This is a genomic window from Marinoscillum sp. (genome assembly GCF_965229915.1).
Lineage (GTDB): Bacteria > Bacteroidota > Bacteroidia > Cytophagales > Cyclobacteriaceae > Marinoscillum.
In genome coordinates, this window is the sequence record NZ_CBDDJZ010000002.1 from 172,608 (window position 1) to 287,950 (window position 115,343).

General features: G+C 43.7%; 95 protein-coding genes (1 of these 95 only partly in view). 40 read left to right on the forward strand and 55 right to left on the reverse strand.

Annotated elements, in window-relative coordinates; genetic code table 11:
- Positions 1 to 145 precede the first annotated feature (145 nt).
- Together ACO067_RS22810 and ACO067_RS22815 are read left to right on the forward strand one after the other, a co-directional pair.
- Complete coding sequence (locus ACO067_RS22810; protein WP_421878818.1) at positions 146 to 388, forward strand: SEC-C metal-binding domain-containing protein; 243 nt, start codon at positions 146 to 148, stop codon at positions 386 to 388.
- A gap of 76 nt (positions 389 to 464) precedes the next feature.
- Positions 465 to 2,993, forward strand: coding sequence for a tetratricopeptide repeat protein (locus tag ACO067_RS22815; RefSeq protein ID WP_421878821.1), 2,529 nt, complete (start codon positions 465 to 467; stop codon positions 2,991 to 2,993).
- 462 nt (positions 2,994 to 3,455) lie between these two features.
- Here the strand turns inward: ACO067_RS22815 and ACO067_RS22820 are convergent, their stop codons facing one another.
- On the reverse strand, positions 3,456 to 4,679 hold the full coding sequence (locus tag ACO067_RS22820) for a hypothetical protein (RefSeq protein WP_421878824.1): 1,224 nt from the start codon (positions 4,677 to 4,679) through the stop codon (positions 3,456 to 3,458).
- Positions 4,680 to 4,797: 118 nt separating this feature from the next.
- On the opposite strand from ACO067_RS22820, the gene greB reads away from it, so the two are divergent.
- A complete protein-coding gene (gene greB / locus ACO067_RS22825; protein WP_421878827.1) occupies positions 4,798 to 5,277 on the forward strand; it encodes a transcription elongation factor GreB in 480 nt (159 codons plus the stop codon).
- 21 nt (positions 5,278 to 5,298) lie between these two features.
- On the opposite strand, the gene arfB is transcribed toward greB, so the two are convergent.
- The gene (arfB, locus tag ACO067_RS22830; protein WP_421878831.1) at positions 5,299 to 5,712 is read right to left on the reverse strand and encodes an alternative ribosome rescue aminoacyl-tRNA hydrolase ArfB; all 414 of its coding nucleotides are present in this window, start codon (positions 5,710 to 5,712) and stop codon (positions 5,299 to 5,301) included.
- 207 nt (positions 5,713 to 5,919) lie between these two features.
- On the opposite strand from arfB, the gene ACO067_RS22835 reads away from it, so the two are divergent.
- From ACO067_RS22835 to ACO067_RS22845, 3 genes are read left to right on the forward strand one after another with little or no spacing between them, the layout of a single operon-like run.
- On the forward strand, positions 5,920 to 6,225 hold the full coding sequence (locus tag ACO067_RS22835; protein WP_421879952.1) for a GreA/GreB family elongation factor: 306 nt from the start codon (positions 5,920 to 5,922) through the stop codon (positions 6,223 to 6,225).
- Entirely contained in the window at positions 6,146 to 6,733 is a 588-nt protein-coding gene (locus tag ACO067_RS22840; protein ID WP_421878834.1) for a hypothetical protein, read from the forward strand. Before ACO067_RS22835 ends, ACO067_RS22840 begins: the two co-directional genes overlap by 80 nt.
- Positions 6,734 to 6,747: 14 nt before the next feature.
- A complete protein-coding gene (locus ACO067_RS22845; RefSeq protein WP_421878837.1) occupies positions 6,748 to 6,942 on the forward strand; it encodes a hypothetical protein in 195 nt (64 codons plus the stop codon).
- A 57-nt stretch (positions 6,943 to 6,999) separates the two neighbouring features.
- Here ACO067_RS22845 and ACO067_RS22850 read toward each other — a convergent pair whose 3' ends face one another.
- The gene (locus ACO067_RS22850; RefSeq protein WP_421878840.1) at positions 7,000 to 7,410 is read right to left on the reverse strand and encodes a bacteriohemerythrin; all 411 of its coding nucleotides are present in this window, start codon (positions 7,408 to 7,410) and stop codon (positions 7,000 to 7,002) included.
- A 180-nt stretch (positions 7,411 to 7,590) separates the two neighbouring features.
- A complete protein-coding gene (locus ACO067_RS22855) occupies positions 7,591 to 8,541 on the reverse strand; it encodes a hypothetical protein (RefSeq protein ID WP_421878843.1) in 951 nt (316 codons plus the stop codon).
- A 541-nt stretch (positions 8,542 to 9,082) separates the two neighbouring features.
- On the opposite strand from ACO067_RS22855, the gene ACO067_RS22860 reads away from it, so the two are divergent.
- Genes ACO067_RS22860 through ACO067_RS22870 form a run of 3 tightly spaced genes read left to right on the forward strand, consistent with a single transcriptional unit; the run spans position 9,083 to position 10,411 of the window.
- Positions 9,083 to 9,535, forward strand: coding sequence for a carboxymuconolactone decarboxylase family protein (locus ACO067_RS22860; RefSeq protein WP_421878845.1), 453 nt, complete (start codon positions 9,083 to 9,085; stop codon positions 9,533 to 9,535).
- Positions 9,535 to 10,008, forward strand: coding sequence for a pyridoxamine 5'-phosphate oxidase family protein (locus tag ACO067_RS22865; RefSeq protein ID WP_421878848.1), 474 nt, complete (start codon positions 9,535 to 9,537; stop codon positions 10,006 to 10,008). The genes ACO067_RS22860 and ACO067_RS22865 overlap by 1 nt, the downstream gene beginning before the upstream one ends.
- Entirely contained in the window at positions 9,995 to 10,411 is a 417-nt protein-coding gene (locus ACO067_RS22870; protein WP_421878851.1) for a DoxX family membrane protein, read from the forward strand. Before ACO067_RS22865 ends, ACO067_RS22870 begins: the two co-directional genes overlap by 14 nt.
- 135 nt (positions 10,412 to 10,546) lie before the next feature.
- Here ACO067_RS22870 and ACO067_RS22875 read toward each other — a convergent pair whose 3' ends face one another.
- From ACO067_RS22875 to ACO067_RS22895, 5 genes are all read right to left on the reverse strand, one after another.
- Complete coding sequence (locus ACO067_RS22875; RefSeq protein ID WP_421878854.1) at positions 10,547 to 11,185, reverse strand: SPOR domain-containing protein; 639 nt, start codon at positions 11,183 to 11,185, stop codon at positions 10,547 to 10,549.
- Between the two features lie 104 nt (positions 11,186 to 11,289).
- Complete coding sequence (locus ACO067_RS22880; protein ID WP_421878857.1) at positions 11,290 to 12,162, reverse strand: 3'(2'),5'-bisphosphate nucleotidase CysQ family protein; 873 nt, start codon at positions 12,160 to 12,162, stop codon at positions 11,290 to 11,292.
- Complete coding sequence (locus tag ACO067_RS22885; protein WP_421878860.1) at positions 12,159 to 13,127, reverse strand: phosphotransferase; 969 nt, start codon at positions 13,125 to 13,127, stop codon at positions 12,159 to 12,161. The genes ACO067_RS22880 and ACO067_RS22885 overlap by 4 nt, the downstream gene beginning before the upstream one ends.
- A gap of 72 nt (positions 13,128 to 13,199) precedes the next feature.
- Positions 13,200 to 13,961: an SDR family oxidoreductase gene (locus ACO067_RS22890; RefSeq protein ID WP_421878864.1), complete on the reverse strand. Its 762-nt coding sequence runs from the start codon at positions 13,959 to 13,961 to the stop codon at positions 13,200 to 13,202.
- Between the two features lie 42 nt (positions 13,962 to 14,003).
- Positions 14,004 to 16,076 (reverse strand): B12-binding domain-containing radical SAM protein, encoded by a 2,073-nt coding sequence (locus tag ACO067_RS22895; RefSeq protein ID WP_421878868.1) that lies wholly within the window; start codon positions 16,074 to 16,076, stop codon positions 14,004 to 14,006.
- Positions 16,077 to 16,357: 281 nt separating this feature from the next.
- Here ACO067_RS22895 and ACO067_RS22900 point away from each other — a divergent pair, with 281 nt between their 5' ends.
- Entirely contained in the window at positions 16,358 to 17,026 is a 669-nt protein-coding gene (locus tag ACO067_RS22900) for an HAD family hydrolase (RefSeq protein ID WP_421878871.1), read from the forward strand.
- Positions 17,027 to 17,029: 3 nt separating this feature from the next.
- On the opposite strand, the gene ACO067_RS22905 is transcribed toward ACO067_RS22900, so the two are convergent.
- From ACO067_RS22905 to ACO067_RS22925, 5 genes are all read right to left on the reverse strand, one after another.
- A complete protein-coding gene (locus ACO067_RS22905; protein ID WP_421878874.1) occupies positions 17,030 to 17,524 on the reverse strand; it encodes a hypothetical protein in 495 nt (164 codons plus the stop codon).
- A 74-nt stretch (positions 17,525 to 17,598) separates the two neighbouring features.
- A complete protein-coding gene (locus ACO067_RS22910; protein WP_421878877.1) occupies positions 17,599 to 18,846 on the reverse strand; it encodes a hypothetical protein in 1,248 nt (415 codons plus the stop codon).
- 2 nt (positions 18,847 to 18,848) lie between these two features.
- Positions 18,849 to 19,199: a hypothetical protein gene (locus tag ACO067_RS22915; RefSeq protein ID WP_421878880.1), complete on the reverse strand. Its 351-nt coding sequence runs from the start codon at positions 19,197 to 19,199 to the stop codon at positions 18,849 to 18,851.
- Between the two features lie 125 nt (positions 19,200 to 19,324).
- Complete coding sequence (locus ACO067_RS22920; protein ID WP_421878882.1) at positions 19,325 to 20,059, reverse strand: SDR family NAD(P)-dependent oxidoreductase; 735 nt, start codon at positions 20,057 to 20,059, stop codon at positions 19,325 to 19,327.
- 68 nt (positions 20,060 to 20,127) lie between these two features.
- A complete protein-coding gene (locus tag ACO067_RS22925; protein WP_421878885.1) occupies positions 20,128 to 20,379 on the reverse strand; it encodes a hypothetical protein in 252 nt (83 codons plus the stop codon).
- Positions 20,380 to 20,618: 239 nt separating this feature from the next.
- Between ACO067_RS22925 and ACO067_RS22930 the strand changes: the two genes are divergently transcribed.
- From ACO067_RS22930 to ACO067_RS22970, 9 genes are read left to right on the forward strand one after another with little or no spacing between them, the layout of a single operon-like run.
- Positions 20,619 to 21,509, forward strand: a complete 891-nt coding sequence (locus ACO067_RS22930) for an ABC transporter ATP-binding protein (protein ID WP_421878888.1) — start codon at positions 20,619 to 20,621, stop codon at positions 21,507 to 21,509.
- A complete protein-coding gene (locus ACO067_RS22935; protein ID WP_421878891.1) occupies positions 21,506 to 24,820 on the forward strand; it encodes a hypothetical protein in 3,315 nt (1,104 codons plus the stop codon). The genes ACO067_RS22930 and ACO067_RS22935 overlap by 4 nt, the downstream gene beginning before the upstream one ends.
- A 4-nt stretch (positions 24,821 to 24,824) precedes the next feature.
- A complete protein-coding gene (locus tag ACO067_RS22940; RefSeq protein WP_421878895.1) occupies positions 24,825 to 26,321 on the forward strand; it encodes a TolC family protein in 1,497 nt (498 codons plus the stop codon).
- A gap of 21 nt (positions 26,322 to 26,342) precedes the next feature.
- Complete coding sequence (locus ACO067_RS22945; RefSeq protein WP_421878898.1) at positions 26,343 to 27,401, forward strand: efflux RND transporter periplasmic adaptor subunit; 1,059 nt, start codon at positions 26,343 to 26,345, stop codon at positions 27,399 to 27,401.
- Positions 27,402 to 27,422: 21 nt separating this feature from the next.
- Positions 27,423 to 30,593, forward strand: coding sequence for an efflux RND transporter permease subunit (locus ACO067_RS22950; RefSeq protein WP_421878901.1), 3,171 nt, complete (start codon positions 27,423 to 27,425; stop codon positions 30,591 to 30,593).
- Positions 30,586 to 35,298, forward strand: coding sequence for an efflux RND transporter permease subunit (locus tag ACO067_RS22955; RefSeq protein WP_421878904.1), 4,713 nt, complete (start codon positions 30,586 to 30,588; stop codon positions 35,296 to 35,298). The genes ACO067_RS22950 and ACO067_RS22955 overlap by 8 nt, the downstream gene beginning before the upstream one ends.
- A complete protein-coding gene (locus ACO067_RS22960; RefSeq protein ID WP_421878907.1) occupies positions 35,295 to 35,999 on the forward strand; it encodes a hypothetical protein in 705 nt (234 codons plus the stop codon). Before ACO067_RS22955 ends, ACO067_RS22960 begins: the two co-directional genes overlap by 4 nt.
- A gap of 52 nt (positions 36,000 to 36,051) precedes the next feature.
- Positions 36,052 to 36,720, forward strand: coding sequence for a TatD family hydrolase (locus ACO067_RS22965; protein ID WP_421878910.1), 669 nt, complete (start codon positions 36,052 to 36,054; stop codon positions 36,718 to 36,720).
- Positions 36,717 to 37,445 (forward strand): tRNA threonylcarbamoyladenosine dehydratase, encoded by a 729-nt coding sequence (locus ACO067_RS22970; protein ID WP_421878913.1) that lies wholly within the window; start codon positions 36,717 to 36,719, stop codon positions 37,443 to 37,445. Before ACO067_RS22965 ends, ACO067_RS22970 begins: the two co-directional genes overlap by 4 nt.
- Here the strand turns inward: ACO067_RS22970 and ACO067_RS22975 are convergent.
- Together ACO067_RS22975 and ACO067_RS22980 are read right to left on the reverse strand one after the other, a co-directional pair.
- Positions 37,442 to 38,236, reverse strand: a complete 795-nt coding sequence (locus tag ACO067_RS22975; protein ID WP_421878916.1) for an RMD1 family protein — start codon at positions 38,234 to 38,236, stop codon at positions 37,442 to 37,444. The two genes, ACO067_RS22970 and ACO067_RS22975, sit on opposite strands and share 4 nt — an antisense overlap.
- Before the next feature lie 73 nt (positions 38,237 to 38,309).
- A complete protein-coding gene (locus tag ACO067_RS22980) occupies positions 38,310 to 38,987 on the reverse strand; it encodes a hypothetical protein (protein ID WP_421878919.1) in 678 nt (225 codons plus the stop codon).
- A gap of 103 nt (positions 38,988 to 39,090) precedes the next feature.
- Between ACO067_RS22980 and ACO067_RS22985 the strand changes: the two genes are divergently transcribed.
- Both ACO067_RS22985 and ACO067_RS22990 read left to right on the forward strand, forming a co-directional pair.
- Entirely contained in the window at positions 39,091 to 39,621 is a 531-nt protein-coding gene (locus ACO067_RS22985; RefSeq protein ID WP_421878922.1) for a hypothetical protein, read from the forward strand.
- A 46-nt stretch (positions 39,622 to 39,667) separates the two neighbouring features.
- Positions 39,668 to 41,914, forward strand: a complete 2,247-nt coding sequence (locus ACO067_RS22990) for an FdhF/YdeP family oxidoreductase (RefSeq protein ID WP_421878925.1) — start codon at positions 39,668 to 39,670, stop codon at positions 41,912 to 41,914.
- On the opposite strand, the gene ACO067_RS22995 is transcribed toward ACO067_RS22990, so the two are convergent.
- Both ACO067_RS22995 and ACO067_RS23000 read right to left on the reverse strand, forming a co-directional pair.
- Complete coding sequence (locus tag ACO067_RS22995) at positions 41,911 to 43,500, reverse strand: hypothetical protein (RefSeq protein WP_421878928.1); 1,590 nt, start codon at positions 43,498 to 43,500, stop codon at positions 41,911 to 41,913. The two genes, ACO067_RS22990 and ACO067_RS22995, sit on opposite strands and share 4 nt — an antisense overlap.
- A gap of 144 nt (positions 43,501 to 43,644) precedes the next feature.
- Positions 43,645 to 43,989, reverse strand: a complete 345-nt coding sequence (locus ACO067_RS23000; RefSeq protein ID WP_421878930.1) for a DUF5655 domain-containing protein — start codon at positions 43,987 to 43,989, stop codon at positions 43,645 to 43,647.
- Between the two features lie 100 nt (positions 43,990 to 44,089).
- Between ACO067_RS23000 and ACO067_RS23005 the strand changes: the two genes are divergently transcribed.
- Complete coding sequence (locus ACO067_RS23005; protein ID WP_421878933.1) at positions 44,090 to 44,410, forward strand: hypothetical protein; 321 nt, start codon at positions 44,090 to 44,092, stop codon at positions 44,408 to 44,410.
- Positions 44,400 to 44,594, forward strand: coding sequence for a GreA/GreB family elongation factor (locus ACO067_RS23010; RefSeq protein ID WP_421878936.1), 195 nt, complete (start codon positions 44,400 to 44,402; stop codon positions 44,592 to 44,594). Before ACO067_RS23005 ends, ACO067_RS23010 begins: the two co-directional genes overlap by 11 nt.
- Here ACO067_RS23010 and ACO067_RS23015 read toward each other — a convergent pair.
- Complete coding sequence (locus ACO067_RS23015; RefSeq protein WP_421878939.1) at positions 44,591 to 45,211, reverse strand: hypothetical protein; 621 nt, start codon at positions 45,209 to 45,211, stop codon at positions 44,591 to 44,593. The two genes, ACO067_RS23010 and ACO067_RS23015, sit on opposite strands and share 4 nt — an antisense overlap.
- Positions 45,212 to 45,362: 151 nt before the next feature.
- On the opposite strand from ACO067_RS23015, the gene ACO067_RS23020 reads away from it, so the two are divergent.
- Positions 45,363 to 45,905: a hypothetical protein gene (locus ACO067_RS23020; protein ID WP_421878943.1), complete on the forward strand. Its 543-nt coding sequence runs from the start codon at positions 45,363 to 45,365 to the stop codon at positions 45,903 to 45,905.
- A gap of 15 nt (positions 45,906 to 45,920) precedes the next feature.
- Here the strand turns inward: ACO067_RS23020 and ACO067_RS23025 are convergent, their stop codons facing one another.
- From ACO067_RS23025 to ACO067_RS23045, 5 genes are all read right to left on the reverse strand, one after another.
- A complete protein-coding gene (locus ACO067_RS23025; RefSeq protein WP_421878946.1) occupies positions 45,921 to 48,605 on the reverse strand; it encodes an FtsX-like permease family protein in 2,685 nt (894 codons plus the stop codon).
- Positions 48,602 to 48,916, reverse strand: coding sequence for a PadR family transcriptional regulator (locus ACO067_RS23030; RefSeq protein WP_421878949.1), 315 nt, complete (start codon positions 48,914 to 48,916; stop codon positions 48,602 to 48,604). The genes ACO067_RS23025 and ACO067_RS23030 overlap by 4 nt, the downstream gene beginning before the upstream one ends.
- 134 nt (positions 48,917 to 49,050) lie before the next feature.
- Positions 49,051 to 50,226, reverse strand: a complete 1,176-nt coding sequence (locus ACO067_RS23035) for a caspase family protein (RefSeq protein ID WP_421878952.1) — start codon at positions 50,224 to 50,226, stop codon at positions 49,051 to 49,053.
- Complete coding sequence (locus ACO067_RS23040) at positions 50,223 to 63,659, reverse strand: FG-GAP-like repeat-containing protein (RefSeq protein WP_421878955.1); 13,437 nt, start codon at positions 63,657 to 63,659, stop codon at positions 50,223 to 50,225. Before ACO067_RS23040 ends, ACO067_RS23035 begins: the two co-directional genes overlap by 4 nt.
- 21 nt (positions 63,660 to 63,680) lie before the next feature.
- The gene (locus tag ACO067_RS23045) at positions 63,681 to 64,442 is read right to left on the reverse strand and encodes a Ser-Thr-rich GPI-anchored membrane family protein (RefSeq protein ID WP_421878958.1); all 762 of its coding nucleotides are present in this window, start codon (positions 64,440 to 64,442) and stop codon (positions 63,681 to 63,683) included.
- Positions 64,443 to 64,706: 264 nt separating this feature from the next.
- Between ACO067_RS23045 and ACO067_RS23050 the strand changes: the two genes are divergently transcribed.
- Together ACO067_RS23050 and ACO067_RS23055 are read left to right on the forward strand one after the other, a co-directional pair.
- Positions 64,707 to 65,051 (forward strand): hypothetical protein, encoded by a 345-nt coding sequence (locus ACO067_RS23050; protein WP_421878961.1) that lies wholly within the window; start codon positions 64,707 to 64,709, stop codon positions 65,049 to 65,051.
- 14 nt (positions 65,052 to 65,065) lie between these two features.
- The gene (locus tag ACO067_RS23055; RefSeq protein WP_421878964.1) at positions 65,066 to 65,230 is read left to right on the forward strand and encodes a DinB family protein; all 165 of its coding nucleotides are present in this window, start codon (positions 65,066 to 65,068) and stop codon (positions 65,228 to 65,230) included.
- A gap of 3 nt (positions 65,231 to 65,233) precedes the next feature.
- Here the strand turns inward: ACO067_RS23055 and ACO067_RS23060 are convergent, their stop codons facing one another.
- Together ACO067_RS23060 and ACO067_RS23065 are read right to left on the reverse strand one after the other, a co-directional pair.
- Positions 65,234 to 65,650 (reverse strand): DUF1801 domain-containing protein, encoded by a 417-nt coding sequence (locus ACO067_RS23060; RefSeq protein ID WP_421878967.1) that lies wholly within the window; start codon positions 65,648 to 65,650, stop codon positions 65,234 to 65,236.
- A 66-nt stretch (positions 65,651 to 65,716) separates the two neighbouring features.
- Positions 65,717 to 66,106 (reverse strand): (deoxy)nucleoside triphosphate pyrophosphohydrolase, encoded by a 390-nt coding sequence (locus ACO067_RS23065; RefSeq protein ID WP_421878970.1) that lies wholly within the window; start codon positions 66,104 to 66,106, stop codon positions 65,717 to 65,719.
- Between the two features lie 95 nt (positions 66,107 to 66,201).
- Here ACO067_RS23065 and ACO067_RS23070 point away from each other — a divergent pair, with 95 nt between their 5' ends.
- Both ACO067_RS23070 and ACO067_RS23075 read left to right on the forward strand, forming a co-directional pair.
- Complete coding sequence (locus ACO067_RS23070; protein WP_421878973.1) at positions 66,202 to 68,895, forward strand: prolyl oligopeptidase family serine peptidase; 2,694 nt, start codon at positions 66,202 to 66,204, stop codon at positions 68,893 to 68,895.
- A 75-nt stretch (positions 68,896 to 68,970) separates the two neighbouring features.
- A complete protein-coding gene (locus ACO067_RS23075; protein WP_421878976.1) occupies positions 68,971 to 70,626 on the forward strand; it encodes a sodium:calcium symporter in 1,656 nt (551 codons plus the stop codon).
- A gap of 288 nt (positions 70,627 to 70,914) precedes the next feature.
- On the opposite strand, the gene ACO067_RS23080 is transcribed toward ACO067_RS23075, so the two are convergent.
- The 10 genes from ACO067_RS23080 to ACO067_RS23125 form a co-directional block, all read right to left on the reverse strand.
- Positions 70,915 to 71,640: a hypothetical protein gene (locus ACO067_RS23080; RefSeq protein WP_421878979.1), complete on the reverse strand. Its 726-nt coding sequence runs from the start codon at positions 71,638 to 71,640 to the stop codon at positions 70,915 to 70,917.
- A 7-nt stretch (positions 71,641 to 71,647) separates the two neighbouring features.
- On the reverse strand, positions 71,648 to 72,301 hold the full coding sequence (locus ACO067_RS23085) for a L,D-transpeptidase (protein WP_421878982.1): 654 nt from the start codon (positions 72,299 to 72,301) through the stop codon (positions 71,648 to 71,650).
- Positions 72,298 to 73,395, reverse strand: a complete 1,098-nt coding sequence (locus ACO067_RS23090) for a L,D-transpeptidase family protein (protein ID WP_421878985.1) — start codon at positions 73,393 to 73,395, stop codon at positions 72,298 to 72,300. The genes ACO067_RS23085 and ACO067_RS23090 overlap by 4 nt, the downstream gene beginning before the upstream one ends.
- Positions 73,396 to 73,476: 81 nt before the next feature.
- On the reverse strand, positions 73,477 to 74,088 hold the full coding sequence (locus tag ACO067_RS23095; protein WP_421878988.1) for a hypothetical protein: 612 nt from the start codon (positions 74,086 to 74,088) through the stop codon (positions 73,477 to 73,479).
- Between the two features lie 107 nt (positions 74,089 to 74,195).
- A complete protein-coding gene (locus tag ACO067_RS23100) occupies positions 74,196 to 74,684 on the reverse strand; it encodes a hypothetical protein (protein WP_421878990.1) in 489 nt (162 codons plus the stop codon).
- A 181-nt stretch (positions 74,685 to 74,865) separates the two neighbouring features.
- Positions 74,866 to 75,276 (reverse strand): hypothetical protein, encoded by a 411-nt coding sequence (locus tag ACO067_RS23105; protein ID WP_421878993.1) that lies wholly within the window; start codon positions 75,274 to 75,276, stop codon positions 74,866 to 74,868.
- A 12-nt stretch (positions 75,277 to 75,288) separates the two neighbouring features.
- Positions 75,289 to 75,846 (reverse strand): RNA polymerase sigma factor, encoded by a 558-nt coding sequence (locus ACO067_RS23110; RefSeq protein ID WP_421878996.1) that lies wholly within the window; start codon positions 75,844 to 75,846, stop codon positions 75,289 to 75,291.
- A 92-nt stretch (positions 75,847 to 75,938) separates the two neighbouring features.
- Positions 75,939 to 77,261, reverse strand: a complete 1,323-nt coding sequence (locus ACO067_RS23115) for a cytochrome P450 (protein ID WP_421878999.1) — start codon at positions 77,259 to 77,261, stop codon at positions 75,939 to 75,941.
- A 30-nt stretch (positions 77,262 to 77,291) separates the two neighbouring features.
- Positions 77,292 to 78,464 (reverse strand): Nramp family divalent metal transporter, encoded by a 1,173-nt coding sequence (locus tag ACO067_RS23120; protein WP_421879002.1) that lies wholly within the window; start codon positions 78,462 to 78,464, stop codon positions 77,292 to 77,294.
- 37 nt (positions 78,465 to 78,501) lie between these two features.
- A complete protein-coding gene (locus ACO067_RS23125; protein ID WP_421879005.1) occupies positions 78,502 to 79,167 on the reverse strand; it encodes an FAD-binding oxidoreductase in 666 nt (221 codons plus the stop codon).
- Between the two features lie 191 nt (positions 79,168 to 79,358).
- Here ACO067_RS23125 and ACO067_RS23130 point away from each other — a divergent pair, with 191 nt between their 5' ends.
- Positions 79,359 to 80,624, forward strand: a complete 1,266-nt coding sequence (locus ACO067_RS23130) for a M23 family metallopeptidase (RefSeq protein ID WP_421879008.1) — start codon at positions 79,359 to 79,361, stop codon at positions 80,622 to 80,624.
- 9 nt (positions 80,625 to 80,633) lie between these two features.
- Here ACO067_RS23130 and ppk2 read toward each other — a convergent pair whose 3' ends face one another.
- From ppk2 to ACO067_RS23160, 6 genes are all read right to left on the reverse strand, one after another.
- Positions 80,634 to 81,425 carry a polyphosphate kinase 2 gene (gene ppk2 / locus ACO067_RS23135; RefSeq protein WP_421879011.1) on the reverse strand — a complete coding sequence of 264 codons (792 nt, stop codon included), beginning with the start codon at positions 81,423 to 81,425 and terminating at the stop codon, positions 80,634 to 80,636.
- Positions 81,426 to 81,491: 66 nt separating this feature from the next.
- On the reverse strand, positions 81,492 to 81,674 hold the full coding sequence (locus tag ACO067_RS23140; protein ID WP_421879016.1) for a hypothetical protein: 183 nt from the start codon (positions 81,672 to 81,674) through the stop codon (positions 81,492 to 81,494).
- Between the two features lie 67 nt (positions 81,675 to 81,741).
- Positions 81,742 to 82,566, reverse strand: a complete 825-nt coding sequence (locus ACO067_RS23145; protein ID WP_421879019.1) for a tetratricopeptide repeat protein — start codon at positions 82,564 to 82,566, stop codon at positions 81,742 to 81,744.
- Positions 82,563 to 83,093: a hypothetical protein gene (locus ACO067_RS23150; RefSeq protein WP_421879022.1), complete on the reverse strand. Its 531-nt coding sequence runs from the start codon at positions 83,091 to 83,093 to the stop codon at positions 82,563 to 82,565. Before ACO067_RS23150 ends, ACO067_RS23145 begins: the two co-directional genes overlap by 4 nt.
- A gap of 97 nt (positions 83,094 to 83,190) precedes the next feature.
- Entirely contained in the window at positions 83,191 to 83,904 is a 714-nt protein-coding gene (locus tag ACO067_RS23155; RefSeq protein WP_421879025.1) for a M48 family metallopeptidase, read from the reverse strand.
- 2 nt (positions 83,905 to 83,906) lie between these two features.
- The gene (locus ACO067_RS23160) at positions 83,907 to 87,023 is read right to left on the reverse strand and encodes a type I restriction endonuclease subunit R (protein WP_421879029.1); all 3,117 of its coding nucleotides are present in this window, start codon (positions 87,021 to 87,023) and stop codon (positions 83,907 to 83,909) included.
- A 240-nt stretch (positions 87,024 to 87,263) separates the two neighbouring features.
- Between ACO067_RS23160 and ACO067_RS23165 the strand changes: the two genes are divergently transcribed.
- Positions 87,264 to 87,779 carry an REP-associated tyrosine transposase gene (locus ACO067_RS23165; RefSeq protein ID WP_421879032.1) on the forward strand — a complete coding sequence of 172 codons (516 nt, stop codon included), beginning with the start codon at positions 87,264 to 87,266 and terminating at the stop codon, positions 87,777 to 87,779.
- A 173-nt stretch (positions 87,780 to 87,952) separates the two neighbouring features.
- Positions 87,953 to 88,195 (forward strand): hypothetical protein, encoded by a 243-nt coding sequence (locus ACO067_RS23170; protein WP_421879035.1) that lies wholly within the window; start codon positions 87,953 to 87,955, stop codon positions 88,193 to 88,195.
- Between the two features lie 32 nt (positions 88,196 to 88,227).
- Here ACO067_RS23170 and ACO067_RS23175 read toward each other — a convergent pair whose 3' ends face one another.
- The 6 genes from ACO067_RS23175 to ACO067_RS23200 all read right to left on the reverse strand — a co-directional run bounded on the left by ACO067_RS23175 (position 88,228) and on the right by ACO067_RS23200 (position 97,490).
- Entirely contained in the window at positions 88,228 to 88,443 is a 216-nt protein-coding gene (locus ACO067_RS23175) for a hypothetical protein (RefSeq protein ID WP_421879038.1), read from the reverse strand.
- 157 nt (positions 88,444 to 88,600) lie between these two features.
- A complete protein-coding gene (locus tag ACO067_RS23180) occupies positions 88,601 to 89,695 on the reverse strand; it encodes a restriction endonuclease subunit S (RefSeq protein WP_421879042.1) in 1,095 nt (364 codons plus the stop codon).
- Positions 89,686 to 92,091 carry a type I restriction-modification system subunit M gene (locus ACO067_RS23185; protein WP_421879045.1) on the reverse strand — a complete coding sequence of 802 codons (2,406 nt, stop codon included), beginning with the start codon at positions 92,089 to 92,091 and terminating at the stop codon, positions 89,686 to 89,688. Before ACO067_RS23185 ends, ACO067_RS23180 begins: the two co-directional genes overlap by 10 nt.
- A 552-nt stretch (positions 92,092 to 92,643) precedes the next feature.
- Positions 92,644 to 93,078, reverse strand: a complete 435-nt coding sequence (locus ACO067_RS23190) for a transposase (protein WP_421879049.1) — start codon at positions 93,076 to 93,078, stop codon at positions 92,644 to 92,646.
- A gap of 436 nt (positions 93,079 to 93,514) precedes the next feature.
- Entirely contained in the window at positions 93,515 to 94,519 is a 1,005-nt protein-coding gene (locus ACO067_RS23195) for a hypothetical protein (protein ID WP_421879052.1), read from the reverse strand.
- Between the two features lie 157 nt (positions 94,520 to 94,676).
- Positions 94,677 to 97,490, reverse strand: coding sequence for a M16 family metallopeptidase (locus ACO067_RS23200; RefSeq protein WP_421879055.1), 2,814 nt, complete (start codon positions 97,488 to 97,490; stop codon positions 94,677 to 94,679).
- A gap of 330 nt (positions 97,491 to 97,820) precedes the next feature.
- On the opposite strand from ACO067_RS23200, the gene ACO067_RS23205 reads away from it, so the two are divergent.
- Positions 97,821 to 98,282 carry a (2Fe-2S)-binding protein gene (locus ACO067_RS23205; RefSeq protein ID WP_421879058.1) on the forward strand — a complete coding sequence of 154 codons (462 nt, stop codon included), beginning with the start codon at positions 97,821 to 97,823 and terminating at the stop codon, positions 98,280 to 98,282.
- Positions 98,283 to 98,287: 5 nt separating this feature from the next.
- The gene (locus ACO067_RS23210; protein ID WP_421879061.1) at positions 98,288 to 100,504 is read left to right on the forward strand and encodes a molybdopterin cofactor-binding domain-containing protein; all 2,217 of its coding nucleotides are present in this window, start codon (positions 98,288 to 98,290) and stop codon (positions 100,502 to 100,504) included.
- A 79-nt stretch (positions 100,505 to 100,583) separates the two neighbouring features.
- Here the strand turns inward: ACO067_RS23210 and ACO067_RS23215 are convergent, their stop codons facing one another.
- A complete protein-coding gene (locus ACO067_RS23215; RefSeq protein WP_421879064.1) occupies positions 100,584 to 100,901 on the reverse strand; it encodes a 5-fold beta-flower protein in 318 nt (105 codons plus the stop codon).
- A 100-nt stretch (positions 100,902 to 101,001) separates the two neighbouring features.
- Positions 101,002 to 101,238: a DUF1059 domain-containing protein gene (locus ACO067_RS23220; RefSeq protein ID WP_421879067.1), complete on the reverse strand. Its 237-nt coding sequence runs from the start codon at positions 101,236 to 101,238 to the stop codon at positions 101,002 to 101,004.
- Between the two features lie 215 nt (positions 101,239 to 101,453).
- Here ACO067_RS23220 and ACO067_RS23225 point away from each other — a divergent pair, with 215 nt between their 5' ends.
- Positions 101,454 to 101,774 carry a hypothetical protein gene (locus ACO067_RS23225; protein WP_421879070.1) on the forward strand — a complete coding sequence of 107 codons (321 nt, stop codon included), beginning with the start codon at positions 101,454 to 101,456 and terminating at the stop codon, positions 101,772 to 101,774.
- Between the two features lie 32 nt (positions 101,775 to 101,806).
- Here the strand turns inward: ACO067_RS23225 and ACO067_RS23230 are convergent, their stop codons facing one another.
- Positions 101,807 to 102,124, reverse strand: coding sequence for a SiaC family regulatory phosphoprotein (locus tag ACO067_RS23230; protein ID WP_421879072.1), 318 nt, complete (start codon positions 102,122 to 102,124; stop codon positions 101,807 to 101,809).
- A gap of 207 nt (positions 102,125 to 102,331) precedes the next feature.
- On the opposite strand from ACO067_RS23230, the gene ACO067_RS23235 reads away from it, so the two are divergent.
- The 3 genes from ACO067_RS23235 (at position 102,332) to ACO067_RS23245 (ending at position 108,012) form a co-directional block, all read left to right on the forward strand.
- On the forward strand, positions 102,332 to 103,843 hold the full coding sequence (locus ACO067_RS23235) for a family 43 glycosylhydrolase (protein ID WP_421879075.1): 1,512 nt from the start codon (positions 102,332 to 102,334) through the stop codon (positions 103,841 to 103,843).
- Positions 103,844 to 103,994: 151 nt separating this feature from the next.
- Positions 103,995 to 106,376, forward strand: a complete 2,382-nt coding sequence (locus ACO067_RS23240; protein ID WP_421879077.1) for a cellulase family glycosylhydrolase — start codon at positions 103,995 to 103,997, stop codon at positions 106,374 to 106,376.
- Positions 106,377 to 106,455: 79 nt separating this feature from the next.
- On the forward strand, positions 106,456 to 108,012 hold the full coding sequence (locus ACO067_RS23245; RefSeq protein WP_421879080.1) for a GH39 family glycosyl hydrolase: 1,557 nt from the start codon (positions 106,456 to 106,458) through the stop codon (positions 108,010 to 108,012).
- Here the strand turns inward: ACO067_RS23245 and ACO067_RS23250 are convergent.
- Positions 108,009 to 108,644 carry a helix-turn-helix transcriptional regulator gene (locus ACO067_RS23250; RefSeq protein WP_421879083.1) on the reverse strand — a complete coding sequence of 212 codons (636 nt, stop codon included), beginning with the start codon at positions 108,642 to 108,644 and terminating at the stop codon, positions 108,009 to 108,011. The genes ACO067_RS23245 and ACO067_RS23250 overlap by 4 nt on opposite strands.
- A 181-nt stretch (positions 108,645 to 108,825) precedes the next feature.
- Between ACO067_RS23250 and ACO067_RS23255 the strand changes: the two genes are divergently transcribed.
- The 3 genes from ACO067_RS23255 to ACO067_RS23265 all read left to right on the forward strand — a co-directional run bounded on the left by ACO067_RS23255 (position 108,826) and on the right by ACO067_RS23265 (position 110,618).
- Positions 108,826 to 109,449, forward strand: a complete 624-nt coding sequence (locus tag ACO067_RS23255; protein ID WP_421879087.1) for a superoxide dismutase — start codon at positions 108,826 to 108,828, stop codon at positions 109,447 to 109,449.
- A 98-nt stretch (positions 109,450 to 109,547) separates the two neighbouring features.
- Positions 109,548 to 110,051, forward strand: coding sequence for a DUF2480 family protein (locus ACO067_RS23260; RefSeq protein WP_421879091.1), 504 nt, complete (start codon positions 109,548 to 109,550; stop codon positions 110,049 to 110,051).
- 24 nt (positions 110,052 to 110,075) lie between these two features.
- Positions 110,076 to 110,618 (forward strand): NADPH-dependent FMN reductase, encoded by a 543-nt coding sequence (locus tag ACO067_RS23265; protein WP_421879094.1) that lies wholly within the window; start codon positions 110,076 to 110,078, stop codon positions 110,616 to 110,618.
- A 69-nt stretch (positions 110,619 to 110,687) separates the two neighbouring features.
- Here ACO067_RS23265 and ACO067_RS23270 read toward each other — a convergent pair whose 3' ends face one another.
- The 3 genes from ACO067_RS23270 to ACO067_RS23280 form a co-directional block, all read right to left on the reverse strand.
- Entirely contained in the window at positions 110,688 to 112,541 is a 1,854-nt protein-coding gene (locus ACO067_RS23270; RefSeq protein ID WP_421879096.1) for a glycoside hydrolase family 2 protein, read from the reverse strand.
- Positions 112,542 to 112,653: 112 nt separating this feature from the next.
- Positions 112,654 to 115,065 carry a glycoside hydrolase family 2 TIM barrel-domain containing protein gene (locus ACO067_RS23275; protein ID WP_421879099.1) on the reverse strand — a complete coding sequence of 804 codons (2,412 nt, stop codon included), beginning with the start codon at positions 115,063 to 115,065 and terminating at the stop codon, positions 112,654 to 112,656.
- 97 nt (positions 115,066 to 115,162) lie between these two features.
- Positions 115,163 to 115,343, reverse strand: the end of a protein-coding gene (locus ACO067_RS23280) for a DUF2255 family protein (protein ID WP_421879102.1). The gene runs 206 nt beyond the window's last position; only the last 181 of its 387 coding nucleotides appear in the window; its start codon lies off the right edge, out of view; the stop codon is at positions 115,163 to 115,165.

Below are 115,343 nucleotides of genomic sequence, written 5' to 3' on the forward strand. Positions count from 1 at the left end.
GCTGGAGTTGACCCACTTCTGTGATTGTCAATTCGCGAGTTAGATTTACACGAAGGCATGATGGAACCGACCTACGGCGCTCATTTGAAAATTTTTGCCTAAAAATCCTTTCTTGTGTAAATTCCATAGAACAAACCCTGTCGTTATGAAAAAAGTAGGTAGAAATGATCCTTGTCCCTGTGGCAGTGGCAAAAAGTACAAAAACTGTCATCTAGCTGATGAGAAGCGCAAAGAATTCAGCAACAAATCGCTTTTCTATATTGGGTTGCTCCTGGTTTTTCTGGCGATTGCTGCCTATAGCCTATTTGTATCCCAAAAATCCACCAGACCAGATGGACCGGCCCCCGCAGGCAAGGTGTGGTCAGAGGAACATGGACATTATCATTAAATGGACCAATGCTAACTTCATTTAATTGACAGATCTAGACCTTTGGATTCTCAACTTGGCTAACCAGCATAGGTGAATGCGCGCTATCAACTTTCGAACTCTTGTTTTTATCCTAGTGCTGTGGCTGTCGTTCAGGGCACTAGCCCAGCGCGCAACCATTGATTCGCTAGAAGAGGCGCTGCAGACTGCCACAGACACCCTACAGGTAGATCTGCTGAATGAGCTGGCATTTGCCTATTGGGACTTTGACATTGAGAAGGCCTATGCCTACACCCGTGAGGGCCTAGCCCTGGCGAAATCATTGGATCATCCACGGGGAATCGCCTATGCCCATACCAATATGGGGATCTATCATTTGCACAAAGGGGAAAATGAACAGTCGCTGGCGTCCTACCAATCAGCACTTCGTGCGCTGGACAATCGGGTCTACCCGCGCTTCCCCTCCTACACCTTGTCGCGCATGGCTAACTACTACAGGCAGCTCAGTCACTACGATAGTGCACTTCACTATTACCAACTGGCACTGCTAAGTACCACACCCCATTCTCCAAAAGAGGTTACGGCGACCATCTACAGCAATATGGGTATTACCTACCTGGAGTTGGAACAATTTGATTCTGCACGGGCCTACATTCAGCGCTCATTGGTCCTAAGAGAAGCCTTAGGTAATCAAGCACTCATTGCCATGTCTTTGGGTGAAATGGGCAGACTGTTGATGAAGCTGGATCAATTCGATAGCTCCGCATACTATCTCGATCAGGTCCAATCCATCGGAGAAGCTTATCTCCTACCCGAAATAAAGATACTGCACGCGATCTATAGCGGTGAACTGGAAATGAAGCGGGGTAACTACATCAAGGCCATCGACCACCTAAAATCATCGCTCCTCCTGCTCAATGACTATGAATACATCCAATCCAAAACAAGAAGCCTCTACCTCCTGGGAAGTGTCTACATGGAACTGGGCTCATATGATGGGGCCATTGAGAACCTCTTAGAGGCGGAATCATTCAACAGGACCATCAACAACCAAAAATTGGCTGCTGAAATCAACCTGGACCTGGGGTATGTATGCTATTATCAAAAGAATCCGGACAAAGCGTTGCAATATGCGGAATTGGCCAAGCAGCAATTCCGGGAAATCGGATTGGAACGACATGAAGCGATAACCCACAATTTGATGGGTCTGATCGAACTGTATAACAAAAACTATGACACTTCTGAAAGTCACTTTAACCTGGCCCTGGAAACCTACAGGCAACTGGGCTATCAAAAAGGACAGGCTTACGTCCTATTCAACAAGTCCCTGATTTACCAACAGCAAGGTAAATTGGAACTGGTGATGAAGATTCAGATGCAATCCCTGGCGATCGAAGAGGAGCTCGGCAACATCCCTGGGATGATTATCTCTTACAATTCACTGGGAGAGTTGTTTCTACTCATGAAGCAATTTGATGCGGCCGAAAAGCAGTTATTGAAGGCACAGGCTTTAATCGAAAAACACCCGGCCATTTCGTACGAACAAAAGAATAACACTTTGTTTGCCCAACTGTATGCTGCCAGGTCCGATTACCAAAAAGCGTATGAATACCTAATCCGGAGCAAGCAGAATGCTGACAGTCTCTATTCGCTTAGTAGTCTGACCAAATCACTGGAATTAAGCGCCATTCATGAGCTGGAAAAAAAGGAGCTGGAAATTGAAAGTTTGAATAAGGAAAGGGCATCCAAAAATTTCGAACTAAAGAGCAATGAAAATCAGCTGAGACTCCAGCAGTTGATCATCTACCTGGCTGGTGGTACCCTCTTCTTTTTCGCCCTGTTGACGCTCTTTCTGGTTAGAGCCATCAAGAAATTGCGAAGGACACAAAAGGAATTGATCAAAGCAGAAAAGCGCGGCTCTTTGGCCATACTCATTGGGGGCCTGGGTCACGAATTAAACAATCCATTGAATTACATACAGGGAGGCATAGAGATGTTAAAAGCCTCCCGAAGCTTCGGGACGAATTGGACGGAGGAAGAACAAAAATCCCTGGAAATCATCCATGAAGGCATTTCGAGAACTAGTGAAATCGTTAAACTGCTAAACACCTTTCAGCGGAAAAACGAATCGATAGTTCAGCCATGCGATTTAAATCGGATTGTTTCGGATAGCCTCGATGAGTTGCAGGAGGTAATTCCAGATACCATTAAGGTAAACTATGTCCCGCACTCGGAAGCTACCGTCGTTGATGGTAACCCCAGCGATCTCAAGCGACTCTTTACGGAACTGATCAAAAATAGTCTTCAGGCGATTCCACACGAGGGTGAGATTTGGATTCATATCCGGCCGCACAAGCGGCAATACCGTGTTGACATTATAGATAATGGATTGGGAATTGACGAGCAAAACCTGGCCCTCCTGGAGAATCCATTTTTCACCACCAAAGACCCGGGACAAGGCAAAGGACTAGGACTTTCGCTGGTGGATTATATACTCAACGAACACGAAGGCACTATCCAATTTGATTCTTCCAAAGGAACAGGTACCCAAGGTACAGGTACCGTAGGTACAGGTACAACTGCCACGGTCACTTTGCCCAAATCCACCACTCGTACTTCGTCCTAACCAGACTAAAAAGTTAAGAGTCATCGAGCAAATATTCACAAAGACTGGACATTGGATTTTAGGCTGGGCGAGTTATCGTCTGAACATACGGGGAAGTTGGTCTGCACCTGCCTGGGAAACGGTTGACACCTGCGGTAGAATCATTAAAATGATACCTATCTAAAGTATTTGAGATAGGTATCTTAATGAATTATGATAGGTATCGTTTATTAAAAAGATAGGAAGCAGAATGTAAGTTGGAGCCGGGCTTCTGTAAAGAGGTGAATAGCGTTATCTACTTCCTTTTGACCAGCTAAAAAGCTGCATAAATCGTTCCATATTCTTTAATTATGGATACTCAAATTCGGATTCGTGTGAACAAAAATAATTTAAAAAAAAGGTATTGGCTCATCCTGCAATAGCCATTTGCAAAGCTCCCTTATGGAGTGTGTGTTTTCGCATCAACAAACTCGCTAACTCAATTCACTTCCTATCTCCCCTGATTTTCTTGGCCAGTTCCTGATCCTTTCTCATTTGTTCGCGACGCTCAGGATCTATGGGGGCACCTCGGCCCGGAAAAGGTCTGATTTGTGCCAGAGCTAACGGACCAGGCCTGAAGCGTGCACTTGGAGCTGCAGATGATGATGAACTTGCTGGAGCTGCATCCATCTGATCGGCTGATGCATCCAGAAACGGGGTCATCGCCGCATCCAGTTGCTGCTGAATTTGCTGAGCAGCCGTCTCAATGGAGTGCATAGCTTTCTCAGACTCATTTTTAGACCCATCATAAAATGGCACACTCATAAAGGCGTTGTTGAGGATGCCCCGATAGTCTATGGGTAAGCCCATCGCCTGAATAGTCGCGCCGAACTGATCCATAAATTGCTTGGTTCTATGTGCTTCACCATAATAATTTCTTCCATAGCTTCCATATCGGGCGAAGCAAGCACTTCTGAATTGAGCAAAATAGGCAGGTGATCTATTGATTGCATTTTGATAGGTGATCCGTCTTTGGTCATGCACCACCTCCCGGATATACCTGCCGAACCCCTTGGCCATGAGTCTACCATGCTGTCCTGGATCATTGGCTACACTGAAGGCTACGGGAGTGGCAGGATGGATCACTCGAGCCAGATAGGCACTGCAACTCCGATCTGTTGCTGCCCTGCTCCGCCGACTGTATTCGGCATTTTCTGGGGAACAAGGAGCGCGCTCAGTGTAGAGGTGTGTAATTCTGGTTTGTCCAGCTACTCTAGGGTCATTGGTCAAAGCCTCAGCACCATACTTCTCTTTGATAGTGGCTATTAGAGTCTCTTCACTATGTGAGTGTCCATGTAGACTAGGTGCAAAATGGGTGCGGGTTTCACCACTAGCTAATGTAACCATGGCTCTACCAAGATTATCCCCTCCAAATGCATTAATCCCTCGTCCTTCCGCACCTGCGCGATTTTGATAGCTTTCCTCATCCAACTCACCCTGCAAGTCTACCGGCTGAAACCGCTGAATGGGCAGCGACTGCACACTGGAAATCTGGCTGGTGGTTTTGAGCCCAGGAGTCGAATGCACCTGTGCCTGCACTTGAAGTTTTCGCTGGACCAGCATTTCAGGACGGTTGTCCACTACCACAGTGGTAGATTTAGCGCCTTTGGTTGCCTGCGCCACGGATCTGGACTTGCCACTTTCTATTTTTTCAGCGTATTGCTTCATTCGTACACCTAATTTACAGATAACTCATCATAAATTGTTTGGATTGGGTGCATTCATCATTTTAATCTTATTGATAAACTATAATATTTGCGGTTGTTTTACCCAAACAGACCATCACATGAGATCACAGTTGATTACACCGGAAGGAATGGAGCGTCTTAAAGACGAACTCAATCACCTATGGCGTGTGGAGCGACCGGAAACGACCCGCAAAGTCTCCTGGGCTGCCAGTCTGGGTGACCGCTCGGAAAATGCAGATTATCACTACAACAAAAAACGCCTACGTGAAATCGACAAGCGTCTACTTTATTTGAGGAAATGCATCGACAACTTCAAAGTGATCGACTACCATCCGCACATGGATGGCAAAGTGTCTTTCGGCGCCTGGGTGGAGATCGAAAACCTGGATAAAGGATTGAAAAAGCGTCTGCGCATCGTGGGTTATGAAGAGCTCATCGGCAACAAAGACTATATCTCCATGGACTCCCCTATGGCTCAGTCGCTGCTTGATAAAAAAGTGGGTGACGAAGTGGTTGTTGAGACCAAAATAGCCAAGTTCACCTGGAAGATCAACAGCATTGAGTACGTGAAAGGCTAGTTTGTTAGTTTACGTCCATGACTACAAAATGCGTTTGCGTAGTGCTTTTTTCTCTCCATGTTTTTTCTTTTCGTCCAGTCGTTTCTTTCTAGCTGCTTTGGACGGCTTGGTAGCAATCCGTTTCTTTTTTTTGACAAAAGCCTTGGCTAGCAAACGGTCTAATTTCTTGAAAGCAATGGTCTTATTTTTGAGCTGAGATCGGTTGCTATCTACGGCGATGAGCAACTCACCGGTATTGGTCAATCGTTCCTTGTGAGCAGCATAAATCATGGACTTTTGTAAATCCGACAACACTGCTGATGCGTTCACGTTCCATCGCAGCATTACTTTGGTTTCCACTTTATTGGCATGCTGTCCTCCAGGGCCACTACTTCGAGCAGTTGTTACTTCTACCTCTTTACGAATGTCGCTTACTTTGATTGGTTTAGCTGCCATTTGATAGTCTAACAAGAAGCCGATTTCAATGTTTATAGGATTTATTAACCCCTATGACAAGTTAACGGTAATCATGCCCTTTGAGCGAAATAGATAGAACATTCGAGCAGATATTTGTTTGTGATTTATGGATTCTCTTATACAGAACGTACTGGGTGTTGCCGTGGGTGAAGGTGTTTAAATAAAAGGATAGGCAACAAAGACTCTATCTCTATGGACTCTCCCATGGCTCAGTCCTTCCTGGTCAAGAAAGTGGGTGAAGAAGTCATCGTTGAGACGAAAGTGGCAAAGTTCACCTGGAAGATCAACAGCATTGAATACCAAAAGAACTGGTCACGGCTACTAACTCGTTTGGTTATAGGTATTTCCACTGGAAATAAATCCGCGTTATTGCTGATGTACAGAAATGGGTTAATTGGGTTTATTTGGAGTGATGAAACTCGCATCTGTCATAGTGCTCCTTTCCATATCCATACCCCTATTTGCGGAATCATGGTCGCGATCAGATGCTGACAAATCCGAACCGTACCTGATCGAACGGAAGATTCTCACACTTTCTGCACAAGTTCATGTGGAGTTGATTGCTCTTTATGAGTACCAAAACTTAAAAACATTTTGTAACGACGACAGCTACAAGGAGTCCATCTTTGACATGCTGGATGAAATCCATGAGTACCACGACCTGCTGGAAGAAGACCTGCGGCTAACGACCTACAGACACTCCCAACGGACAATCCGCCGGCTACTAAAACACATGGACCGCCTGGATGAAAAACACAATCCAGACAAGTTTAGCAGATTCTTCGAAACGCAGTGTTCCTTTCAAGTCAAAATAGAATCCAATGCCAGGCACTACAGTGCGGCTTTTTCGTCGCACTCCTACAGCAGCAGGGTGTATGCACAGGAAGTGGTCATGTACCGATATCTCCGACGACTGACTCGACGGGTACAGAAAATACGAAAGCATGTGGAGCATTTCTACACGAAAAAACGAATCTGGGAGCAAGACAAGTTTCACTAAAATGCGACTAACTTATGAAAAAACGGCATTTCAAGAAAGTCCAATTCAAGACCTCCATGGTTGATTATCTCAAGCTGATATTGGATAAAATTAGCTTTAACCGCGACCTATTTGTCAAAGAATACCGCAAGGGCATTCGATACCTTAGTCCTGGCGAACGTGCAGAGCTCCGCAAGTGGCTGGAAGGTAGAGGCTTCACTATTCAGTAAAACTACCCCGCTTCATAGAGCCGAGGAGCAGTGCATGACTCCAGCAAGTCTCCCGTTTTATTGGGTGACCAGGCTCTTCGCTTGCGTTTTCATCTTCATATCAATTTTGACGATGTGGTTGACCAGCCATTTGATCAATACACCGTGAAACTCTTTCAAGAGTTCTGGCTTGTTGGTAGCAGGACGGTACTCCTCTCTAAACTTCTTGTAATAGGCCAGGAACTTGCTATGAGCCTCTTTATTTTCCTCGTGTACCGGACACATCATGCGTAGCATGCAGGTCTCCTCCAGGCTAAAATGTGTGGCACAAAATAGCTGAAAGAAGTTGAGGATGATTTCGATCCGCGGACCTTCATAATAGTTGTCCTGGATGCATTCCTCCAGGTCGTTGATGTAACTAAACAATGATTCATGCTGCTCGTCAATGTCCTTGACGCCAGTTTCGTATTTACTGTCCCAAATGACCATAGCTGGTTGTTCCTTTTACTAGTTGAGCCTGCAAAAGTAACCGAAGCACTGACCGCACAACTGACAAGAATCAGGTGAAGGGGTTATTGATGTCAGGGGTATTGAGCATTCAAATAATCAATGTCAAAAATGATCCTTCTCCATTTTAGACATTACAAATCTATTTTCCTTCCATTCTGCTTAATTGAGAAATCCCAAACCAAAAACAAATCCAACCCATCCGCCACTATCCTGATAAATCCATGCATTCCTATCATTTCCTGTGGCCTTATCAATACCTCCGGCTATTCCCAAGCTAAATTTGTCAATTCCTACTACCACCAATGCGCCATAAGTAACACCTAGTACATTTCTATCCCATTTAGTGTAATCACTTTTTACGGTTTTACCTTTTTCAAAAGATATTACCGTTGGTCCACCAAATAGCCCAAGAGATAAGCTGAAAGTTTTGGTTTGGTCTTTTAATTTGTTTTGATCTTTAAAAAACACCTTATATTTATTCCACTTGAAGGTATATCCACCTGCAATTCCGGCATTAAAACCAGTGCTTAACTGAGGACCTACCTCATCATTTAACTCACGACGGTATTTGAATGGAACAGTAACTGCTTGAAACATTGGTTGCATTGAAATGTATTTCAATGGTTTTGAGCTGACTATTCTGTAACCTTCATCAACCTCTTGTGCGTCGATCCAATCCTGAAATAATTTCTGTTCACTGGTGTTCCATTTGCTAGAATCATCATCTATAAACAAAGATGGATACTGCATGAAACTGTTCTTTGATCTAATCGAATTGTAAAAAGATCGAGTCAGGAATGTGTAAGGTTTTTCAGCATGAGTATTTCCAGTTTTAAGCACTATTAGGAGCGTGTCTTTTTTCAGAAAAGTAGTAGAATCATACTGTTTATCAATGATGATTTTCTTCACTTTAGAATCATCTGTTATACTCGCTTTGACGTTCTTTTTAAGACGAGTTTGTACCAATACCAGCGTATCAGAACTCATAGAACCAAAATGGGTTTTTTGATAGAATGTGTTATCCTTTTGCAGCAAAACTTCGCCAAATCTTTTGGTATTAATACAACTTGTTAATACCATGAGGAAAATTAGGTAGAAATAGCTTTTCATTGGACAATCATATTAATGCCATCCCATGTCACAACATTTCCGTTCATTTTTCCGAAGTAAAATGAGTTCAAAAGTGCCGAGTATTCGGAGGCTCCCAGATTTATTAAACTCTGAATTAATCCTTGTGCGTCATACAAGTCTATGTATCCTTGATCATTTGCTGTGTCCCACCTGTGCGTAATTTGAATTATTTGATTCATACTCTTTTTTACTTCAAAATTTCCAGAAAAGGTTTGGGCAAACAATACCCCCTTTTAGGTATTTTCCACTAGACGGTATCACTATACCAAGAAGTGATTTGCTAATTAGCCGCTCTCATACAATTATTTAGTCCAATAGTGCTAATTATCAATTATTTACACCAGTCCGATAACTGTCTTGCTCCCCAAACTAGAGGTCAACTTACATCTAACTTCCAGCTACAAAACCACGCGGTTCATAAAGGTTTAATTGTACCTATCTCCTTTCTTAACCTGGTTTAAGAAATCCAACCAACCAATGGCTCAGCTTTGCTACACAATCATTTTATAAATCATGTATTATGAGCACCAAACGAATTGACATCTACCAGGTACAGGCGAACTATTACACGCCGTTGATTGAACTAAACAACCAACTAAGAAGGAGCTCGCTGGAGCTTCGAGAACTGCTCCTGATATACATCCGGGCTTCACAGATCAACGGATGTGCCTATTGCATCCAATCACATGTAAAGGAGGCTGTGGAACTGGGCGAAAAGCAATACCGAATCCATGCGCTTTCTGCATGGGAGGACTCCCCTTTTTTCACAGAAGAAGAGCAGGTACTGCTGCAACTAACCGAAGAAGTGACCAGCATTAGTCTGAGAGGTATTACCCAAAAGACCTATGCGCGAGCTCAACAGCTTCTTGATGACAGCAAAATAACCGACACCATCATGGCTATTACCTGCATCAACTCCTGGAACCGTATCGGTCGAGCCACTCAGTTGACACCATTCAAGTCACAGGACTAATGAGCAATGCAATCAACCAGGAAGCCCGGAAGGTCATAAAGACCTCCAGGCTTTGTTTTGTAGCAACGGTCAATCCTGATCAAACGCCTAATTTGTCTCCTAAAGCCTCCCTTCAGGTATGGGACGAGCACCATTTGGTTTTCATTAATATTGCATCACCACAGACGGTAGACAATCTGATGATGAGGCCTGCTCTCTGTATCAATGCAGTGGATATGTTTAAGCGCCGTGGCTATCGATTCTATGGGAAGGCTAAGCTTTTGGGCACCGATACTCCAGAGTATGCTGCTATTTCAGAGACATTTTGGACAAAGCATGGAGCAAATTATCCCATTCATCAAGTCGTGAAAGTAAAGGTGGAGCAGATCGATGAAATCCACTCACCGGCATACGAATACGATGAGCAGATAACAGAAGCGAATTTGAGTAAAATGTTCCATAAAATCTATCAACAGAACAATGAAAACACCTAATGAAAAATGGATTAAGTTCTTTTTAAGAATTGCGATTGCCACGGCTTTTCTTTCGGCAGTTGCTGACCGGTTTGGGGTGTGGCCTCAGCAAGTTTCAGCCTGGGCCAACTGGCAGTCTTTCGTGGACTACACCGCAGTGCTTCTACCCTGGTGGCCAGAACAGGTAGTCAATGCATGTGCTGTCTTGGCTACCATCGCGGAAACGCTGTTTGGATTGCTCCTACTGCTTGGTTTTCAAACGAAAAAGGTGGCCATGCTAAGTGGACTGTTGTTGCTCATGTTTGCTGTAGCAATGAGCGTGTCGCTGGGCATCAAAGCTCCGTTGGACTATTCGGTATTTAGCGCTGCGGCGGCTGCTTTCGCCATTTCGTCCATCGATAGCAGGTGGCTGGAGATTGGATAGTTGGTTTGCTTTCAAAGTCCTTGGGCAACTAGAAAGTCTGGCCTTTGTTATAGGTGATCAGGTGGTTAAACAAAATCCCAATTTCAGAATTCTATAAGTATTAAGTATCTCATGTGACCTTGAGCCGATCAACCACTAATACTGCAAAACCCACAGACCTTCTCCAAAGTCACTCAGTGAACCCAAAGACGACTCAGCTTCTTCTCTGCTGGAATAATCGGCAACTGATACTCTGAAGAAAATGTGTTCATCTGTCTCATGTCTGAGCATCTTAACCGCATTGCCTTGTTTAGCCAGTTTCTTGGCATAATCCATAGCCAAGTCATCATCAATGCTACTGGACACTATCACGTGAAACCGTCCGTTTGGTGTGTTTAAAGACTCTACTTCACCAGCGACTTTGCGAGCTTCTCTTGCGGCCAGTTCATCCAGCTTGGCATTCACCAGAGCAAGTTGATCTTTTGCGTATTTCTGATCTGGAAATAAACCAGAAGCTTCAGAGTAGCGTGATCGGGCAGTAGACCAGTCTTCCTGTTGGAATGCCGCATCACCCTCTTCGATTAATTGCTTGTATTTGGCTTCATTTTCAGCTTGCTGTTGCTGCTTTTTCAACTCTTCGGCTTCTTTTAGCAGTTGCTCCTTTCGCGCCTTTTCTTTGGCATCCTGCTCAGGCTTGTAAACGAACCCATACCAGCCTGCTACAGCTCCAGCCAGTACCAACACTATGATGACAATGATGACCACTATACGGCCACTTCGGTTTTCTTCGCTCATGAATAGTTAATCTTTGAAAAATTAAATATAACCAAACAGGTGCAGATAACTAAATACAATAGGTAGGGATGCTTCATCTAGACAAGGGTGACTTGCATTGGTTCTCATCGCTTTAGTTGATTGTATAACTCCAAAATCAACTTCACTATATCCATGTCTGTTGCAAACAAAATTCCTTGACGATTCATAAAAGTGGTGTCAGGGTCATTTAAATTAAGCTTTTCTCCAAAAGCATTACTCACCTGAAGTTCACACTCTTCGAATAGTAATCTGGTTGCCGCATAGTCCCAAATACTCCCACAACCATTGGTTTTCTTTGGGAATTTGAAGTAGCATCCTCTCCTACTTCTCATTACTCCAATCGCATTGCGCACACCACCATAATCTGCTTTTATCTCAATGGGGGCACCCCATTGATGCATGGCTTCTTGTACCTGCTGGAAGTAAGGCTCTGACTGAAAACTGCGATCCATGTACCAATGTATAGACTGGTCTATTCCACGAGATCTTTCAAATGGCTTGTTGTTCAACCAAATTCCTGAATCTTTGATGGCGGTATAGGACTCATTCAAATCAGGAATGTACACGGCACTTACCACGGGATCGCCAGCCTTAGAAACCAACGCAATGGAGACTGCATAGCCAGTCCGATGCTCCGTAAAGGGCAAGGTACCGTCCATCGGGTCGATGCACCAGAAATGTGCCTTATCTTGCCTGGATTGATCATCAGCCTGCTCTTCGGTGAGTAAACCCAAATCAAAAGTCTGTATAGACTCCTTCAAATAATCCAAAATAATCGCTTGGGCTTGTAAATCTACCTCAGTGACTACTTGTGATGCCAGGGAATCACCGCCCACCTTAGAGCGTGTCTCATAGTGCTGATCAAACTTTGATTGAATGTAGACACCGGCAGCCATTGCAGCTTTTTCAGCCATCTGGCACAGTTTGTCAAGGTTGGCAGTAGTCAGTTGACTCATTGGCTAAGCTCGTTGATCACCTGGTCGGTGAGATTTTGGCTATAGCGATGCATCTTCCAATGTCCTGGACTCCAGCCATCCAAAAATCGATAAAAATCCGCCCAGGCATACCGATACAGACCCAGCCACTCATTCATAACTAGTTGAAATTCAGATCTATTATCCATCCCTACTTCAAGTTCATTAAAGTAACAATCCAACAACTCAGATTCAAATCGCTCACAAGCTTTATCGTCCAGGCAACTACTGATGCAATAAGCCACGTCTTTCATGCCACAGCCTCCACCTACATATTGAAAATCAACGGCAGCCACATGCTCACCATCGCCAAAACAGAAATTTGCAAGCTTAGCATCTCCATGAACCAGCGTTTGAAATCGTGCCTCATTGAGTCGCTTATCGATGGCTTGAGCAGCTTGTTTGAGCGCTTTGTTTTTCATTTTTGCCCATTCATCCGGCCTAGTGTCCAGATGCCAGTAAGTGCCAATGGGCCATAGTCCGTTTGGTTCCACGTTCATAAACCGGGCATGAAAGCGAGCCAACCATTTCAGGCAGCTTTTCACCTTGTCTAAAGTGACTGTACCTGGAGTCAGGCGACTGGAAAATCCACAAGCATTCAAATCTTCCATCACCAGAAGCATCTCCGTATCAGACGACACGTCATGAAGTAATTGAGGAACCCGACAATGAGCATCGGTTTGATGTGCGTATTGTTGATACCAGACTGTTTCCACCAGATAGGATCGTTGCTTCCGCTGGTGTGATAGTTCCGTGTTCCATCCTCTGGGGTTATTGCTCGCATCAGGCCATTGGATATGCTTGGCGATCACACTGGGGTAGTCACCTCCCGTCAGATGATAGCGTTTGATCTGTCCGTATCCACTCCACAGCGTCTGTACCGATTCTGATTTTTTGATCAACTCTGCGTTGGTTGCTGCCAGTATGTGCTCTTCAATAGCGATCATTAGATGTCAAAACTGAGCCATTTTGCTGGGAAGAGCAACCATCTACTGATTTAGATGAAAGGGATCGCTTGTCTAAAACTTCCTTAACATTCCCAAGGTCATAAATGGCATCAGTTTTTTAGCGAGAAACCAGGGCCAAAATGGAACATAAGCGTTATTCTTCTCTTTGTTGATGGCTTTAACAAGGAGTTTGGAACCCTTCTCCAAAGAAACCATGAAAGGCGGGTTACCGCCCATTGCATCGGTCATCTCTGTCTGAATATATCCAGGAAAGATGCTGGAAACCTTGATTGGTTTTTTGAGCACATCCACTCGCAATCCTTCTGCCAAACTCTTCAACCCAGCTTTAGTCGCCGCATAGACCGTCATTGCTCGCGAGTAACCTCTGAAGGCGCTCATCGAAGAAATCAGTACCAGATGCCCATCATTCTGCTCGCGAAAGATCTCCATGGCTGCCTCCATTTGAGTCAGGGCTCCACAAAAATTGATTTGGGCGGTTTCCATATTCGCTTCCGTAAACCCTTTACCAATTGAACCACCTTTACCAATGCCAGCATTGACAATGATTCGACCCAGATTCTCCCCAATAGATTCAAAATCTTTCTTGAAGTCCTGGAAAACAGCAAACACATCAGCTGTCCTGGCAACATCTAAGGGACGAATGAAGACATGAATGGAGGAATTGATTGCATTTAATTCGTCTTTTAGAGCCTCCAGGTTTTCGACCCTTCTGGCACACAAAGCAAGGTTGGCACCCTGTCTGGCAAACTCCAATGCCATGCCTTTACCAAGTCCTGAACTCGCTCCGGTTATGAGTATGTTCTTTCGCGTCATACGGATAAGTTATGGAAATAATGGATAACGAGTAAGCGTAATTTACAAAGACAACAAGCCATGTATCCGCAAGGTGTCAAGTGCTTCAGAAAACCAAAAAGCTTCGAAGTGCTCGAGATGTTCTAAAAAAGATTTCTTCACATCTGCCAACGTCCTGGGTTTAGCTACTGGTGACCAGCTCTCCAACTGCTCGGCTAGCCAATGACCCTCTTTCAAAGGAAGTACTATATCAAAACTTGTCTTTTTCGTGTGGAATGTCATTTGGATGCGCTCCGCATTCTTCTCCTTTTCACGAACCTTCACCCGAGTTAAAGAAGGCTTCCCTCCTAACCAAACAATTTTGGCAGTAGGTTTGAATCGATTTTCATCCACGTCACGGTCCAGGCAACTTTGAATGTAAGAAGACTTGATGGTGGTCCGGGGAATGCTGAAGTCGAACCAATCCTGTAGCGGCAGGTCGAATCCCAATCCATGCATGTAGTTGAACAACGATTTTCTCAAACCTTCACTAAACTGTTGATGATCAATGCCTGTGGAGTCGTTAAATGCTACGTCATTGTAAGCAAATGCTGCATCAACTGTTACCGGATGAATACCAAATGCATCCGGATCAAGGCCCACCGGACTGTGAGCCGTCAGAGCAAATTGATGCCAAAACCCTGACTGAATCAGGTTGAGCTCAAAGAGTTGCCGCACCATTTCCATGCTATCTACCGTTTCCTGAATCGTCTGTGATGGATAGCCATACATCAGGTAAGCATGAACCATAATACCAGCCTCGGTGAAATGGCTCGTGACCTGCGCAACTTGCTCCACGGTAACACCTTTATCGATCAGCTTTAGCAAACGATCTGAGGCTACTTCCAACCCTCCTGATACTGCGATACATCCAGAAGCTTGCAGTAAGACACAAAGATCCAGTGTAAAGCTCTTCTCAAATCGAATATTGGTCCACCACGTAACCACCAGGTTTCTTCGGAGTATTTCCAGAGCTACTTCCCGCATCAGTGCCGGAGGAGCAGCCTCATCCACAAAGTGGAATCCTCGTTCTCCGGTCTGCTCGATCAGTGCTTCCATCCGGTCCACCAGTTGCCGGGCCGCGACTGGCTCATAGAGCCTGATGTAATCCAATGACACGTCACAGAAAGTACACTTACCCCAGTAGCAGCCGTGTGCCATGGTCAGCTTGTTCCACCGGCCATCACTCCAAAGGCTGTGCATGGGGTTAGCTACCTCGATGACTGATATGTATTGATCTAGTAACAGATCAGAATAATCAGGAGTACCCACATCCTTTTGCTTGTAATCCGGTCTTGGAGAGTCGTTTTGGTAAGTAACCTGGCCATCCTGAAGCAGAAAAGTACGTTTCAGCTGTTGACCTCTTTCTTTGACATAATCGATCAGCAGTTCAATCGGCAACTCCCCATCATCCAGAGTGATGTAATGAAAGAATTCAAACACTCGATGATCTTTGAGGGTACGAAGCTCTGTATTGGGGAAACCTCCGCCCATGGCTATTCTGATATCTGGATAGTTCTGCCTGATATGTTGAGCACATCGAAAGGCACTGTAGAGATTGCCTGGGAAGGGTACCGAAAAAGCAACCAGTGATGGCTGATGTTCCTTTATTCGCTGATCAAGCAGTTCCAGGGTCATTTCATCGATCCACGTAAGTTCGAGCGTCAATTCATGGTAGAGCGCATCAAAGGAATTGGCACTTCTACCCAACCGCTCAGCATACCGACTAAACCCAAAATGAGGATCGATACACTCCACGATGAAATCCGATAAATCTTCCAGATAGAGCGTGGCGAGATGCTTGGCTCGGTCCTGCATGCCCATGCTGCCAAATGCCCAGTCCAGTTCGTCGAGTTGTTCAAAGCGAGAAGCCTCAGGCAGAAACTGCTCTGTGCAGATTTGACGTGCTAGCGTTGGATGCTTTCCTTGCAAGAAACCAATGACCAACTCTATGGTATCGAGGTAGTTTTGACGTAAGGCATAGATGCGTTGACTATTCTCTGATTGAAATGTATTCTGTTGTGAGGCTAGCGAAAAGAGCTCCTCCAGGCGTTTCCTGGTAAATAGCTCCACAATCACCTCAATACCCAAATCCATTTGAAAAGAGCTAATAGAATGCGTGTTAAGAAAGCCTTTCAAATAAGCAGTAGCCGGGGTATGGTGTGTTGAGCTGTGTAAAAGGTGGAGTGACGAGTAGAGTGTCTTTCAAAGCAGAGAACCAATTTACCCGCAAGTTCCTCAATTTTTCACACTATTCAATCAATTGTCGGACTGATACCACCGGTGGATTGAGTCGTCAGACCACTTTGAGTGGTCCGACGACTAGGTAATATGTGACCAAAGTTCTAATCCATTCCTATCTTCGCAATCAAAAAAGGATGCTCAAAGCGGTAATTTTTGACATGGATGGAGTGATCATTGATAGTGAGCCGCTTCACTACCGTGCCTATCATCAAATGTTTGATGAAGTTGGGATCACAGTTTCAGCGGAACTTTACGACTCGCTAACAGGCAAGTCTACCATCAATGTATGCAAGCAACTAAAGGAACACTTCCAGCTTTCCCACACTCCTGATGAGTTAGCAACCATTAAAAGACGCCATTACGACATCATTTTTGATAATGACAAGGACTTTGATCTGATCAAAGGTGTTCGCAAGCTAATAGAGAACTATCACGCCAACGATCTCACTCTTGTCCTGGGGTCATCCGCTACTATGGCGAGTATTGATCGCATCTTCAGGCGTTTTGACCTGAACCAGTACTTCAAGGCCAAGCTGAGCGGCGCAGAACTGAAAGCATCCAAACCGCATCCTGAGATCTTCATCAAAGCGGCCGAAGCAACCGGGTACAACCCAGATGAATGCGTAGTGATTGAAGATGCTACTAACGGCATTGAGGCTGCCAAAGGAGCAGGCATTTTTTGTGTGGGTTTTGACAGTGAGCATTCTAAGAATCAGGACTATAGCAAAGCCGATCTGGTTATTCAGGATTTTGAGGAGATCAAGTACGATCGCATCCGAACTGTTTTTGAAGGTAATAGCTAAGGGTTAGTGGATGACCACCCTGCCTTTCACCACGTCTTCATATACATGGTGAATGTCAAACATCTGCTGAGCACCCAGCTTCTGACCTGTCTGACTAATCAGATAGAGCACCAATGCAGCAGCTCCAAAGCCGGGTATAAACCACAGAATGGACGCATCCTGATCTAAACTGTACAAACTGAATCCCCACATGCCTATGAAAAGGGTTAAAATACCCAGGGCTACATAGCCAAAAAAGAAAAAAGCCCAAAGTGTGGGGTTGGGACCGTAGAGCCCACGAACAATCACCTGTTCGCCTTCCTGCTCAAAGGTAAGGTCCAACTGCGGAGACCAGCTGTGACGATCAGCTGGACCTATCCGAATGTAAAGGTGATCGGATAGTAAAGAAGCCGTGAGTACCTCATCTTGCATTACGGCTTGCTGAAGGCGCTCAATCAAAGTCTGTTTATCTGCCTGAACAAGGTGCTTGAACCGGGGTCTTATTCTAAAACTGGACATGATCGTAAGCTAATGCAGTTTACCAATCAGTCAAATGATTTTCGTCAAGCTCAATTCAAATACATGCTCTCATGCTATTCCTTCTCCCAAACTCCAAGGCCCAAATTGAGCCCAAGGAGTGATACCAGGTTACTCTGCGTCGTAAAAGGCTCGAAACGCTTACCAAGACTGTAGGTCAAGACAAGTGTCTCATTGATATTATAACTCAAACTACCAATGTATTGTGAATCGCTGGAGGTGTCCTTTCGATAGAGTGTGTTCCCATTAGCATCTTCGGATACTGGTATTTCAGATCGACCGGATCGGCCAATGGCTTCAAACTGAAAATTGATTTTATCAAACGAAAAATCCACTGATAATCCATAGTCGAAGTTATTCTGGAATACTTCTCTGTCAGGAAAATACTCACTGTAAAAGTCCTCGTCGTACCATTCGTATCGTAGCACACCGATTAATTTGAAAAAGTCCAAATTATCCTTAAACTGAACGGATGGAGTTATCCAAAGTGAATATCTAGGAGCATAAACCGTTTCGAATTCATTGGTTGGAAAGTTGATGGTATTGGCGAAAGCCAGATCAACTGACAAGCCAGGTCTATTCTGAATATAAGATTCAAACTTTGTAAATAGGGCGTTATCAGTAGCGTATAACACGTCAATCAACTTATCATTAAACGATTGCTGATTTGATTTGTAGAGTTGATACTCCTGCTCGACAAACTCATCAATCTTATCATGGGAAATGACTGATGGACTGATGATCTGTCGTATATTCTGCTTCAAATTGGATTCAGATAGTGTATCTGGCAATAATTCCAACTGGGAAGTGATAATAATTCGGCTATTCTGTACACTTTTTATCTGCTGGATGTAGGCCTTAATCAGCGTTTTGTCATTTTTCGATCCAAAGTAAAGAGTTGTCCGATACCCTAAAGCCAAAGCATTAGTTGCCGTACTATCCTGAAGGAGAAAATTCTGAGTGGAGGCAATCGAAAAACTAGAGGATCTCCACAAACCGGCAAAGGGACTTTCCGGAACAAGATAATCTTCTAAAACCAAGGAATGATTTTTAAACCAATATGGACTAAACTCCAAAGAAAAGTCATTGGGGATCACCAGGTTGTTACCATCAAAGGCATTGGAAAACAAAGCCACTTCCAGAGCATCATAGGTTTTGGGTTTCAGAATATTGCTAGGTTGTAGCCCCAGCATGGTATTAGCTGGATTGGCACTGGAACGAATGGAGGAAAACTTTTCCTGTGCATTCAAATGGCTGGTGAAGATAAAAATTGCCGCAATAGTCAAGAGGTAATAGTATTTCATGATTAGGAGAATTTGATTTTGAAGATAATCAGATGGGTATGATCCTCACCGCGATCCTTTTTGTGCGATACCAAAGGTGCTTCTTCCTCATCCAGGAAAAAGTCTATAAATACTTCATCCTCACTAGCTATTGGGCAATAGGCTTCACAAACGACTACAGAGTCACTCTTGATGAGGTTCTCTTTGGTTGTAATAGAGGTAGAATCACTATTTGTGATAATGGGATCCTCGTCTCCGGGGATATTGACAATGGTCTGAACAGAACACGCATCTGAGTGTACCTTTACCCTGAAAGTGTGATCTCCTTCAGCTATTTGTTTATTGACCTTGGGATATCGAAATATTTGTGCCATGACTTCATTGTTTTTCCAGTGAAGTTAATTCCGTTATCCAAAACCCTCAATACCTCTTTTATGGTAATTGCCAGTTGACACTAACAATCTTGAAATCCATTTGATCGACAACTGACTCGTGACGCTCACCTATTGTTAGGTAGCCCTACTCCAGTCAATGCTTCGCAGGATTTTAAAAACTGTTCCTGATTGTTGATATCCTGAGCATCAGACCTTCCCTCTTCAGTGTGCAGATGGTGAAAATACTTACCCGTCACCTTAGCCTGGACGTCTTCACTAACCGCCAGCCAGCATTGAGTTTCTGCTCCTTTATCCAGATCATCCGGCGCGTTGCTTCCACCCATTTTAGTCGGCACCCAACCCGGATCAACCGCATTGCTATAAACATCTGGCCAATAACGTGCCACCGCTGCACTGAGGAGGTTAATGTAGAGTTTAGTATCTGAATAGGTAATTGCGCCAGATTTAAGGCTGGGAAAATCAAGAAGTCCGCCACGATGCATTCCTGAACTTAAATAGACCAAACGTTTTGGAGGATTGATCAGGCATGTAAGCAGATAAGGAGCCAGTACATTCACTTGTCTCAATTGCTCCCCCGAAGCGGTGTAGATGCCCGCATTGTGTATGATGGCATCAAATGAGCCTTGGCTATTAACTTCCTCTGCCAGTTTCTTGATGTCTTCTGTCACGGACAGGTCAGCGACGAGGACTTCTGAAGCCCCCGCTGTAGCTTCAATGGTATCTTGCTTTCTGGAGATATTTCTGGCATGTAGAATCACTTCATAACCTTGATCTATGAGCTTGTTAGCCGCGAGAAGTCCAAGTCCATCCGATGAACCAGTAATAAAAATCTTAGCCATTGATAAATTTAGTGTTGGTGGTAGATAACTATACTAAAATACTGAATCTACAACACTCGGTCTATTGATTACCCCACTCTACTCTCGCTGTACAAGTCATAAGCAGCTACTAAAGACTCCCGTCCGGTGGCCGTTTGATACTTCTCATAGTGTTGCATGGCTTCACGGTTTTCAGCGTACACAGGCATGTAGCTGGACTCGAATGAATCCCAAACAATCAACAAATAACTGTAGCCAATTTTGGCCTGGCGCCCATTCTCCAGCCAGTTGTCAAATACTTCTTCATCTAGAGACTGTGGGAAATCTAAGCCGTCAAACATGGTTGTTTCTTCAATTAAGTTGGCAATTTAGAACTGATCCACAGCACCTCCAAACAAAATGCTTCAGTGGAGCTACCGTTCTTTTAGATATTTGGCCGCTCTTATGAAAATGAAGCCGAATGAAATATCATTTCTACCAGACCTGTAACTTCACGGTGTGGACAATCGTCTACAACCAAACCGACTTAACCAAACATGCGAGTATTCCACTTTTATAGCTCGTCTAGACACGAGCTACTATGAACATCCATATATCTGGTCTTTCCAAAGTCTACCCTAATGGACATGCTGCCATCAAAAACATTGATTTGGAGATAGGCAGTGGCATGTTTGGTCTTCTGGGGCCTAATGGTGCTGGTAAGTCCAGCTTCATGCGGATACTGGTCACCGTGCAGAAATCCACCTCAGGAACGATCCTGATAGATGGCATGGACATCAATGACCAACGGCAAAAAATCAGACCACTAATTGGATACCTCCCTCAGGACTTCACCTTTTTCACCAAGCTGAAAACCTGGGAATTTCTGGATTATGCAGCCAGACTGGCCACCTCCCTTTCCAAGAAGGAGCGCTTGTTAAAAGTGGATTACTTACTAGACCAAGTTGGCTTACTGGATGTGCGAGAACGCATGGCTAACAAACTCTCGGGTGGTATGAAAAGAAGATTGGGAATTGCACAAGCATTGATTGGTGATCCGAGACTTCTGGTCATCGATGAACCCACTACCGGACTAGATCCTGAGGAGCGCATTCGGTTTAGAAATATTCTATCAGACCTCAGCCAAAAAGATGTGACCATCATCCTCTCCACGCATATTGTGGGAGACATCAGTAGTACCTGCCACAACATGGCCATGCTCAACAAAGGTGAAGTGGTCTTCAAGGGATCTCCAGAAGGAATGATCAATCAGGTAAAAGGATATGTATGGCAAGCACTGCTAGACGATGAGGAGTTCAACGACCTAAAAACCAGGTATCCAGTGGTCTCCACCATTCCAGTGGAGGGCAAATGGGAAGTGCAAATCATTGCCAATGAGCAACCTCACGCCAGGGCAGTCAATGCTAATCCGAATCTGGAGCATGCATATGTCTATTTTATGGAAAATGAACTGGGAGTGTCGCTGATATGATTTCACTAAAAAACATATGGACCATCTCCAAATACGAATCGTTGGTTCTCTGGCGGAACTGGTTCTTCAGAATTGTGGCGTTGGCTGGACTGGGATTCGTCACCATTTTTAGCATCGCGGTATTCTCTCAGGTGGATATGCCGCGTTGGGAAAACCTGGCTAATAGCTGGCTGATGCCCTACGCTGTGATGATATTAATCAGCATTCCACAGATAGCTGCTGTGGTCTTTTTGAGTACCGGACTGATCAAAAAGGACAAGAAAGTCGATACCAATGAGGTCTTTTTTGTTAGACCCATCAGCAATCTGGATTACGTACTGGGTAAAGCGCTTGCATTATTTAAGCTGTTCTTCACGCTCAACATGGTGCTGTTGTGCATTCCCATGATCGTCAATCTCACCAATCCTGATGCCACCTTCAACCCTCAATCGTTCGTCCTCTATCCGCTTTTGATGAGTGTGCCCAGCATCATATTTACTACCGGACTGGGCTTCTTGCTAGTGACGCTGCTGCGCAATCAACCGATAGCCATAGTATTGATGATCGGTGCTGCTGGAGTGCAGCTGATCTATTACTTTGATCAATTCTCCAATATTTTAGACTTTTCGGCCTTTCGACTGTCACTTTTTATTTCCGAAATAGCCGGCACAGTAGACATGGATTTTGCGCTTCGTCAGCGATTATTCTATTTCCTCATCGGAATGAGTTGCCTGGTTCTAACTTCTTTTTTCCTGGACCGCCTGGCAAGTCATCGCAGGGCAAAGATTGCCTCCGGTTTATTAGGACTCATCCTAATAATCGGAGCAGCGACCATCATGATCCAGCTGTGGCAGATGCGGCAGGAAACACTCAGCAAGCGTGAAGCATTTATCACCATGAATGATCAATGGATCAATGAACCTAATATCACCATTTTGGCTCATGATATCGATCTCCATCAACTAGAAAATAGCCTGCAAGTCACTTCAAGTATTTATGCAAAAAACATTAATAATCAATCACTTAACAAGTCTTACTTCTCCTTAAACCCATCCTTAGTTGTACAATCCATAGCGATAAATGGAGCTACGGTTCCATTCCATCAGGAGTTACAAATGGTATGGATAGATGAGATTGATTGGGCTCCCAATGAGACCCAACAAATTACCATAGAATACGCCGGAACCATTGATGCATCAATAGCACATTTGGAAGTGGATCAGGAGCGGTATGAGAGTGCCAATGAATTTTTCATGTTTTCCATTCAGAAGGAGTATGCCTTCCTCCAAAGTGATTATGTGCTTTTGACCAAAGATGTGCTTTGGTATCCAGACACACCTGTTGGGTACAATCGGGTAGCTCCTTCCAAATCACGCAGTGCGTATATTGATTTTAGTCTACAGGTAAAGCCACTTCCTGGATTAACCCCTATTTCACAAGGATCTTTAGTTGCAGGAGAAGAATCATATACTTTTCAACCCGAGTATCCACTACCCCAAATTTCTCTTGCTATAGGTCAATACCTAAAGAAGGAGTTGGTCGTAGACAGTGTCGCGTATTCGATCTACCACTATCCAGCTCATGATTTCTTCGCAGAGCAATTAAATGAGCTTCCAGACACGCTGAGCTTTCTTATTCGTGACATTGCCAATCAATACCAGGCAGATCAGCAGCTAGCATATCCTTTTCGCAGATTGCAGTTGGTGGAAGTCCCGGTGCAGTTTGCAGCCTACAACAAGATTTATGAAAACCATCAGGCCTACCTACAACCTGAGACTGTTTATTGGCCAGAAGAAGGTGGAGAGATTCGGGCATATGACTTCAGAAGGCAAATGCGAGACATGAACCGACAAGCTCGTCAGCGCAATGAAACCCTTACCGAAAAAGAAAAACAGGCCAACATTTTCAATGACTTAATCAAACAAGAACTGACTAAGCAGAGTGGAGCCACCTGGTTTTGGTCGGGTAGTAATGCTGATGAAGCAGATTATTCACTGTTTGCCAACTATTATGATTACAACTCCGGCGTAATCAGCTCAGATTGGCCTTTACTAGACCGCAGCATTGCTAATTACCTAAGAAACGATCAGCAGCAGCAAAACGACTATTCTCGAAATATGAATGGTATCTCATTTGCTGAAGAATGCAATCAACTCATGCGTGAGTCTAGTTTCACAGAGATCTTGACCGAATCTGATTTCAAAAAAATACAGAAAACCGTGGAACTGAAAAGCCAATACTTATTCGCCTATCTAGGTTACGAAATAGGTGAACAGGCATTTCGTGATTTCCTGACTAGTTGGGTGTCTGAGCACAATCATGAACTCACCTCTTATGACCAATTCCGGTCTGCCATATCAGACCAATTTGGATTGGACATAGATCCCATTATCAGGAAAGTCTACTCCGACAAATCCCAGGCTGCTTTTGAAGTATTAAACCTTCAAACCTATGAAGTGTTGGATGGCGACCGAAAACGCTTTCAGGTACTATTGGACATCAAAAACTCAGGAGATAATGATGGAGTGTTGGAGGTTAGATTCAACACTGGCGAGGAAAGACGAAATAACTCCGACAATGACACACCAACTGATACTGAACCTGGCAAACTCTCAATTGTCAAGGAAGGTCAAGCCAAGCAGTTTGGGTTTTTACTGGACCAGCGTCCCAACTCGGTGACGATCAATACCATCATCTCCAAAAACATCCCCTCTGAAATCAATCTCTCTCTTCGTACTGCTAGTAAAAAGCTAAGTGCTAGTTTGTTTGATGGAGAAAGAACTATTTCAGAAACAGCTGCTGAAGGTCAATACCAGGTGATCGTAGACAATGAAGACGAAGGATTTTCTACCTTCTCACCAATTGAGCCCACTTATCTTAGGGCTTATCTAGACAGCAGAGACACCACAGAGCAGCAGTATTACGGCAATTGGTTTAGATCTTATTCCAAATGGTTAGCAACGACAGGATCGGATTTTTATGGGCGAATCGTTCGGTCAGCACACTTCACCAGATCCGGCAAAGGAGAAAAACTGGCAACCTGGACACCTCAGCTAGATGAGGAAGGATTTTATGATCTCTATGTCTACCTAAAGGGACCGAATCAAAATGAATATGTCGGCAGAGGAGATAACCGACAATTTAACTATTACTACCAAATCCATCATGGAGATGGTACAGATGAAATTCAATACAACCTGACCAATGCGGAGGCAGGTTGGAACTACCTGGGTTCTTACTACTTCCACACCAATGGAGGCAGTGTCACTCAAACAGATAAAAGCGAATTTAGAACGGTGTATGCAGATGCTATCAAATGGGTTAAGCAATAATATTATGAGTAGAAATCAGTCAAAAATGAAATATGTCTCCAATAGGTTATTGGCATTGATCATGGCAATAAGCCTGGTATTCCTTTGCTCGCTCAATGCACAAGGCCAGCGAACTCTGACACTGGAAGAGGCGATCATCATTGCGCAAAACAGCAGCCCAAACATCAAGAAATCACGGCTCAACCTGTTTAGCAACCAGCGCAGCCTGGATGCCCAGCGAGCTGCGCTGAAGTCACGCTTTTCGCTGGATGTTACGCCATTTGATTACCAACGCACCCGAGTATTCAATGACCTCTTCTCACAGTGGAACACCAATGAAGACTACAACTCATTTGCCAATTTCTCAGTAAGTCAACCCATTACTGCTACCGATGGTACCATTTCCTTAATCAATCGATTGGGCTACCGGGACAACTATTCTGAGTTTCAGGACATTAGAACTCAAACCTACAGCAACAACCTGTACCTGATGGTGGACCAACCCATTTTCACGTACAATCGGACCAAACTACAACTCAAGGAACTAGAGCTCAACCTGGAGAACGCACAAATGAGTTATGACCTACAGCTCCTCACCATAGAGCAAAACGTAACTCAGTCATTCTACACCTTTTATCAAAGCCAAAACAATCTGGAAATTGCTCAGGACGAGTACGAAAATCAGCTGGTGAGTTACGAAATCACCAAAAACAAAGTAGATGCAGATTTACTGGCACAAGAAGAGCTCTATCAGGCCGAGCTTAACCTGGCCACCTCCAAATCTACCTTAGAAAACAACCAGGTCACCTTGGACAATGCAGCGGATGACTTCAAACTGCTGCTTGGAATGGATCTGGATCAAGAAATTGAAGTGGAAGTAGACATCAATTTCATTACGCAAGATGTAGACCTGAACCAGGCCATTCAGTATGGACTGGATCACCGCATGGAGATCAGGCAGCGCAGCATCGATATTGAACGCTCACAGTTTGAACTGATTCGCACCAAATCGCTCAATGAATTCAAAGGAGCTGTGTCGCTCTCCTTAGGCGTATTTGGTGATAATGAACAGGCACCACAGATTTACGAATCACCTACAGTCAATCCCCGTGTGGCCATTTCTTTCAGTATCCCGATTTGGGATTGGGGCGAAAACAAAGCTCGTATGGAAGCCACCAATGCTAACATGGAGATCAACAAGGTAGATCTGGATGTGGAGCGAAACAACATTATCATTGACATTAGAAAGGTGTACAGAAACCTGCAAAACCTGGAAAACCAGATAGAAATAGCTGAGCAAAACGTCAAAAATGCCGAACTCACCTATGATATTAACCTGGAGCGTTACCGCAATGGTGACCTCACTAGTATCGACCTGAATAGATTTCAGAACCAGCTATCAGACAAGAAAAGCTCTTTAGCTAACGCTTTGATCAACTATAAGATAGAGCTGCTAAATATGAAAATTCTTTCTCTGTACGACTTTGAGAATGACCAACCCGTAATGACCACAACCTACTAATCCATGCAATTGATATTTGATATGAAAAAGATCTCTAACCTCCTACTGGCCCTGACATTAACCCTTTTACTGCTCTCGTGTAACAATGAGCAATCCAATATCTCTACTGAGATCAAAATACCAGTCTCCGTCATGAGCCTTAAGCCACAGAGCATTTCTAAGTTCATAGAGACCACAGGCACAGTGTACTCCACCCAAGAAGCAATACTGAAATCGGAGCTCTCCGGGAAGTATCAGCTCCAGACGAATCCCAAGACTGGCAGATTCTATGCCCTCGGTGATGTCATCAAAGCTGGTCAGGTGATCATTCGTTTGGAGGACCGTGAGTTTGTCAACAACCTGCAGGTGGAGAGTAAAAAGCTCAACATGGAGTTGGCTGAACAGAACCTGAACAAGCAAAAGTCTTTGCATGAAAAAGGTGGAGTTACTCAAACCGAATTAAACAATGCTTCCATTGAGTTCATGAATGCGAAGTACGCTTATGAAAACGCGGAGATACAGCTGGCCAAGATGGCCGTAAAGGCACCTTTTGATGGAGTGATCGTGGAACTACCCTACCACACCAACGGCGTGAAAGTGGATCAGGGTCAGGACTTGTTTAAGATCATGGAGTACAAAGACCTGCTCATGGATGTGAAACTCCCTGAAAAGCATTTGCCTGAAGTCGCACTGAATCAGGAGGTACAAATCACCAATTACAACATCGCCGAAGATACGATCAGAGGTAAGATCAGTCAAATCTCACCCGTCATTGACGCAAGTACCAGAACCTTCCAAAGCGTTCTGGAGATCAACAACAGCAAGCGACTACTCCGCCCTGGGATGTTTATCAAAGCGGCTATACTGTCGGAAAAGCATGACAGTACAATCGTCATACCCAAAGAAACCATCATTTCTCGTCAGGATGAGCGAGTGGTCTTTATTGTAGAGAACGGCATTGCCATAGAGAAGAGAATCACCACAGGACTGGAAAACATGAATGCCATTGAGGTGCTGAGCGGGTTAAAGGCCAATGATCGTCTGGTGATCTCAGGTTTTGAAACCCTTCGTGACAAAGCCAAAGTAAGTGTCATCCAATAATCCACTAAAAACCTCATTCTTGTGAAGAAAATAGTCTCACTGGCAGTCGCCTATCCCATCTCTATACTGATGCTCATCCTGGCCATCATCTTGCTGGGGTCCATCTCATTTAACAAGCTGGGAATCGAACTCTTTCCAGACCTGAAGAACCCAACATTGTTTGTGGAGCTAAAGGTAGGAATCAAGCCTCCGTCTGAGGTGGAAAAGCAGTTTGTAGAAAACATCGAATCGGTAGCCATCCGTCAGAGTGGAGCTGTAGAAGTGAGTTCCATCAGTCAGACTGGCTATGGACAGGTGACAGTTCGCTATGACTGGGGAAAGGATATGGATGAAGCTTTCCTCGATCTACAAAAAGCCCTATCTCAGTTTTCACTCAATGATGAAATCGATGAATTCGTCATTTCACAATTCGACCCCAATGCCACGCCAATCATGGTCCTGGGTGTTTATAATCCGAATACAACCGACCTGGAAGCCCTCAGAAGAGTGGCAGAAAACAGTTTCAGAAATGAATTGATTCGACTGCCAGGTATTGCTGAGGTACGACTGTCCGGCGTACAAGAAAAAGAAGTAGTATTGGAAACAGACCCCAATTTATTGTCCTCTTTTGACCTTACGGTGGACGATCTGGTTACAAAAATTCAAAACTATAATAGAAATGTATCTGGCGGGTTCATTCAGGAGCTGGGTCGAAAATACGTGATCAAAGGACTGGGAATTATCGAACGTCCTGAAGATCTGGAAGAATTGGTCGTCGGTTATACCAGCATTCAAAACACACCTTCAGCAAGTGCTCAAACACCTTCCGGTGAATCCACAACGCAAGCAGCGTCAGCCAATACAGACAATTCTTCTGGTCAGGTACCGGTCCTGCTCCGTGAGGTAGCCACGTTGAAGATTCTGGACAAGGAAGCTAGTAGTATCGTGCGGGTAAATCAGCAAAGAAGCCTTGGCATGTCCATCTACAAAGAAACCAAGTATAACACAGTCAATGCTGTGAATGAGTTAAATGAAGTACTTGATGGCTTAAAAAAATCGGTTCCAGGCTATGAATTTGTGGTGATTCAAAATCAGGGAAGTTTCATCCAGGGAGCTATCGATGAGGTGAAAGAATCAGGGCTTTACGGAGCATTATTTGCCATGCTGGTGCTGTTTGTTTTTCTACGCAGACTTGGCACTACGCTGATTATCAGTTTGGCCATTCCCATCTCCATCATAGCCACGTTTAACCTCATGTATTTCAACGGGCTTACTCTGAACGTGATGACCCTGGGAGGACTGGCTCTCGGCGCTGGAATGCTCGTGGATAACGCCATAGTGGTGGTTGAAAGCATCTTTCGCAAACGTGAAGAAGGACTTGGCGTAATAGATGCAGCAATCCAGGGCACAAGTGAAGTGAGTGGAGCGATCACGGCATCTACCCTTACCACCATTATTGTCTTCCTACCGATTGTTTACCTCCAAGGTCCATCTGGAGAACTCTTTAAAGACCAGGCCTGGACGGTGGCTTTCTCACTGCTGTCTTCCCTTGTGGTAGCTGTGCTTTTCATTCCCATGTTGTTTTCCAGAATCTTTCGTAAGGATCAAACCATCCACGAAGAGAAACCATTGCAATTTCAGGCTTATGGAAGATTGCTTAATCAAGTGCTTCGTTATCGTATTCCTTTCATCATTGGTTCATTCATTTTGGTTTTGGCAAGCTATCAGCTGCTGTCAGTAGTGGGAAGTGAGTACATGCCTCAGGCTAGTACAAGAGCCATATCGGTGGATTTGACACTTGGTAGCGGTACGACACTGGAGCGAACATCTGCCACAGTTGAGCAGATTGAAAGCCAGCTCAGTCAGCTCTTTGGAGAAGAACTCGATAAGGTCTATGCGCATATTGGACCAGAGCAAAGCCAGTCTGGATTGGAAAACACGAATACTTACAAAGCAAATAAGGCCAATTTAAAACTGATCTTTAGTGATGAAGCCACACTGGACATTGCAACGCTCACAGGAACACTAAGCAGCTACTTTGATCAGCTGCCGACTATTGAAGCCACCTTCTCCAATGACGAAAGTGCATTGAATGTAGTCCTTGGTGATGAGGAAATGCCTTTAGTCGTGGAGGTAAGCGGATCAAACTTTGATCAGCTCAGCGTCCTTTCTGATTCTGTGATTGCCATCATGTCTTCCAACACAGACGTCTATGAACCGGTATCTAATCTGGAGAAAGGCGTTCCGCAGATTCAAGTGGATCTGGATAAGTATCGAGCTGGGTTACTCAATCTGTCCATTGATCAGGTAATTACTCAAATCAAAGACCAACTGGAAGGGAAAAGCGCCGGAAGCATAGAGCGTGGAGGGGAAATGCAAGACATTACCATCAAGGTACCAAAACTTTCTGTTGCTGATTTGGGCAACTTACGAATTAAGAGCAGCCAGGGAGAAATTCCTCTAAGTGATATAGCAGAGATCGACGTACGGTATGCTTCCAATGCGATATACAGGAAGAATCAAACCCGCACCATCTCTGTAGGAGCGCGCGTAAATGTGGACAAACCGTATGATCAAATAGTCGAAAGCATCGATACCAAATTTGATCAATTATCAGTTCCCCCACAATACAAGATTCAAGTAGCTGGCCAGGAGATTCAAAGGCAGGAGTCGATGAAAACACTTACTTTCTCGTTGATTCTGTCAGTCATTTTGGTATACATGGTGTTAGCTTCGCAGTTCGAGTCACTGATACATCCGTTTACCATATTACTCACCATTCCACTGGCCGGTGTAGGTGCTATTGTCTCGTTTTTCATTTTAGGAATGCCACTCAACATGATGGCCTTCATCGGAATCATCATGTTGACGGGAATCGCTGTAAATGACTCCATCATTTTGGTGGACAGCATCAACAAAAACAAACTAAAAGGGATGCCTTTGCGGCAAGCTATACTGGATGCCGGTCAGCGGAGGTTTCGTCCAATTGTCATGACTAGTTTGACAACCATTTTAGCCTTACTGCCCTTGACTTTTGGGTTTGGTGAAAGTGCTGCTCTCAGAGCTCCAATGGCCATTGCCGTTATTGGTGGATTGGTCACCTCTACCCTGCTTACGCTCATCATTATACCATGCTTCTATGAAAGCATAGAGCAATTGATTGGTAAACTCACTGGAAGTAAGAACCAAAATTCGGGAGCAGATCATGGCTAAGAAAGGACTGCTACATACCATCATTCACAGGAAGGTCCTGATCTCCATGCTCTTTATTGGATTTTCGATGCTTGGGTACATTTCCTACAAGAAACTTCCTGTGGAGATATTTCCCAATGTGGAGCTTCCCATTCTGATTGTACAGGTGGGCTCCTCCAATGAAGTGGACCCCAAGTATATGGAGCGTCAGGCCATCATCCCTCTAGAAAGTGCCATTGGTACGCTAGAGGGTGTGGAAGAGATCACTGCCAATGCAGATAGCCGCCGCGGAATGATTTTCATAACATTTCAGCCCGGAGTGAACATCAAATATGCCTATCTAAAGCTGGAACAAAAAGTAGGCGCCATCAAAACGGATTTGGCACCCGAGTTCATGGTCAACATTATCAAAATCGATACTGAGCAGTTTACCAACGCTTTTATGGACCTGCAAGTACTAGGAAGCGGCGGTGTGGATCGGGTTCGTAATGTAGCCGATCAGTACATCACCAGAAGACTGGAAGACCTGGAAGGAATAGGCGGTGTTGAGGTATTTGGCGGTCGGCAGAAGACCATTGAAATCATCATGAATGATGCGGTGTGTGAAGCCAATAACATCACACCCAATACCATCAGGACCGTGCTGTCACAAAATGCCAATAAAAGTGCTTTCGCTGGACAAGTAGAGCAAAACGGCCAACAATTGTTTGTGAATGTAACGGCCGAACTGAAGGACATCAAAAACATTCAGAACCTGGTGGTATCAGAACAGGGTCCGCTCCTACTGCAAGATGTGGCGGATGTGTTTTTTGGAGTAAAAGAAGAAACGAGCCTGAGCCGGGTGAACGGAAAAGACGCGGTATCCATTCGACTAACCAAGGATAGTCAGGCAAATCTCATTGAGGTCTCTGACCGCACCCTGGCTACCATTGCAGCCATCAACGAAGACCTGGAAGCCCTGGACATAGAATTGCTGGTCCAAAGCAACCAGGCAGAACTGATGACCCGAAACATCAATCAAATCAAAAACCTGGCAGTGACCGGTGGACTTTTGGCCATCTTCGTTCTGTGGGTTTTTCTCAGACGGTTGAAGTTCATCATGAGCATAGCTCTGGCGATACCCATTTCTGTGTTTACAGCATTTAACTTTTTCTATGCCACTGACATCACTATCAACAGCCTGACACTGATCGGCATGGCCTTAGCCGTGGGAATGCTGCTGGACAACAGTGTGGTGGTCATCGAAAACATCTACCGTCATGTGGTGAATAAAAAACGAACCGAAGACGCCGTGGTGGATGGCACTAAAGAAGTCATGAGATCCGTGTCAGCCGCCACCTTTACGACGGTTACGGTTTTCTTACCGTTCATTTTCTCTTCCAATTTTTTAGTCACCACGATCGGTTCACATATCGGCATCTCCATCATTTCCACCTTACTGGTTTCACTGGTGGTTTCACTGGTTCTGGTACCGATGCTAGCACATACGGCCATTAGTAAAGAAGACCGTTCCAAGGCACCATTGATTAAGAATGCCTCCATTCGTCAGCGGCTCATTCAAGTATATATCGTCTTCCTGAAATCATGTTTTAGGCGTCCTGCATTCACAGTAATTGGTGGACTGGTTCTGTTTTTCGTCACTATCGGCTTAAGCCTATTGGTGAGTATCTCTAGTCTGAGTGAAGTAGAAACAACTGACATGAACCTGTTCATCACTCCGCCACAAGGTGCTACGCTGGACTGGACTGATCAGCGCACGCGTAAGGTAGAGGAAAAGGTAATGGAAATCCCTGTGGTCGATAAGGTCATCAGCCAGGTATCAGAGGACAATGCTGTTTTGACCATCTTTCTGGTGGAAGGGTTTAACGATTTGGATACGATTGATGTACTGGACGTGAAAAACAGGATCACAGGCCTGTCACGGGACTTTGAGGATCTGGAACTATCCATGACAGCTCCGCTGCGCAGTGGTGGTCAGGGAGGCCAAGGTGGTGCTGGACCGTCTGCGGGAGCCAACTTTGAGCGTATGCTGGGAATTGGTACTGCACAAGAACGAATTGTGATCAAAGGGCAGGATTTTGAGCTAATGCAGACTGTGGCCGAGGATATCAACAAATTCGTAGGGTCTCTGGAATCGGTCAATTTCAGCAGAGTGAGCGTGAGTCCTCAACGTCCGGAAGCTCATATTTTATTTGATCAGTCCATCATGAGTGCGTACAACATCACTCAGCAAAATGTGGCAGTAGGATTGAATGATTTCCAACCGGCTTTCGCTTCAGGAACCAACTTTATCAGTGGAGATGAGGAGTATGAAATCACCATAAGAACTCAAAAACAGCAAACAGCTACTGCCAAAAACATGGCAGATTTACGCAAAATGACCTTTAAGAGTAGCACGGGAACTACACATAGCTTGGATGAAATTGGCTCAGTCATCTATTCTACTGGAGAGAGTACCATCTCACGTACTAATCAGGAAAAGCAAATCGAAATCACCTACGGATTTATCAAAGATGTAGTCAATTCAGAATCGCTACTGGAAGCTTCCCGAATCGAAATTGATGAACTGGTTAGTGGTGTAAACATTCCATCTGGCATGGTGGTAGAAGTCATTCATGATGAAGGTCTATACGACGAATTTTACTTCCTGATATTCGCTGCGATCATTGTGATCTTCATGATCCTGGCAGCAGTGTTCGAATCACTTTATTTGCCGATTGTCATTATGTTTTCAATCCCTCTGGCTGGGATTGGAGCCTTTTTGGGATTGACATTGACCGGCAACTCCCTACTCAATGCCAATACATTGATCGGTTTCTTAATCCTACTTGGTGTGGTGGTGAACAATGGAATTATTCTGATCGATTACTCCAGAATACTTCGAAGACAGGGTTATGGCAAACACCGTGCGCTAATCATGAGCAGCATCTCACGAATCCGGCCTATCCTCATTACCAGCATTACCACCATTGTGGCTATGCTCCCATTAGCTCTTGGTGAGGCTGAATATGTCATCAGTATTGGTCAACCGTTTGCAGTTACTGTCATGGGTGGTTTGGCTTTCGCAACCATTCTTACCTTGATCTATATCCCGACCATGAGTGCTGGGCTGGAGAGTGTCTTGAATTGGTTCAGGAATTTAAAGCCAACCACCAAATTCACCCAAATAGGGTTAATGGTGCTGGTGACTGTCTTTATCTCATTGGAGATCGAGGGTTTCCTATGGCAATCCATCTGGTTCCTCGCAGCACTTATCCTGATACCTGGAGGCACTCATTTTGTGCTTACCTCTCTTCGCCAGGCCAATGCCAATATGGTGGCACCTGGAGAAAAAATGCACATTGTGATCCAGAACCTGACCAAGGTTTATGGTCGAGATAAGCGATGGATTAGGGAGTGGAAAGGCAACAAACATCTTTATGAGGAACGTGGAGAAGCACCACTTACCAAACGAATGGTCTTTCAAAACCTCATTTGGCAGCTGGCCTTGTTGAGCTTTCTGGTCTTCTTTGTTTACACCTACCTGGACAAGGCCTTCTGGCAGCTTGTCTTCATGATCGGTCTTCACCTATTGGTTTTAACTATTTATGAAGACATCACAAGTCTTTTCACAAAAGGCAAACGTCTTGTCAAGATTTTTAACCGACTGATATTCTGGCTGTTTCCATTATTCAGCTCCATCTATTTGTATGCTGATATACAAACGAAAGGACTAGGCATACTGTTGATTTTGCTCTGGTTTACCGGATTGTATCTGACACAGATGAAAAGGAAATTTGCTAAAAATCCGCTGGATGTCAGCACCATTAAAGGACGCTTTGCCAAGATTAGGAGGTTCTATTTTAGGTTGCTGCTAGCAATGCCATATGTACGGCCGAAGAAACCTCCATTCAAAGCGCTGAAAGGTGTCAGTCTGACCATTGAACAGGGCATGTTTGGTCTATTAGGGCCAAATGGTGCCGGTAAGACCACACTGATGCGGATTCTCTGCGGCATCATGGATCAGAGTTATGGCAAAATCTGGATCAATGGTCACGATACCAATTTGCGAAGAGAAGAACTACAGGGCTTGATTGGTTACTTGCCCCAGGCATTTGGCACCTATGAGAACATGTCGCCTTATCAGTTTTTGGACTACCAGGCCATCCTTCGGAAAATCACCAATAAAACCGAACGTGAGGAACGAGTTCAATATGTATTGAAAGCTGTCCATATGGATGAGCACCAGCACAAGAAGATTGGATCTTTCTCAGGCGGTATGAAACAACGCATAGGTATCGCACAAATCCTACTGCATCTGCCCAAGATTCTCGTGGTGGATGAACCTACCGCAGGTCTGGATCCATTGGAAAGAATTCGGTTTAGAAATCTATTGGTAGAGCTCAGCCGAGAACGTATTGTAGTCTTTTCTACACATATTATAGAGGATATTGCCAGCAGTTGCAACAACCTGGCAGTGCTAATCTCTGGCAACATTCAGTACATGGGAAGCCCAACCGCAATGGCCGAATTAGCACATGATAAGGTGTGGGAGTTTCATTTGAACCCTGAGACCTTTGAACAAGAAAAAGAGCACTATTTAATCGTTCATCACATGCGTGAAGGTGACCTGATTCGGGTGAAGTGTCTTTCTGATACCCAACCTAGAGAAGATGCAGTATCTGTGAGAGCAAATCTCGAAGATGCCTATTTATGGTTGATGAAAAATCAAAATAGAAACCAATGATCAAGAGCTACTTACTTCTACTCTACCGACTGATCACCTACAATGTGAAAGTCATCTTTGCCAATAAGTTTGTTTACTTTGTGTTAGCAGCTTTTCTGTTTTTTGCATTGATCATCACCATTGCCATTTTCGATGATCCGGATTTCAACGAAGCGGTGATTTTCGGATTTTTGGTTTTCCCAGGGCTTTTACTGGTCTTCTATCCCATGGCTTATGGTATCCAAAATGACGATGATTCCAAGATGTTGGAAACCATTTTCGGCATACCTAATTACCGATACAAAGTCTGGTTGGTGCGGTTTGTGCTTACCCTCGGAGTAGCCACGGTGATTCTTTTGGTACTGGCCAATATTGCTAATCTTACGCTATACCGTTTTGATCTCTTACCCATGATCAGTCAGGTAATCTTCCCAATTATGTTTTTATCAGCGCTTGCTTTCATGCTATCTACGCTGATTAAAAATGGCAATGGCACTGCAATAGTCCTGATAATCGTGTCCTTTATCTTTTTCATCTTCTCAGAACCCCTGCGCTACAATGCCTACAACGTGTTCCTTAACCCGTTCTCTGAACCTCGAGACATGAGTAACTTTATTTGGCAAACCATCATATTCAAAAATCGACTGTATCTGATCGTCGGTACAGTGTTGTGTTTGCTCTATGGGATGTACAATTTGCAGTTTAGAGAAAAGTTTGTCTGAAACATTGCTCAAAGGACCCTCACTTTGCTAAGTTTATCCTGAACGAAGCATCATGGACCTTTTCAACAACTCCTCTTACCTTGATTTTCACACGCATAGCATGCGCCAGAAGCATCGCAGGGATGTGATGGAGATCATATCTGTTCATCTCGGTCAGGAGAAGGAGTACGAGTATTATACCGTGGGAATGCATCCCTGGTGGACTGAAGAGCCCATCTCTCCTACCAACGCACTTCAATTAGAACGGCTTCTAAAAGAAGACAAATGTCTAGCTATGGGTGAAATGGGACTTGACAACCTGAAGGGTCCTTCCATGAAATCTCAAATGGATATTCTTAGAAGTTTGCTTAAAATAGCTGAGGAGCATGAAAAATCAGTCGTTATTCACTGCGTGCGTGCGTTTGACCAACTCATTCAAATCAAAAAGGAATTTCCAAAGATCCACAACTGGTGCATTCATGGCTATGGCCGTCATGCGACTTTAGCCAGGCAACTCATCCATCAGGGCTTTTACTTATCATTGATGCCTACCATGCCCCGGAATAAATACGAGGTATTATTAAAAGTGCTCCCTCCAGATAGATTCTTTCTGGAGACTGATAGCATGGCGGAAGCCAACATTGTGGATATTTATGAGCACGTAGCAGGCATTTTGTCCATAGAAGTTACTGATCTTTGCCGCCAAATGAATCAAAACGCAAAACAGTTTTTCAAGCGATGAGTGATTGGCTAGAGCGTACCGAGCTACTGATAGGTGAAGAAGCTTTGAATCAACTAAAGCAGTCCAACGTGTTGGTGGTTGGTCTGGGAGGTGTCGGAAGCTATGCAGCAGAGACTCTGGTACGTGCAGGCGTAGGAAGCATCACCATAGTAGATGGAGATGATGTAGATCCTACAAATAAAAACCGACAGCTTCAGGCACTAAACTCTACGGTGGGTTTACAAAAGGCACATGTTTTGGAAAGGCGCTTCCTGGACATCAACCCAGAACTCCATATCACAGTCATCGATCACTTCATGGAACCGGATGTCATGAACCAGTTTCTTCGTGATCATCAGTTTGATTTTGCGCTGGACTGCATAGACAGTTTTTTACCCAAGCTCTCCATGATTCTTACTTTGAGAAGAATGAAATGTCCATTCATTTCCTCGATGGGTGCAGGAGGTAAACTCGATCCTTCGCGGATTAAAGTAGCAGACATCAGCAATACCAAAGAATGCAAATTTGCCCAGCAGCTTCGCAAAATGCTGAAAAACAAAGGCGTAGACAAGAAGGTCCTGTGTGTTTACTCAGACGAAATTCAACTCCAGCATTCACTGAAAAAGACCGATGGCTCCAACTACAAAAAATCCTTCTACGGCACCATTTCCTATATGCCTGCCATGTTTGGGATGACCATGGCAGCTGAAGTAATCAAGAGGCTGACAGTACCAACCTCCAATTAAAGCAGTTTGGTAGCGAATGTGTCAAGTACTTCGATCACAATCAGGATAATGATGATCCACTCCAACCGTCTACTCTCCCGGTGATGGTTGTAGGATAAGTAGACTTCCAGGTTATCTTCCACAATCTTCAACGTATTGTCAATCTCTCGGTATCGCGCTACCAACTCAAAGTGTCGTGCCAGTGTTCCATGCAATCGGTCAAGGTATTCATTCTCCCAGGCCACATCCGGACTATCCAGAATGTACAGGTTCTCAGCGATGCTGTTTTTGGTATTCAGCGTCTTCCCTATGAATTGAAGTGCCCTCTTTTGACCAAGCTTTACTTTACCACGCCGCTCCATATCCAGAGTGTAGGACTTCACTTCGCTCAGAGTGGCTTGACTCAGCATGTTGTAATGATCCAGTGCTACCGACTGAGCCAGGTGCATCATGATCATCCTGTTGATAGCGTGATCAAAATGTCCAAGTGTCAGCGCATCAAAGGTTATTTTCAATTCTTCCGTGTTTTCCAATTCAAAATGAACCTGCAACGTATCGGAAGAAGCTTTCTCTTTGTGGTGGATGGTGAAAGGTTCTATCTGTTCCAGATATTCTGAAATCTTGCGAGGCGACATACCGGCAAACACTACCACGCCATAGCTGAGCATGAAATAGTATTCTCCTGGGCGGACTTGGTAATAAACCTCTTTTGAACCTTTGGATAACAAGTCTTCTGGGTACTCTTGCTGATAACGAGTCAGCTCTATTTTGTCAGCTATGCAGTAGGCTGTATAAGCCATTTTTTGATTCATGATCTAAGAAAGAAAAGGATGTGCTGCTATTACGTAAACGCCCAAAAAAAGTAGCATTGATTGGACGTAATTTTTATTCCAAATCCAAAAGATCGATCAAGGTATCCCGGCAATCATTTTGATAAAGCAGAACAGGCGTTTTCAGCTTATTAATTGCCGCTTCCAGATTAGTAAAATTGGACTGTGGGATGTGTAGTGGAATTTTGTAGAGTCGATCATCATTCTTATCCATGGGAAAAGGAATTTTGGATTGAAACAAAAATGGGATCAAAGTCTTGCTACAGCCCAGTGCCAACCGATCCAGTTCATCTTCCTCCATCACTTCAGTGACCGTGGTATTGATCTTTTCAAAAAACGAAGTAGTTTCAGCCAGTCTTACACGCGACCCTGCTCGTGATTTGCCTTTCTTTTTTAAGTACTTGACCTGACTAAACCCTTGTTTCTTACGGGTCATGTAAGCCGAAAAAGTAGTGTGATATAGGTTACGATCACCTTCCATCAATACCAATGCGGCATTACCTGACTCAATACTCAAGTAAAGGACTATAGCTTCTTCATTAACGATTTCTAACTGCCCATCCAGTTGGTAATTCAGTGGCAAACGAACGTAGCCCAATGGCTCATATTGCTCGTCTTGCAACTCAATCACATGGCGCTTTGGATCATAATGAAAGAAAGGTATCGAATCTCGAATTCGCTCCATTATCTCGTCGACAGACAGAGAATGTAAACTGATTATTTGCTGGCTCATCTGATCTCAAAGTTAAAAATACACCAAGTAATAAGCTCGTTACATTTTGCTTTTACTAATAACGCGAACCGCATTATCTTAGTAGTGCCGTAAATCCGAATCTATGAAACATCTAGCTATGAAACTCCCAATGTTAATAATGGCCCTGTTGCTGTCCGTTACACTTTCTGGTCAAAAAAAATATAACATTGTCAAGGTCATTGATGATTTGCGATACAGTTGGGATGAAGCGGCAATTGCCTTGAAAGACTATCATGGCATACAGACGTTTTGTACCAATAAACAAGACAAGAAGGAAACTTTTGAACTATTGGACGCCATACATCACTGGGATACTACGCTGTATTATGTGGTAAAAGAAAAGTTTGAAGAAAATGGGGACAAGGAAGCAGAAATCACTTTGCGTGATATAGAAACGCTCGAAAAAGATTTCACCACACTTAAATTCAAAGAGTTCATTCAAGAGGAATGTACTCAGATCAAGGTCATCCGTGACGATTTTGACGCTGCAACTGTCAAACAATATGAAAAAGCCATCAGGAAATTTGAAAAAGAATTAATCACTTATATCGATATCATAACCGAGCGTATTGATATCATTGACGAGCATGTCCATCACTTGCAATTGGATTAAGGCTTAATCATCATGGAATACAGCAAGATGTCTATCTTTAGGCAACATGGCTCATCACAATCATCTTAAAACCCAAAACCCGCCTAATAAAGCCGCCGGACCTCAGGCAGTAACCATTGCAGCAAAGATGGTTTTAGATGCCATGCCTCCCTGGAAGGCATTCAAAGTACTTAAAAAGCTCAACCAAAAAGATGGCATAGACTGTCCTGGTTGCGCCTGGCCAGATCCTTACAAACGATCCAAACTGGGCGAATTCTGTGAAAATGGCGTCAAGGCTATTGCCGAAGAAGCACAGCACCAGTTCGTGGATGCCGCATTTTTCAAACAGCACACGATCTCTTCCCTACAACGTAAGTCAGACTACTGGTTGGGAAAGCAGGGCAGATTGACACAACCAGTAGTGAAGATTCCAGATGCTCAGCGCTATCAGCCCATCGGCTGGGAAGACGCTTTTCAGTTAATCGGTCAGCAGCTTAAATCATTAAACCACCCTGATGAAGCCGTCTTTTATACCTCCGGTCGTACCAGCAATGAAGCTGCTTTTCTTTATCAACTATTTGTCAGGAAGTTTGGCACCAATAACTTACCGGACTGTTCCAACATGTGCCACGAATCGAGTGGAGTAGCCCTTACTGAGACATTGGGAATTGGAAAAGGTTCAGTCACTTTGGAGGATTTTGAACACTCAGAAGTCATTTTGATTTTTGGGCAAAACCCAGGAACCAATCATCCTCGCATGCTCAATTCCCTGGAAAAGGCCAAGGCCAACGGTGCTCAAATCATAGTCATCAATCCACTAAAAGAAGTTGCTCTTACCAGATTCAAAAATCCTCAAAAGCTCGGTGGATGGATTGGCAAAGGCACTTCTATCGCAGATTATTCTTTGCAAATAAAGATCAACCAGGATGTGGCTTTATTGAAAGCTTGGCTCATATTATTGCTGCAAAAGGAAGAATCACTGGATCAGGAATTCATTACAGACAAGACATCTGGATACGCGGAATTGAAAAAGGATCTCTCCTCCTACTCACTGGACCAGCTTGTCGAGCAAAGTGGACTCACGAAAGAAGAAGTTCTGACAACTGCCGAAGTACTCGCTTCCAGGCATAAGATCATTGCTTGCTGGGCTATGGGACTAACACAACACGTAAACGCTGTAGACAATATTCGGGAGGTAGTCAACCTACTGTTACTCAAAGGAAGTATTGGTAAGGCAGGCGCCGGCACTTGTCCTGTAAGGGGACACAGTAATGTTCAGGGTGATCGTACCATGGGTATCTGGGAACGCCCAACTAAGGCATGGACCGACAAACTAAAAGACACCTTTGGGTTCGAACCTCCTGCTTCACCTGGCTACAATGTCGTTGAAGCAATAGACGCCATGAACCAAGGCAAAGTACGTTTCTTCATGGCTATGGGAGGCAATCTTCTCTCTGCGGCTCCGGATACATTGGTTACAGAAAAAGCCTTACAAAACTGTGAACTGACCGTGCATGTCAGCACCAAGCTAAACCGCTCTCACCTGGCTCCGGGACAATTATCATTAATCCTTCCATGTTTGGGACGAACGGATAAGCATGTTGAGAATAATCAAGAGCAGTTTGTCACTGTAGAAAACTCCATGGGGATTGTACATACGTCCTATGGCGCCTTAAATGCCCCATCCCCTCTGCTAATGAGTGAGCCAGCCATAGTGGCATCTATTGCTTCAGAAACGCTTGGTAATCAAGACATTAACTGGTTGGATCTGGTGAATGATTATGATCAGATCAGAGACCTCATTGCTAAAGCAATCAGTGGATTCGACGATTACAACAGGCGTGTAAAGGAGGACAATGGCTTTGAGCTGCCAAATGGAGCCAGAGTTGGTCAGTTTAATACTTCAAATGGTAAAGCACATTTTACTATCAATCAACTGCCAGAACCTATTCAGACAGGCCATCAGTACACCATGATGACGATCAGAAGTCACGACCAGTTTAATACCACGATCTATGGAATGGATGATCGATACCGTGGAGTATTCGGCGGTCGTAATGTGGTCTTTATGAACGTCAAGGACATGCAGGAAGCCGGATTGGAAAAAGGTGATGAGGTGGCATTGCACAATCACTACGACAAAGATCGAAAGATCTCCGGTTATACCGTAGTACCCTATGAAATCCCCTCTGGATGTGTGGCAACCTATTTCCCTGAGGCTAATCCATTGATTCCGCTTCAACTCACGGCCAGGTTAAGTCATACACCTGCCTCCAAATCGGTTGGGGTGAATATTTCGAAGCTCAATGACTAATTTTCGTTCTCTTTGTTGTATTGCTTGATCTGGTTGATGATTCCACCTTCCAGTTTATCAGTTCCGTTATAGTAATCATAGACTTGAAGTAGACGCTTTTTGAGAAAATCCTGATCTGGTAAATCTTTGTTAAACCTAAAACTCACCCCGACCATTGCTGAAAGAGTAACTATCTGGTACCGGACATTGAGGTAATCACGGCCATAGTAGAACTGAGTGAACCAGCCCACTGATCGATTGTGAATAGGCTCATTGTCATAGCGGACCTTGATGCTGCCATATCGAAAGGGATTGTTATTATAACCAACATATTTCGATGTTGGGGTAAAAAAGTCTAATTGGATTCTGAGAGAATTTTGAGTTAGAGATGGAATAAACGACGTGCGATTTCTATTTCTATGCTTGTTAAACTCTAAAAATGATCGCGTCATCGGACCACTTTTAATCATAAACAGTCCACTCAATTTCACATAGCCATAGCGGTCTTCTTGTTCAGGTTCATATCCCAATTTTGGGATAAAGATTTGAGCTGACGCGCCATAGGACAACTGTCGGTGATTTTCATTTAATGAGCTCTGTACAATACGGTATTTGACAGAATTGGCAGAAAAATTACCAGACTTGAGATTGACAATTCGGCTGCCTCCTGGCCCGGTATAAGCAGCAGCATCTTCCTGACCATTGCTGTAGTGCTTTAACTGTATGGAATGTGAGGTAATAGTAAACTTGTAATTTGGATCCTCTTTGAACTTTTCAGAAAGTGAATAAACCGCTTCACCATCTTTGATATGACTTCTATGTCCACTTATCCCAACTTTAGTATTCAATGGTAGTAATGGCGCAGAATTACCGCTGGTAATTCGCCACGTAAATTCTGGATCAACACTTATGCTACTTCGTCTAAGTTTATCGGATTGGTCATTGCGCCCCTGCACAATAGTGAATGGCATGCTAAAATTTCCCTCCATGATGTAGAATTCATAGTTATCAAGACCATAGGGATCATTCCAATTAATAAACTGTGGAAATAAGCTTAAGTACATAGGTTCGTCAAGTGCACGAACCATTTGATGTACGTAATAGTACTTGGTATCCTTTTCATCAGGCTCATAGGCTCCAATCCAATGGTCCTGGACTGTTGCTTCCCTATCTGCACCAGGAAAAAAGCTATAGATGACAGAAAAACTGAAGACCTCCTGATCATCAGATGACTTAAGGGTGATCTTCAACTTTTGATCGGACGGTATGGCATTGCGGATACTTTTGAAGTTGATCAAAATGTATCCCTTGGTTGGTTTCTGAGAAAAATTTAACTCACCCGTATAACCATCTTCACTCTCTACCAACACGGAATCAATCACTAGCTTGTCCTGATGGAAAATGATCACTTTGGAATTGAAAAAAGCTTTGTCCGAGGTGTTGTCTGTTAATTGAGGAAACAGCTCTGAGTTGTTGATGAAAGTAGACCGGTGCAGGCCCTTTTCTTTGGCTTTTTTGTACAAATTGTGATTCTCAATGAGAAAGATGTCTTGAGAGAAAGCTACAGGCCCAAGCAATAACAATAAGCTGAATAAAGTGGATTTCATTAGGTCAAGGAATGGTGATATTCAATATTATGATGAATCTAAAACATAATCCATAACCCTTTTTAGGTATTTTCCACTGAACTGTATGATTGCATTAGGACCGGACAGATGAAGGTTTTGATTGTTATTCACTACGACTAACTCTCATTCTACAGAGTTTTCAAATCCCTGCTTCAGCAACTCAATCACTTCCTGATCCACCTGATCTTCGTGGCTAATTCTGATGTGATGCGCTACTTTATTGGGATAAGAGACTTGCTTTTTGAACCGATCAGAAGTGAGTTTATCCTGATGGTAAAACTTCACATCCAATTCGGACTTCATCGGTTTGATGATCAACCAGGCCTTCTTGCTGGTATAAACAATGGATTTGGTAGTCGCCGAATACGTATTGGGTTGCCAACTCATCACGATCTGAGTAAGTGTATCCCAGGCCAGCACCATATCATCTGGTTTGTCAATGAACAGCTCGCCCACATCTTTTTTCACACATATGTGCTGCTGGTTGGTAGTTTGAAAGACACGATCGCATTTAGGACATTGCCACATGGAAGACTAAACTATCAAACTTCTAGTTGGTTTCATACATATGAGCCGAGCATTTGTAAACGAAGACAATCAGGAAAAAGCACCAATTATCCCTCCCAGAGCACCACTACCTGAAGGTGCAACCAATTATGTCACCAAAAAAGGACTGGATCTTTTGCGTGTCGAGCACAAGGATCTTTCTGATGAACTGGAAACGCTGCATGGTCTGGAAGAGAGCAAAGAGAAACGCTATAAGATACAGCTGACTAAAGGGCGACTGGGACTACTGGAGGAGCGAATTAGTTCGGCCCGACTCTTAGAACCAAAAGATCAGGATAGGTCCGAGGATACGATTCGGCGCATTGGTCACGGTGAAGTTTGATCAGGAGAATAGAGAACAAACCTTCCAGATAGTCGGTGTGGATGAGGCAGATATTAAGCAACAGAAAATTGCTTTTACGGCCCCTATTGCAAAAGCCCTTAATGGACACAAAGTGGGTGATTCTGTAGTGTTAAAGCTGGGTGCCAAAGATCGACCCATGACCATTTTGAAAATCGCTTACTAGGCTTTCACGGAAGCCCTGGCTGGAATGCCTCTTCTGAGCCAGGCGATACCAAACGCCCAAAGCGCAAAAGACTCACCCCAGAAGACCGCACCGTTAAAAAGTGGATATCCAGTAACTTTCTTATAGAGGAATGCACCAATAGTAAAAGCCAATCCGAGCATGACCATCCATCCAAGAAAGCGATATAGGCTCCGGTAAAAAGGCGCTTTGGTAAATTTGATCAATACGACCAACCCTGTAAGAAAGATGAATAATACAGCAGCGCCATTGTGTATCCATCCTCTCAGGGCATCATTGTGTACATAAAAGATGGCGTCAATTGGCTTTCCGTATTGTGTAGGCAATAATGCTACGATCAACGCAAATACTCCTCCTAAGGTCGTCAGTAAATTTTCACTTACCTTCTCACCTGCCAACTCTGGTCCCCTATAGGTAAATAACACCAGTCCAAAAGAGATGAGGACTCCTGTAAACACCGTACTCATGCTCGTATAATAGTAGTAGCTAATGGCCCGCTCAATAGCGCCATGACCAATGATCAGAATAATTGGCAATGCAATTCCCAGCAAACCAACTACTCGACGTAGCAAGCGATAAGATAAATTGACTTGATTCATAAGGCTAGGTTTTGAAGCAAATTAGGCTTATTTCCTGTCTAACTCAATAGCCCAAAATGGGTATTTTAACACCTAAACAATTCTTTTTACCATTCAGCGTTGTTTCCGCAAAGGAAATTTGATGAGGAGATTTGGTAGTGTCGTTCTTTTAATGATCATCTTATATAGTGCTCAAGCACAGAAATATGGAAATACACTGGGCTTGAGGTTTGGCAATGGAACCTACCGAACACTAGGGATGAGCTTCGAGCAGCGACTTTTCAAACACACCACTTTCGAAGGTATCTTTCAGTCAGACTTTAGCTACAATACACAGGCCATTGGCCTAATCAAACAGCACCACCCTATTTTGGGCAAACGAGTCAATCTGTTTACTGGCGCTGGAATGTCTTTTGGGATTGAAGAGTCAGTTTTTGAAAAAGAATCCACCAAAGAGATTGTCAGGACCTATGGCAACTCCACACTTGGTGCAGATGTGATTCTTGGAGCAGAAATCACCTTATTAGGAATTCATGTCTCCTTAGACTACAAACCCAATTTCAATCTGGTAGGTAGGGAAAACTGGTACAATGGTCAGGTAGGAGTTTCTGTCAGGAAAGTATTGCTATCGGATCGAGAGCTCAAGAAAAAGCGAAGAAAACGCATCCGGGAAGCCAAGCGAGACGAGCGGAAAAGGAAAAGAGCCGGATCTTAGATCCGGCCGTTTCGTTTATTCTTCGCTTAATATGGTCGTTGGATTGGATAAAGCCGACTTCCTAGACTGAAGGCTTACCAGGATAACCACCACAACCAGAGAAATAAATCCCACACCGATAAAAACCAAAGGGTTCAGTTGAATCCGGTAAGCAAAATGAGCTAACCATGAATTGGCCAACTGATAAATAATGGGCGTAGCGACCAATAGTGCTATTAGTACAATCACAACAAACTCTTTATTGATAAGAACCAATATCTGAGAAGTACTGGCACCGAATACTTTACGAATGCCTATCTCTTTTTGTCTGGTAAAAACCAAATAGGACACCAAACTCATCAGTCCAATAAAGCCCAGTGATATAGCAATCAGACTTAGTACGGTAATGAGCATCAATGTTTGTTTTTCAGACTGATACAGGTTGGCTACATTTTCATCGAGAAATTCCATCGTGAAGGGCCTTTCGTTTCCGGACTGATAATAAGCCTCTTCTATTTGACTAATGGTTTCCACCAGCAGGTCATCTGTTTTCAACTCAATAATGGAGTTATATGCCCATCCCACATTTCTGGCTACAGCAAAGATCATCGGGTTCACTTCGTAGCGCATCGAAAAGAAATGGATGTCCGGCAGTATACCCGCAATGGTCCGCTGAATCCCTACTGCGCCGGTCTCAGGATCTGTGTATTCTGGTTCGTCCACCAGTGTCATACCTATGAGTTCATCCTTTTGCAGGCCATAGATATTCATCAGCTTATTGGCCATCGCCTGATTAATCAGGTGTATTTGATCCTGTCCCGATTCCAACTGGTTCAGACCCTGATTGTCAATTCCTAATGCTTTCATAGCATCCATATCAGCGTAAACCACATGTGCATCATCATATACCTCATCATGTCCTTGCAGCAGGTAAGTCGTCTGATTGTATTGATCCACACCAGGCACTTGGCCCGTTCCTACGTGATTAATAGCTGGATTTTGGATAAGTGTAGCTTTTAATCGTTGATGCTGTTCGATTCCCTGTGTGGGAATCACCAAAACCCCACAGGAGTCAAACCCTAAATCCTTTTGGCTGATGTACTGCATCTGCTGATAGATGAATGTGGTCAAACTCAGCATGCTGATTAACAACACAAATTGGATTCCAAGTAAGAGCTGTCTTAGGCTAAGTCCATAACGACCGTTTCGCTGATTGAGCTTAGCTTGAAACAGCTTCAGTAGTCCTCTTCTGTTAAATACGATCGCTGGGTAGAGTCCACTGATTAACCCCGAAATAAGCGCTAGACCAAAGACACTTAAAAGCACTATTGGATTCCAAAGCACATCGTTGCCTATGTCAATACCCATCAATTTGTTAAAACCTGGAAGCACGAAATAACCGATGCAGATGGAGATGGGAAATGCCATCATGGCTATTATGACGATTTCCGTCATTAATTGAAGTGAGATGTCTTTGCCACGAGCACCCAGCACCTTACGCATGCCTATCTCCTTTTGTCGCCTGGAATAAAGAGCAATGGACAGGTTGGTGTAGTTGGCCCAGCTGATAATGAGAATGATGAGCGCTACCAAAGCAAATAATATCAAAACTCCAGGCTGTATTTTTTCACTTAGCTCATACAACACCGGTCTATCGGACAAGTGGATATCGGTCAATGCCTGCACATAGGCTCCATGGTAACGCTCGTCCTCCAGATAATTTGGTTCTATTTCTTCATAGCGCGAATTGATCAATTGCGTTAAATAAGCCGGAGACTCAGAAGAACTTGTTTGAAAATAGGTATATGCCGCCCATGAAGGTATTCTGGGAACACTCACAATCAAATCGTAACTAAAATGTGATGATGAAGGAGCATCCTCGATGATTCCTGCAACCATAAACTGGTTGTTTTCAAATGAATCAGAAGCCAGCTCTATAGGCTTACCGATCAGGTCCATCTCATACCAATCGCTACCGAAAAAGCGTTTTACTAAGGATCTGGTAAGTAAGATCCTTTGAAAATCATTTTCAAAACCAGAAGAAGAACCCTTCAAAAATCCAGGTAGAAACATCTGTGTAAACTCCGCTGGCGTACTGGTAAAAAGTACTGATTTAACAATGTGATCGTGACCGTCTTCACGCAGCATGAACTCACGCTGCTGGCTGATGTCCGATTCACTTGGCAGGATCATCGAGACTTTGTCAATACTGCTGAAAGACTCTAAAAAAACCTTGTTCTTTAACTGAATACTGCGATCTGACTCATAATACTGCTCAAACCGAAACGGGGCATAGGCTTGTGATCGGTAGTCGTTTTCGAGTCGATAAATCCGATCCGCATGGTCAAAAGACTGATCATAAGTGAGATGATGCCGCAAAAAGAGCCCAACAATTAGGACGACCGTAAGGCTTATTGCCAGTCCGGCAATATTGACAAAAGTAAAGCCCTTTCGCTTCATCATGTTGCGAACGGCAATGGTAAGATAGTTTTTGATCATGGGTAAGTATTGTTTAGTCCTTGAGTACTTTTCAAATGAGTATGGCCTGAAAAACCGGATGACATCCAGTAGGTATTCACTATCCGCTCGTAATTTTGAGTGATGTTTTCGTCTAAACTGATAAGCCTCTTCCAGATCACCACAGATCTCTTCTTGTAAGTCCTCTGAGACAAACCATTTCAAAAACCGACTGGCCCAATAAGGTGGTTTAGGAGATTTCACGACAACCCTGGAATTTGTGACCACAACTGTTGACGTGATGCTTTGATCTCGGCAATAATTTCCTTCCCTGCAGCTGTAGGTGTAAAAATTCGTTTACGTCTTCCTCCCCTCTCCTTTGTTGCCCCTTTCATGTCCGAATCAATGTAACCTTTGCTTTCCAGTCTGGACAAAACGGTGTGTATCGCAGAGATGGAGATTTTATTGCCAGTATGCTGCTCATAGGCCTGGCTAACGGTAAAGCCATAAGCTTCCTCTTCTATGACCATAATTAGCAACAAAACGGTCTCTTCCAGATTTCCAATAGTTTTCATTTCTTCAACATTTGTAGAAGCAATATACGAAAGTAATTGGTATTAGTTCAACATTTGTAGAATAAGGTTGTACGAATTAGCTAGAGCTTAGAAAAAGGCGGTAAATCTTAGTTAGGCGGGTTGATTCCGCTTGTTTATTTCACTACGAAGACAAAGTCACTATCTTTTTCATTGTTTCCGAATTCCCCCATTCGTGGTAGTGTCTTTAGTCGCTGCATCTCTGGATACATTTCTGATAAAGTGATGATCCGATCTTCTCCACCTCTACTCTTAAGAATGGTTATGAACTTCTCCGCAAAAGGGGAATGCTGACCTGGAATCCCATCAGAAACATATTCTTTACCACCAGAGGTCAAATACCTTCGAGTCTTCTTGGATAGCTTCCTCACAAGCAATTCACTATCGTCAATGTTTTCATATGCACCTCGGGTACTGGCGATCACTGGATCAAATGTGCCGCTAAAACACACGTCCATAACGAGCAAGATATGATCACACGGAATGTTGTTAATGATGTTTCGCAAGATACTATGAGCCACATAGGTCGTTTTAGCGGCATCATTTGCCAGGCTGCCTCTGGTCACCAGATATCCTTCACCAAAAGTCTCGTCAAACTGTCCATGCCCTGCTATAAAGATTAACAGTTGATCTTGTGGTCGGTACTTTTTGGTGGCATATTCCTTGATTTTAATCAATAGCTCATCTTGTTCCGGATTGGTAAGTACTTCTGTTTCAAAATTGTAGGTATCCTCTAACTCCTTACCAATTGTTTCTACATCGTAGACCGGATTAACCAAATCGGACCAGTGATCATACTTGTCTGTTCCTATTAGCAGAGCATAATCTTTCCTGTTGATATCTACTGCTTTGGATATCGCATCTATTCCGACCAGTACATTTCTAAATTCGATAACTTTCCCTCCATCGACATTTTCAGCTATCAGACCTATTACGTTCTCTCCATCCCAAAGTGTCATGGACTGCTCAAACTCGAACTGAATACTGTTTTTCGGAATTTTAATCGTCTTTGTTCCAAGTGGCTCACCAGTTCTGGACTTACCCAGTGTAAGACTGACTGACTTAAGTGGACTCTTGGAGGAAATCATCGCTTTGAACTCAATCTTGTTTTCCTGTGAATTGGTGTAAGCAGAGGTTGGGAAGGTCCAATCAATTTCTGGTAATTCCACTCTTCCATCTGGAGCTTCTTTAGTGAAATCCAACGCTATCCCATTGGTTTGATCACTAACAAGTTGGGCCTCCAGTCCCACGCTAATTATGAATGCAGATGTTAATAAGAATAAAGTTTTCATTTGACGATAAAGCGTTTAGTGATCTGATAATTGGTCGTACCGTCATTTATGGACAGTCGATACAAATAAATACCGGAAGAAATCCCCTCTCCGGCATCAAACTGGATTTCATGATATCCTGGTAATAATAACTGTCTGTCGGATGCAGTCAGAACCATACCAGTGAGGTCTACAATTTCAAGGTTGAGGACATAGGCTTGATCATTTTCTGGTAACGAAACCGGAACGAAAAACCGTTCACTGATGGGGTTCGGATAAGCATCTCCAATGGTTACACGGTCTCCAAGAAATCGATCAGTTGGATCTACACTAAAAAATACCTTGAACGGTTTATTTTGCTTTAAATCAAACTGATAACTTCCAGCTGACGACATATCAATGAACTCCTGTGTTTCTAAATCTAAAAGCTTCAGATTGGCCACATTCACATCTGGCCAGGCAAGTGTCGCAGGCCCGGACTGATCCGAAGAGACGGTAAACTCCCACACGTATTTATCAGATCGGCTCACTACATCCCTACTGAATCGACCATAACTATGCTCTGGGTGGGCAAAATTAAACTCAAGGTAACGTATCCACCTTGGCAAGGTGAGTGCATCAAAGGAGTCAAATTCATTGGATGCTGAGGCCGCCATACCTACTCCTCCTATGTGGGAAAAACTACCTTGTGATAAGGTCAATTCACTGAACCAATCGGTTTCAGGTAGTTCGTAACTATAATTAGTTCTACCTGACGAAGCTGCAATGTCTTCGTATCGTACACTAATTGTTACGTCTTCTGTTGCCTGAACAAACGCTCCTTCGTATTTCTTAAGCAAAGTCGATTCTGGCCATCCGGCAGCATTGGTTGGATCCAGAACTCTCAGTGGCCCTACTCCAGCCACATTGTTTCTTTCCAAAACTTTATCCCAGTCTATGTTGACATTATAGGGATTTCCAATCAAATTCCAGTTAGCCTTTAATTCCAGCTCAAAAGCAATATCATCATTGATAGAAGCTTCTCCTACAGATACCTCTTTATCTTCTCTGGCAATGAAAAAATATCCTTCGCCGATCTTTATTCCATATGAACCTGTCAAATCAACAATGCCATTGCGTGCATTGTCATATCTAATAATCCGCCAGTTCGTCTGATCAGGATCTCCGCCATACTCGTCAAAAATGGCATCTACCCGATTGTTGCTACCAGAAAACTTGTAAGGGATAGAGATTAACTGATAATCTGTTACCTGACCTCCGAAACGTACAATAGACTGAATATCAGGTGACTGAGTTGAATTGAACGTCAACACCAGCTGCTGCCTGACAGATTCAGCACTATTGCCACTCTTATCACTAGCTGAAAAATAATACTCCAGCCCGGTTTCGCCCATGAGCTCCTTACTAACACTGAAGGTATACGTGTCATTGTCGCTGGATAGCGACTCTTGCACAAAGTCATCCTCAGTAAGGGGCCTGTAGTTTATCGCTACAGCATTTAGCTCAAAATCAGTAACCATAGCGGATAGAGTAATGCTGGAAGATCCTGAAGGAAATACCTCTGGGTCACTTAAGCTGGTGATCGAGGGAGCTTCAGTGTCCACAAAGCCTACGATTTCAATTTCAAAAGTTTTGGTAAACGAAGCATCATCCGGATCGATGGTTTTAATAGTCACGCTAGCCGTAGAATCTACCCTGTTAGTGAACACCTGCGTATTGATCAGGTTGTCATTCGAAAGACCAAACCCAACCCCAGAAACTAGCTCATACGTGTGTATTTGATCATCTGCATCATCTGTGGTCAACGTACCAACCACGGTATTCACAGCCTCATATGCATCAATGGAGCTGTTGGAAAGTACAATATTGGTTGGTGGAAGATTCGGATTTTCATTTACTTCATTCACGGTGATGACCACTGTTTCCTGATCGGTTAAACTCCCATCTGAGACAGTAAACACCACATCATGAATTCCATCTTGCTCCTCAGTAGGTGTCCATTCGAAAACACCCGATTCGCTGTTGATACTCATTCCTTTGCTGATAGAGGCAGCATCCAGGGAGAAAGTAAGTGTTTGTGCTGGAAGATCATGGTCTGTGCTAAACACGGTGAACGAGAGATTTTTCTTTTCATCGATACTGCGCTCACCAATAGCATCCAGTACAGGAGCTACATTTACCTCCAATACCGTCAGCGTGATAGAACTTTCGTCGGTTAACGATCCATCAGAAACGGTAAAAGTAACCTCATGGGTGCCTTGTTGATTCTCGCCAGGTGTCCAACTAAACGCACCGGTAGACCCATCCAGAGTCATTCCGGCATCTAAGGACGTTTGATCCAGGGTGTATGTCAGTGTTTGTGCTGGTAGGTCTTCATCAGTGGCACTTACACTAAAGGTTAGTTCAGTCTCTTCATTGAACTCCTGATCACTGATTGCTGCGAATACAGGAGCTTCATTCAAATCAACAATGGTAATCGACAAACTTACCTGTACACTACCACCATTGCTGTCATCCGATTGCACTCTTATGGCATAGCTATTTTGAGTTTCAAAGTCAAAACTGGCAGCTGACTGCAACTGATCATTGGAAATGGTAAAGCTGGCATTGTCATCGTCACCCGCTCCAGAAACGAGCTGGTAGGTGTAAGTTTCATCTGTACTCTGATCCATTGTAGATAAACTACCAACGTTCGTCCCGGCGCTCTCATTTTCATTAATCACACTTGAGGACAACTCGATATCAGTAGGTTCATCAAATCCGTCTGTAACGCTTATGCTGAATGATTTTTCGAAATTACCACCGGTATTATCGGTTGATCGCAAACGGATGGTATAGCTAGACTTGACTTCATAATCAAATCGCTCCGCACTCTCCAAATTGCTACCTGAGATCGTAAAACTGGAATTGTCAGTATCGCCATCTCCAGAAACCAATTCATACGAATGACTGTCACTAGCATCCTGATCAGTACTGCTTATGCTTCCTATCACTGTACCAATAGACTGCTCTTCCAAAATAGCCGAGCTAGAAAGCGTAATGTCCGTTGGTGCATCATTGTCATCATTAATGGTGATGGTGAATGCTTCCTCATAGGTGCCGCCATTGCCATCATCGGTCACCAATCGGACGGAATAACTAGACTTAGTCTCTACATCAAACACTTCTCCACTAAGTAACTGTGTGCCACTAATCGTGAAGCTGCCATTGTCTGTATCTCCGGTACCCGTTGCAAAGTCATAACTGTGGCTATCTGTCGCATCCTGATCTGTAGATGTCAGATCAGCAATCACAGTTCCTACACTCAGGTTCTCATCAATGCTATTGGCCGATAAGCTGATATCTGTTGGTGCATCATTGCCATCATTGATCGTTATGGTGAACTCTTTCTCATAGGTACCACCATTGCCATCATCGGTCGCCAAGCGAATCGAATAGCTGGACTTAGTCTCCGTATCAAAAACCTCACCGCTAAGTAATTGGGTGCCACTGATCGTAAAACTGTCATTGTCGGTATCTCCGGTACCTGCTGCAAAGTCATAACTGTGGCTATCTGTCGCATCCTGATCTGTAGATGTAAGATCAGCAACCACAGTTCCTACACTCAGGTTCTCATCAATGCTATTGGCCGATAAGCTGATATCTGTTGGTGCATCATTACCATCATTGATCGTTATGGTGAACTCTTTCTCATAAGTGCCGCCATTGCCATCATCGGTCACCAAGCGAATCGAATAGCTGGACTTAGTCTCCGTATCAAAAACCTCACCGCTAAGTAATTGGGTGCCACTGATCGTAAAACTGTCATTGTCGGTATCTCCTGTACCTGCTGCAAAATCATAGCTGTGGCTATCGGAAGCATCCTGATCAGAGGTAGATAAGTCGCCGACTACTGTGCCAACTGACAGGTTCTCATCAATGCTCTCAGAGCTTAAGGTGATATCTGTTGGTGCGTCATTGCCATCGTTGATCGTAATGGTGAACTCTTCCTCATAAGTGCCGCCATTGCCATCATCGGTCATCAAGCGAATCGAATAGCTTGACTTGGTTTCTATATTGAAGACTTCCGCACTAAGCAATTGCGTGCCACTGATGGTGAAGCTGCCATTATCTGTATCACCAGTACCTGTTGCAAAATCATAACTATGATTGTCTGATGCATCCTGATCAGTTGTGGTTAAATCTCCCACCGCAGTGCCAATTGATAAGTTCTCACCAATGCTCTGTGAGCTCAAAGTAATATCAGTTGGAGTATCGTTGATATCGTTGATCGTTATGGTGAATGCTTCCTCATAAGTGCCGCCATTGCCATCATCGGTCACCAAACGGATCGAATAGCTGGACTTAGTCTCCACATCAAACTCTTCAGCACTGAGTAATTGTGTGCCGCTGATGGTGAAGCTGCCATTGTCTGAATCTCCCGTACCAGAAGCAAAGTCATAGCTATGACTGTCTAACGCATCTTGATCGGCGGTAGACAAGTCTCCCACCACGGTTCCAATCACCTGGTTCTCGTCAATGCTCTCTGAGTTTAAAGTAATATCAGTTGGTGCATCATTGTCATCGTTGATCGTAATGGTGAACTCTTCCTCATAAGTGCCACCATTGCCATCATCAGTCACCAAACGGATGGAATAGCTCGACTTAGTCTCTACATCAAACTCTTCAGCACTAAGTAATTGTGTTCCGCTGATGGTGAAGCTGCTATTGTCGGTATCTCCATTACCAGTGGCAAAATCATAGCTGTGGCTATCCGATGCATCTTGATCAGTGGTAGACAAATCTCCTACTACAGTTCCAATAGATAGGTTCTCATCAATACTCTCTGAATTTAAAGTGATGTCTGAAGGTGTATCATTTTGATCGGTAACATTGATGGTAAATTCTTTCTGTAGGATTCCACCAGAGCCATCATCTGTTTGTATTCGAACAGCATAGCTTGGCTTGGTCTCAAAATCAAATTGGGTAACGGATATGAGAGAGTCGTTATCAACACCGCCAATTTCAAAGCTGGCATTGTCAGCATCTCCGCTTCCAGCTACCAGGCTAAAAGTATGTGTATCATCGTCATTATCTGGAGAAGTTATTTTTGCCACCGCAAAATTTGGTGCTGTATTTTCTGGAATAATTGACTCAAACGTCACAGTAATATCCGATGGAGTATCGTTATTTTTAAACAATAAAATAGCGCCAGAAATACTGTCAAGTGCGATTATATCCAAATCACCATCACTATCATAATCAGCAACATTTAAGTCGGCCAGACCGGAAAAGCTCGAATGAATCGAGTTTTCAATAAAACTTTCACTTCCATCATTTTCGTACCAAACAAGCTTGTTTTCAGCGTTGTGAATTCCAATTACATCAACATCCAAATCCCCATCCAAGTCTGCAACTTTCATTCCAGTGAGTTTACTGGAATGAGTCATCAATGTGTCACCGATAAATCCACCTTCGCCATCACCAGAATAAAAAACCAGATTGTTAGATTCATCACCCACAATTGCATCATAAGTTCCATTTTGATCCAGGTCACCTACATCAATGGACTGTCCGGACACCTGGACATCTGCAAATCCATAGTCATAGTAGTCATTTAAATCTACTCGATAACCCAACCATCGAACATCACCGTAGAAAGTATCACAACAAAAAGTGTTTTCAGCGGCCACTCCTCCCACATCGAAAATCCCATCTCCATTGAAGTCTCCAGTTGCTAAATACAAGGGCATGGCCCTACCTACACTGTACAATTCAATCTTAGGAGTAAAGGCCTGTGTGTTGCTATTGCTGTAGAAGATTAAGTAGTTAATGTTAGGTACCTGACATATTACATCCAGCCAACCATCTCCATTGACATCCTCTACAATGAGGGAGCCATACTTATAGCTGGAATTGGCTTCAATAGTTGTTTCAGTAAAGTTCAATGAACCATCGTTATCCAGCCAAACCAATTTGTTATCGGTTCGTTTGGAGACTACCAGGTCAACATCTCCATCGAGATCAATGTCTGCCTGAGCAAAATCCATGATCAAACCCACAGATAATGAAATATCGTGAGGGCTGTAATTCATTTTACCATCATTCTCATACCAGATCAGTTTATTGGCATCCGAATCTGTCACAATATCCACATCTCCGTCCTTATCCAAATCCACGGAAACGATCTTCTTGGCACCAGAGAGCCCTGTAACTACACTTATTTGAGCTGCGTCAAATGCATTATCTCCATCATTAATTGCTGTGTAAAAACTAAAAGCATACCCTTGAGTCCCATCACCCTCAGTATCTTTTACTGAAGAGGAGACATTGACGCTTATCTGCTCCCCTGCCTTAAAATCAGCTGTTGGGTCAAATGTGATTTCGTTTGACGTGAAAGTAAAAGAACCAGCTATCAAACCCGAGTGCTCTCCTTTCACAATGACCGTCTCACTTGTTACCGAGCTTTGATCTACCTCTCGATCTAAAGTAATCGTAATATTGGAGGCGACATCAACATCACTAGCCAGTCTGGCTGGATTGGTAGCAGAGACACCTAATGGCGTAACCTGCTGGAAAAGCATAATATTGTCTGTCGTGTTCCCCGCAGTTACCAGATCCAAGTCACCGTCTGCATCTGTATCACCGGCTTTGACATTGAAATGACCATAATTTCCGAATGGCAAATAATAAGGAGTGAAACTCTGATTTTCGTCATTGAAATAGATATATGGTCTATTGCTCACACCAGTAATAATATCTATGAAGCCATCTCCGTTGACATCAGCTAATGTGAACATGTACCAGGATCTAACATCTGAGGTCACTTCGTGAGCAGTGAAGCTTTCTGAGCCATCATTTTCATGCCAAAGTACGTTACCATTTTGCCTTACAGTGACCAGATCTATATCTCCATCCTGGTCCATGTCTACCCCCTCGATAAATCTACCCCCTGTTGTTCCTGGTAAAATCTGCTCTACAAATCCATCTTCAGTAGACTCATACCAGGCATAAGCATTATTATAAGCTACCAGTATATCCATGTCCTGATCATCATCTAAATCAGAACTCGTTACGGTAAGTGGAGCTCCATAAGTGCCAGAAGAAGAGAGCACAACATCGGTAAAATTCTCACTGCCATCATTCCTGTGCCAAACCAATCGATTATCAGTTGTGGAGGTACTAATAATGTCCATGTCGCCATCAAGATCAAAATCACCTGTAGTCACATTGTATGGTCTGGAGGAATTGGTGCTGATTACATGAGTAGTGAAACTTTCAGAACCATTGTTCTCAAACCATGAGACTTCACCTCCATAAAAAGCCACACCCACCACATCTAAATCACCATCTCCATCTATATCCTGAACCTCGATATCCGATACCCCATCCACCGAATAAACCAAGGCTGTTTCGTTGAACACATTGTCGCCGACATTTTCATACCAGGTAATTCGGTCGTCATCAAAAGCAGCACTTATAACATCGAGATCACCATCTTCATCAAGATCTATTAGCTCAATTTCTCGTGCAAAATTCGCTGTAGAAGTATTGATGCTTACCGGCTCCGGAAATGAAATAAGCTCTCGGTAAGTAGAAGCAACTCTAAACTGGTAGCTTTTAGGTACTCCTACCTCTTCATTAGTTCCAATCAGAGAGTCAGTAACTGATACAGTCACTACTTCACCGGCCATGAGTAGTGTATCGGGAGTAAATGTAATCGTAAGAGCACTGCGGGAGAAAACTCCCTCGATGTATCCGGAGCGATCTCCAAATACACTTATTCTGTTACGGTCTATGGTCGATTCATCGATTTCCGCATCAAAGGTGATTTCGATATTGGAATCATTCGAAATGTTTGTTGCTCCGTTAGTCGGTGATATGGTCGTTACGTTTAGTGGCACCGGCTTTTGCTCATAAATCAAGAGTTTATTGAGCGAGTAACCAACCGCTGTGACTAAATCTCCATCACCATCATTGTCCATGTCACCGACTGCCACCGATCTAATCGTATTGAGATTGTCATCCACTAGGTTTTCGGTGAAATTTTGAGCCCCATCATTTTCGAACCACACCAAATCAAAACCTGATGATGCTGTAGCAATGATGTCCATATCACCATCCCCATCCAGATCCATCACCTCTACATCATATGCCCCATCGACGCTAGAACTGATCAATTGAGCCGTAAAACTTTGTGATCCATCATTTTCATACCAGATCACCTTGTCATCGCTAATGGAAGCTCCGATAATATCCATATCGCCATCTTCATCCAGGTCCGTCACATCCAAGGCAAAGGATCCGAAAGCGGAGAGGTTGATATCATAATTGGTAAAATTTAACGAACCATCGTTTTGGAACCAACGAACACTATTCTGATCAAAGGATGCAGTAATTAAATCCAGGTGCCCGTCTCCATCCACATCTTTAACTACCACATCATCAACATCATTAGATGTTCCCAGACTTACTAACCCGTCATAAGTAAAAGTTCCATCTCCATCATTGATCAATGCTATGACGCTTTGGTACGAGGCATAAACGATATCCGGCCAACCGTCTTGATTTATGTCGATCACATGGGATGCAAAATCCGTATCCTGACTAGTAAAGGCATGTGGAGTAAAACTTTCGGCACCATCATTTTCATACCAATATAACTTTCCTGCAGATTCGCCTACCAGGTCCATATCCCCATCACGATCCAAATCTCCTGAACTAAAATCCTTTGCATAACCTACCGAAGAATCAATAATATGTTCGGTAAAACTCATACTGCCATCGTTTTCATACCAGGCATTGTACTCACCATTGACATAATCTCCTGATCCACTGAAAATATCCAAGTCTCCATCTCCATCTATATCTGTCAGGTGAAGGTCCCAAGGCCTTATAACCTCAGCGACCGTAATTGGCTCATCAGGGAATTTGCCCGCACCATAGGCACTTTTAATGGTAAATTGGGCTGTTTTACCTACTGAGCCTAGTTTTCCATTTTCTCGCTGAAGTGAGTCAGTAGCAACGATGGTAATCTTATCTCCAGCCCTGAACAATGTATCAGGTGTAAAGGAGATTTCTGATGTTCCGCCACCAGAGAGCGTACCTGCCACGTAACCCATAAGTGCACTTTGAACATAAATACTGGCTGTATCCAGGGAAGTGGCATCCACTGGACCATCGAAGTTCAACACAATAGACGCATCTTGCTCTACATTCAGTGCATTATTGGCCGGAACGGTAGATAGAAGTTCTAGTGCCGGGTATTCCTGTTCAAGCCAAACTAACTCTTCATTGTACACCTGAGAAGATCCAAGGATGTCGTAATCACCATCCTGGTCAAGATCCGTTAGTACAGCATGTTCTATCCCTGAACTTGATAGAAAAACGGATTCCTCTGAAAAGTCCAAAGCGTCATTGAGGAGAAAGCGATCTTTCAACATGATATCATTGTCACCATCACCATCTACATCTCCCGTCCATAACTGAGTAGTCGAAGTACTGGTTAGTTGCGTTTCTACGAATGTTTTATCTCCCTGATTGATCCAATAGTTAATTCCAGATCCGCCGAAAGCAATGATATCAGGGAGGTCGTCACCATTTAAGTCTTCTCCAACCACTCCCACAGCCTCAAACGACGATGATAATTGATGCTCCGTGTACTGTAGATTATCCAGATTTTCCCACCAGGCTACTTCAGTATTTGAAATATATTGGCTTATAAAGTCAAGGTCACCATCTCCATCCACGTCAACCGGCACCGCACTTCTTACAGGTTTACTTGGGGTTATTTGGCTAAAACTAAAATTGTCATTCCCGTTATTTAGATAAATATTATATCCTTCCTGAACACTGGCAATATCCATTGCACCGTCTCCATTGACATCTATTATATATAGTTCATCGGAGTATAAATAACTTGTCGTCCGCTGATCACAGCCTGCACACAACTCTACCTCAGAATAGTTATTTGAACCGTCATTTTTGAACCAGGTAATTCCCTCCGTGTTGTCCAAAGCAACCAGTATATCTACATCACCATCCTGATCCAAATCACCTGTAGTTATCGTGCTCAGGTAGTTACTAAGAGTGGAAATAGCGTGCTTGGTAAAACCCTGGTCCCCGTCATTTTCGTACCAGCTCAAATCATTATCTATTGCATAGATGAAATCAATGTCATCATCGCCATCCATGTCATGAGGAAATGGCTTGGCATCAGCGTATTTGGTTCCAGAAGTAATGATCCTTTTTCCCTGAGGAAACTGAACGGGTCCTTCTTCTACTGCCGCAGTAAATTCCAACCGATGAGGAACTAACGTATAAGGCATAAGAGCTCCCCCAGATGTCGTTTTTATCCTATCTGATAAGGTGACCACCACTTTCTCTCCCGATTTGAAATCTGAATCTGGATTAATGGTCAGCGTACTGCCGGACACCGAAACCTGAGCTGAAATTAACCCGCTAATACTTCCCTGCACCTTTACATTTTCAGATGTTAAAGTCGTCTCATCCCATCCGACTATTGTATAGCTTTTGACTAACTCTATATCGGCGTTCAGCGCAACACTATTCGCACCCATATTTGGAGTAGAGGAATCAACGGTAAACACTTCTGAGTTTTCAAAAACCACCAGTTTTGAAAGCGTGTAAGAACTGCTCACCACATCCATGTCTCCATCACCATCCATATCGCCAGCTTCCACATCTGAAGCTCCTTTGTAGTTAGATGAAATGCCCTGCTTAGTGAAAGTATTGGCATTATTCATCAAAATCAACACTTCATCACCTGCATATGAGTTGATCAAAATATCTATGTAATTGTCATCATCCATAGGCACCAATTGGAAACTGTTTGGTACCGTAGTATTGCTGGGTATTTCAATGTCTATCAGGTTCTCGGTAAATGTCCCCGAAGAATTGCCATACCAGGCCAATTTATTGGCTGTACTGGAATAGCCAATTACCTCAAGGCCTCCAGAGCCATTCAAATTATATGCATAAATACTCGTATATCCAGCAGCCGAAGAGTTAATGACATGTTCTGTAAAGTTCATATTGCCATCATTTTCCATCCAGCTGATTTTTCCATTCATGCTGTAGAGTAGATCGATATCACCATCTTGATCGATATCTGCAGAGTTGGCAAAATATGCACCCTGACTTGTATCAATTTCTCGATAGATAAATGTCCCCGATTGATTTTCATACCATATCAGGTCGTCCGAGTTCGCTGGCAACAAATCCAAATCTCCATCTTTGTCCAGATCCGATAGTCTTAACTCTTCTGTTCTGATAATGGAAGAATGAGTGTTGTAATCATCTATCAAATGGGTAGTAAACCCTTCTGACCCATCGTTTTCCAACCATACCAATTGTTCCACATATCCTGTAGTCTCCAGAAAATAAACCAGATCTATTTCACCATCCTGATTAATGTCTCCACTGATAACTGACGTAAAGTATTGATAATCAGCCAACAGAAGATTCTCTGTATAGTTATTAGCGCCATCATTTTCATACCAATAGATACCATCACCTGCTTGCGAACTAGAGCCAGAGAAAACATCCAAATCTCCGTCCTGATCTATATCAACCAAATGTACTTCGGTAGCGTTGTTTTGAAAATTGGTAATCGTTCTCGGTGGCAAATCAAATGCTGGATCAGCGGAAGAGGTTGGTTTTACCTGAAAGGAATGTTGTGCAGGTAATGCTACTTCTCCAGAGGTACCTTTTATTCCAGTGGTCAGGGTAATAGTGACTGTTTCACCAGGTGAAAAATCCACTGAGGGATCAAATATCACATCTTTGGTATCAGAACTTGACTGGGCAAATGCCCCCTCTACTACTCCTGAAAGCGAGCCTGTTACCGGACAGGTCGAATTGGTAAACGTGCCAAGATCGTAACCATCGGTAGTGAAAGAAATCGTGATATCCGTATCAGTAGTGTGAAATGACCCTAGTGTTTGCGAAGGTGAAATCGAATTGCTCAGTTTGAGCGTTGGTTGATTTTCAAACCAAAAAATACCTTGCTCTGAAGAGCTGCCACCACTACTTGCAAACAAATCCAAATCTCCATCATTATCCATGTCTGCATGGAGAATTATATCTGGAGAATTGAGGTTGGACGGCACATCTTTCTCAACAAATCCTGTAGTACCATTATAAAGAAACCAGGAGATTTTCTGATCGGTGCTACAGGTACAATGCACATCAAGATCGCCATCTCCGTCCAGATCGGCCACTCCAATGTCACTCAATCCATCACATGAACCTGGAAGGATATTGGCAGTGAACGATTCACTACCATCATTTCTGTAGACTATTTTTCGGTCGTTTTCTACTTCTGCACTGACTAAATCAATGTCATTGTCCCCATCTACATCAACAGGTATGACTTTGATCGGTTGGCCAGCACTTGAAGTCACCTGGTTTTCAGTAAACGATAAAGCTCCGTCATTTTCATACCATGAAATAATGTCATAATCCAGATTGCTCGAAGAATAATCAGTGGTAAGCAAGTCCAGATCACCATCCCCATCAATATCCGAGATTCTGATATACTCAAATCCATTCAGATCAAAGAGTGTTGTAGAGCTAAAAGACTCAGACCCATCATTCTCATGAAACTCAACACCATCTGAATAAATAGTGATGATATCTTGATCACCATCCAGATCCATGTCTGCAATGTCGAAATCTGCTCCATAGCCGACATTACTCACCAAGACACTCGACGTGAAGTTTGAGCTGCCATCATTTTCATACCAGGTAATGTGATATACACTTAGATTGCTGTTGACTACCAGGTCATAGTCACCATCCTGATCCAGATCGGTAATCATCCCACGCGTAAACCTATTCATCCCTGTCACCAGGGACGTTTTGGTGTACGATTGCGATCCGTCATTCGTATGAAGCCAAACTGACGTTTCGTTGAATGAAACCACATCTAAATCACCATCTCCATCATAGTCCACTGGGTATGCTTCGACAGGTGTGAAGTAATAGGTGTCTGCATCAAAATTGACGAACTTGGCATTTATTTGATTTTCTGGAAATGCAAACTCGGCATTGATTGCATCTGAACTGGTCTGAAAACTAAATACTGATGCTTCGACTGTCTCAGCCAGTGAACCAGCTACATTGTCTGAGATGACTACCGTAATTTTTTCTCCAGCCTTGAAATCCGTATCCGGAGTAAATGTGATGGTGGAGGTGCCATCACCAGAGTAAGTGCCTGCGATTAGTCCAGAAAAACTACCGCTTATTCGTATCTGATCATCGGCTGGATCTGCCGTACTGTTATCAATGGATGACTGATCGATGTTGCCACTGAAGGTCATAGTCACAGCGGATGTTCTGTCCACATTGATTTGATTTCTTGCCGGACTGGAAGAGCTTAAAGATATTTGCCCGAAAACATTCGTTATTCCTAGAAAAACAAAGAATAACAGGCTTAAAAGTTGTGATTTCATAATCATTGTAATGGCGATTAGTTAATGGATAGCTGTTGGCAAAATGGGATCTGGAAGGGCTTCTCCTTCACCACCTGTCTCTCCACCTAGCGTGCTGTAAAGAAAGTAACCTGAGGTAACACTAGCACCTATTACACCTACAGTGACAATGAGAGGTATTTTTCGGGTAATCTTGAAACGTGGCGTATAAACCACATCCTCATTGTTTTTTTGATCAGATATCTTTAATCGGTATCCTGCACCGGGTTTTATGTCTTTGGGAATTACCAACTCGTAGTTGCCCACATTGGCAATGTTTGTAAACGTGTGGACCTTTTCATCGTCACTATTATATAAATCCCAAGTGAGTACGTTACTTCCACGGCCGGCAGTCCACGTCACCGCATAAGGTCGGTCTTTCTTGAACTTATCGAAATCTTGAAAGTCATTCAGCTGAACGAATGGAACATAAAGCTTACCCTTTAACTCCAATGCTACGTTTCCATTAAAATCATTTCCAAGCTCTTCCTTGGCATTCCAAACTATTTGCTTGTTACCACCAATCGGTATATCTACACCTATGTCTCCAGATACTTCTTTGAGAGGTTGTATAAAATCATCATTGGAGGAATACAAGCTGAGCACATAACGATGCTCTTTATTCTCATCTAATAAATCATAACTAAGAATAATCTTATCTCCTTCTCGAAAAACAGATTCAATCTTGATCTCCTGGGACCATCCCTCAAGATGTATGAGAAAGACAATAAGCATTAGATAAAAATGCTTGGAAGACATTTTCATGGCAAGGTGAATTAAGTTAGTTAATCGGCATTGTTGAGTATAAACGGACTCAAACTGACCTGAGCAATACTTACTAAGGAACTGATTATCAAGATGAAAACCAACCATTTTTCGATAAACCACCTCGTATATTCAGCCATAGTGTCTCTTCACAAATACCTCTTCGAAAGCTGAACGATCGCTAAAAACTAAATCAAATCGTAAGGTTATGACTTATCCAGGTGGTTACACTCTTCTAACAGACTTCTATAACAATCCATTTTTATGAGAACGACTATCATTTTTTCACTGGCCCTTGCCTGTTCATTTGTGTCGACAGGACAATCTACTGCACTACAATCACTAACGGCTGATTATCAACGCAATAGAGAATTGACTATCTCCTATCTTGAGGCCATGCCAGCGGAGCAGTACAACTTCAAAGCCGCTGATGGTACCCGGACTTTTGCCGAACAAATGCTTCATGCCGCACAAGGCATGATCGGTTTATCCGCTAATGGTACCGGAGCAGACCGGATTTACCCTGGGAAGAACCTAGAAAAAGATCCCGATTTACAATCAAAAGCCGAAGTAACCCGAATAGTCACTGAAGCATATATTATGCCATAGGAAACATTGCTAAAATGAATCCTGAAGAATTGTATGAAGTGATCGAGCGCGGACCCTTCAAAGTCACTCGAATAGGTTGGGTAACCAAAGCATTAGAGCATGCCTCGCATCATAGAGGCCAATGTGCCATTTATCTCAGACTGCTGGGTATTACTCCACCAGAGTATCAGTTGTTCTAAGTTCTAAGCACCTAAATGAGGTAAGTGCTTGACTTGATGGTAATTCAATGCCAGTTGCAAGCATCTTTTGATCTGCTTTACAGGTAGCTCCTCATTCAAGTCAAAAACGATGGCACGGTCACCTTCGAATGTTAATTCATCTCCAAAAATGAAACGAAAAGTGCTTACAAGCTGAGTAGAACATATGAAAAAGAGGTAATACTTATCGGGTGTTTTAGACTTCCAGTCCATACGGATCGTACTTCCTTTTTTAGCCACATAGCTAGGCTCACCCCATTTGGTTGTTTCTATCAGTTTGGGAACTCGTGCCTCTTCTGCCGTTTCGATGATGATGTCCCTCAGTTGATTAAGCTTGGGCCGAACTTCATCAGGATATTCCATAAACACCTGCCGGACTTGATCGCTTTCAATGATCTCCATAGGACAAGAATAATCAGCTTCAGTGACAACCCTATGTCACTAGGCACAAAATAGCCTAAAATCTAATCAAGATAGTCGGTCAGTAATTAGTCGTTTAATAATAGGTATGTCTGCTTCTGCCCAGTCCAGTTCTAACAAATGATCCAGGGCTATCCACCGCAATTGTTGGTGAACCCGGGGTTTAGGCGTACCTGCCAATATGCTGCACCTAAACGGAATCAGCCTTAAGGACAAGTGCTCATACTGATGAACATTGACAGACAATTGTTGATTTACCTCCACCACCACATCCAGTTCCTCTCTCAGCTCTCTTTGCAGACATTCAGCATGACTTTCCCCCACTTCTACTTTACCACCAGGCAATTCCCACTTCAGTGAATGCTTATCCATTTCGTTGCGCTGAGCACAAAGCAATCTGCCTTCTTCTATTATTACTGCACAAGTTACTTCGATCATCCATTTGCCTTTGGAACAGAGCGCCAACCATCAATCAGAATTGACTCCTCCGATATGAGTTAATTGAACTAAATTAATGCCATTAAAGCTAACCTATGAAATACTTACTACTCTCACTAGCTCTCTTTGCTACTCACGTATGTCTCGCTCAGGATAGATGGACTCCTGAGGAAATTATTCATACCAAATATGTATCTAATCCTTCTTTCTCCAAAGACGCTTCAATGGTTGTCTGGTCTCAAAGAGAAGGACTCAAGGAAAAGGACAAGTTCGTTTCTCATCTATACCTTACCCGGCTGAATATGATGGACAAGGATGTCCCCATGACTGTCCAGCTCACACGATCAGAAGAAAGTGATTACAATGCTTTGTTCAATAAAGAAGGATCAGCCATCTACTTCCTTTCCTCAAGAGACAAAGGCAAAAAGCTCTGGAAACTAAGTACTTATGGTGGTGAACCTGAAGAGGTTCAAGAGTTTACCAATGGCATCAGTAGTATGGATTGGCTCAATGACAGTACCCTCATATTTGTGGCTGGTGAAGGTAAGACTCTTTATGATATCACCAATGAAAAAGACGACACAGAGGTAGTAGAAGATACTGCGCACTGGAATCCCAAGAGACTTTTTACTTTTGATGTTAACAACAAGAAAACCACACGTCTCACCCAAAACTCTTACCGCATATCATCCTACAGTGTGTCCAAGGATGGCAAATACGTGATCTATGAGGAAACTACCTCTCCAGACTATGGCATAGATGGCAACCCCAAACCTAATTATTACCTAAAGAACATCACCTCAGGAGAGGAAACTCGTCTATTTGAAGGCCTACAAGAACCTAGAGGCTTTCAGTTTACGCCTGACTCCAAAGGTTTCTATTTCTCAGCGACTCAATCGAGCAATCCGGAATGGAATGGTGCAGGGATAGATCTGCTGTATTACTATGACCTGTCCACCAAAAGTTTAACAGAAGTCAACCTCAACTGGGAAAATGGATTGAGTGACTTTTACCTGGTGGGGTCAAATGTATTAGCTGAATTGGCCAACGGTCCTTACTACAAGATCAGCTATTACCATAAAAATGGAACCAGTTGGGAACGGTCTGCCATAGATCTTGGAGATAAACAAGAGCATGTGAGTATCCTGGCGGTGAGTGAAAACGGAAAGAAAGTACTCTACACCCATTCTACCGCTTCACAATTGCCAGAGTACTACACGGCAAATCTGGCGAGTAAGAAGAAAACCATTTCGTTTACCAATGAGCAGAAATTCACATCGCTCAATGATGCACTCAAAAAAAAGGCGATTGCCAAATCAGAAGTCGTCTACTGGAAGGGTGCCAATGATGACGAAGTAAATGGTATTCTCTACTACCCTAAAAACTATGAAAAGGGCAAGAAATACCCATTAATCCTGTCGATTCATGGCGGGCCAACAGGAGTAGATAGAGACGCCTGGAGTGAGCGATGGTCTACTTACCCACAGATATACACGGATAAAGGGGCTTTTGTCCTGAAACCCAACTATCATGGGTCGGGTGCCCATTCACTGGAATTCATCGAATCCATCAAGAATGGTAATTATTACAGTCTTGAACAAATCGACATCTACAATGGTATCCAGCATTTAAACGAGAAAGGCATGATCGATATGGACAAGCTGGGAACGATGGGCTGGTCCAACGGTGCCATATTAACTACCTGGATGACCTTAAAATACCCGGACTTATTCAAGGTAGCCGCACCTGGTGCCGGGGATATCAACTGGACCTCCGACTATGGAACCTGTCAGTTTGGGGTGACTTTTGATCAGAGCTATTTCGGTGGAGCACCTTGGGATGATATCAATGGCAAACACTACAATGAATGGTACATCAACAACTCCCCGATTTTCGAAATTGAAAAAATTAAAACGCCTACCATCATTTTTCATGGCAGTGAAGACCGGGCGGTACCACGCGATCAGGGATGGGAAAATTATCGGGGGCTACAGCAGGTGGGACAGACACCTGTGAAGTTTCTTTGGTTTCCTGGGCAGCCGCATGGTTTACAGAAAATCACTCACCAGTTAAGAAAGATGAAAGAAGAAATCGCCTGGATTGATCAATACTTATTCAGAGAGGAGAAAGACGAAAACGAATCGTTCAAAGAAGACAGTCCTCTGGCTGCAGCGTTGAAAGTGGATAGCGCTCGAATCGATGGACTGATCGGAACTATGGCTGATGATGCACTGCTGCCACCGGTGATTCGTCTGGCAAAAGACAGTATTTCCATTGGGATGTTTGAAGTGACCATGGCTCAGTACCACGCGTCCACAGGCAAAGACTTTGATCGATTAGTGGCAAATCATCCAGTCACTGGATTGAACAAACAGCAGATAGATGACTACCTGAAGTGGTTAAGTACTAAAACAGGGAAAACCTATCGCCTACCCAACAAGGCGGAAGCAAAGACACTCCATGAGAAAGGAAGAGGTGCTGCTAAATCACAAAACAACCTCAACTACTGGGCGGGTTACGAATTGACTTTGCCCGATGTAGGGCCGCTAAAAAAGAAGCTCAGCACCCTTCAATCTGGAATGATCAAATCTGTTGGCAACTTTGGCACCGTTAAGTTATCGGATGAAGCCCGGGTTTTTGATCTGGGTGGTAATGTAGCTGAATACTACCTGGATGGCTCAGAACTAAAGGTTTACGATTACAGTGCTTACGATTTTGTGGACCCCATGAACGCGGCATTACCGCGAACTTCTGTGCAAGTAGGCTTTCGGGTGGTGGTCCAAAAATAAGCCCAACGACGCAAGAAAAAATAGTTTAGAGAGAACAACAATCCTTGTAGCTGCAATTACGTTAATTGCGTCTAAATGGGATCTAATGATCAAGCGTGGGGATCCAGAATTGGGTTGATTCTGGCCATGGCGGGCAATTCTGTAGGGTTAGGTAATTTCTTACGTTTTCCGGTACAGGCAGTGACAAATGGTGGTGGGGTTTTTATCATTCCTTATCTCACTTGTTTTCTTCTAATGGGACTACCGCTGCTTTGGGTGGAATGGTCCATGGGGCGCTATGGCGGTCTGCACAAAGCCCATGCCTCTCCATTCATCCTACAGTCCATTGGGCGAAAGCGATTTTGGGCCTATTTTGGAGTATTCGGCATCTTTACCAACATCGGGGTGGCCGCCTATTATTGCTACATCGAATCCTGGACCCTCTCCTATGCTTTGCATTCCCTCAGAGGTACCTTTTCCAATCTCAGTCAGTCTGAAATCGTCACCTTTTTTGAGCAGTATATATCACTGAGCACCAGCTTTTTCGGAATTCCAGCTGAAGCGCTCATTCTTTTCATTATTTGTGTTGGACTCAATGGGCTAATTTTAAGCAAAGGACTGCAAGGCGTTGAACTGGTAGCCAAAGTTGGAATGCCGCTGTTGATTCTATTTGGTATTGTATTGGCCGTTAAAGCGGTTTCTCTAGGAACCAGTGCGGCCTCTCCGGACTTTCCAAATGCCAACGCGTGGGATGGGTTAAACTTTCTCTGGACACCAGAATATGACTCCTTGTGGCGGCCTAAAATCTGGTTTGCCGCAGCAGGACAGATCTTTTTCACCTTATCCGTTGGCATGGGTACCATTCACTGCTATGCGGCTTATTTACGCTCCAACGAAGACATCACTTTAAATGCCTCCACCGCCGGGTTTACCAACGAGTTCATTGAAATTGTATTGGGCAGCTTGATAGTGGTTCCTCTTGCGGCTGGTTATCTGGGTTTGGACTGGGTCAGGGAACACATCAGCTTTGGAGTAGCTTTCCAAACCATGCCATTCCTCTTTAACCAGTGGGGTACCGTGCTCAGCATGATCGCAGGTGTCATGTGGTTTGGCCTCTTGTTCTTTGCTGGTATCACCTCATCACTCGCCATGGGAACACCCTGGGTGAGCTTCATGCGTGACGAATATAACTGGAGCCAATCCAAAGGGGCTGCTTCTTTTGCGCTACTCACATTAGTATTAGGACTGCCCAGTGTATTGTTCTATCAATATGGAGTCTTTGATGAGTTTGACTACTGGGCTGGCACTGTGTCTCTGGTCATTTTTGCCCTGGCAGAAGTCATCTTATTCGCCTGGATCTGGGGGATTGATAATGGCTGGGCGGAAATCAATCGTGGTGGAGAACTTCAGCTCCCTGGTGGATACAAATGGGTCATAAAATACATTACACCCTCACTGTTATTTATCGTATTTATTGGCGCCTTGGTCACTCCTATGGACAACAACTGGGTAGCCGCCATGCAGTCCTTACTCGACGGAAACGGTTGGTCTTTAGACCACTCTTCTATTCTGAGCAAGCTCGTACACGCTGATATAAAAGAACAGCTGAGTTTGACAACCGATCCTAATCAAATGGAAGTACTGGAAAAACAATTGCATTACCGAAACATATCCAGAATTCTACTGGTCGGTTTGTTCGTAATGATCTCCTGGTTGGTATTTAAAGCCACTAAAAACCGCGAATTGAAATGAATCTAGAAGCTATTCTCTGGATGGTAACCACGCAACTAATGGTGTTGCTCGTTACTGTGTACCTGTTCAAAAAGATCCTCACAAAAAAAGGAAACTAAAAAAGGGGCTGTCTTAAAAGCCTGAAATTGGTGTCATTCTGAACCTGCCTGTCGGCAGACAGGTTTATTTCAGAATCTATGTAGTTGAATATCAATGCATTTTAGATCCTGACATTTCATGCGGAACCAGTTCAGGATGACAAGAGCACCGCTTTTGAGACAGCCCCTTCACTTCCTTAATTCTTATGGATCAATAATACACCACAACCTGTGGACTGTCAGACAAGGCCCGATAGATCGCTTTCAAATCTTCTTTTGGTAATCTAGCGGTGATTTCCGGTTGATACTGATACCATTTATGATCCCAATGGTTGGACCACCTGCGCAGGTATACTTCCTTTTTATACTTGAGATAAGCGGCCAAATCTGTGAGTGAATGTCTATTCGATTGTTCAAGTCCTATGCCGATTCCATTGGCTAATTCCAGATACAAATAGACCGACTCATCCTGAATGGTATCGGGCATGTACGCTACCGCCATGGCCTCTTCGGGTGTTTTCGGTGCCTGCTGCTCGATTACAGGCTCCTTCACGATGGTCGCATAGGTATGAGCAACTGGAAGTGGTTTTTGAAAGACCTTACGGTAAACACCATTGGAGAACTTATTTAAAAAGGCATCCAGTTCTTGTTCACTGATCAGTGATTGAAACACCGGTACACCATGAATGGTGAGGTAAACAGCAGAAGCTTTTAAATCCAATACCAACTGAATGGAATCCTGCTTGGAAAGCTCCAACAACGCCTCCTTATAAGCCAACACATGTACGATGGAGTCCAACCTACTGTGGTTCAAAGATTCATCGACCGGTTCAATTTGTTCAGCAACCAGTCCCTTAAGGAACCTGTCGGGTCCGGTAACCACACTCACTGTTAACACTAGTGCAGCAAGGCCTACGATCATTAATGCAATTTTCATGCGTCTTTTAGAATATATACACTTTAGCTCCCACTGGGAGTGACTTATACACCAACTCCAGGTTGTCATCGTTTAGACGAACACATCCATGAGTGACCGGCAGACCCAGAAACCGCTGATATAGCGTACCATGGATCAGGTAACCATTCCCAATGCTCAAGGAATAATCCCCTAAAACGCCATACTCAAACCTGGAAGGATGGTTGGCGGGTGGAATAGGAAGTCCGGCTTCCACAAACGCCCAATCGGGCTTTTTCCATACAGGTGCTACTGTTTTTGCCAGAATCTTGTATTCCCCTTGAGGGGTTTTAAACATCCATTGTTGGCTGTTATTTCCAGTAAGTTTAATAAAGCTACCTGTTGAACACTTGTCATATCGCAAAACGTCCATACCGTTTTTCAACGTAAATTCGTTGGCTGATCTGTTGATGATCAGGTAATTCCCTCTCGGCATTTTCTTGGATAAGGATTGGTCAAGAATGGCCACTTGTTTTTCTAATGAAGTGGCTAACTCCTCTAATCCTTCCTTGTCACCATAGGTTTCTTTCGGGATGCCCCATATCCTCACTGTTTGAAATGCAAATGGCACCAACGTAAGCCCAATGACCATTAGCAAGATCAAATAGGCCTTTTCAACCCAAGGCCATTTCATATTTTTCATGGCAGTAATTGATCTAGGGGTTTAAGAGAACCCACAATAACTACTGAGGTACCTACTTCACACTGTTCAAATAGTCTGTCCATTTTATCATTAGGTAATGCAATACATCCATCAGTCCAGTTGGTACCCTTGCCTCCATGTCCGTGTAGCTCTATCAATCCACCTATTTGTGTATTGGGACTGTACGTACCCTGTGCCATGTGGAAATCAAATTTCTTTTGGTCCTCTTCATTCGGATAATTAATGAGCAAAGCCTTGTGATAACGGGTATCCGTTCCCTTTCTTTTCTTCACCACCTGGTAAATACCTTCTGGTGTTCTTTTGTCTCCAGCGTGTTGCTTGTCTCCCAACCAATTGGGTCCCATTTCCACATCAAAGCTCTGCTTTAGCTTGCCAGATCGATACAAAAAGCATTTACCTGCCAGCTTGTCAACTACCACCAGAGGCTCTCGCCGTTTAGCCGATTGTTCGATTGCAGCTTGATATAGTCTTTGCCATTTGGAATAATCCTCAAAATAGGTCTTAAGTCGATTCTGAATACCCTCTTCCAACCTATCCAGTACATGTTTTGCTTCCGCAATGTGTTGGTTAGCCAATGTTACATCTTCAATGGATTCGGATTCTTTCAATAGTATTTGCACTTTAGCAAAGGCATTGAAGTCTTTAGAGCCAATCAAAACAGGTTGGTAAACCATTTTAAACTGCTTGAGCTGATCCGCGAGCTCTTCTCGCTGACGAGTCAATAATTTCTGCGCATTTCTTAAATTCATTCGTGCAGCATCAAGTGCACTATGTGCCCAAAAAATGGACTGATCGGCATAATAATTTGAAAGCGAATAATCTCGTGAGATCATAACTTTTTCGTTTTGCTGTTTCCAGGCTTCCATGGCCGAGTCATAGTAATTCATCGACTTTTCCAATTCCCCGGGAGCATAAGTCACTCCGTATTCCAGTTTCACTGCTGAAATGGCTAACCTGGCCCTTTCAAGTGTTTCTTTGGGGGCATCTTCTACTTTTTGGGTGATGGTCAAGCCTATGGCTGTAAGGGCCAAAAGGGTCATAAAGACCACTATAATTCTGGATACTTGTGTCACTGAATAACCTGTATTTAAAAAACCCCTTCAGGCAAAGCTGCCATCCGGGGTTTCCATAAACCTACACAACGAATTGTGGAATTAAGCCTTCTTATTGTTGCCTTTGTATTTAGCGATCACCCCCTTCAACTCACCGTTAATAGCAAGCGCTTTCTCCTTAGAAACTTTCGATTTTTGGGAAGAAGCAATTAACTCACCAGTAGCCACGAGCTCATTGAGCTCTGTAACCGAACTTTCAATCGCTTCCAGTTCGCCTTTGATAGCTAACAAAGCAGCTGTACCTTCTTTTCCTTTAGGAGCCTCTTCAATCAGCTGTTTGTTTTCAGCCAGCAACGTTTGGATTGCTTGAATGTTAGCAGCTATTTCGGCTGCATAGGCTTGTTTGCCCAGCTCAGCTTCCACTTTCACATCATCAGAGTAAGCTACTACCTGATCCAATTTAGCTATGGCTACTGAGTAGTCTTTGAACAAACTTCCATTTTCAGCCTCTACAGCTTCCAACGCAGCTTTCAATGAATCCTGAAGGGCCACATAACTTTCTGTAGCATATGTTTGAGCTTCAGCTGCTCCAGCATTTTGGACAGCCTGGTTCGCTAAATCAATTTTCTCTTGTGGTGCTTTACCACAGCTTGTAATGGTCAGTGCAGTGATACCTAGTATCAGGGCACTCACGAATAAACGATTAGATTTCATGACTTTAAAACCTCAGATATGCCTGGATTTATTCCCACATATCTTTTTTAGATTTCGTGATTTAGACGGCTAATGTTTGAAAAGTAACAGGTTTTTAAAAATATTTTTTATGCCGCCCTTCTTGGTTTCCTAGTGGTCTTTATAATGGCTCTATTGATCCTGTCGGCCCATCGTTTGGCAAGTACTTTGTGAAAACCAAGTTCTAAAGGGTCATCCACATTAGCGTCAAACAACTTAATGGGCTCTGGCATTTGTTCCAGACCAAACTTTTTGTCAATGACCAGAATCACTTGATCTTTAGTGGCCAACACACGACACGTAGCAGCTTTTGTTAAGTCTATAAATCGCTTATCGAACCCGTCTTTGGATTCTGTCAAAACAACTAAAGTGCGTTGAGTTTTGTCCAAGGCTAAGGCTTTGTTGGACCAGGTTTCGAAGTAGCCAGGTAGAAGCTTTAGTGCGTGAATATACTGGAGATAAGCACTGCGCATGTTTTTAATCCGATTTCTTCTCCTGAGCTCAAGATATACTATTGGGCCGAAGATAGCCAGGATGAAGACAATGGCCATCACGGTGGTAAACACGTCTATTTTCATATGATTTTCATCGCAATATTGATGCGATTGCTCTTTAGACGGTTAGCTGGTCTACAAGTCACTCATTCGTAGGAATAATATCTTATCATTCATTAATTATCATACTCTTACAAGATACGATTGAGTTGCTCTAAGCAAAACAAAAAAGATTATGAGTGAAGATCTTGAAGTATAACTGAAATCATAGCTGGTGCTCAGCTAGCACCTCACCAAGTTCATTCAGCTCCAGTTGATATCGGTTGAGGTTGGAATCCCGTATAATCATTTCATAGACAATAGACCGTCCCATATTCATCAGCACACTATTCATCAATTCGCCTTTGGCCCGTACTGTCTTCAATATGGCGGGTGGCAGCAGGTCAGCCGTCAATTTCAACCGATAATCCAAGAGTACTCCATTTTGGGTAAATCGGGCGGTATGCTCCAAGCTATTCCGATAGAATACAACTTCATAATGTTCTCCAACCAAACTCCACTCCTGTGCTATAGCATCAGTGAAGCTACTTCTAAATGTATCCATGCAGGACGCAGGTGGTTGTTCTCTTGATCCATTGAGCAAGTTCTGGATAAACTGACTTTGTTCCTTTTTCATGATCAGCTCTTGTTAGCTGTTTCGGTATTTTTTTTCATATAAAGAAAGTACTCTTGTTCGAGCTCGCTTAAGACGCATTTTTGTAGCTGTTTCGGTAATACGTAAAGTTTCACTTATCTGTTTCAAGGACAAATCATCCATGTATTTCATCCACAAAATAGCCTTCTCTTCCGGGTGAATTTGATCTAATATGAGTTCCAATTTCTCATAGGTCAATTCTTCCAATTCTGTTTCTTCCTCAGCAATATCCGGAAACTCCTGCTCCTGATCCCAGTTAGGATAGTGGAGGTGTTTTTTCTTTCTCAAATAATCGATACAATGGTTGTAAGTGATGGAATAGAGCCACGTAGAAAATGAAGATTTCTTCTGAAAAGAAGGCAACCGTTCATATGCCTTCGACAGTATATCTTCAGCAAACTCCTCCGCTTCACTACTTTTTTTCAACAAGCCATGACATTTGTCCATTACCTTAGGAAAATACCTGTTGTATAAGACTTCAAACGCCTTACCTGAACCGGCGACAACCAGATCAACCAGCTCTTCATCAGTCGCTTTGATATGAGGGTTCATTCATTTCAAAGATAAACATCAATTCGCGCAATAACAGCTTCACCTCCTTACTAAGGTAATAACAGTGCTTTGCATTTGATTCAGGTAATTGTTCATTCAACTCTTTTTCTCAACTCCACCTCAACTGCATCTTTAGGCCTCAGGGTCAGCAGAGGATTGAAAGGTACATCTTTGGGACTTTGAGGAATGATCTCGTACTGCTGGACAAACTTCACCAAGAGTATCATGATTTCATACAAGGCAAAATTATTACCAATACAAAAGCGACCGCCGCCTCCAAAAGGTAAATACTGCATTTTATGCTTCATTGCAGCGTAATCCTGAAATCGATCGGGATCAAAGGAATCGGGATTATCCCAATAATGTTCATTGTGATGCATCAGGTAGATGTTGAGCATCACTTGCTTTCCGGCAGGAATAGCTACTCCTCCCACCTCATCGGCTTTCTTCACCAACCTAACGATATTCCAAATTGGAGGATAGAACCTCAAACTCTCTTTGATCACTTGAGCAGTGTAGGTCAGATTGCTAAAGTTCATCACATCCAGGTCATCCAGGCACCGAAGCCCCTTTACCTCCTGATATACCTTATCCTGAATGCTGGGGTGGTGCGCCAACGAATGCAAAGTCCAGGTCATGGCAATCGCGGAGGTTTCATGTCCCGCCACCAGAAATGTCAGTAGCTGATTCCTAATCTCCAGAAACTGCTCATCGGGATCATAGTAGTCCATCAAGACACTTAATAAATCCTCTACAGAAGTCGCATCTACCTTACGCTCATCCACACATACTTGAATAAGATCATTCGCTTCTTTCATCATGCGATGGTACCTACGATTAGTGGTTGTTGGTAGCCACAAAGGCCATTTGAAAGGGCTCCTGATGCGGTTGACAATAAAATCCTGTCCAAAAACAATGTGTTCGCTCATCTTAGCGACCATCTGTTGATCTTGATATTTGATTAATGAGTTGAGCAAAATGGTCATGGTCAACCCGCTCATTTCTGTATCCAGACGAAGTGACTGTCCATCTGTCATTCCATGAAGATACGCTTCGGCTGTTTCCCATACTGAGGGTAGCAACTTCCTCAATTCATTCTTATGAAAAGATGGCTGTAGCGCCCTGCGTTGTTCATGCCACTCCTCACCTTCAGCAGTTAGCAGTCCATTGCCCAATACGTGGGCAATTTCTTGGTAACCACGGCTTTTGGTATAGTGAGTTCGTTCTTTGGTAAATACTTCAGCAAACTGCTCAGGATCATTCAAAACCACAAAATCTCCCATAGGCAGATGCAAGTCAACTGGTGAACCACATTCGCCGACAGCTTCCTTCATATACTGCAGCGGGTTTTGCTGAAATTGCTTGAGATTACGAAACGTAAAATTGCCAGGAAAGGCTTTGGGTAAGTTCTTCATGAATTAGCATGGTGAGATCATGACCTGATTTTAGTAAAAAGTAAAAGTAAAAAGCACAAGAAACAACACTAGAATACCCACCAATAATAGTTTGTAACCCCAGCCAGACTTGAAACGATGATCAGACATGCTTAGATACAGTAGTACCCCGGCTAGCATCGGCACAAAAAGTGCTCCTGTAATAGCATAGGTTTTTTGCATGGTGGCAAATCCTAACGGCAGTCCGACCAATGGAATAAAAGCAATGCATCCAAGGTATATTCGATACCACTTTTTGGCTGCAACCTGATTAGGCATGACCCCTTTCATTACGTCCAGAAACAGGTAGGGAACGCTCTGCCAAACGCCAAGTAAACTACTGAATATCGCTGCAAAAGCCCCAATACGAAAAAACCAACCAACCAACACACCCGATTGACTATCAAGAACTTCCGAAAGACTGACGAGCAATCCAGCCCCGCCTCCCTTCACCTGCACATTACTACCTATTACAACCATCGCTATTCCTAACAGCACGGTAATGCCGTATGAAGTCATCAAATCGACTCTGGTTTGGATTCGGTCCTTTGAGGTACGACCAGCCTCACGGATCCAGTAGCCATAGCACAATATGGTCACCGTGCCCCCTACTCCTCCCATTACAGCCAGATACCAGGACCAGTCATCAGTATCAGGGATCAGATGCGTTGGACTGAAACCCACCGAATGATCTAGACTGAAAGCAGCATAAAAAACCGATAGCAGCATCAATGCAACTGCTCCAGTCATAAGTTTCTGAAAGAATGAAAACCCACCAACAAGAACTAAAATGAATCCAATCAGGCTGAATCCTGCTCCATAGATTACTTTACCCATCTTAGGGTCTGCGAGTGGGAAAATGGCATAAAAGGACGCTCCGGTGGCACTCATCAAAGCCACAGCTACTGTGAAACTCCACACCATTAGATAGATTAAAAAAAGCCACCTGACTACCCTGTTGGTGCGATTCATAGCTGTTTCCAAAATCGTCTCATTGGACAGCAATTGCCAGTTAGCCAGACCTTCATTGAGTGTAAACTTGATGATTCCTCCCAGGACAATAGCTGATATCGCTGTAAAGCCAATGACTGAGCCTGCCAGTGCAGAAGTAGCCAGATCACCAGCCCCAACTCCTGTAGCTGCCACTAAGAGTCCGGGACCAATGATGGAAAGGAATCTTTTCATGATCCCGAAACTAGTAATTTTACCTTACATACCGCTTCTATTCTTCAAAGACCAGCCCCTCTGGTGAAGCTCCCAGTTGCTTCAAAAGGCCAGTGATGTTTTTGACCATTTCGTCCGGGCCACAGACGTAAAAATGCTGTGAGAAATCATCGATACGATCTCCCAAATAATCCATGGTAATCCGACCGTGATCATGACCTTCTATTTTCTCTCGGGTCAATGTCGAGGTAAAGTTCTCTCCTAGGATTTCCTGCCAGAATGGCTCCAGAATTACATCTTTGCCTGTTTTATTTGAATAGATCAACTTATTATCACCGATCTTTCCATGTTCGTAGAGGTCGCGAAAAATGCTTATAAAAGGGGTAATTCCTGCTCCACCTGCTATAAAGATCCCTTTTCCTTTGTACTCGATGGCTCCCCAGGCGTCATCTATCAACAGTTCGTCTCCTTCTCTGATCGCATCAATCTGCTTGGTCACTCCATCATGGTCAAAGTACGATTTGATGACGAACTCCAGATGGTCTTCTGAGGGCAACGAGGTGAATGTAAAGGGTCGTTTTTCATCTTCAAACCCTTGCTTATTCAGACTGACCTCTGTAGCCTGCCCTGGAGTGAACTCGTATCCTTTGGGTTTTGAGGTTCTAATTCGTTTCACGTCATGTGTTAAGGATAACACTTCATTAACTACAACATTGTGAGCCATTCTAATGATAATTTGGGTGATTAATCTTGTTATATACTAACCAACTGCTTAGTTAAGCGATAGTTATAGCAGAATGCACTTCTTTTTAAATCCACTCCAAATGACCTGGTTGTTACGGGTTTGTTACCTTTTGTTATTTGTACTAGTTTTGACCCGACAAAAAACTCAACAGAAAAGCTCATTACCAGAAAGTGAAGAAACTCCTGGCTCTAATTACCATCTTGATCCTGGCGATAGTCATCTGGTCTTACTATGATCAGTTCCACCCCATCAAGGAAATCGTGCAGGACGATACAGCCAAAGCTGGAATCGTTTCCTCTAATCAGATACTGTGGCCATTAAAACCCTCTGCCCCGAAGGCGGTGATCGTACCCTCTTTTACCACATCCACTAGTTCCCCGCGGGTTCGTAAGTATCAGGTAAAATACGGCGATTCGTTTCATAGGATCCTTCAGGAATTTGATCTACCAGACGAGCAAGTACATGCACTGGCTTATCAGATCAGCAAAACAATAGATTTAAATCAGTTTCAAGTAGGCAATGTCTACCGGGTAAAGTATGATGAAAGCAATCAAAACCCTGTCATGCTAACGTACGATCTGGAACAGCGAAAGGAACTGACTGTCGATTTTGTGACCAATATGATCGGTGTTACCGAGAAGGAAGTAGACATACGCATAAAAACCATAGATACGCCCATTCGATCATCCCTGGCTCAAACGGTATTAAGTAAAGGAGCTCCTGAGAACCTGGCGGATAAGATATTAAGTGTTTTTGCCTGGAAAATTGACTTTAGTCACCTGATGAAGGAAGACCACTTCAAAGTGATTTATGAGGAAGAATGGGCTGATGGCGAGATGCTGGATTGTCGAAATATTCTTGCTATTCACTTCACACATGACAAGCTCACTTATAGCGCATATGGTTTCGACAATGGGAACGGCTGGGAGTACTTTGATCCCAAAGGTGAGAACATGAGTCATGCTCCTCTGGTATTTGATCAGATCACCTCCCTATATGCTCAGAAACGATTTCACCCCACCAGAAGAAGCTACAAAGCGCATTATGGAATGGACTTTGAAGCCAATTTGGGCACTCCCATTGAGGCATTGAAAGACGGCATCATCACTCGAGCAAGGTACGGAAGGGCAAACGGCAATAATGTGAAAATCAAGCATTCTGAAGAGTTATCTACTCAGTATTTGCACATGACCAAAATCGATTCATCCATCCACTTGGGTGACTCAGTGGAGCAAGGACAAGTCATTGGTTATGTAGGTAGTACCGGTTGGTCCTCCGGGCCACACCTCTGTTTGAGGGTTTGGTATAAAGGAAAACAGCGAGATCCTCTGGATTTTGACTTTCCTAAACGACCCGGCATTCTACCTGAGAATGAAGCGGTGTTTTTTGATGTAGTTAGACTCTACAGCAATCAGTTGACAGGATCTGTGATGTAGCAGTTGATATCAATCCTTAGGCTCAAAAGGTGGTATAAAGTTCTGCTCCTCAAACGGTGGACGTTCATAACTGCCCTGATCCGGGATGTCAGGAAGGTCTACAGCAGACAGGTCAAACGGCTGGTAATCCACCTTACTCAAAAGATGCTGAATACAGCTCAAACGTGCCATTTTCTTATCGTCCCCGTTTACCACATACCAGGGACTCTTAGCAGTACTCGTTCGCTCAAACATGATGTCTTTGGCTTTGCTGTAGGCGAGCCATTTAGACCTGGATTGTAAATCCATAGGACTAAATTTCCAGCGTTTTTCTGGTTTTTTGAGGCGCTCTTTGAAACGCTTCTCCTGCACTTCATCACTCACCGAAAACCAATACTTGATCAATACGATCCCCGACCGAATCAGCATTTCTTCAAACAGGGGCACCGATCGCAGGAATTCTTCGTATTCCTCATCGGTACAAAAACCCATGACCCGTTCTACACCAGCCCGATTGTACCAGCTTCTATCGAACAATACCATCTCACCAGCTGCCGGTAGATGTGGAACATACCGCTGAAAATACCATTGACTCTTCTCCCGCTCAGTGGGCACACCCAATGCGACAATTCGGCATACCCGTGGATTCAACGGCTCGGTGATTCGTTTGATGGCTCCTCCCTTTCCTGATGCATCTCTCCCTTCAAAGATCACAGCTACCTTCAGCCCTTGTGATTTGACCCATTCCTGTAGGTAAACCAATTCTCGTTGGAGTTGGCGCAGGCTGGTTTCATAGGTAGTTTTCGTCAGTTTTGAAGGCATAGGCAGTACAGTTAGGTCAGGTAAACATAACCCTAATTCAGTAACATCAGTGATGAAGGGCTTCCGCTAGGATGCCAGGTGTGCAAAAACCTCGTAAACCAAAAACGCTGGCCAAACCAGGGCCTTGAGCAATCCAACTACTCCCGCCCAAAACCCCGCAGCAGCGCCAATGTAATAAACGGCAGCACCAATAAATCCTGTGAAGTATAAGAACCCATTAGCACCTTGTGCACTTTTCGATCCAGACATGATTCTTTTTGTTTGAAAACCAACCCAAAGTAGTCCGATCCAGGAACATATGATATGACCTGTATCATTAGTCCATTTGAGTTTGGACATCAGCCAGTGCGGACTCAATATCCTCCAGATAAATCTGATCCATCACTTCTACATAGGGATCAAATAGTTTATAACCTTCCAGGTATTTCTCTTTAGCCTGCATCATGTGTTGATCAAACTTGGTTTGGATTCCTGTCTGTTGGTAAACAAGCGCCAGATAGTAATGATTTTCCGCCAGGTCGTTGATTTCCTGTTGTTTTTCAAAGGTAGCAATGGCTTTGTCTAATTGCCTGGTTTCCAAATACATCACACCGAGATGTAGGTAATCGTACGGTCCGGGAAAGTCCTCGTCCAGATTGGCCTCTATGATCTCAATCGCTTTTTTCGTTTGTCCCAGTGCTTTGTAACAGAGTGCCCGTCCAATGTGTAAATGGTAATCTCCATTGACTGAGTAGCCAATGTCATAGTCTACCAGACTGTCTAGCAACTCGATATCTGATATAGCTCCCTGATAATCTCTAAAAAACTGGTACCGACACCAGCCCCTATATTCCAGCTGACCCAAGGTATCATATTTCACGGCTTGGTTCATGAGCTGCATCCAGGTAATGAAATCGCCACTTTTAAGATATGCCGTGGACTTAGCCCGATAAGCGAAAGCAAAAGTGGAATCAATAGCCAAGGCTTTATCCAGAGCTTCCTGATAGTGACGGCTAAACTGGTAATGGTTGAGGCGTGCTTTGGCCACTTCACAGGCTCTGTACTTGAGGGTATCTCCTGCCGATAGAAACGCCTGACAGTTGGGTTGAGCGATGGCCAATTCGAAGGAAATGAGCAATGTAAGGAATAAGAACTTTTTCATGGCAGTATTTCGGTTAGGGTTCCCTGGTCAATTTTGAAAATCAGGTACTGGTAATAGTCCACGGGCTGTCCACCATCATACTTGGTTTTCCATCCATCCAGAGATTGGGTCAGAGCGAGTAACTGATCGGTAATCTGCTTATCGAACGTGATCTCCTGATAGTTCACATCGGACTGTGTCAACCGGAAACGGCCCGTAGCTCCATCGCAGTTGACCAGAAAGCGAATGCGCAGGTATCCACTTTGCTGCGTATCAACCGGCTGGTAGTTGTCCAAAAAGTGGCGGACCAACATGGGTTTTTCCCCCTCGTACTCCATGGCGTCACCAATATTGAAGTACTGCTTGGCCAGTTTTTCATGGTTGCAGAGTTTGAAATTGGGGTCGTCTGTAAGGGAGTCGTACTGAGAATCTCCAACCCAGCGCAGGTACTTGGATTCCTTTTTCAGTGGCTGACTGCTGGTCATCTCTTCTTTGGAGGAAGCACAGCCGATTATCGCTAGCAGGGCGATGACATAAAGACGGTTCATTGGATCAATTGAGTTAGGTTACCTAACTATATACGACCTGCGTTTTGGCGAGTTATCTGCCCGGTTTTGGATTATTTTTGTCCGGTGGTGGACGGTTTTAATACCCCCAATCCAAATGACTGAATGGCAGACGATTTAAAGTGTCTCTGTGGTGTCGCCACTGTGGCATAAATTGGTCCATGAGTGCCTGAAACCGAGCAGTGTGATTTCGCTCATGGAAGTGGGTTAGTTCGTGAACAATGATGTACTCTAAACACTCAACCGGCTTACGAGCAAGCTCCAGGTTAAGCCAAATGCGACCAGCTTCCCGCTTACATGAACCCCACTTAGTACGCATTCTTTTGATTCCAAAATCTTGACATTCCACCCCAATCACTTCCTCCCATTTGGCTATTAACTCTGGTACGATCTCCTTCAACTGTGCTCGGTACCATTCATCTAGTATCTCCTTCCTCTTGATGGTTGCGGTATTGGGTCGAACTTTAAGGATCATGTACTTATGTGTCAACTCTACTTCTGGTGGGGCATTTCGCTCCACTATTTTCATGAGATACCGCTCCCCTAGAAAATAATGGCTCTCTCTATTGATGAACTCGCGTGGAGTTTCTCTGACCTGTGATTGAAGTTCTTCTCGCTGTTTTTTAATCCAATCAAGTTTGGAGATTGCAAAGACCCGGATTGTATCCAGTTCCATCTTAGCTGGTGCAGAGATGTGTACTCGCCCATCTGGTGGATAGACACTCAGGTGAATGTTTTGAATGGCCTTTTGATCCACTGCTATCGATATATCACCCAACTCAATTGTCTCCATACTTAATATTCCTGATGCTGTTCAATGATGCTGAACACTTTGTCTACGGCCTTTTGGTAGCCATAAGGATGCTCTTTGGGTTCCTCTGAAATATTCTTTAATTCTCCGTTTTCATCCATTGACTTGAGCAAGTTGTAAATAGCTCCCTTGACCATTTGTTCCTTAGCTTTGGTTCCCCGCCAGTCTGCCGGGCATTGTGTTTTCAGCACTTGATCCAATCTAATGATCAACTCTTCATCCTCACTAAAGTTATTGTAAAGTGACTGCATGCCTTTGGTTTTCATAGAAGAAGGAACACCATCATTCGTTCCTTTATTGACCTGCCGTGCTAACTCCGCAATACGCTTCAAATATTCTGCGTACGTAATGGCATTATCTCTTCGTGCCCTGATCAGCTCATCCAACAACTTCGATATCTTCTCAAAGTAGGCCGGATCGATGTTATGATCTTTGATAATCTTCTTGCGTACATTGCGCTCGATGATTTCTGAAACCGCAGATCGGTCCCTTCGCACTCCAGACGGCATGGCATCAATGACAGCCTGTACCCCTTCGTTTTCCAGAATATCCAACATGGACAAGCCATCAAACGGGGAAATCACCTCAGACTCTTCCGCCTGAATATAGGTATCTATCAAATGGCGCATGTCTGCTTCGTATTTCTTCAGGTCGATGGTTTCTCCTGATGCCAGGCGTATCTCCTCCCTTAATTTCAAGTAAGAATCCACTTCTTTCTTGATACTTTCGATTTCCTTTGGGGTATACCCGGCATCTTCCATTTCGTCAGCAATAGCCGCATAGGCGCGGATTAGGGCGACAATGGATTTATACAGTTGATTTCGGCGAACTTCTGTTTCTTTCAATGCCTCCTTTACTTCCACATTCCCACAGAAGTAGCGTTGATATTCCAGCTTTCCTTTTGGTGCTGGGACGGGTTCACACAATAGCGCTACAGCTTCTAACGCATCATCCAAACGCTTTTTGCCAGCGACCAATCGATCCTGCATCATTACCTCAATATCCTTCAGCTCAAAATCTTCTGTATCCAACTCGCTGGTATAGACGGAAATGGCTGCTCCTACCTGGTCAAATAAATCCCTGTAGTCAATGATGTATCCAAACTCTTTGTCTTCTCCATCCAATCGGTTGGTACGGCAAATGGCCTGAAAGAGACCATGGTCTTGCATTTTCTTATCCAGGTACAAGTACGTACAGCTTGGAGCGTCAAACCCAGTCAATAATTTGGAGACCACCACCAATACCTTCATGTTGACTGGCTCTTTCTTAAACTTTTCCTTGGCCCAATCTTCGTAGGTCTCCGTCTTGGACTTGCCCTGCTTTGGTGTTACATCTTTCAGTAACTCTGTGTAGAGGTTATAGATATACTCCTTCTGCGTATCGGTATTTGCACCCGTATCTTCTTTGGATACGTCTCCATGGTATGGACTGTAGGACGTAATCAATCCGCATTTCCCTCTAAACTCTGTCTTTTGAAACAGCTCGTAATACATGCAAGCTTCCAGGATGGAGTGAGCTACTAGCATGGCATTGCCACGCTGTGAAGAAAGCACCGGCTTAGTCCCAAAATCAAGGATGATATCGCTAACTATCTTGTCCATCCGTGAGCGACTACTCAACACACTCTGCATGGTACCCCACTTCTTCTTGATCTCCGATTTCTGAAAATCATTGAGTCCTTTAGTCTTGGCCTCAAACCACTGCTCTACTTTCTGTGGCGAGGACAAGCGCTGGTCCACATCTCTCGCTTCATAGACCAGATCGAGAATTACACGGTCTTCTACGCCTTCATGGAACTTATAAGTATGGATGTACTTGCCAAATACTTCCTGACTGGTTTGCTTATCCTGCTTCAGTAACGGCGTACCCGTAAACCCGATAAATACCGCTTTTTGAAGAATAGCCTTCATCGTTTTGTGCAAGCGTCCACTTTGGGTACGGTGACACTCATCTACTAACACAAAAAGTTCTCCATGAACCGGCACTTCCTGTTCACCAAGCTCGCGTATAAATTCATTGAAATTGGTGACATCCTTGCGGCCAAACTTATGAACCAGCGAACAGATCAATCGGGGCTTAGGTTCTGACAGTCTGAAAAGCAAGTCTTTCCCACTTCGGGTCCGGTGAATGGTTTCACCAGCATCTTCAAAAACGTCTTGGATTTGCTTGTCCAGTTCGGTACGATCTGTCAATACCAGCACCCGAGCATTCGGATTATTCTCCAGTATCCACTTGGTCAGCAGCACCATGGTGATACTCTTACCACTACCTTGTGTGTGCCAGATAATCCCGCCTTCATATCGACGTACATGGTCCTGTGCTGCTTTCATGCCAAAGTACTGATGCACTCGTGGGAGTTTCTTCCAACCCGCATCAAACAGCACAAAGTCATGAAGCAAATCGATCAATCGATCCTTTCGGCACATCCTGATCAGGTATTTATCAAGTGTTAGTTTGCTCTGATCCTCCACATCTTCTTTCCAGCTCAGGTAATAAGCTTCCGGTGTACCAATGGTACCGTAGCGCAAACCTTCCGAATCACTTCCTGCAAATAGCAACTGAATGGTAGAGAAAAAAGGCTGTACGAATCGTTCCTGCTGGTTGCCAATGTTTTGGCGGATGGCTTCTCCTATGTCCACGCTGGCACGCTTCAGTTCTAAGATGCCTACCGCTAAACCATTCACATAGAGGACAATGTCCGGGCGCTTGTCGTGCTCACCGTGTATGGTCACTTCCTCGGCGATAGCAAAGTCATTGTTTTCAGGATTTGTCCAATCAAACAGGTGTATGGTTTCCGTGTTTTCACCGGCATTGACCTGTACTTTTACTCCATATCGGAGCTTTTCATACACGTTTTTATTGGTGGTATAGAGGCCTTCGGCAAAGTTGGTAGCGACATCCCGAAGCTGAAAAATGGCCTGGCTGATTTGAGCAGCAGTATATCCTTGCTTGTCAAGAAAGGCAGTAAGTAGCTCTTCCTCTATGTTACTATTGTTTGGTCGGTCTTCCCATTTGCCCAGGTAATCATAGTCCAAATCTTTCTGGAAGAGCTCAACGATACGGTTTTGGGTGGCTCGCTCTATTTCACCTGGACTACTCATGATCGGTAAACATTAATGGCGTGATACATCAGATAATAATTAATGTTGGCACGACAATAATACGTCAATTCCATTAGAATCACCGTTACTCTTTACTTATTGGTCAATGTCTATTGATCGGGGAAGGCTGCCCTTGTTGGTGTTATCACCAACAAGCCCCAACCCAACTATTCAAACAGCGTCTACAAAATCAAGGCTATTTCATTTTCTGTCAATGGGTAAAACAATTATCTTCCATTTATGGAAATACTTGAGGACTATGCGCAGTATGTGACTGTTACAGCACAAGATTGGAAACCAATCATAAAAGACAGAGCGCACAAGGAAATAGTTACTGAGAGCTTGAGATTTCTGGTGGAAAACAAAAGAATCTATCTGTACGCCTTTGTAATTATGGACAATCACATTCATCTGATCTGGCATATTAGGGCTGGGCATAAGATGACGAATGTACAACGTGACTTTTTGAAGTATACAGCGCAGCAAATTAAATTTTCACTGATGGCTAATAACCCTGAACTATTGGAGAATATGAAAACAAAAGGAGCCGATAGAAAATACCAGTTTTGGCAAAGAAATTCGTTGAGTGTTCCTCTTTATTCTGCCAAAGTTTTCCAACAAAAGCTAGAGTATATCCATCAAAACCCTGTAAAGGCCGGACTCGCTAATAAGCCCTGGGAATATCACTATTCATCCGCGGCTTTCTATCACATTCAGTCCACGAATTTTAGTTTTCTATCCCATCATGACGGTTGAAGCTACTCAGCTGCCATCTTTGGTGTTATCACCAAAGATAAAATGTATAGGAAGGACAAGAGCCGTAAGCCAACGATATCATGTTTGTTGATGACACCTGTCATGACCGAAGCGTCACGGAACACCAACAAAGGCTTAGGTTACTTTTTAGAAGCAGTTAACTGCCGGTAGAGATGGACAGGATCCTGCCGGTTGTCCCAGACCAGAAGAAGCTTGATCAGCTCAGGCTGATTGGTATAAAAAAGGGAAATGGATTGGTGAATGACCAACCTTCGGATTTCACTCTCCTCAAATGTGGGAGCCAACTCCGGATTTTGCTGAACCTGCTGGATGCGGTACTCCAGCCGATGGATAAACGCCTGCTGTACTTTTACACCCCATTGCTCTGTGATGAAGTCTACCGTCTACCGGAGTGACTTTCTGGCTACAGTTGTCCAAATGACACGCTTCACGCTTCCGGACGATTGAGGATGTCCTGTACGGATGTATGCTCTACACCGTCAGCATCCGGCTCAGCCATGGACATGGCCAGCAGATCGGCTATCTCCTCTGGTAGCTCACTGAGCGACGTTTGTCGAAACCCCTCTAGCTGGTTCAATACAGTCTCATCCTGCAGATTGGTGATCCAATGGATGAGTGCTATTTTTTTCTGTTCTATGGTCATAGGTTAAAATTAACCAATTCTGCAACGATAACGTCTCTGTGATCTCGAGAAATCTTACAACCAAACACCCATCAACAAACAAGTTTGTTGGTGATACCTGTCATGACCGTAGCGTCATGGAACACCAACAAAGGCTAGAATAAAAGGGTGAGCGCAGCTACACCAACCGGATCTTCCCAGTTAGCAACTGCTGCATTAAGGCTTGCTTGAGTATTTTATATTTACTAAGGTTTTTTTCTAAGGACTCTATTTCGTTACTTAAATCTTTTATTGATGACGATATGGCCTTTTGTTCATCAATAGAATTTGGAACGTATACCTCCATATTGGCGATCATTTCCCTTCTTACCGAATCAACAGATGATTTTGCTGTCATCATCATCATACGATTGTAAAAATTTCGCTTAAAAACGAGATACAAGAAATAACCATCTATATCATCTTTGAAATCATAGATAAGATAAACCCTCTGATGAATATCTACTTTGCCGTTTACATAATGAAATACTTTTCCAGTACCAACCCCATCTCCAGCAGTCAGTATACCCTCTCCATCAAAAGAATAAGTGTTAATTCTTTCAACTTTCTGAGATCGAACATAAAATGGATATTTACCATCAGAAACACGGTCTTGTGTGTTTTTATTTCCAGTTGTTATCTCGGCAACAGCCCCTATTGTGGTTTTTTTCCACTCAAATTTTTCAAATCCCCTTAATCTTATACCGTTTGGCTTGTCTGGATTTAAAAGAGCCTCCGTGGTTCCATCCAAAACAAGATTTTTCTTTTCAATCTTGCGCTCCAGTGCCTGGATCAGCTCATCCGTATCTGACAGCACCTTGGCGATGGCTTGCTGTTCGGCGAGTGTTGGGGGAATTTTAATTAGTTGATCGTGAACATCGTTTCGATTCAATGTGGGTACCCCGGATCCTGTGGAAAATTTCTCAAGGCTTAAAAAAACATATAAGTAAAAAACAAACCGGGGATCATTGTTTTTAAAGTCTTTAACCCAAAGAGAAGTATTATGAGGCCAAAAAGCATTTTCAACAAATGTTACCTTGCCAATAGTGCCGGAGCGCCCAGTAACTACTCCTGGTCCTTGGATTTTGAATGAAATATGATGATTTAATATTCCGTTGGAATAGACCACTGGGTAATCACCCTTAACTAACTGAGTATTTGGAAGGTCAAAACCCCTTTGTAATGGAGCAACATCATCCATTCTTTTAATTACCCAATTCCTTTTTAATTCCATGAGAACCCCATTTTGGTTAAGTGCTCGTTTACTTTGGCTTCCAGATCGGCTACTTCCTGAGAGAGTGCAGGCAGTGTTTTGTCGTAGCGCTCGGCCAGTTCTTTGATCCGGTTGGTTAGCGCCTGGCTGATGCGATCGATCTCTGTCTGGATGGCTCCTCTGATGGCTGTGAGCCACTTGTCTTCGATCACCAGCACTTTGATTTCTTCCTCAGTAAGGGTGGGGTATTTCTGGTAGAGCTTGTCATCCAGCTCCTGTTCGGCTGTTTTGATCTTTTTGTTGAGTTCCGCCACCTTCGTATGCAGCGCTACATAGGCCTTGAGTGCTTTGAGCTCCGCCTTCAGGTCTTCGTCTTTATCCTTCTGGATGTCTTTGATTCGTTTGGCTGCATGGGCTTTGTTGATCTTGTCCAGCTCGGCAAAGAGTCCTTCCTCTCCACCATGTTCTTCTTCCATTTCGCTGATCTCAGCCGCCAGACTTTCTTTATTAGCGAGTAGCTCTTCCAGTGCCTGCTTCTCCTCAGCAAAGTAGCGGTTGGTGACCAGCTCCTTAGGTATCAGGTCGCAGGTCCAGCCTTTGTCCACCAGCTTTTTCTTCGCATTCTCTACCAGTATGCGACTGGTCTCTGCCTTCCACCCATCAAAGGCGATCAGGTAGCAGTCGTCCTGCATGGTTTCCTGCCAATAGGTACTCAAGTGCTGGTAAATGTCGTACTGATCCACCAGTGGCTTTTGAGTGTACGTTTTCAGGATATCGTCTGCCAGCTCATCTATGATGGCCTTGGGGTGGCAGCCTTTGTCCTTTTTGGTTAGCATGGCTTTGCTACGCTTGGCCCAGTGGGCGTAGAGTGCTGCCATTTCCTCCATAAAGGCGGTAAACTCCTGGTGCTGGTAGATGGTGTCGTTGATGGCTTCCGCATCCGGCAGCAGTTCCGAATAGCCCGGTCTCAGGTCTTTGAAAAGTGTTGTTTTGAGGGTGGGAAACACCTTCCAGTATTTGACAAGCTCGTCCAGGTCTGTGTTAGGGATACCACCGTTGAGGTGTGCGTTGATGTCCTGAATGTCTTCTTTGTCCTGATTGTCAATGTAGCGCGGGATGTTGAGGTTGTAGTCATTGGCCTCTATATCCGTAAGCTTCACGATGCGGCTGTAGCCTAGTAGCTCCGTTTGCTGGTTGAAGACGTCTGTCATCAGCCGTATGTCCTGTTCCCGCAGGCGGTTTTTGTTACCATCTTTGATGTAGCCCTTGCTGGCATCTATCATAAAGAGCGCTTTGCGGTTGTGCGCATTTTCTTTGTCCAGAATGATGATACAAGCCGGAATTCCCGTACCGTAAAACAAGTTGGCCGGCAAGCCAATAATGCCTTTGATGACTCCTTCTTTGATTAGGTTTTTTCGGATCTCCGCCTCGGCATTTCCTCTGAAGAGGACACCATGAGGCAGAATTACGGCACCCTTTCCATGTCGCTTCAGTGACCGCAGGATGTGTAGCAGGTAAGCAAAGTCACCATTTTTGGAAGGAGGCACACCAAGCGTAAAGCGATTGTACACACCATCTTTGGGCAGGTTGAGCCCGTTGCTCCAGCGCTTGTCACTAAACGGTGGATTGGCAATGACAAAATCAAACTGCTGCAGGTTGCTATTTTCTATAAAGAGTGGGTTGGCCAGAGTGTTACCCTGCTTGATGATGGCGTCTGGCTGATCGTGCAGGATCATGTTCATTCGAGCGAGTGCCGAAGTGGCCGAGTCTTTTTCCTGACCGTAAAGCGATACTTTGGTAGAAGCAGCCGCACCAATTCGCAATAGCAATGAACCGGACCCACAGGTGGGGTCATATACGGTGGTCTTGTTGGTGGTAGGCTGATCAGCAATGCCAATAATCATCGCCATCACCCGGCTCACCTCTCCTGGCGTGTAAAACTGGCCTTTGCTCTTACCACTCTCGGTTGCGAAGTGACGCATCAGGTATTCGTAAGCATCGCCCAGGATGTCATCACCCTCAGCGCGGTTTTTACTAAAGTCCAATGCGGGCTTTTCAAAGATCGAAATCAATCCCGTGAGCCGATCCACCATTTCCTTGCCATCACCGAGTTTGTTCACGTCGTTGAAATCCGGCATATCGGTGAGGTTGTTGGCCTCTTTGAGCGGGGCAATGATCTTCTTGTTGATCTGATCGCCAATATCTGAAGTGCCTTTCAAGGCCACCATGTCCTTAAAGGAAGCTCCAGCGGGTACTTCTATCGGTGCATAGGGTTGACCAGCGTATTTATCAGAGATGTATTTGATAAAGAGCATCACCAGCACATAGTCTTTGTATTGGCTGGCATCCATACCACCACGTAGTTCATCGCAGCTAGCCCACAGCGAACTATAAAGTTCAGATTTCTTTATTGCCATTTTCGGAAATTGTATGTATTTCGAATGAATGGGCAAATTAACCAAACTTTCCAGTAAGAGCCACTGACTTGTAAACAGTCGGTCGAGTAAAAACCTCCAAGGTTTCGAAAACCTTGGAGGTTTAGAAAGGACCCTTTGATTATGAGTAAACGGGTCCAAATATGATCTTCTTCGGAAATGAAGTCATCAATCTTGAGAACCACTGCCTTCTATACAGTTGGTTCCATGAATGATAAAAAAGGGGCATCTGTTTGTTAATCCATGCGTTTCACCATTTCAAAATTCGATATGCGTTTCTCCATTTCAATAATTAGATATGCGTTTGCGTTTTCTAGAGTTTGATATGCGTTTGCTTTTTTTAGAATTGAATATGCGTTTTATCTATTTTACAAAACGCATATCTTATAGTCCATCTACATTGCCATAGCAAGTTAGCGGCTCTAATTCTTTTTTTTTCGAAAGTAAGGTTTCAAGAGACCCTTTGATTAGGAGCCAAAGTGTTTAATAAATGGTATACTCCAAGGTTTTGGAAACCTTGGTGGTTTAATAAGATCAATAATCAATAAAAAGTGAATTATCTGGTAATCTGACCTCAATCTTGTGAGCGTTTTTATAATTATCAGGGCTTACATACCATTTTTGCACATTGGCTCTTTTTAGCAGAGTAGATTTTGAATTCAGCATGGCTTCATAAGAACAATGTGGCCAGTTGTCTATCTTCTTGCAAAATCCATGGTGAACAGGGTTGCGATGAATGTAAGTAACTATGGTACTTAGATAGTTTTTATTAGTGATTTCTTTGCGTTTGAAATTAGGCATGAAGAGACTGCCTCTTCGATCGTAGTATTTATTAAAGGCTTTGGTATAACGATTAAAAAGGTTGGAGAAAGATTGGATAATCATACTGGCATATACACCTTGGAGGTTTTCTGAAACCTCCAAGGTGTTGTCTTTAGAAGTTTTAGTATTACCAACAAATACATCCAAATCATGGGTTTTTACAAGAACATGAAAATGATTCGGAAGTAGGCAGTAAGTATACGTTCCAGCTACTGGCTCAATGTATTTAGCCCATTGCTGGAGGAAATAATGATAATTTTCATCTGACCGAAATAGATTTTCATCTCCATTAGCATGATTAAAAATATGATATTAGGTGTTTGGTTTCATTATACTGAAATTTAGACCTTGGAAGCTAAGTCCATTGTCGAGCTAAGTTATTTTGCTCCGTGTGACTTGAACACAGCTCAGACGATCCAACTCCAAATTATCCAGTTATTCCATTAAGAGCAATACCATATTTTAGGGAATTTTCGCAGTTAACTACTTGTAGGAGAGGAAGTCTTAATGGAATTTTAGTCAAACCTCCAAGGTTTACAAAACCTTGGAGGTTTAATCGGACCCGGATACAAAATTGTCGAATTCAATTCTTCATTCTTCCACTGAAAATTAGCGAAAAAGAAATCTGATTCCTTAACAGTTTGTTAACCGATTTAGAATAGGCTGCATCTTTAAAATCCGCCCAATTAGTTAACTGTCGTGAATAGTTTATTTGAGGAATCATGGTAAACATTTCAAATTCTATATCATGAGAAACTCCAAACTCAGCACTTAAATCAAAGTTTTTATTAGAGAAAACAATTGGATCTGATTTATCTGTATTTCGACCTACAAGATTAAAATTTGGGCTTACCCCTACTGAAATATTGAGAAAGTCGTAAAGTTTGAATACGGTCAGAATAGGCATTCGAAACAGTGTGTAGTCTTTTGAGAACGACTTCTCTTGATTGCCGACACTATGCCTAATTTTGTATCCATAAAATGCAGTCATGGGTAGGGTTCGAAAAGTGATCGATTCATTCAGTTCATAATCAATTAAAAAACCGGTACTCCACCCATAACCATTTGATGTTGTCATTGTAGTATCTGGGCCTGATTCAATAGCCATGTCCGTCAAAAAAAATGAAATGGAGCATCCAAAACTGTAATTTTGAGCATAATATTTCTCCTTTAAAATCTCTCCGTTTTCATCCACATTTAAGTACTCTCCATACCTCGACCCTTGTCTAAAACTCACACTTTCTTTTAGCTCACCATCCCCATGATAAACCTCCCAGGTTCCGGTCTTGGGAACAAGCTTATTTCTTCTAGAACGAAAATCTGACCCTCTTGCCAGTACTGTTCCATCAGGATACAACACTTTGAGACTATCTTTCCCATCCTCTATTTTAAAAACAATGAAGCGACGGCCAGACCAATAATAGGCATTCTTTAATTGAATGCGGTACTTGTAAACATGGTCCCAATCATTAACGTCAATCTCATCATATTGATAGGTGTCATCAGAAATATACTGAGCACTAAGTGGTATTAGGGTTAAAGACCATAGAACAAGACCATAGGTGCACTTTACCGCATGTGTATTCAAAATCACTATGTTTAAGCTTCGATTGTTAAAAATAGACTTTTCGGGATGATAGCGGCACAGATTAACAGAATTTGAAAAACAATAATAGCCGAATGATTATCAAAAAAGCCCCGTCTCTCGACAGGGCTTTTGATAAATGATAACGTGGAGCGCTTTCTTACTCTTCCTCTGGCATCAGCACGATCTCAATCAGATTGTCTTCTACCAAATACTTCTTGGCCGCTGCCTGCAGGTCGGTGGCTTTCAGCTTTTCGATACGCTCCTCGTAATCGTAGAAGGTATCCAAACTCCAGTCATAGGTATAATAGCTGGAAAGGGAGTTCAACCAGTAGCGGTTTTCCTTCAAGCTCTCCTTGCGATCGATGCGCTGAGCTTCTTTCACTTCATTCAGGTCTTCATCGGTCACACCTTCTTTCTTGATCCGCTCGATTTCCTCATAGACAGCTTGCTTGAGCTCTGCTACATTTTCCGGTCCACATGGGAAAGAAATGCTAAACGAATAGTTTTCATAAGGTCGCTGGCTGATGTAACCGTTTGCTCCTACTCCATACACTCCACTCTTCTCCTCACGAATCAGGTCGATCAGGCGGTTGGTCATCACTTCACCCAGGCTACTCAAAACATATGATCCTTCACGGCTGTATTTCGCCTCTCCTTTGTAGTTGATAGATACCTGACTCTTCGGATCAGTTCCTTTGTTGATGACTTTCTCCATTCTTCCTGCCGGTGGACGAATGCCCAGATCTTTCCAGCTTTCTTCGCGGCTCACGGATGGAATGCTTGCCAGGTAAGTCTCCAACATTGGTTTGATCTCATCCACCTTGAAGTTACCTACAAAGAAGAACGTGAAGTTGGCCGGGTCAGCAAAGCGCTCTGCATAGACCTCATAGGCTTTGTCCAGATCAATCTGCTGCAACTCTTCTGCCGTCGGAAATCCTGTTCTGGGGCTATTAGAACTCAAGATCTTGATCATTTCGTTTTGGAAATAGTATTGTGGATTGGAAAGCAAGTTTCCATAAAGCATTGTATTTCTGCTTTTGAAAGACTCAAAGCTCTCCACATCTTTTCTCGGCGCAGTAAAGAATAGATTAATCATTTGCATCATCGTTTCCAGATCTTTTGGTGCAGCAGCGCCATTGAATCCTTCATTGTAAGTACCTACAAACGGTGCCACTCGAACGGTCTTTCCTGAAAACAACTTATCCAAATCTGTTTTGGAGAAATCCTTCACTCCACTTTCGGACACGATACTTGCCGAATAGTTGGCACTTGGATAATTCTCGTCGCTGTAAAGTGAGTGTCCACCTTCGCTAGTTCCAGACATCAGGATCTCATCGTTTTTGAAATCAGTAGACTTCAATACCACGGTCATGCCATTGGATAGCGTTAGTTCGGTAATGCCTACATTCTCGATGTTCTTCTCTGAAGCAACCTTACCTTTTGTTGGTTTGGTCGGCATCAGCTCAGCACCAGACATTTCGTCTGCATAGGCGTCCAGTTCCATGTTCTCCACTTCATCGAGTACTTGAAGAACACTCTCTTTCGTTACATCTGCATTTTCACGTTCAGGACCGGTGATGACCACTACCCGATCTTGCTCTTTGATCCACTTAGAGGCATACTGATTAATTTCCTCTAGTTTGATGCCGTCAAATTGTTTTTTAGCAAACTCATAGCTGAACTCAGGTGAGACAACAGGAGACTCTTCCAGAAACGATGACACGTACTCTGAAGCCAACCGACCGCTTTCGGTCTTATCAGCTTCTTTCATTTCCTGCTCCAGGCTGTTGAGGAAGCGCATTTTAGCTCGCTCCAGTTCTCCCTCAGTAAAGCCATAGCGACGCACTCGCTCGTTTTCGGTAACCAGCGCTTCCAGGCCTTTCATGATCCCGTCTTCACCGACCATGGCAAACGACTGGAAGTTTTCCTTAGTGCGCACAATGCTGCCATAACTAGAGCTACCAAAGACAAACAGAGGTTCAGCCGATTGTCTCAGTTCATTCAGGCGTTGGTTCAGCATGCTGTTGAAGAGACCATAGGTCAACTGCTTTCTATAATCCTTCAGTTGCTTCATCTCTTCGTCATCGTCTTGCTTGTAGACGATTCTCACCAGCGTAAATGAAGCCTCTTTATCCTGCTCGATGGCCACATACGTTTCTTCGTGACTAGGCACTTCAAATTCCTTTCGATCTCTGGCATCTTTTGGGTTTTTCAGGTCACCAAAGCGTTCTTTGATTTGCTTCTCCATTTCGTCAGGCTGCAGGTCTCCAACCGCTATCACGGCCATGAGATCCGGTCGGTACCAGTCTTCGTAGAAGTCCTTGATCGTCTGATAATCAGCCGTTTCAATGATCTCTTTTTTACCAATAGGCAAACGCGCAGCATACTGGGAGTTCTTGAACATCACGGGAAACCACTTGTCCCGCATGCGCTGATCAGCTCCCTGTCCCAGTCGCCACTCTTCGATGACCACTCCACGCTCCTTATCAATTTCCTCAGGGGTAAACTGCAGACCTCCAGCCCAGTCCTCAAGGACTTTGAGGCCCTTGTCCATTACTGCTGGGTCTCCGGTTGGAATAGGCAGCATGTACACGGTTTCATCAAAGCTCGTGTACGCATTCAGGTCAGCGCCAAATTCCACACCGATAGATTGTAGGTAATTGACCAGTTCGTTTTTCTGGAAGTTTTCACTTCCGTTAAAGGCCATATGCTCCACAAAGTGAGCCAGACCTTGCTGGTCTTCATTCTCCAATATTGAACCGGCATTGATAACCAGACGAAATTCAACCTTATCTTCGGGCTTATCATTCTTACGAATGTAGTAGGTAAGCCCATTCTCCAACTGTCCGATTTTTACCGCTGGATCGTTTGGAATAGGACTTGAAAGCATCTGACCAGAAATATCCTTTTCCTGTGCCAATGTGGTCAAAGCTACTATACAGCTCAGGGTCAAAGTGAGTAGTTTTTTCATTATTGAGTGTTTAATTAATACATGTGGTCGTCTTGTGACTTCCATTAATTTCCAGTTACTGTTTTAGTGATTCTAAGTTATGGATAAACCATGGTACTCGCCAGCTATTGACGGCTTTACTAACAACCATTCGATCAATTTTATGAAATTCGATTGACAGATTACCCGTACTATGAGGACAAGCTCCACTCAAATTCGGAAATCACCAGTTATAAAGATTAGCTAATGGCAACTACGGATTTGATGATCAAATTTTATAACTTAAGCATTAAAATAGGCTGGTAATTTCTATCTAGACGATACCATCAAATTCAAACAAACTCATCCCTCATGGCTCAATTCTCTTTAAAAATCAACGGCAAGGACCTGAAAGTAGATGTGGATCCGCAAACGCCCATGCTATGGGTGCTTCGAGACCATCTAGACTTGGTAGGCACTAAATATGGCTGTGGTGTAGCCCAGTGCGGTGCCTGCACGGTGCATCTCAACGGTGTGGCCACTCGATCTTGTACCCTTCCGGTGTCTTCAGTTGGTAACAATGAAATTACGACAATCGAAGGTCTATCTGAAAATGGCGACCACCCGGTACAAAAAGCCTGGTTGGCAATAGATGTGCCGCAATGTGGATACTGCCAGGCAGGTCAGATCATGAGTGCTGCGGCACTTTTGAAGTCCAACCCCAATCCTACGGATGAGCAGATCGAAGGAGCCATGAATGGAAATATCTGCTGGTGTGGAACCTACACCCGCATTAAGAAAGCAATCAAAACAGCAGCAAACTCTAACGCCTAATCATTATGTCTATTATCAAAACACGTGTCGGAAGAAGGTCTTTTCTTAAAACTTCAGCTGCTGCAGGTGGCGGACTGATGATTAGTTTTAGCTGGTTGGCCTCCTGCTCCCCAGGCCAAACCAAAGAAGAAATACTAGCCATGCCGGATGAATGGTTTGATCTGAATGGCTACATCAAAATAGGTAACAATGGCGTGATCACCCTGTTCAACCCGAATCCGGAAATCGGTCAGAACGTAATGACCTCTCTACCCATGATCGTGGCTGAGGAACTGGATGTAGATTGGAAAAAGGTGATTGTGGAACAAGGAAAACTAGATGAAGACGCCTTTAAGAATCCTCAGTTTGCCGGAGGAAGTCTTTCGATCAAATTTGGATGGAATCCGCTAAGAATGGCCGGAGCAGCCGGCCGCAGGATGCTACTGGAAGCAGCCGCCAAAGAATGGCAGGTGGACGTATCCAGTCTGACTACCAGTGAGGGTATGATCAAAACAGCTGACGGAAGCAAAACCATGGGTTATGGTGACATTGCTGCCAAAGCAGTGGGCATTGAGGTTCCAGAAGAATTGGACCTGAAAGATCCGAAAGAGTATAAAATCATTGGTACCCACAAGAAAAATGTAGAAGGCAAAAAAATCATCACAGGAAAGCCTTTGTTTGGATTGGATTTCAAGAAAGAGGGAATGAAACTCGCCATGATCCAACACCCACCAGCATTTGGAATGCAGGTAAAAGACTTCAACCGAGATGAAATTGTGGCAATGGATGGGGTGTTAGATGCCTTCATTATCGATACTACTACAGAGGAACCATCGTGGGGAGAAGTCAACGCATTCAACAAACTGGTGGCCATAGTGGGAGAATCCACCTGGCAGCTCATGAATGCGAAGAAAGCACTTCGAGTTTCTTATGAGACGGTGAGTCCGCTGGAAAGCACAGATACGCAGACCAAAATGATGCAGGATGCTTTGCTCAAAGGTGGAAACGTCGTAGATAGTCGAAAAGATGGAGATACAGAAGCTGCTTTTGCCAAAGCGGCTAAGGTGATCGAACGGACGTACTCCTCCCCTTTGATTCCGCACAACACATTGGAGCCCATGAATTTCTATGCCGATGTGCAGGAAAATTCCGCTTGGCTTATTGGCCCGACTCAAACTCCAAAATCACTCGAAGATGCAGCTTCTAAGCTACTTGGAATGCCTGTGGAGAACATTGAGGTGGAAATGACCCGAATTGGTGGAGGGTTTGGAAGAAGACTCTATGTGCACTTTGGCCTGGAGGCTGCTGCTATCTCCAAGCAATTCGGCGCTCCGATCAAAATGATCTACACCCGTGAGGACGATATGACACAAGGTACTTATCGACCTGCGTACATCTCCACATACAAAGCTGGACTCGATGAAAACAATAACCTCATTGCCTTCTCTGTAAAAGGTGTTGGTTTGCCAGAAGGAGCTGTTTTCCCGAATCGATTCCCGGCTGGAGCTGTGGACAACTACACGGCCGAAAAGATCAATACCGAAACCAATGTATCGACCGGTGCCTGGCGTGCTCCTCGCTCCCACTTCACAGCTGGGGCGGAACAGTCCTTCCTGGATGAGGTAGCTGAGCTGGCTGGAAAAGATCCTATCGATTTTAGAATGGAGCTGTTTGAGCGAGCCAAGAACAATCCTGTGGGTGATAAATACGACTATGATGCCGATCGCTATGCCGGGGTACTAAAGTTGGTGAAAGAGAAGTGCAATTGGGGCAAGGAAACACAAGGAGTTCACCGTGGCGTTGCGGCTTATTTCTGCCACTCATCCTACGTAGCTGAAGTGATGGATGTGGTGATGGAAAATGGTCAACCCAAAGTACAAAAGGTATGGGCGGCCACTGACTGTGGCATTGTCATCAATAAAGAAGGGGCCATCAATATTATTGAAGGCGGCATTATCGACGGTATTGGTCATGCCATGTATAGTGAATTGACGTTGGAGAATGGCAAACCAAGCCACAACAACTTCAACAGCTATCAGCTCATCCGTCATGCCCAGGCTCCAAAGGAGATTGAAGTACACTTTGTCGAAAATGAAATTGACCCAACTGGTCTGGGTGAGCCTGGCTTACCTCCGGCTCAAGGAGCTCTGGCCAATGCACTGTACAAAGCAACTGGTAAGCGGTATTACCACACTCCTTTCAGCACGAAAAAACAAGAGCAGATCAACCTTGAGGTTGGCTAATCATAAGAAGAGTTACCCGAGAAGAACAGAAACCCTGACAATCCACTGGCTAGCGGATGTCAGGTTTTTTTGTTGTAAGTCACATGAAGAAGAAATAACAAGCCACTTTCACACGGTTAGATTCACTGGCTCCGGTTACAGATAAAATAGCCTGTCCATTTGAGTTGATCAAATGGCCGCCTTCCACCTGACCTAAAACCTGCCCCTGAAGGTTCTGAATCTGATTACCATTAATCGAAGCAATCTGTTGGTCCAGGTGGTTGATCAATGCATCTCCTTGAAAATACCCGAGTGTTTGGCCCAAACTATTGAGCACTTTGTCGTCTTGAAGAAACAGTAGTTCTTGATTAGAGCCATTAGACAATACAGCGTCGAAGGGTCCATTTACTTTTTCCATACATCCAAATATTAATAACGCAACTAATGAAATGATTACAAATACTCTCATGCTTGATTAGTATCTCAATCTCCAGATTCCTTACGTTTCCACGAAAGACTTATTCATCTGGTAGTGCATCAAACTCTCGTTGTTTGGCATCCATCCAGTCATTCATTGTTTCTGGTGACTTCATAATTTCCTGCATGTCCTTCATGGCTTTTAGATGAGATGCATCACCTTTTTTGTACATTTCCATGCCATGTTCTTTGCTCATCTGTGCTATCTCACTAAAGGAATTAGCTCGAAAGGCCAGGTCACAAGCTCCGCCTAGTTGTTTACAGGTCATTGCTTTCATAATTGCTCAGTTAGTTGTTCCTTCAAGTTAAACAATCAGGAGATCAATAAGAACTTAGTGTCTTTGGCTTAAAGTAATCATTCAATACAAAGGATTGTCTAAAGACAAATTGCTACCATTGATAGTGGATAAGTTGTTGAAAACAAGGCACATACAATCATTACCTAATGGTTATCAATTCATTATTTTAGATAGCAGATTGAAAACCCAAATGGATGAAACCCGAAATTGACATTGCCTCTTCTGCTCACGACCTGGGGCTACTACGTGAAGCTAAAGACCTGACCATGGACGGTTGGCAAGTATTTGCCAACAAATTAAAAGGATTTAAAAAGCCACCGAGGATTGCTGGATTGATTCCAGACCTTTATGCTATTAAAAATGGCCGGGTGAAGATCGTGTCCATTGAAACCCTCGCATTCGAAAATGAACAACGTCATTCTCTTTTTAGACTACACGCTCAGCAAAATCATTTGATCAGGTACTATGGTTGGATAGTAGATGAAGAAGGACGAAGAACCCAGCGGTTCGACTAAACCAATGAAATGACCACTTCCAACTGATACAGCTAAGCAAAATCCATCGCAGTTTCCAACATCATAATATTACTCACTTCCACCTCCCAGTAGACTTTTACCATTGCTCCTGATTCCTGCTGCTGCTTCATGAATTTAAAAAGTTCAAAAAGCATTTTTGTTTTTTGCACATTTAGCACATCCAGGCAAATGGTTACATCTCCCATTCCCATCGATAGGACTTGCCTTTTGAACTCCTCAACCAAAGGATCCAAAACAGCGCAAAACTGACTGATTTTAGTTGTGGTATGTATAGTCAATTGATTGGAACTGGATCCTGGCAAGAATGCAGGAGTAGTTACTAGTTTCATAAGTGTATGTCTTAGCTGTGATGTAAAGATGCACTCGCAATGAAAGCTATCGTTTATCGTAGCATGATCAAATCCTTATGTATTGATGTTGGTGATTAAATGGCTGTTAACCCATATGCTGACAATAGTATACCCAATTGGTGCAATAGTTGGCCTTCTAAATCCGAAATTTTGAGCTTTGTTTGTCCTTGACAACAACAGACTCACATGAGAATTTCCATATTTCTTCCAGCCCTTCTTTTGGTATTGCTAGCTTGTACTAAAGCGCCCATCAAGCAACAAGAGCCAGACACTAAGGCTACATTCCAAAACCCAATATTTTCTGGAGACTATCCTGATCCAAGTATTCTCAGAGATGGAGAAGATTTTTATATGGTCCATTCTTCTTTTGAATATTATCCTGGATTATTGATTTGGCATTCTACAGATCTAATCAATTGGTCACCAGTAGCTAATTCACTACACAAATATGTTGGATCGGTATGGGCACCAGAACTCACCAAATACGAGGGCAAGTACTACATCTACTTTCCGGCAAGTAATAAAAACTATGTCATCACTGCAGACAACATCTCAGGTCCATGGACTGATCCCATAGAGATTGATATTTCGATGATTGACCCGGGACATGCGGTGGACGATGATGGCAATCGCTTCTTGTTTTTCAGCAGCGGATCGTATGTTCCACTGACCCAAGATGGCCTTGCTGTTGCTGGAGAAGTAAAGCACGTCTATGATGGCTGGGAAATACCGAGAGAGTGGTCCATCGAATGCTTTTGTATGGAAGGTCCTAAGCTGTTCAAGCGAGGTGAATACTTTTACCTCACTGTAGCAGAGGGTGGCACAGCTGGCCCAGCCACCGGGCATATGGTCATTTCAGCCAGGTCCAAATCCCTCGACGGACCTTGGGAAAACTCTCCACATAATCCAATCTTAAGAACTTCTTCTCCAGATGAAAAATGGTGGTCTGTAGGCCATGGAACAGTCTTTGATGATGTGGACGGCAATTGGTGGATGGTTTTTCATGGCTATGAAAAAGACCACTACAACATGGGCCGTCAAACGATGCTCACTCCAATAGAATGGACCAAAGATGACTGGTACCAAATACCTGACTTCATCGACATTACCAAGTCAATTTCATTGCCCTCTGTAACCAATCAAAATACAGCTAAGGCCTTTAACGATGATTTTAATGATGACAGACTAAACCCTCAGTGGAAGTTCTTTGGAGGAGATGATCAAGATAGATTTTCACTGAAAGACGGCTTGGTGGTTACCGGTAAAGGAACCTCATTATTTGATAGTCCACCCCTACTTTACATTCCTTCAGATCATTCATATAGTGCCCAGGTGGAAGTGGAAGTCTCCGGAGAAGCAAAAGCCGGTTTAATCCTATTCTACAACTACCGTGCTTTCTCTGGCATGCTAGCAGATAAAAAGGACATCCTCACCAACCTGCGGGGTTGGCAATTCCCTACAGAAAAAGAGGTGATCAATGGACGAGTTTACTTGAAACTGGTCAATAACCGAAATACGGTGAATATGTACTACAGCCTGGATGGCAGGAGCTGGACAAAGACAGAAAACTCATTTGAAGCTTCTCCTTATCACCACAACATCTTAAGTGGATTCATGAGCCTTAGAATCGGGTTGGTTTCAGTTGGAGACGGGGAGGTCAAGTTTAAGAATTTCAGCTATCAACCAATCAAAGAATAGAGATTTTGAACTGAACAGTATCTGTATAAACCATTAAATATCAGCTAATTATGAATATGAACTAACCTAATGAGAGGTAGAAGACAACAAACACTCCACCCTATCATATGATCTTTTAACCTCAATTATTCTATAACCTAATTATGATGCTATGAAAAAGCTATTATTAACACGGACCCACACGTTGGATCTGAAAACCAAGTCACCTGACACAGGAAATTCCTTTCGGAAAATCCAATCATACAGGCTTTTCACACTAGTAATCCTTTTTGCACTTTTCCTTATTCCATATCTGAGCTATGGTCAGCTTCCTCCGGCCACACAGATTGCCTCGCAAATGGGTGCTGGATGGAATCTGGGAAACACGCTGGAAGCGATTCCTGGAGAGACAGCCTGGGGCAACCCACAAGCTTCGCAGCAACTAATCAACAGTGTAAAAGCTGCAGGGTTTAACACAGTAAGATTACCGGTTGCATGGGATACTCACGCGAATCAGTCAACAGGAGTCATCGATCCAGCCTGGATGAATCGTGTCCAGCAAGTAGTCGACTATTGCATGAACAATGATCTATATGTAGTCCTGAATATTCACTGGGATGGCGGCTGGCTCGAAGAGAATGTCAACACTTCTTCACAAGCTGCAGTCAACGCTAAACAGCAAAACTACTGGAACCAAATCGCCACCCGATTTAGGAATTACGATGAACATTTGCTGTTTGCCAGTGCTAATGAACCTCATGCGGACAATGCCTCTGAAATGTCTGTTCTGCTTTCCTATCACCAGACTTTTGTGAATACGGTAAGAGCTACAGGTGGCAACAACAGCTCTAGAACTTTAATTATTCAAGGACCTTCCACGGACATTGAAAAGACTAACCAGTTAATGAACACGCTACCTACCGATCAGATTGCCAACCGGATGATGGTAGAGGTTCACTACTATACTCCATATCAATACTGTCTGATGACAGAAGACGCCAGTTGGGGTAACATGTTTTACTTCTGGGGCAATGGCTACCATTCTTCCACACTACCTTCTAGAAATGCCACCTGGGGCGAAGAGGCAGACCTCAATAACTTATTTGGCATGATGCAATCCAAGTTTGTGAATAATGGCGTGCCTGTCATTATTGGAGAGTTTCTGGCCATCAAACGCACCAATTTAAGTGGTTCTGACCTGGCGCTTCATTTAGCATCACGTGAGTACTTTCATCAGTATGTGACCAATGCCGCTATAAGTAGAGGAATGATTCCAATCTATTGGGATACTGGTGATGCTGGATCAGGATTGTTCAATCGAAACAATGCTTCTGTAATGGATCAGACAACGATAGACGCACTAACTCCGGGCAGCACTGGTGGCGGTTCGGGCAATGGAAATGACCAGATTTGGTTGGAAGCCGAATGCGGCTCAGTTGGCTCTTTGTGGCAGACTTCCTCCAGTTCCAGCGCCTCTAATGGTCAATATGTAGCTATCCAGTCAGGCAACAACAGCACTGGCAGTGCTCCTGGCAATTCCAGTGGCCATATCAACTATACCTTTTCTGTTAACACGTCTGGCAATTACAACTTATGGGCCAGAGTGATTGCTCCAACGGGGTCAGATGACTCTTTCTGGATCAGAATGGACGGTGGTTCATGGCTCAATTGGAACAATATAGCTCCCGGATCTACTTCATGGACCTGGGACGATGTAACCAGTTATTCATTGAGCGCTGGCAGTCATACATTGACCATTGCCTATCGTGAAGATGGCACCCAACTTGACAAACTTTACCTAAGTGGCTCTGGGTCTCCTTCGGGAGCTGGAAATTCTGCTACCAACTGCTCAGGAGGCGGAGGTCCTTCCAGCTCTGTTTATCAACTGCAAAACAGAGCTACTGGGCTGTTTTTGGATGGTATGGGTAGAACGACAAATGGTGAGGATTGTGGGCAATATGGCAACACGAGTCATCCCAATTCCAAGTGGGAATTTGTAGACGTAGGCAATGGATACGCTCAGCTAAGAAATGTAGGAACAGGACTACTACTGGATGGAATGGGACGTTCATCTAATGGCTCCAACGTAGGTCAATGGGCTAACACAACGAGTCAAAACTCGCATTGGTCTGTTCAGCAATTTGACGGTAGTTATTATCGCTTGCAAAATCGTGCTTCGGGTCTGTACCTCGATGGTATGGGTCGTAGCTCCAATGGCAGTGCCTGTGGTCAATGGGCCAATACCACCAGTCAGAATGCACAGTGGCAATTGATTAGTACCTCTGCCAGAACTACCGTGTCGATTGAGGAATTAGTAGACCATAATAGAGTGAACGTATACCCGAATCCTTCTGAAGATGGGGTTTTCACTATCAGTCTACCCGATGAAGACTCCTCAATTATTCATATTCTGGACATTGAAGGCAAAGTGGTTTATCAGCATCAAATAAGTGCTCCGTATTTGACCCTGAAGTCAGATCTTGAACCTGGAATTTACTTTATCAACATTAAAACAAATGCTATGGAAACGGTGAAAAAACTCATTATCAAGTAACCTCACCTACAAATCGCATGTGGGACCTAATCCCATGTGCGATTCCATTTCATCAGCTTTGATCAAACAGATAGTTTATATGAAATCTATTTTTTACACCCTTCTTTTTATGCTGACTTTTACTGTTTCCGCACAGTATCGCACCATCAGCATAGATGTACAAAATGTAAAAGGCTCATTAAATAAGACCTTTAATGAATGCATTGGCGCAGGCCGTGCCAACGAAGGTCTTCGGGCGGACTGGCAGCAACAGTTGAAGATGACCAAGGAGGATTGTGGCTTTCGATACATCCGTATGCATGGTCTACTAACTGACGATATGGGAGTCTATAAAGTCAATCGAGAGGGTGAACCCATGTACAACTTTCAGTACATCGATGTGCTTTTTGATTATCTATTGAGCATTGACATCAAACCCTTTGTCGAGCTTGGGTTTATGCCTGAAGGTATGGCGAGCGGTGAGCGAACCATCTTCTGGTGGAAAGGAAACGTAACACCTCCTAGTGATTATGATCGCTGGGGTGAGCTAATTGAAAATTTGGCACGGCACTTTGAGGAACGCTACGGCGAAGAGGAAGTCAAGTCCTGGTATTTCGAAGTGTGGAATGAGCCCAACCTTACACCTTGGTTTTGGGATGGCTCCATGGAGGAATATTTCAAACTGTATGAATACGCCGCTCGAGCAGTGAAACGAGTAAATAGTGCTTATAAAGTTGGAGGTCCTGCCACAGCCGGAGCTGCCTGGGAACCTGAGATGATTCAGTTCTGTGAAGAAAATGACGTACCACTAGATTTCATCAGCACACATAGTTATGGGGTAAAGGAAGGCTTTCTGGATGAGTATGGTGGTCATGGTACAGTCCTCAACCCAGAACCAATGGCCGTGAGCAGCGACATCATCCAAAGTAGAAAAGAAATTAGCGAATCAACCAAACCAGACCTGGAGCTACACATTACCGAATGGAGTGCTTCCTACACGCCTGCCGACCCCATCCATGATAGCTACCACGAGGCAGCCTACATTCTGCAGAAGTTGAAACAGATAGGACCAGCAGCTCAGTCAATGTCCTATTGGGTATTCACTGACATCTTCGAAGAGCCAGGTCCGAGATTTGAGGCATTTCACGGTGGATTCGGGTTGATGAATACTCAGGGAATTAAAAAGTCAGCTTATCATGCTTACAGCTTCTTAAATGTACTGGGAGATACTGAGCTAAGCAATAGCGACAGCATGTCTTGGGTTACCAAAAACGATCGAGGGGACTTTCAACTGTTGTTATGGGACTTTACCTATACCTTGCCTGACTCTACCAATAATCAGGACTACTACTCCACGGACCTTCCTGCAAAAGCCAAAGGAACTGTAAAGCTGGAGGTCAAGGGTTTGGAAAAAGGTGAATACACGCTCAGTATTTATCAAACAGGCTATAATACGAATGACCCATACACCGCTTACATTAAGATGGGTAGTCCTGCTCAGCTGACCAGGCAGCAAGTAGAAATTCTAAAACGAGCAAGTACAGGAAGAGCGATTAAAAGTGAACCTGTCAAGGTAAACAAGAATGGAAAGTTCCAACGGGAAATTGAGATGCGTGAGAATGACGTATTCCTTCTTACATTAAACAAGAAAAATTAGCGTGTCTTAATACTATAAACACATCGTTGCTCCCCGGCTAGAATATGCTTCACTCGTTCCACCTGATACTCTTCACCGATCAGTTGTTTAAAGTTCTTCAATTCTGCTCGGCAGAAGCCCTGACATTCAGTAGCAGCCGCACAAATTGGGCAATGGTTTTCAATCAAGAAGTATTCGTCACCGTCTTTCTTCCAATCCGCCATATACCCTTCACGTGTGCGCATCTTCACCAATTTGTCTAAACGCTTTTCCAGAGTGTTGTCTTCTTCCATGGCTTCACGGTATCGGTCATAGGTTTGCTTTTCCCGATCACTTATCAGCAAGTCGAGTGCATTATCGCCTAGCAGATGCTTTACTGATTTAAGTAAATCCACTGTGACTTGAGCATGGGTATCTGGAAATTTGGATAGACCTTGATCGGTCAATGAATAGTGCGTTACTGGCCTACCTACTCCTTCGCTTTTTGCATCACTTTTCAGTAAACCACTCTGCTCTAGTTTTAGCAGATGCTTTCGGGCTCCCTCTTTCGTGATATTCAATTCGCGTGATAAACCTTCGGCCGTGACATCACCGGCCACTTTCACGGTGTGTAAAATCTTGTCTGTAGTGCTGTTTTTTTCCAATGTTGCCATTGTTTTATTCTATTCCAAATGTACAAATTCTAATGAATTTCAATTAACCATTAGGCAACTGATACATTAATTAACATCTAAGTTGGTAAATAAGCCTATTATTTTAACAACCTTTTAGTTGTTTTATACGTTCCATTAACTACATTTGTAAAACATTAAAGAACATCAAAAAGCAATAGTTATGAGTTACACATTGCCAGAATTACCTTATGCGGTAGACGCATTAGAACCACATTTCGATAAAGAAACAATGACCATCCACCATACCAAGCACCACCAGGCTTACATCAATAAGTTGAATGCTGCTTTGGAAGGAAGTGATGCTGCCAGCGAAGACCTGGAAGACATCCTTAAGAACATCAGCAAGTACAGCCCGGCAATCAGAAACAATGGCGGAGGTCACTACAACCACTCGCTATTCTGGAAAATTCTTTCCCCTTCACCCAAAAAAGCACCTGAAGGAGTTCTAGCAGAAGAGATCAACAAAGTATTTGGAAGCCTTGACCAATTCAAAGAGCAGTTTAACAATGCTGGTGCCACTCAGTTTGGGTCAGGTTGGGCATGGCTGCTAGTAAAACACAATGGTGCTATTGAAGTATCCTCTACTCCAAATCAAGACAACCCACTTATGGATATCAATGCTACAAGCCAGGGTTTCCCGATTCTGGGAGTAGACGTATGGGAACATGCTTACTACCTCAAATATCAAAACAGACGTCCAGACTACCTTAATGCATTTTGGGATGTGCTAGACTGGGCTGCGGTAGAGAAAAACTACGAAGAAGCGCTAGCGAAAGTGAAGTAATTCGGTTTACTGATGACGAAATGGGTGAAGGGTATTTATGATCGTTGAAGTATCCCTTCCCTATTTCATTTTACACCTCTCTCATGATAGCTAGTTGAATGATGACCAGCAACCAAATCCTTAACAAAGTAGAAACCTCAGGAATTCTTACGGTAGACCCCTATGATTTTCGTCCTACAAATCGAAGTGTTCCGTTTGATCTAAAGACATTGCTCTTTCATGAGCTTATCATCCAGGAAAAGCATTTTAAGGAATGCCTGCAAAGCATAGAATGGTCTCAATATGCCAACAAACCCGTAGCGGTATTTTGTTCGGTAGATACCATCGTACCACCATGGACTTACATGATGATCGCCAGTCATCTGGAAGTAATAGCCAGTGATGTCTTTTTTGGACCACATGAAATACACAATTTGTACCTGTGGAAACAGCAAATAGAACAAGCAGATTTCAATGAGCTTAAAGACAAGAAAGTAGTCATTAGGGCTCATGTGGATTTAGATCCTTCTATCTTCGTGGCTTGTACCACCAGGCTCAAACCTGTGGTCAAAACATTGATGTATGGAGAAGCTGGATTACCCAAAGTAATCTGGAAGAATTAAATCAAAGTAAATCGATCTGAAGTGATGAAAGTACTTATAGTAAATGGAGCCATGGAACGACAGGAAAACGCTACGTCAAATAGACTGAGCGCGTATCTGTCACAAATTATAAGTGAGAAATCCGTAGATGTCCAGGTCTTCAATCTGGCTGATTCGGGCATTCCATTGTTTGATACAGAAATCAAGGGAATCCCAGAGTCCGTAGAAAAAATGAACGAGATTTTCCGTGAAGCGGATCTGCACATTTGGTTGACTCCTCTATATCATGGCAGCATGACTGGTGCTATGAAAAACTGCCTGGACTGGCTGGAATGCAGCGCCGGACTGCCTAAACCATATCTGACAGGTAAGCGCATTGGCCTGATTTGCTGGGCAGATGGTGTTCAAGCACTTCAAGGAATTAATTCCATGGATGCAGTGGCTAAATCACTGAGAGCCTGGGTATCTCCCTACAATGTGCCAATTAAACGAAGTGACTTATTCGGAGCAGATGACGCCATCAGCCCCGACTATCAACAGCGTCTTGAATTAATGGCCGAGGTATTGGTCACAGGGCCTGATCATTAGGTATTTACTTATAAACGAAAAAACCCTTTACAGAGACCTGTAAAGGGTTTTTTAATGCCTTTTATATTTTTACTTCTTAGCATTCTTTAGCTCCTCGTAATACTTCTGTAGCACGAAGAAGGCTTTCTTTTTCTCTCCGTTCTCATCGATCAGACCTTTTCTGTTCCACCCTTCCTGGCAAGTTGGGTTGTTGCGTTTCGGCGATCTGAAATCCACTAAGATCCACGGAGTAAGCCCGGTGTAATTTTCAGGCATACGCTTCATCATAGCTACCTGCTCCTCGTAAAACCACTCCTGGTATTCCTCACTCCATCTAGTCATTGAGTCTGCATGGAAGCCACCCTTCGCTCCTGCTCCAGTCTCACTAAAGATCAATGGTTTATCGTAAATGGTCTCCCACTGTGCGGTCTGACAGTAAGATGGCAACCCAATGTACCACCCCAAGTATTCATTCACTGAAACAATATCTGTATAAGCCCCCAAAGGATCGTTGATCGTGTTCTTTTCTTTGTTGTAATGAACCTCCAGTGCAGCAGACACCAAGCGCGAGTCATCCAGCTCTTTGGCTGTCACCACTAGTTCTTTCATAAACTCCGTTCTGGTTGGCGAAACGGGCGTTTCGTTACCCACAGACCACACAATGACACTTGGCCTGTTGCGGTCCCTTTTGATCATTTCATTGAGTTGAATCTTAGCCTTCTTGAGTACTTCAGGATTGTCAAAGTCGATGGTCCAGTAAACTGGAATTTCTGACCACAGTAGGATTCCAAGAGAATCCGCGGTACGAATGATTTCTTCGTTATGCGGATAGTGAGCCAATCGAACGAAGTTGGCATTCAGCTCTTGAGCCCAACCCAACAAAAGCTCTGCATCTTCTCTGGAATTGGCTCTACGCATTTCGGTTGGTTCCTCTTCATGCAGGCAAATGCCTCTGAAGAAAACAGGCTCTCCGTTCAATAAAATATCCGTGCCCGAAACTTCTATTTTTCTAAATCCAATTTTGTCAGTCAGCTTGTCACTAGAGGTGCTTAGCGCAATCTCATAACGCTTTGGATTCACATCCGACCAAAGCTCTACCTTGGACAAATCGAGCGTGAACTTCGTAATGGAGTCCGTGTATTTAATAGTCTTTTTCACCTTCAATTCAGGAATCTCAATAGTCACTTGCTCGCCCATTTTAGCGCCATTTAGCTTGACCCACCCACTCGCTTCAGCCTTTTTCATGGTTGGCTTAAGCTTAGCTGTAGGATAACTCAGCTCCACAAAGTAATCTTCTACAAATACCGGTGCAGTTTCCACCAAAAGTACATCACGCGTAATCCCACCGTAGTTCCACCAATCGGTATTCACGGTAGGCACTTCGTCTTTGTGGCGTTTGTTATCCACTTTCACTACTACAAAATTATCTTTCTCTTTTAGGAGGTCAGCGGGCACCTCAAACTGAAAAGGCGTAAACCCACCTTTGTGTGCTCCAAGCTTTTTGCCATTCAGATACACATCTGCTTTGTAGTTTACCGCTCCGAAATATAGGAATACCCGATTTGCGGCGTTTTTCTTCTGGTAGTCAAAGGACTTCTTATACCACACGGTACCCTCATAGTATAAAAACACTCGATCCTGAGAATTCCAGTCTCCAGGAACTTGTAATGTCTGAGCATCCGAATATCCGTGCTCTATCATGGCCGTCTTGTCCCATGCAACTCCGCTGTTCCAATAAGCCCCAGGGTCTTTCTCACCTTTTTCTTTGAAACGATAATCATAGAAACCAGTCTCATATGGATCTATAATGTACTGCCACGTACCGTTCAAACTGGTAATATCTCTACCATAGACATTGGTAAGAAGTTCTTGTGCACTAAGGTCTGTCAGGAATAGTCCAAAGAATATAAGGACTAATGCTAGAGTGGGTTTTGTTCGCATCATTTCTAAGGGTTATTAATAAGTGTCTAAATTACACATAATAATTTGAGATACTATTCTAGGAGTCAAAAAACTCTACACCAATGACTCACTTAACACTAAACAGCTAGTTAGATCACTGCACTTCTAGTGTGATTTCTGATTTTCCAAGTCCAGATGCTTCCGCTGTTAAACGCACAGTACCAGGTTTTCGAAAACCTCTAATGACTACCAAAGCACGACCATTCCAAGCTTTGCGACTCTGAGCAGTGTACAAATCATTATCCTTTAGATTGGCATTATCTACTGCCTCTATTACTCCAGGTCCATTGATACTGAATTGTAGCTGATGGTTGGCATTCGGAACGGGCAAGCCCTCAGCGTCTACTATTTCAACGGTGACATACGACAAGTCCTGACCAGTGGCCTCCAACTTTTTTCGATCTGCGGAAAGCCTAATATCAGCAGGCTCCCCAGCTGTTGCCAATAAAGTAGAATCAACCCTTTGTCCGTTTTTGATAGCCACAGCTTTCAGCTCTCCAGGTTCGTAGGTCACTGGAAACACCGCTTTAAACTCTTGAGTGATTGTTGTTTCCTTTTCACCAATCAATTCCCCCGATTGATACAACTGGACCTTAGGATACTTAGAATAAACTTCTACTTCCACCGTCTTTCCTTCGTACTCCGGCCAGTTCCAACTCTCCCATGTCGGCCACACTGCCCATCCGGTGAGGCTTATTTGTCCTTCTTCTGGATTTGGTTCACGAACGGCCATGTATAGTTTCTCTGATTCATTCCAAAGTAAGTTTCTATAATGAGAGATTGGCTTACGCCAACCAGTCAGGTCGATATCTCCACAGTAAGCACCGTGCCAGGGATAACGATCACTCACCCAATGCTCGTCCGCTTTCTCATCGGGATAGTAATAAGCACCGATACCTGATTCGCCCAGGTAATCCATTGCCGTCCACACAAAATCACCGATGATGTAATCATACTTGTGAACCATGTTCCAGATAGCAAACGCATCTCTAGGGTATGACTCTGTGCTTACCATAATTCGATCTGGAACGCGTTCATGGTCATCTACAGCTCGAAACAACTGGTAGTTGTAACCACCAATATCATGCTGTGCAAATAAGGGGTCGAACCGCTCCCACCCCTGATCCCAGGTGGTTAGCGCTGAGGTGACGGGCCGAGTTGGATCAATACTTCTCACATGGGTAGCTAGCATGTTGGCCGTTTTCACCGCTTGTGGTTCTGTGCGCTCAATGATCTCATTGCCCGTACTCCACATGATAATGGATGGATGATTGCGATCTCTATAAATCATCGACTCAATATCTCTTTGCCACCAATCATCAAAGTGTAATGAGTAATCCTTCGGCGCTTGGGGTGCCTTGGCTGTTCGCCACCCATCAAAAGCTTCGTCTACGACCAATAGTCCCAGACGATCACATGCTGCGAGGAAAGCTTCGGACGGTGGATTGTGTGCTGTTCTGACGGCATTGAAGCCTGCTTGCTTTAATAGTTCTACTTTCCGTACTTCTGCTCGGTCATAGGCCTTGGCACCCAAAGCACCATTATCGTGATGTACGCAACCTCCGTTTAGAAGAATGGATTGCCCATTCAGCAGAAAGCCGGATTCCGCCGAATAGTCAATACTGCGAATCCCAAATTCCTCGGTGATTTCATCAACTGATTCATCATTAGAAATGATCGATACATTCGCGTTGTAAAGACTTGGATTTTCAGGAGACCATAAATCTGGGTTGGATACCTCTAGTTCTTGCTTCAAGGTGATTTCACTGTTGGCTGGAATCTCCACTTCATCTAGCACTTCTGCTAAGCCTACTTCACCTTTAGTGATCCTCGTACTTACGGAAACCACTTTATCCTGAGCGGTTTCATTTTCCAAAGTAGAGGCTACTGACACGATGGCCTTCTCCTGGCTCACAGAAGGTGTGGTAATAGCTACGCCCCACTGGGCTATATGTACTGGATTGGTGACCTGCATCCAGACATGCCGATAGATACCTGACCCGCTGTACCAGCGGCTGTTCTTCTGGATGGAGTTGTCCACTTTTACGGCCAGGGTATTCTCGTTTCCATACTTGAGATAAGGTGTCAAGTCGTGAGAAAAAGAAGTATAGCCGTAAGGATGCGTTCCCAACGACTGGCCGTTGATAAACACTTCAGCATTCATGTAGACACCTCCGAAATAGACGGATACTTTCTTACCTTCCCAGGCAACAGGTACTTCAAATGTCTTTCTATACCAACCTATGCCGGCCTGAAAATAACCACCATCGTTTCCTGTAGTGTTGGTAATCTTCGGTCGACTTTCGATACTCCAATCGTGTGGTAAATCTAGATTGCGCCAACTCGAATCATCATAATCTACCTCACTCGCTTCTGGTAAATCGCCTAGTTGGAACTTCCAATTGTAATCGAACAGCTGCTTTCTCTCTGCCGAATCAGGTAGCTTATCTGAGCTACACCCGAAGCATAAGGAAGCAATAAAAAGCCCTAAAAAAATAGATCTCATGAATTTGTGTTGTTTTTACTTTTACACCCCAAGGTACATAAATGACGCTTCACTGAATCCATGAGATCGATCACGCTGCTTTTACCTCAGGCGTTAATCAACTGTAAGCCGATACCTCTACTGTAGCTGCCTTTGCTCGATCACTGATCATCGCATTCATATAAGGACTGCTGGAATACTTGTCTTTGTAAGCTTGGTCAATCTGCTCATTGATTGCACCCTCTATTGGTGCAAAGCTGACTTTTTTGACCATACCAGCTGCTTCAATTTTGCCCGCC

Bases quoted from the DNA above. Each gene is read 5' to 3' on its own strand.
- ACO067_RS22910 (WP_421878877.1), bottom strand. From the start codon at position 18,846: ATGAAATACTATTACCTCTTGACTATTGCGGCAATTTTTATCTTCACC.
- ACO067_RS23065 (WP_421878970.1), bottom strand. From the start codon at position 66,106: ATGATCGAAGTAACTTGTGCAGTAATAATAGAAGAAGGCAGATTGCTT.
- ACO067_RS23150 (WP_421879022.1), bottom strand. From the start codon at position 83,093: ATGAACCGTCTTTATGTCATCGCCCTGCTAGCGATAATCGGCTGTGCT.
- ACO067_RS23205 (WP_421879058.1), top strand. From the start codon at position 97,821: ATGGCTCAATTCTCTTTAAAAATCAACGGCAAGGACCTGAAAGTAGAT.
- ACO067_RS23260 (WP_421879091.1), top strand. From the start codon at position 109,548: ATGATGACCAGCAACCAAATCCTTAACAAAGTAGAAACCTCAGGAATT.
- ACO067_RS22995 (WP_421878928.1), bottom strand. From the start codon at position 43,500: ATGAAATCCACTTTATTCAGCTTATTGTTATTGCTTGGGCCTGTAGCT.
- ACO067_RS23020 (WP_421878943.1), top strand. From the start codon at position 45,363: ATGATCATCTTATATAGTGCTCAAGCACAGAAATATGGAAATACACTG.
- greB (WP_421878827.1), top strand. From the start codon at position 4,798: ATGAGATCACAGTTGATTACACCGGAAGGAATGGAGCGTCTTAAAGAC.
- ACO067_RS23155 (WP_421879025.1), bottom strand. From the start codon at position 83,904: ATGGAGACAATTGAGTTGGGTGATATATCGATAGCAGTGGATCAAAAG.
- ACO067_RS23145 (WP_421879019.1), bottom strand. From the start codon at position 82,566: ATGAAAAAGTTCTTATTCCTTACATTGCTCATTTCCTTCGAATTGGCC.
- ACO067_RS23050 (WP_421878961.1), top strand. From the start codon at position 64,707: ATGAGAACGACTATCATTTTTTCACTGGCCCTTGCCTGTTCATTTGTG.
- ACO067_RS23045 (WP_421878958.1), bottom strand. From the start codon at position 64,442: ATGAAAATGTCTTCCAAGCATTTTTATCTAATGCTTATTGTCTTTCTC.
- ACO067_RS22860 (WP_421878845.1), top strand. From the start codon at position 9,083: ATGAGCACCAAACGAATTGACATCTACCAGGTACAGGCGAACTATTAC.
- ACO067_RS23095 (WP_421878988.1), bottom strand. From the start codon at position 74,088: ATGAAATCTAATCGTTTATTCGTGAGTGCCCTGATACTAGGTATCACT.
- ACO067_RS23060 (WP_421878967.1), bottom strand. From the start codon at position 65,650: ATGGAGATCATTGAAAGCGATCAAGTCCGGCAGGTGTTTATGGAATAT.
- ACO067_RS23230 (WP_421879072.1), bottom strand. From the start codon at position 102,124: ATGAAACTAGTAACTACTCCTGCATTCTTGCCAGGATCCAGTTCCAAT.
- ACO067_RS23105 (WP_421878993.1), bottom strand. From the start codon at position 75,276: ATGAAAAAGGAACAAAGTCAGTTTATCCAGAACTTGCTCAATGGATCA.
- ACO067_RS22845 (WP_421878837.1), top strand. From the start codon at position 6,748: ATGAAAAAACGGCATTTCAAGAAAGTCCAATTCAAGACCTCCATGGTT.
- ACO067_RS23085 (WP_421878982.1), bottom strand. From the start codon at position 72,301: ATGAAAAATATGAAATGGCCTTGGGTTGAAAAGGCCTATTTGATCTTG.
- ACO067_RS22880 (WP_421878857.1), bottom strand. From the start codon at position 12,162: ATGAGTCAACTGACTACTGCCAACCTTGACAAACTGTGCCAGATGGCT.
- ACO067_RS23030 (WP_421878949.1), bottom strand. From the start codon at position 48,916: ATGAAAACTATTGGAAATCTGGAAGAGACCGTTTTGTTGCTAATTATG.
- ACO067_RS23055 (WP_421878964.1), top strand. From the start codon at position 65,066: ATGAATCCTGAAGAATTGTATGAAGTGATCGAGCGCGGACCCTTCAAA.
- ACO067_RS22945 (WP_421878898.1), top strand. From the start codon at position 26,343: ATGAAAAAGATCTCTAACCTCCTACTGGCCCTGACATTAACCCTTTTA.
- ppk2 (WP_421879011.1), bottom strand. From the start codon at position 81,425: ATGCCTTCAAAACTGACGAAAACTACCTATGAAACCAGCCTGCGCCAA.
- ACO067_RS22960 (WP_421878907.1), top strand. From the start codon at position 35,295: ATGATCAAGAGCTACTTACTTCTACTCTACCGACTGATCACCTACAAT.
- ACO067_RS23160 (WP_421879029.1), bottom strand. From the start codon at position 87,023: ATGAGTAGTCCAGGTGAAATAGAGCGAGCCACCCAAAACCGTATCGTT.
- ACO067_RS23075 (WP_421878976.1), top strand. From the start codon at position 68,971: ATGGGATCTAATGATCAAGCGTGGGGATCCAGAATTGGGTTGATTCTG.
- ACO067_RS23250 (WP_421879083.1), bottom strand. From the start codon at position 108,644: ATGGCAACATTGGAAAAAAACAGCACTACAGACAAGATTTTACACACC.
- ACO067_RS22915 (WP_421878880.1), bottom strand. From the start codon at position 19,199: ATGGCACAAATATTTCGATATCCCAAGGTCAATAAACAAATAGCTGAA.
- ACO067_RS23185 (WP_421879045.1), bottom strand. From the start codon at position 92,091: ATGGCAATAAAGAAATCTGAACTTTATAGTTCGCTGTGGGCTAGCTGC.
- ACO067_RS22815 (WP_421878821.1), top strand. From the start codon at position 465: ATGCGCGCTATCAACTTTCGAACTCTTGTTTTTATCCTAGTGCTGTGG.
- ACO067_RS22905 (WP_421878874.1), bottom strand. From the start codon at position 17,524: ATGTCCAGTTTTAGAATAAGACCCCGGTTCAAGCACCTTGTTCAGGCA.
- ACO067_RS23115 (WP_421878999.1), bottom strand. From the start codon at position 77,261: ATGAAGAACTTACCCAAAGCCTTTCCTGGCAATTTTACGTTTCGTAAT.
- ACO067_RS22890 (WP_421878864.1), bottom strand. From the start codon at position 13,961: ATGACGCGAAAGAACATACTCATAACCGGAGCGAGTTCAGGACTTGGT.
- ACO067_RS22885 (WP_421878860.1), bottom strand. From the start codon at position 13,127: ATGATCGCTATTGAAGAGCACATACTGGCAGCAACCAACGCAGAGTTG.
- ACO067_RS22875 (WP_421878854.1), bottom strand. From the start codon at position 11,185: ATGAGCGAAGAAAACCGAAGTGGCCGTATAGTGGTCATCATTGTCATC.
- ACO067_RS23270 (WP_421879096.1), bottom strand. From the start codon at position 112,541: ATGATGCGAACAAAACCCACTCTAGCATTAGTCCTTATATTCTTTGGA.
- ACO067_RS23015 (WP_421878939.1), bottom strand. From the start codon at position 45,211: ATGAATCAAGTCAATTTATCTTATCGCTTGCTACGTCGAGTAGTTGGT.
- ACO067_RS23275 (WP_421879099.1), bottom strand. From the start codon at position 115,065: ATGAGATCTATTTTTTTAGGGCTTTTTATTGCTTCCTTATGCTTCGGG.
- ACO067_RS23240 (WP_421879077.1), top strand. From the start codon at position 103,995: ATGAAAAAGCTATTATTAACACGGACCCACACGTTGGATCTGAAAACC.
- ACO067_RS22970 (WP_421878913.1), top strand. From the start codon at position 36,717: ATGAGTGATTGGCTAGAGCGTACCGAGCTACTGATAGGTGAAGAAGCT.
- ACO067_RS23100 (WP_421878990.1), bottom strand. From the start codon at position 74,684: ATGAAAATAGACGTGTTTACCACCGTGATGGCCATTGTCTTCATCCTG.
- ACO067_RS23265 (WP_421879094.1), top strand. From the start codon at position 110,076: ATGAAAGTACTTATAGTAAATGGAGCCATGGAACGACAGGAAAACGCT.
- ACO067_RS22990 (WP_421878925.1), top strand. From the start codon at position 39,668: ATGGCTCATCACAATCATCTTAAAACCCAAAACCCGCCTAATAAAGCC.
- ACO067_RS22895 (WP_421878868.1), bottom strand. From the start codon at position 16,076: ATGGATTTGGGTATTGAGGTGATTGTGGAGCTATTTACCAGGAAACGC.
- ACO067_RS22850 (WP_421878840.1), bottom strand. From the start codon at position 7,410: ATGGTCATTTGGGACAGTAAATACGAAACTGGCGTCAAGGACATTGAC.
- ACO067_RS22920 (WP_421878882.1), bottom strand. From the start codon at position 20,059: ATGGCTAAGATTTTTATTACTGGTTCATCGGATGGACTTGGACTTCTC.
- ACO067_RS22955 (WP_421878904.1), top strand. From the start codon at position 30,586: ATGGCTAAGAAAGGACTGCTACATACCATCATTCACAGGAAGGTCCTG.
- ACO067_RS23255 (WP_421879087.1), top strand. From the start codon at position 108,826: ATGAGTTACACATTGCCAGAATTACCTTATGCGGTAGACGCATTAGAA.
- ACO067_RS23110 (WP_421878996.1), bottom strand. From the start codon at position 75,846: ATGAACCCTCATATCAAAGCGACTGATGAAGAGCTGGTTGATCTGGTT.
- ACO067_RS22855 (WP_421878843.1), bottom strand. From the start codon at position 8,541: ATGAAAAGCTATTTCTACCTAATTTTCCTCATGGTATTAACAAGTTGT.
- ACO067_RS22900 (WP_421878871.1), top strand. From the start codon at position 16,358: ATGCTCAAAGCGGTAATTTTTGACATGGATGGAGTGATCATTGATAGT.
- ACO067_RS23200 (WP_421879055.1), bottom strand. From the start codon at position 97,490: ATGAAAAAACTACTCACTTTGACCCTGAGCTGTATAGTAGCTTTGACC.
- ACO067_RS22975 (WP_421878916.1), bottom strand. From the start codon at position 38,236: ATGAATCAAAAAATGGCTTATACAGCCTACTGCATAGCTGACAAAATA.
- ACO067_RS23175 (WP_421879038.1), bottom strand. From the start codon at position 88,443: ATGACCATAGAACAGAAAAAAATAGCACTCATCCATTGGATCACCAAT.
- ACO067_RS22840 (WP_421878834.1), top strand. From the start codon at position 6,146: ATGAAACTCGCATCTGTCATAGTGCTCCTTTCCATATCCATACCCCTA.
- ACO067_RS22940 (WP_421878895.1), top strand. From the start codon at position 24,825: ATGAGTAGAAATCAGTCAAAAATGAAATATGTCTCCAATAGGTTATTG.
- ACO067_RS22820 (WP_421878824.1), bottom strand. From the start codon at position 4,679: ATGAAGCAATACGCTGAAAAAATAGAAAGTGGCAAGTCCAGATCCGTG.
- ACO067_RS23165 (WP_421879032.1), top strand. From the start codon at position 87,264: ATGGAAATACTTGAGGACTATGCGCAGTATGTGACTGTTACAGCACAA.
- ACO067_RS23035 (WP_421878952.1), bottom strand. From the start codon at position 50,226: ATGAAAACTTTATTCTTATTAACATCTGCATTCATAATTAGCGTGGGA.
- ACO067_RS23180 (WP_421879042.1), bottom strand. From the start codon at position 89,695: ATGGAATTAAAAAGGAATTGGGTAATTAAAAGAATGGATGATGTTGCT.
- arfB (WP_421878831.1), bottom strand. From the start codon at position 5,712: ATGGCAGCTAAACCAATCAAAGTAAGCGACATTCGTAAAGAGGTAGAA.
- ACO067_RS23120 (WP_421879002.1), bottom strand. From the start codon at position 78,464: ATGAAAAGATTCCTTTCCATCATTGGTCCCGGACTCTTAGTGGCAGCT.
- ACO067_RS22925 (WP_421878885.1), bottom strand. From the start codon at position 20,379: ATGTTTGACGGCTTAGATTTCCCACAGTCTCTAGATGAAGAAGTATTT.
- ACO067_RS23125 (WP_421879005.1), bottom strand. From the start codon at position 79,167: ATGGCTCACAATGTTGTAGTTAATGAAGTGTTATCCTTAACACATGAC.
- ACO067_RS23070 (WP_421878973.1), top strand. From the start codon at position 66,202: ATGAAATACTTACTACTCTCACTAGCTCTCTTTGCTACTCACGTATGT.
- ACO067_RS23215 (WP_421879064.1), bottom strand. From the start codon at position 100,901: ATGGAAAAAGTAAATGGACCCTTCGACGCTGTATTGTCTAATGGCTCT.
- ACO067_RS22870 (WP_421878851.1), top strand. From the start codon at position 9,995: ATGAAAACACCTAATGAAAAATGGATTAAGTTCTTTTTAAGAATTGCG.
- ACO067_RS23245 (WP_421879080.1), top strand. From the start codon at position 106,456: ATGAAATCTATTTTTTACACCCTTCTTTTTATGCTGACTTTTACTGTT.
- ACO067_RS22965 (WP_421878910.1), top strand. From the start codon at position 36,052: ATGGACCTTTTCAACAACTCCTCTTACCTTGATTTTCACACGCATAGC.
- ACO067_RS22810 (WP_421878818.1), top strand. From the start codon at position 146: ATGAAAAAAGTAGGTAGAAATGATCCTTGTCCCTGTGGCAGTGGCAAA.
- ACO067_RS23005 (WP_421878933.1), top strand. From the start codon at position 44,090: ATGAGCCGAGCATTTGTAAACGAAGACAATCAGGAAAAAGCACCAATT.
- ACO067_RS23235 (WP_421879075.1), top strand. From the start codon at position 102,332: ATGAGAATTTCCATATTTCTTCCAGCCCTTCTTTTGGTATTGCTAGCT.
- ACO067_RS23220 (WP_421879067.1), bottom strand. From the start codon at position 101,238: ATGAAAGCAATGACCTGTAAACAACTAGGCGGAGCTTGTGACCTGGCC.
- ACO067_RS23210 (WP_421879061.1), top strand. From the start codon at position 98,288: ATGTCTATTATCAAAACACGTGTCGGAAGAAGGTCTTTTCTTAAAACT.
- ACO067_RS22930 (WP_421878888.1), top strand. From the start codon at position 20,619: ATGAACATCCATATATCTGGTCTTTCCAAAGTCTACCCTAATGGACAT.
- ACO067_RS23140 (WP_421879016.1), bottom strand. From the start codon at position 81,674: ATGTCTGGATCGAAAAGTGCACAAGGTGCTAATGGGTTCTTATACTTC.
- ACO067_RS23225 (WP_421879070.1), top strand. From the start codon at position 101,454: ATGAAACCCGAAATTGACATTGCCTCTTCTGCTCACGACCTGGGGCTA.
- ACO067_RS22865 (WP_421878848.1), top strand. From the start codon at position 9,535: ATGAGCAATGCAATCAACCAGGAAGCCCGGAAGGTCATAAAGACCTCC.
- ACO067_RS22985 (WP_421878922.1), top strand. From the start codon at position 39,091: ATGAAACATCTAGCTATGAAACTCCCAATGTTAATAATGGCCCTGTTG.
- ACO067_RS22980 (WP_421878919.1), bottom strand. From the start codon at position 38,987: ATGAGCCAGCAAATAATCAGTTTACATTCTCTGTCTGTCGACGAGATA.
- ACO067_RS23080 (WP_421878979.1), bottom strand. From the start codon at position 71,640: ATGAAAATTGCATTAATGATCGTAGGCCTTGCTGCACTAGTGTTAACA.
- ACO067_RS23170 (WP_421879035.1), top strand. From the start codon at position 87,953: ATGGACAGGATCCTGCCGGTTGTCCCAGACCAGAAGAAGCTTGATCAG.
- ACO067_RS22935 (WP_421878891.1), top strand. From the start codon at position 21,506: ATGATTTCACTAAAAAACATATGGACCATCTCCAAATACGAATCGTTG.
- ACO067_RS23040 (WP_421878955.1), bottom strand. From the start codon at position 63,659: ATGAAATCACAACTTTTAAGCCTGTTATTCTTTGTTTTTCTAGGAATA.